The 113881-nt window shown below is 62.5% G+C and carries 109 protein-coding genes and 2 tRNA genes; 45 read left to right on the top strand and 66 right to left on the bottom strand.

Translation table 11 applies throughout. The features are described from left to right. Window positions 1-154 precede the first annotated feature (154 nt). Window positions 155-946 (top strand): PRC-barrel domain-containing protein, encoded by a 792-nt coding sequence (locus JHW44_RS05630; protein WP_089343021.1) that lies wholly within the window; start codon window positions 155-157, stop codon window positions 944-946. An 88-nt stretch (window positions 947-1034) separates the two neighbouring features. On the opposite strand, the gene trpE is transcribed toward JHW44_RS05630, so the two are convergent. From trpE to JHW44_RS05610, 4 genes are all read right to left on the bottom strand, one after another. Further along, window positions 1035-2540, bottom strand: a complete 1506-nt coding sequence (gene trpE / locus JHW44_RS05625; protein ID WP_089343022.1) for an anthranilate synthase component I — start codon at window positions 2538-2540, stop codon at window positions 1035-1037. Continuing rightward, a complete protein-coding gene (locus JHW44_RS05620) occupies window positions 2540-4489 on the bottom strand; it encodes a peptidylprolyl isomerase (RefSeq protein ID WP_245846821.1) in 1950 nt (649 codons plus the stop codon). Before JHW44_RS05620 ends, trpE begins: the two co-directional genes overlap by 1 nt. A gap of 66 nt (window positions 4490-4555) precedes the next feature. Then, window positions 4556-5731 (bottom strand): aminotransferase, encoded by a 1176-nt coding sequence (locus JHW44_RS05615; RefSeq protein WP_089343023.1) that lies wholly within the window; start codon window positions 5729-5731, stop codon window positions 4556-4558. 1 nt (window position 5732) lies between these two features. Continuing rightward, window positions 5733-6485 carry a hypothetical protein gene (locus JHW44_RS05610; RefSeq protein WP_089343024.1) on the bottom strand — a complete coding sequence of 251 codons (753 nt, stop codon included), beginning with the start codon at window positions 6483-6485 and terminating at the stop codon, window positions 5733-5735. A 105-nt stretch (window positions 6486-6590) separates the two neighbouring features. On the opposite strand from JHW44_RS05610, the gene JHW44_RS05605 reads away from it, so the two are divergent. The 7 genes from JHW44_RS05605 to lexA all read left to right on the top strand — a co-directional run bounded on the left by JHW44_RS05605 (window position 6591) and on the right by lexA (window position 12169). Further along, window positions 6591-7181 carry an anthranilate synthase component II gene (locus tag JHW44_RS05605; RefSeq protein ID WP_089343025.1) on the top strand — a complete coding sequence of 197 codons (591 nt, stop codon included), beginning with the start codon at window positions 6591-6593 and terminating at the stop codon, window positions 7179-7181. Then, the gene (gene trpD, locus JHW44_RS05600) at window positions 7178-8200 is read left to right on the top strand and encodes an anthranilate phosphoribosyltransferase (RefSeq protein WP_089343026.1); all 1023 of its coding nucleotides are present in this window, start codon (window positions 7178-7180) and stop codon (window positions 8198-8200) included. Before JHW44_RS05605 ends, trpD begins: the two co-directional genes overlap by 4 nt. Further along, entirely contained in the window at window positions 8197-8850 is a 654-nt protein-coding gene (locus JHW44_RS05595; RefSeq protein ID WP_089343027.1) for a uracil-DNA glycosylase, read from the top strand. The genes trpD and JHW44_RS05595 overlap by 4 nt, the downstream gene beginning before the upstream one ends. Before the next feature lie 53 nt (window positions 8851-8903). After that, window positions 8904-9710 carry an indole-3-glycerol phosphate synthase TrpC gene (trpC, locus tag JHW44_RS05590; RefSeq protein ID WP_089343028.1) on the top strand — a complete coding sequence of 269 codons (807 nt, stop codon included), beginning with the start codon at window positions 8904-8906 and terminating at the stop codon, window positions 9708-9710. Further along, window positions 9707-10174 (top strand): cyclic pyranopterin monophosphate synthase MoaC, encoded by a 468-nt coding sequence (moaC, locus tag JHW44_RS05585; RefSeq protein ID WP_089343029.1) that lies wholly within the window; start codon window positions 9707-9709, stop codon window positions 10172-10174. The genes trpC and moaC overlap by 4 nt, the downstream gene beginning before the upstream one ends. Window positions 10175-10176: 2 nt before the next feature. Continuing rightward, the gene (locus tag JHW44_RS05580; protein ID WP_089343030.1) at window positions 10177-11355 is read left to right on the top strand and encodes a molybdopterin molybdotransferase MoeA; all 1179 of its coding nucleotides are present in this window, start codon (window positions 10177-10179) and stop codon (window positions 11353-11355) included. A gap of 100 nt (window positions 11356-11455) precedes the next feature. Further along, the gene (lexA, locus tag JHW44_RS05575; RefSeq protein ID WP_089343285.1) at window positions 11456-12169 is read left to right on the top strand and encodes a transcriptional repressor LexA; all 714 of its coding nucleotides are present in this window, start codon (window positions 11456-11458) and stop codon (window positions 12167-12169) included. A 63-nt stretch (window positions 12170-12232) separates the two neighbouring features. Here the strand turns inward: lexA and hemC are convergent, their stop codons facing one another. Next, window positions 12233-13165, bottom strand: a complete 933-nt coding sequence (gene hemC / locus JHW44_RS05570; RefSeq protein WP_179217631.1) for a hydroxymethylbilane synthase — start codon at window positions 13163-13165, stop codon at window positions 12233-12235. Between the two features lie 84 nt (window positions 13166-13249). Between hemC and hemE the strand changes: the two genes are divergently transcribed. After that, on the top strand, window positions 13250-14278 hold the full coding sequence (hemE, locus tag JHW44_RS05565; RefSeq protein WP_089343031.1) for a uroporphyrinogen decarboxylase: 1029 nt from the start codon (window positions 13250-13252) through the stop codon (window positions 14276-14278). 36 nt (window positions 14279-14314) lie between these two features. Here hemE and JHW44_RS05560 read toward each other — a convergent pair whose 3' ends face one another. Continuing rightward, window positions 14315-14908: a LysE family translocator gene (locus tag JHW44_RS05560; RefSeq protein WP_089343032.1), complete on the bottom strand. Its 594-nt coding sequence runs from the start codon at window positions 14906-14908 to the stop codon at window positions 14315-14317. 82 nt (window positions 14909-14990) lie between these two features. On the opposite strand from JHW44_RS05560, the gene JHW44_RS05555 reads away from it, so the two are divergent. Then, complete coding sequence (locus JHW44_RS05555; RefSeq protein WP_089343033.1) at window positions 14991-15452, top strand: Lrp/AsnC family transcriptional regulator; 462 nt, start codon at window positions 14991-14993, stop codon at window positions 15450-15452. A gap of 35 nt (window positions 15453-15487) precedes the next feature. On the opposite strand, the gene hemF is transcribed toward JHW44_RS05555, so the two are convergent. Further along, window positions 15488-16342 carry an oxygen-dependent coproporphyrinogen oxidase gene (gene hemF / locus JHW44_RS05550; protein ID WP_089343034.1) on the bottom strand — a complete coding sequence of 285 codons (855 nt, stop codon included), beginning with the start codon at window positions 16340-16342 and terminating at the stop codon, window positions 15488-15490. A 75-nt stretch (window positions 16343-16417) separates the two neighbouring features. On the opposite strand from hemF, the gene JHW44_RS05545 reads away from it, so the two are divergent. Next, window positions 16418-16825, top strand: a complete 408-nt coding sequence (locus tag JHW44_RS05545) for a hypothetical protein (RefSeq protein ID WP_089343035.1) — start codon at window positions 16418-16420, stop codon at window positions 16823-16825. A gap of 3 nt (window positions 16826-16828) precedes the next feature. Here the strand turns inward: JHW44_RS05545 and JHW44_RS05540 are convergent, their stop codons facing one another. Genes JHW44_RS05540 through clpS form a run of 3 tightly spaced genes read right to left on the bottom strand, consistent with a single transcriptional unit; the run spans window position 16829 to window position 18948 of the window. Then, window positions 16829-17635, bottom strand: coding sequence for an SDR family NAD(P)-dependent oxidoreductase (locus JHW44_RS05540; protein WP_089343036.1), 807 nt, complete (start codon window positions 17633-17635; stop codon window positions 16829-16831). Next, window positions 17632-18573: a class I SAM-dependent methyltransferase gene (locus JHW44_RS05535; RefSeq protein ID WP_179217632.1), complete on the bottom strand. Its 942-nt coding sequence runs from the start codon at window positions 18571-18573 to the stop codon at window positions 17632-17634. Before JHW44_RS05535 ends, JHW44_RS05540 begins: the two co-directional genes overlap by 4 nt. Window positions 18574-18630: 57 nt before the next feature. Beyond that, a complete protein-coding gene (clpS, locus tag JHW44_RS05530) occupies window positions 18631-18948 on the bottom strand; it encodes an ATP-dependent Clp protease adapter ClpS (protein WP_089343287.1) in 318 nt (105 codons plus the stop codon). Window positions 18949-19227: 279 nt separating this feature from the next. Here clpS and JHW44_RS05525 point away from each other — a divergent pair, with 279 nt between their 5' ends. Continuing rightward, complete coding sequence (locus JHW44_RS05525; protein WP_143811434.1) at window positions 19228-20883, top strand: D-alanyl-D-alanine carboxypeptidase family protein; 1656 nt, start codon at window positions 19228-19230, stop codon at window positions 20881-20883. A gap of 111 nt (window positions 20884-20994) precedes the next feature. Here JHW44_RS05525 and ccoS read toward each other — a convergent pair whose 3' ends face one another. Genes ccoS through ccoG form a run of 4 tightly spaced genes read right to left on the bottom strand, consistent with a single transcriptional unit; the run spans window position 20995 to window position 25296 of the window. Continuing rightward, the gene (ccoS, locus tag JHW44_RS05520) at window positions 20995-21156 is read right to left on the bottom strand and encodes a cbb3-type cytochrome oxidase assembly protein CcoS (protein WP_089343038.1); all 162 of its coding nucleotides are present in this window, start codon (window positions 21154-21156) and stop codon (window positions 20995-20997) included. Window positions 21157-21161: 5 nt separating this feature from the next. Then, window positions 21162-23366: a heavy metal translocating P-type ATPase gene (locus JHW44_RS05515; protein WP_089343039.1), complete on the bottom strand. Its 2205-nt coding sequence runs from the start codon at window positions 23364-23366 to the stop codon at window positions 21162-21164. Between the two features lies 1 nt (window position 23367). Further along, the gene (locus JHW44_RS05510; protein ID WP_089343289.1) at window positions 23368-23832 is read right to left on the bottom strand and encodes a FixH family protein; all 465 of its coding nucleotides are present in this window, start codon (window positions 23830-23832) and stop codon (window positions 23368-23370) included. A gap of 3 nt (window positions 23833-23835) precedes the next feature. Then, entirely contained in the window at window positions 23836-25296 is a 1461-nt protein-coding gene (gene ccoG / locus JHW44_RS05505; protein ID WP_089343040.1) for a cytochrome c oxidase accessory protein CcoG, read from the bottom strand. Between the two features lie 253 nt (window positions 25297-25549). Between ccoG and parE the strand changes: the two genes are divergently transcribed. Further along, window positions 25550-27511, top strand: coding sequence for a DNA topoisomerase IV subunit B (gene parE, locus JHW44_RS05500; RefSeq protein WP_089343041.1), 1962 nt, complete (start codon window positions 25550-25552; stop codon window positions 27509-27511). A 51-nt stretch (window positions 27512-27562) separates the two neighbouring features. Here the strand turns inward: parE and JHW44_RS05495 are convergent, their stop codons facing one another. The 3 genes from JHW44_RS05495 to JHW44_RS05485 all read right to left on the bottom strand — a co-directional run bounded on the left by JHW44_RS05495 (window position 27563) and on the right by JHW44_RS05485 (window position 29994). Continuing rightward, window positions 27563-27955, bottom strand: coding sequence for a c-type cytochrome (locus tag JHW44_RS05495; RefSeq protein ID WP_272850304.1), 393 nt, complete (start codon window positions 27953-27955; stop codon window positions 27563-27565). 73 nt (window positions 27956-28028) lie between these two features. After that, complete coding sequence (locus JHW44_RS05490; RefSeq protein ID WP_089343042.1) at window positions 28029-28700, bottom strand: ABC transporter ATP-binding protein; 672 nt, start codon at window positions 28698-28700, stop codon at window positions 28029-28031. Further along, window positions 28693-29994, bottom strand: a complete 1302-nt coding sequence (locus JHW44_RS05485; RefSeq protein WP_089343043.1) for a lipoprotein-releasing ABC transporter permease subunit — start codon at window positions 29992-29994, stop codon at window positions 28693-28695. The genes JHW44_RS05490 and JHW44_RS05485 overlap by 8 nt, the downstream gene beginning before the upstream one ends. A gap of 135 nt (window positions 29995-30129) precedes the next feature. On the opposite strand from JHW44_RS05485, the gene radA reads away from it, so the two are divergent. From radA to JHW44_RS05465, 4 genes are all read left to right on the top strand, one after another. Continuing rightward, the gene (gene radA / locus JHW44_RS05480; protein ID WP_089343044.1) at window positions 30130-31494 is read left to right on the top strand and encodes a DNA repair protein RadA; all 1365 of its coding nucleotides are present in this window, start codon (window positions 30130-30132) and stop codon (window positions 31492-31494) included. A gap of 42 nt (window positions 31495-31536) precedes the next feature. Then, the gene (locus JHW44_RS05475; protein WP_089343045.1) at window positions 31537-32133 is read left to right on the top strand and encodes a CvpA family protein; all 597 of its coding nucleotides are present in this window, start codon (window positions 31537-31539) and stop codon (window positions 32131-32133) included. 135 nt (window positions 32134-32268) lie between these two features. Next, window positions 32269-33759: an amidophosphoribosyltransferase gene (gene purF, locus JHW44_RS05470; protein ID WP_089343046.1), complete on the top strand. Its 1491-nt coding sequence runs from the start codon at window positions 32269-32271 to the stop codon at window positions 33757-33759. A 117-nt stretch (window positions 33760-33876) separates the two neighbouring features. Beyond that, window positions 33877-34827, top strand: coding sequence for a glutaminase (locus JHW44_RS05465; RefSeq protein ID WP_089343047.1), 951 nt, complete (start codon window positions 33877-33879; stop codon window positions 34825-34827). 30 nt (window positions 34828-34857) lie between these two features. On the opposite strand, the gene JHW44_RS05460 is transcribed toward JHW44_RS05465, so the two are convergent. From JHW44_RS05460 to JHW44_RS05450, 3 genes are read right to left on the bottom strand one after another with little or no spacing between them, the layout of a single operon-like run. Further along, the gene (locus JHW44_RS05460; RefSeq protein ID WP_089343048.1) at window positions 34858-35895 is read right to left on the bottom strand and encodes a 5-(carboxyamino)imidazole ribonucleotide synthase; all 1038 of its coding nucleotides are present in this window, start codon (window positions 35893-35895) and stop codon (window positions 34858-34860) included. Then, window positions 35888-36373, bottom strand: a complete 486-nt coding sequence (purE, locus tag JHW44_RS05455; protein ID WP_089343049.1) for a 5-(carboxyamino)imidazole ribonucleotide mutase — start codon at window positions 36371-36373, stop codon at window positions 35888-35890. The genes JHW44_RS05460 and purE overlap by 8 nt, the downstream gene beginning before the upstream one ends. A 58-nt stretch (window positions 36374-36431) precedes the next feature. Further along, the gene (locus JHW44_RS05450; protein WP_089343050.1) at window positions 36432-36650 is read right to left on the bottom strand and encodes a YdcH family protein; all 219 of its coding nucleotides are present in this window, start codon (window positions 36648-36650) and stop codon (window positions 36432-36434) included. 217 nt (window positions 36651-36867) lie between these two features. Here JHW44_RS05450 and JHW44_RS05445 point away from each other — a divergent pair, with 217 nt between their 5' ends. Together JHW44_RS05445 and JHW44_RS05440 are read left to right on the top strand one after the other, a co-directional pair. Further along, window positions 36868-37278, top strand: coding sequence for an Hsp20 family protein (locus JHW44_RS05445; protein WP_089343291.1), 411 nt, complete (start codon window positions 36868-36870; stop codon window positions 37276-37278). A gap of 14 nt (window positions 37279-37292) precedes the next feature. Next, window positions 37293-37520, top strand: a complete 228-nt coding sequence (locus JHW44_RS05440; protein ID WP_089343051.1) for a DUF1150 family protein — start codon at window positions 37293-37295, stop codon at window positions 37518-37520. 86 nt (window positions 37521-37606) lie between these two features. On the opposite strand, the gene trmB is transcribed toward JHW44_RS05440, so the two are convergent. The 25 genes from trmB to JHW44_RS05315 form a co-directional block, all read right to left on the bottom strand. Next, window positions 37607-38323, bottom strand: coding sequence for a tRNA (guanine(46)-N(7))-methyltransferase TrmB (trmB, locus tag JHW44_RS05435; RefSeq protein ID WP_089343052.1), 717 nt, complete (start codon window positions 38321-38323; stop codon window positions 37607-37609). A gap of 68 nt (window positions 38324-38391) precedes the next feature. Further along, on the bottom strand, window positions 38392-40068 hold the full coding sequence (locus tag JHW44_RS05430) for a ribonuclease J (RefSeq protein WP_089343053.1): 1677 nt from the start codon (window positions 40066-40068) through the stop codon (window positions 38392-38394). Next, window positions 40061-40840, bottom strand: a complete 780-nt coding sequence (locus JHW44_RS05425) for a type III pantothenate kinase (RefSeq protein WP_089343054.1) — start codon at window positions 40838-40840, stop codon at window positions 40061-40063. Before JHW44_RS05425 ends, JHW44_RS05430 begins: the two co-directional genes overlap by 8 nt. Before the next feature lie 5 nt (window positions 40841-40845). Next, window positions 40846-41619 carry a biotin--[acetyl-CoA-carboxylase] ligase gene (locus tag JHW44_RS05420; RefSeq protein ID WP_245846824.1) on the bottom strand — a complete coding sequence of 258 codons (774 nt, stop codon included), beginning with the start codon at window positions 41617-41619 and terminating at the stop codon, window positions 40846-40848. After that, window positions 41612-43093 carry an NADH-quinone oxidoreductase subunit NuoN gene (gene nuoN, locus JHW44_RS05415; RefSeq protein WP_089343292.1) on the bottom strand — a complete coding sequence of 494 codons (1482 nt, stop codon included), beginning with the start codon at window positions 43091-43093 and terminating at the stop codon, window positions 41612-41614. The genes JHW44_RS05420 and nuoN overlap by 8 nt, the downstream gene beginning before the upstream one ends. Before the next feature lie 10 nt (window positions 43094-43103). Further along, entirely contained in the window at window positions 43104-44672 is a 1569-nt protein-coding gene (locus tag JHW44_RS05410) for an NADH-quinone oxidoreductase subunit M (RefSeq protein ID WP_089343056.1), read from the bottom strand. 1 nt (window position 44673) lies between these two features. Further along, entirely contained in the window at window positions 44674-46755 is a 2082-nt protein-coding gene (gene nuoL, locus JHW44_RS05405; protein ID WP_089343057.1) for an NADH-quinone oxidoreductase subunit L, read from the bottom strand. A 6-nt stretch (window positions 46756-46761) separates the two neighbouring features. Then, on the bottom strand, window positions 46762-47067 hold the full coding sequence (nuoK, locus tag JHW44_RS05400) for an NADH-quinone oxidoreductase subunit NuoK (protein WP_089343058.1): 306 nt from the start codon (window positions 47065-47067) through the stop codon (window positions 46762-46764). A 97-nt stretch (window positions 47068-47164) separates the two neighbouring features. Further along, complete coding sequence (locus JHW44_RS05395) at window positions 47165-47767, bottom strand: NADH-quinone oxidoreductase subunit J (RefSeq protein ID WP_089343059.1); 603 nt, start codon at window positions 47765-47767, stop codon at window positions 47165-47167. Next, the gene (locus JHW44_RS05390; RefSeq protein ID WP_089343060.1) at window positions 47764-48177 is read right to left on the bottom strand and encodes a carboxymuconolactone decarboxylase family protein; all 414 of its coding nucleotides are present in this window, start codon (window positions 48175-48177) and stop codon (window positions 47764-47766) included. Before JHW44_RS05390 ends, JHW44_RS05395 begins: the two co-directional genes overlap by 4 nt. After that, the gene (gene nuoI / locus JHW44_RS05385) at window positions 48174-48665 is read right to left on the bottom strand and encodes an NADH-quinone oxidoreductase subunit NuoI (RefSeq protein WP_089343061.1); all 492 of its coding nucleotides are present in this window, start codon (window positions 48663-48665) and stop codon (window positions 48174-48176) included. Before nuoI ends, JHW44_RS05390 begins: the two co-directional genes overlap by 4 nt. Before the next feature lie 3 nt (window positions 48666-48668). Beyond that, window positions 48669-49700, bottom strand: coding sequence for an NADH-quinone oxidoreductase subunit NuoH (gene nuoH, locus JHW44_RS05380; protein WP_089343062.1), 1032 nt, complete (start codon window positions 49698-49700; stop codon window positions 48669-48671). An 18-nt stretch (window positions 49701-49718) separates the two neighbouring features. Continuing rightward, window positions 49719-50489, bottom strand: a complete 771-nt coding sequence (locus JHW44_RS05375) for a hypothetical protein (RefSeq protein ID WP_089343063.1) — start codon at window positions 50487-50489, stop codon at window positions 49719-49721. 4 nt (window positions 50490-50493) lie between these two features. Continuing rightward, window positions 50494-52518 carry an NADH-quinone oxidoreductase subunit NuoG gene (nuoG, locus tag JHW44_RS05370; protein ID WP_089343064.1) on the bottom strand — a complete coding sequence of 675 codons (2025 nt, stop codon included), beginning with the start codon at window positions 52516-52518 and terminating at the stop codon, window positions 50494-50496. Window positions 52519-52528: 10 nt separating this feature from the next. Next, a complete protein-coding gene (locus tag JHW44_RS05365) occupies window positions 52529-52948 on the bottom strand; it encodes a DUF5333 domain-containing protein (protein WP_179217634.1) in 420 nt (139 codons plus the stop codon). Between the two features lie 103 nt (window positions 52949-53051). Further along, window positions 53052-54347 (bottom strand): NADH-quinone oxidoreductase subunit NuoF, encoded by a 1296-nt coding sequence (gene nuoF, locus JHW44_RS05360; RefSeq protein ID WP_089343065.1) that lies wholly within the window; start codon window positions 54345-54347, stop codon window positions 53052-53054. Window positions 54348-54375: 28 nt separating this feature from the next. After that, entirely contained in the window at window positions 54376-54591 is a 216-nt protein-coding gene (locus JHW44_RS05355; RefSeq protein WP_089343066.1) for a DUF5337 domain-containing protein, read from the bottom strand. Continuing rightward, window positions 54591-55097 carry a hypothetical protein gene (locus JHW44_RS05350; RefSeq protein ID WP_089343067.1) on the bottom strand — a complete coding sequence of 169 codons (507 nt, stop codon included), beginning with the start codon at window positions 55095-55097 and terminating at the stop codon, window positions 54591-54593. The genes JHW44_RS05355 and JHW44_RS05350 overlap by 1 nt, the downstream gene beginning before the upstream one ends. A 31-nt stretch (window positions 55098-55128) precedes the next feature. After that, on the bottom strand, window positions 55129-56313 hold the full coding sequence (locus JHW44_RS05345; protein WP_089343068.1) for an NADH-quinone oxidoreductase subunit E: 1185 nt from the start codon (window positions 56311-56313) through the stop codon (window positions 55129-55131). Window positions 56314-56320: 7 nt separating this feature from the next. Next, window positions 56321-56671 (bottom strand): hypothetical protein, encoded by a 351-nt coding sequence (locus tag JHW44_RS05340; protein WP_089343069.1) that lies wholly within the window; start codon window positions 56669-56671, stop codon window positions 56321-56323. Continuing rightward, window positions 56671-57915, bottom strand: a complete 1245-nt coding sequence (locus JHW44_RS05335) for an NADH-quinone oxidoreductase subunit D (RefSeq protein WP_089343070.1) — start codon at window positions 57913-57915, stop codon at window positions 56671-56673. The genes JHW44_RS05340 and JHW44_RS05335 overlap by 1 nt, the downstream gene beginning before the upstream one ends. Before the next feature lie 166 nt (window positions 57916-58081). Next, window positions 58082-58702: an NADH-quinone oxidoreductase subunit C gene (locus JHW44_RS05330; protein WP_089343071.1), complete on the bottom strand. Its 621-nt coding sequence runs from the start codon at window positions 58700-58702 to the stop codon at window positions 58082-58084. 3 nt (window positions 58703-58705) lie between these two features. Further along, window positions 58706-59239: a NuoB/complex I 20 kDa subunit family protein gene (locus tag JHW44_RS05325; protein WP_272850303.1), complete on the bottom strand. Its 534-nt coding sequence runs from the start codon at window positions 59237-59239 to the stop codon at window positions 58706-58708. Next, window positions 59230-59595, bottom strand: coding sequence for an NADH-quinone oxidoreductase subunit A (locus JHW44_RS05320; RefSeq protein WP_089343295.1), 366 nt, complete (start codon window positions 59593-59595; stop codon window positions 59230-59232). The genes JHW44_RS05325 and JHW44_RS05320 overlap by 10 nt, the downstream gene beginning before the upstream one ends. Window positions 59596-59856: 261 nt before the next feature. Next, window positions 59857-63291, bottom strand: coding sequence for a pyruvate carboxylase (locus tag JHW44_RS05315; RefSeq protein WP_089343072.1), 3435 nt, complete (start codon window positions 63289-63291; stop codon window positions 59857-59859). A gap of 235 nt (window positions 63292-63526) precedes the next feature. Between JHW44_RS05315 and uvrA the strand changes: the two genes are divergently transcribed. The 6 genes from uvrA to panB all read left to right on the top strand — a co-directional run bounded on the left by uvrA (window position 63527) and on the right by panB (window position 69651). Next, window positions 63527-66385 carry an excinuclease ABC subunit UvrA gene (uvrA, locus tag JHW44_RS05310; RefSeq protein ID WP_089343073.1) on the top strand — a complete coding sequence of 953 codons (2859 nt, stop codon included), beginning with the start codon at window positions 63527-63529 and terminating at the stop codon, window positions 66383-66385. Beyond that, on the top strand, window positions 66385-66777 hold the full coding sequence (locus tag JHW44_RS05305) for a DUF4260 domain-containing protein (protein WP_089343074.1): 393 nt from the start codon (window positions 66385-66387) through the stop codon (window positions 66775-66777). The genes uvrA and JHW44_RS05305 overlap by 1 nt, the downstream gene beginning before the upstream one ends. A 140-nt stretch (window positions 66778-66917) precedes the next feature. Next, window positions 66918-66992, top strand: a tRNA-Gly gene (locus tag JHW44_RS05300). 293 nt (window positions 66993-67285) lie between these two features. Then, a complete protein-coding gene (locus tag JHW44_RS05295) occupies window positions 67286-67879 on the top strand; it encodes a TetR/AcrR family transcriptional regulator (RefSeq protein WP_089343075.1) in 594 nt (197 codons plus the stop codon). A 91-nt stretch (window positions 67880-67970) separates the two neighbouring features. Beyond that, on the top strand, window positions 67971-68828 hold the full coding sequence (gene panC, locus JHW44_RS05290) for a pantoate--beta-alanine ligase (protein ID WP_089343076.1): 858 nt from the start codon (window positions 67971-67973) through the stop codon (window positions 68826-68828). 13 nt (window positions 68829-68841) lie between these two features. Then, window positions 68842-69651: a 3-methyl-2-oxobutanoate hydroxymethyltransferase gene (gene panB, locus JHW44_RS05285; protein WP_089343077.1), complete on the top strand. Its 810-nt coding sequence runs from the start codon at window positions 68842-68844 to the stop codon at window positions 69649-69651. On the opposite strand, the gene JHW44_RS05280 is transcribed toward panB, so the two are convergent. Further along, the gene (locus JHW44_RS05280; protein WP_272850302.1) at window positions 69648-70865 is read right to left on the bottom strand and encodes an MFS transporter; all 1218 of its coding nucleotides are present in this window, start codon (window positions 70863-70865) and stop codon (window positions 69648-69650) included. The two genes, panB and JHW44_RS05280, sit on opposite strands and share 4 nt — an antisense overlap. Window positions 70866-70908: 43 nt before the next feature. Continuing rightward, complete coding sequence (locus JHW44_RS05275; protein ID WP_089343078.1) at window positions 70909-71910, bottom strand: 2-hydroxyacid dehydrogenase; 1002 nt, start codon at window positions 71908-71910, stop codon at window positions 70909-70911. A 205-nt stretch (window positions 71911-72115) separates the two neighbouring features. On the opposite strand from JHW44_RS05275, the gene JHW44_RS05270 reads away from it, so the two are divergent. Beyond that, complete coding sequence (locus tag JHW44_RS05270; RefSeq protein WP_089343297.1) at window positions 72116-72718, top strand: SH3 domain-containing protein; 603 nt, start codon at window positions 72116-72118, stop codon at window positions 72716-72718. Between the two features lie 31 nt (window positions 72719-72749). On the opposite strand, the gene JHW44_RS05265 is transcribed toward JHW44_RS05270, so the two are convergent. The 4 genes from JHW44_RS05265 to infC form a co-directional block, all read right to left on the bottom strand. Further along, window positions 72750-74774, bottom strand: coding sequence for a M3 family metallopeptidase (locus tag JHW44_RS05265; protein ID WP_089343079.1), 2025 nt, complete (start codon window positions 74772-74774; stop codon window positions 72750-72752). 60 nt (window positions 74775-74834) lie between these two features. Continuing rightward, on the bottom strand, window positions 74835-75866 hold the full coding sequence (locus JHW44_RS05260; RefSeq protein ID WP_089343080.1) for a HesA/MoeB/ThiF family protein: 1032 nt from the start codon (window positions 75864-75866) through the stop codon (window positions 74835-74837). After that, complete coding sequence (gene dut / locus JHW44_RS05255; protein ID WP_089343081.1) at window positions 75863-76330, bottom strand: dUTP diphosphatase; 468 nt, start codon at window positions 76328-76330, stop codon at window positions 75863-75865. The genes JHW44_RS05260 and dut overlap by 4 nt, the downstream gene beginning before the upstream one ends. Window positions 76331-76406: 76 nt before the next feature. Further along, window positions 76407-76859 carry a translation initiation factor IF-3 gene (infC, locus tag JHW44_RS05250; RefSeq protein ID WP_245846848.1) on the bottom strand — a complete coding sequence of 151 codons (453 nt, stop codon included), beginning with the start codon at window positions 76857-76859 and terminating at the stop codon, window positions 76407-76409. 303 nt (window positions 76860-77162) lie between these two features. Between infC and JHW44_RS05245 the strand changes: the two genes are divergently transcribed. The 10 genes from JHW44_RS05245 (at window position 77163) to JHW44_RS05200 (ending at window position 86333) form a co-directional block, all read left to right on the top strand. Next, the gene (locus tag JHW44_RS05245; protein ID WP_179217635.1) at window positions 77163-77837 is read left to right on the top strand and encodes a hypothetical protein; all 675 of its coding nucleotides are present in this window, start codon (window positions 77163-77165) and stop codon (window positions 77835-77837) included. Then, window positions 77834-78706: a glycosyltransferase family 2 protein gene (locus JHW44_RS05240; protein WP_245846826.1), complete on the top strand. Its 873-nt coding sequence runs from the start codon at window positions 77834-77836 to the stop codon at window positions 78704-78706. The genes JHW44_RS05245 and JHW44_RS05240 overlap by 4 nt, the downstream gene beginning before the upstream one ends. A 150-nt stretch (window positions 78707-78856) precedes the next feature. Next, window positions 78857-79366, top strand: a complete 510-nt coding sequence (gene fabA, locus JHW44_RS05235) for a bifunctional 3-hydroxydecanoyl-ACP dehydratase/trans-2-decenoyl-ACP isomerase (RefSeq protein WP_089343084.1) — start codon at window positions 78857-78859, stop codon at window positions 79364-79366. A gap of 20 nt (window positions 79367-79386) precedes the next feature. Continuing rightward, window positions 79387-80616, top strand: coding sequence for a beta-ketoacyl-ACP synthase I (gene fabB / locus JHW44_RS05230; protein WP_089343085.1), 1230 nt, complete (start codon window positions 79387-79389; stop codon window positions 80614-80616). Window positions 80617-80644: 28 nt separating this feature from the next. Continuing rightward, window positions 80645-81433, top strand: a complete 789-nt coding sequence (locus tag JHW44_RS05225) for an enoyl-ACP reductase FabI (protein ID WP_089343086.1) — start codon at window positions 80645-80647, stop codon at window positions 81431-81433. Then, entirely contained in the window at window positions 81430-82080 is a 651-nt protein-coding gene (locus JHW44_RS05220; RefSeq protein WP_089343087.1) for a haloacid dehalogenase type II, read from the top strand. Before JHW44_RS05225 ends, JHW44_RS05220 begins: the two co-directional genes overlap by 4 nt. After that, a complete protein-coding gene (locus tag JHW44_RS05215; protein WP_089343088.1) occupies window positions 82077-82916 on the top strand; it encodes an alpha/beta fold hydrolase in 840 nt (279 codons plus the stop codon). The genes JHW44_RS05220 and JHW44_RS05215 overlap by 4 nt, the downstream gene beginning before the upstream one ends. 99 nt (window positions 82917-83015) lie before the next feature. Further along, on the top strand, window positions 83016-84134 hold the full coding sequence (locus JHW44_RS05210; protein WP_089343089.1) for an SPFH domain-containing protein: 1119 nt from the start codon (window positions 83016-83018) through the stop codon (window positions 84132-84134). 7 nt (window positions 84135-84141) lie between these two features. Beyond that, window positions 84142-85374 (top strand): TFIIB-type zinc ribbon-containing protein, encoded by a 1233-nt coding sequence (locus tag JHW44_RS05205; RefSeq protein WP_089343090.1) that lies wholly within the window; start codon window positions 84142-84144, stop codon window positions 85372-85374. A 44-nt stretch (window positions 85375-85418) separates the two neighbouring features. Further along, window positions 85419-86333 (top strand): carbohydrate kinase family protein, encoded by a 915-nt coding sequence (locus JHW44_RS05200; RefSeq protein ID WP_089343091.1) that lies wholly within the window; start codon window positions 85419-85421, stop codon window positions 86331-86333. A 26-nt stretch (window positions 86334-86359) separates the two neighbouring features. Here the strand turns inward: JHW44_RS05200 and hflX are convergent, their stop codons facing one another. The 9 genes from hflX to dusB all read right to left on the bottom strand — a co-directional run bounded on the left by hflX (window position 86360) and on the right by dusB (window position 98925). Continuing rightward, window positions 86360-87697 carry a GTPase HflX gene (hflX, locus tag JHW44_RS05195; RefSeq protein WP_089343092.1) on the bottom strand — a complete coding sequence of 446 codons (1338 nt, stop codon included), beginning with the start codon at window positions 87695-87697 and terminating at the stop codon, window positions 86360-86362. After that, window positions 87698-87931 carry an RNA chaperone Hfq gene (hfq, locus tag JHW44_RS05190; RefSeq protein ID WP_089343093.1) on the bottom strand — a complete coding sequence of 78 codons (234 nt, stop codon included), beginning with the start codon at window positions 87929-87931 and terminating at the stop codon, window positions 87698-87700. It lies immediately after the preceding gene. A 118-nt stretch (window positions 87932-88049) separates the two neighbouring features. After that, complete coding sequence (locus tag JHW44_RS05185; protein WP_089343094.1) at window positions 88050-89669, bottom strand: potassium transporter TrkG; 1620 nt, start codon at window positions 89667-89669, stop codon at window positions 88050-88052. Between the two features lie 10 nt (window positions 89670-89679). Beyond that, on the bottom strand, window positions 89680-91056 hold the full coding sequence (gene trkA / locus JHW44_RS05180) for a Trk system potassium transporter TrkA (RefSeq protein ID WP_089343095.1): 1377 nt from the start codon (window positions 91054-91056) through the stop codon (window positions 89680-89682). A 566-nt stretch (window positions 91057-91622) separates the two neighbouring features. Beyond that, window positions 91623-93014 carry a nitrogen assimilation response regulator NtrX gene (gene ntrX, locus JHW44_RS05175; RefSeq protein WP_089343097.1) on the bottom strand — a complete coding sequence of 464 codons (1392 nt, stop codon included), beginning with the start codon at window positions 93012-93014 and terminating at the stop codon, window positions 91623-91625. After that, window positions 93007-95274, bottom strand: a complete 2268-nt coding sequence (locus tag JHW44_RS05170; RefSeq protein WP_089343098.1) for a sensor histidine kinase NtrY-like — start codon at window positions 95272-95274, stop codon at window positions 93007-93009. The genes ntrX and JHW44_RS05170 overlap by 8 nt, the downstream gene beginning before the upstream one ends. Window positions 95275-95347: 73 nt before the next feature. After that, complete coding sequence (locus tag JHW44_RS05165) at window positions 95348-96796, bottom strand: response regulator (RefSeq protein ID WP_089343099.1); 1449 nt, start codon at window positions 96794-96796, stop codon at window positions 95348-95350. Window positions 96797-96808: 12 nt separating this feature from the next. Next, window positions 96809-97927: a two-component system sensor histidine kinase NtrB gene (locus JHW44_RS05160; RefSeq protein WP_089343100.1), complete on the bottom strand. Its 1119-nt coding sequence runs from the start codon at window positions 97925-97927 to the stop codon at window positions 96809-96811. Continuing rightward, window positions 97924-98925: a tRNA dihydrouridine synthase DusB gene (dusB, locus tag JHW44_RS05155; protein ID WP_089343101.1), complete on the bottom strand. Its 1002-nt coding sequence runs from the start codon at window positions 98923-98925 to the stop codon at window positions 97924-97926. The genes JHW44_RS05160 and dusB overlap by 4 nt, the downstream gene beginning before the upstream one ends. 226 nt (window positions 98926-99151) lie before the next feature. Between dusB and JHW44_RS05150 the strand changes: the two genes are divergently transcribed. From JHW44_RS05150 to JHW44_RS05135, 4 genes are all read left to right on the top strand, one after another. Further along, window positions 99152-100534, top strand: coding sequence for an L-serine ammonia-lyase (locus JHW44_RS05150; protein WP_089343102.1), 1383 nt, complete (start codon window positions 99152-99154; stop codon window positions 100532-100534). A gap of 106 nt (window positions 100535-100640) precedes the next feature. Further along, entirely contained in the window at window positions 100641-101540 is a 900-nt protein-coding gene (locus JHW44_RS05145) for a COG3650 family protein (RefSeq protein ID WP_089343103.1), read from the top strand. Window positions 101541-101660: 120 nt separating this feature from the next. Continuing rightward, entirely contained in the window at window positions 101661-103880 is a 2220-nt protein-coding gene (locus JHW44_RS05140; protein WP_089343104.1) for a YjbH domain-containing protein, read from the top strand. After that, window positions 103877-104542: a YjbF family lipoprotein gene (locus JHW44_RS05135; protein ID WP_089343105.1), complete on the top strand. Its 666-nt coding sequence runs from the start codon at window positions 103877-103879 to the stop codon at window positions 104540-104542. Before JHW44_RS05140 ends, JHW44_RS05135 begins: the two co-directional genes overlap by 4 nt. A 158-nt stretch (window positions 104543-104700) precedes the next feature. Here JHW44_RS05135 and JHW44_RS05130 read toward each other — a convergent pair whose 3' ends face one another. The 4 genes from JHW44_RS05130 to JHW44_RS05115 form a co-directional block, all read right to left on the bottom strand. After that, complete coding sequence (locus JHW44_RS05130) at window positions 104701-104904, bottom strand: hypothetical protein (protein ID WP_372803621.1); 204 nt, start codon at window positions 104902-104904, stop codon at window positions 104701-104703. A 198-nt stretch (window positions 104905-105102) separates the two neighbouring features. Next, window positions 105103-105885 carry a metal ABC transporter permease gene (locus tag JHW44_RS05125; protein ID WP_089343107.1) on the bottom strand — a complete coding sequence of 261 codons (783 nt, stop codon included), beginning with the start codon at window positions 105883-105885 and terminating at the stop codon, window positions 105103-105105. Between the two features lie 17 nt (window positions 105886-105902). Next, window positions 105903-106685 (bottom strand): metal ABC transporter ATP-binding protein, encoded by a 783-nt coding sequence (locus tag JHW44_RS05120; RefSeq protein ID WP_089343108.1) that lies wholly within the window; start codon window positions 106683-106685, stop codon window positions 105903-105905. Next, window positions 106682-107182: a Fur family transcriptional regulator gene (locus JHW44_RS05115; RefSeq protein ID WP_089343109.1), complete on the bottom strand. Its 501-nt coding sequence runs from the start codon at window positions 107180-107182 to the stop codon at window positions 106682-106684. The genes JHW44_RS05120 and JHW44_RS05115 overlap by 4 nt, the downstream gene beginning before the upstream one ends. An 86-nt stretch (window positions 107183-107268) precedes the next feature. Here JHW44_RS05115 and JHW44_RS05110 point away from each other — a divergent pair, with 86 nt between their 5' ends. Both JHW44_RS05110 and hemP read left to right on the top strand, forming a co-directional pair. After that, entirely contained in the window at window positions 107269-108294 is a 1026-nt protein-coding gene (locus JHW44_RS05110) for a zinc ABC transporter substrate-binding protein (protein ID WP_089343110.1), read from the top strand. A gap of 103 nt (window positions 108295-108397) precedes the next feature. Next, entirely contained in the window at window positions 108398-108574 is a 177-nt protein-coding gene (hemP, locus tag JHW44_RS05105) for a hemin uptake protein HemP (protein WP_089343111.1), read from the top strand. Window positions 108575-108602: 28 nt separating this feature from the next. Here hemP and JHW44_RS05100 read toward each other — a convergent pair whose 3' ends face one another. Next, a complete protein-coding gene (locus tag JHW44_RS05100) occupies window positions 108603-109952 on the bottom strand; it encodes a pseudouridine synthase (RefSeq protein ID WP_089343112.1) in 1350 nt (449 codons plus the stop codon). A gap of 118 nt (window positions 109953-110070) precedes the next feature. On the opposite strand from JHW44_RS05100, the gene JHW44_RS05095 reads away from it, so the two are divergent. Beyond that, a complete protein-coding gene (locus JHW44_RS05095; protein WP_089343113.1) occupies window positions 110071-110520 on the top strand; it encodes a nucleoside deaminase in 450 nt (149 codons plus the stop codon). A 91-nt stretch (window positions 110521-110611) separates the two neighbouring features. Then, a tRNA-Gly gene (locus tag JHW44_RS05090) sits at window positions 110612-110685 on the top strand. 154 nt (window positions 110686-110839) lie between these two features. Here the strand turns inward: JHW44_RS05090 and pheT are convergent. After that, on the bottom strand, window positions 110840-113227 hold the full coding sequence (pheT, locus tag JHW44_RS05085; RefSeq protein ID WP_089343114.1) for a phenylalanine--tRNA ligase subunit beta: 2388 nt from the start codon (window positions 113225-113227) through the stop codon (window positions 110840-110842). 178 nt (window positions 113228-113405) lie between these two features. On the opposite strand from pheT, the gene JHW44_RS05080 reads away from it, so the two are divergent. Continuing rightward, window positions 113406-113726: a TM2 domain-containing protein gene (locus tag JHW44_RS05080; protein WP_089343115.1), complete on the top strand. Its 321-nt coding sequence runs from the start codon at window positions 113406-113408 to the stop codon at window positions 113724-113726. Window positions 113727-113881: the final 155 nt, after the last annotated feature.

Here is a 113881-nt window from a genome sequence, read left to right as displayed (position 1 = left end):
CCTTTTTTCAAACCACACCTGCGCGTGATGTTCCCGCGGCAAATTCGTGCCGAATTTCACCATCTGCAGGAACTTGGAAACGCCGTCACTCATTGAGTCCCCGAAGCGCCTCGCCGGGCAGCCCGTCGAGCGCAAGACCTAACGGAGGACCATTATGCGCAAGCTATTTCTGACAACGGCTCTCGTTCTTCCCCTGGCCACTGGCCATGCCTTTGCCCAAGACACCGCGCCTCAGGCGACGGATGCGGAAACCGCCCCGATGGCCATGGATCCGGCCGCCAATGACATGGCGGCTGACCCCGCTGCGGATGAGGCAGCCGCCAAGGAGGCCATGGCTGCCGAAGTTGCCGACAGCGGAAAGATCGCCCGCCAGCAGGCCGGGAACGAGTTGCGGCTGGACTGGATCACCGATGCCACGGTGACATCGCCTGATGGGGCGGCCATTGGTGACATCAACGACCTGATCCTTGACGGCGAAAGCGGCAGGATGATTGCGGCCATCATCGGTGTCGGCGGTTTTCTGGGCATCGGCGAAAAACAGATCGCTGTCCCATGGGACCAGTTGAGCGTCAACTATGACGCGCAAGAGATCATGAGCGAATTGAGCGAGGAAGAGGCCGAAGCAGCACCGGAATATGTGTTCCGCGACCGTGACAGCGCTCCGGACGTCCTGCCTGCGGCCGGAATGGAAACGGATGCGGCAGAGTCCACCATGGCACCTGCTGCCCCTGCCGCCGATCCCGCCGCGATGCCGGCAGATGATATGGCCGGGGACACCATGCCGGCTGCGGATGCTGCAGACCCAATGGAGGGTGACGCAGCCATGGAAGGCCATGACGCCATGCCGGCCGAAGGGATGGAAGGCGACATGGACAAGACCAGCATGGAGGCCGAACCCGCAATGGAAGGCGGTATGGCGGATGAAAAGCAACCCGCAACCGACTGATCCGGTCTTGCGCACCGACAAGCAACCGACATGAAAAAGGCGGCCCTCGGGCCGCCTTTCTTCATCGTTGTCACGCCACGGCGTCGGTTCAGCGGTTGCCGCGCACGAACCTTGCCGCCTCTTCAGCCGCACGGCGCAGGGCACGACTCTTGTTGACGGTTTCCTCGAATTCGGCTTCCGGATCACTGTCATAGACGACGCCACCGCCGGCCTGGATATACAGGGCCTCATCCTTCACGACCCCGGTGCGCAGGGCAATGCACATGTCCATTTCACCATTGGCAGCGAAATAGCCGACCGCGCCAGCGTAAACCCCGCGCTTTTCAGGCTCCAGCTCGTCAATGATCTGCATGGCGCGAACCTTGGGCGCACCCGACACGGTCCCCGCAGGCAGACCAGCCAGCAGCGCCGACAGGCCGTCCTCGCCCTCGCGCAACTCGCCCACGACATTCGAGACGATATGCATGACATGGCTGTAGCGCTCGATGGTGAACTGCTCGGTCGGGCGAACGGTCCCCGGTTTGGCCACCCGCCCCACATCGTTGCGCCCCAGATCCAGCAGCATCAGATGCTCGGCCAGTTCCTTCTGATCCGACAGCAGGTCGGCTTCCAACGCCTTGTCCTCGGCCGCATCCGCGCCACGTTTGCGCGTGCCGGCAATCGGCCGGATCGTGACCTCGCCATCGCGCAGACGCACCAGAATTTCGGGGCTGGCCCCGACGATCTGGAAACCGCCCATGTTCAGAAAGAACATGAAGGGCGAAGGGTTGGTGCGCCGCAGGGAACGATACAGCGCGAAAGGCGGCAACGGGAAATCCATGCGCCAGCGCTGCGAGGGCACCACCTGAAAGATATCACCCGCGCGGATGTAATCCTTGGCCTTTTCAACTGCGGCCAGATAGTCGTCCCGCGCGAAATTGGACACCGGTTCGCCAATCTCGGCATCATTCCCCAAGGCACGCGGTTCCGAGGGCTGGCGGTCCAGCGCCCGCAGCGCATCCATCACGCGCTCGGCGGCGCGGGCATAGGCGGCGCGGGCATTGTCGCTGCCATCATGCCAGGCCGGCGCGCAAAGCGTCACCTCGCCCTTGACGCCATCCAGCACCGCCACGACCGAGGGGCGGATCAGCATGGCGTCGGGCAGGTCGAGCGGATCGGGGTTCACATCCGGCAGGGATTCCACCAGCCGGATCATGTCATAGCCAAGATAGCCGAACAGCCCTGCCGCCGCCGGAGGCACGCCCTCGGGCAGCGACTCGATCCGGCTTTCGGCAATCAAGGCACGCAGGCTGTCCAGCGCCGGACGCTCGTCTGCCTCGAAATCCTCGGCAAAACGGGCCTGCCGGTTCAGCCGTGCTTTCCCGTCGCGACATTCCCAGATCAGGTCCGGCTTCATTCCGACGATCGAATAGCGTCCGCGCAGTTCTCCGCCAGTCACGGATTCCAGCATGAAGCTCATCGGTGCGGCTTCGGCCAGTTTCAGCATCAGGCTGACCGGCGTATCCAGATCGGCAGCCAGCCGGATCGTCACCAGCTGGTTCTGCCCTGCTTTCCAGCCGGCTTCAAAGGCGGCAAATTCCGGTGTCAGTTCCATCAGTATACCTGGGCGTTGATCGCGTTTATCGCGGCCTGATTGACCTGGATGCCGCCTTTGCGTTGCGCCGCGCGGGCATAATAGTCGAACAGATCCGCCTGCAGGGATTGTTCGAGGCGGGCAGACACGGCTTCCTTCACGCGCAGCGCTTCTTCCTCGGAAAGATCGGGCTGGTGAATGGCGTCCAGCCGGACAAGAAAGACGCGTTGCTGCGCATCGACAACATCCACCGCTCCGACATCCTTCATCGAGAAGGCATGGATCAGCACATCGGCGGGCACATCCTCGATCCAGCCGTCACGGCGCATGTCGGTTTCAACCGTCCAGGACAGTTCGGGTTCGGCAGCGGTTTCGACCAGTGCCCCCTCGTCCTCTTCCGGGGCATCTTCGGGCAGCGCAACACGCGAAACGGCGCTTGCCGCGGGAACCGGCGCCGGATCCCGCGCTGCCGTGATCTCGACCTTCTTTTCTTCGGCAAGTGACAGCAACTGGCGATGGATCTCGGCCGCGCGCCAGTCGGCCTCGACCTCCTCGCGCACATCCTCGAAGGGAATCAGTGCCGGCGGCACGACCTCATCCAGACGCAGGGCAAAGACCCCGCCATCGTCCAGCTGGAACAGCTCGGGGAAATCCTGTTCGGTGACCGTTTCGGCCATTTCGCGGAAGGCTTCGTATCCGGAAATTCCGCTTGCCTCGGCCGGGCTGCCGCTGACCCAGTCGATCTGTCCCATCTGCATCCGGGTTTCATCGGCCATGTCCTCCAGCGTTGCGCCACCGGCCAGCAGGTCTTCAAAGCCAGAGGAAAGATCATCGACCATCCGCGCGGCGCGATCCAGCGCAGCTTCGGCGCGCAGACCTTCACGGGCGTCCTCGAAGGGAATGTCGACCGGATCCAGAATGGCATTCATCGAGAACAATGCCGGTCCCAGGGCGGTGTCGATCGGACCGACGACACCGGGATTGTCCAGCGCAAAGACCGCATCGCCCGCCGCGTCCAGTTCCGCCTTGGTCAGTTCGCCCAGTTCCACGTCATCGGTGGTCAGCCCACGTTGCGTCACATAGGTATCAAAGCTTGCCTCGCCCGCTTCGATGCTGGCCATGGCCTGCTGGGCTTCTTCCAGAGTCGGAAAGACCAGGCGGCTGACCAGCCGGCGTTCGGGCTGACGATATTTGTCGATCTGCGCCTCATAGGCGTCACGCAAGGCCGCCTCGTCCAGCTGCACCTCATCCGTCAGCATCTCGGGTGTCAGCCAGACATAGCTGATCTTGCGCGTTTCAGGACTGGTAAAGCGATCCGCATTGGCTTCATGCCAGGCATGCAGCGCGTCTTCGTCGGGATCGGCCACGGGGGATGGCAGTTGATCCTCATCCAGTTCAACCCAGGCCAGATCGCGCGTTCCCAGCAGCCATGCCGCCGTCAGATCCACCATCGGCGCGGGGGCGACAACGCCGCCGGCCACGGAACGCTGGATCAACAGGCGTGCCTCGTCGCTGCGAATGGCAGTCTCGAATTCGGCTTCGGTCATCTGCTGGCGGTTCAGGACCTCGCGATAGGCGGTGCGGTCGAATTTGCCGTTCGGGCCGCGAAATGCAGCGGCATCCAGAATGGTCTTCGCCACGCGTTCATCGCCGACGGACACACCGATCCTGCGCGCCTGCTCTTCCAGTGCAGCCCCGGTGAACAGCTGCGCCTGAACCGCCTGCGGCAGGCCAATGCTTGCCGCCTGCGCCATGGTCAGCGGCTGGCCGGTCTGACGGCTGTATTCATTGATCTGGCTTTGCAGGGCACGGGCATATTCATCCGCCGTGATCTTGGTCTCGCCCACAGAACCGATTTCCGAGGAACCTCCCGAAAAACTGGTCACGCCAAAGCCGCCAAGCCCCAGTATCAAAAGGCCCATCAGCAGCCAGACAACCGTTGATTTTCCATGCGTTCGCAAATTTTTCATGGTGCGGCCTTTCCCGAGGACGTATCAGCGCAGTCTTTAGGGCGCGCGCTTGGCAGCCACAAGTGTTCAGGCAGCAAAGCCCGCCAGCCTCGCCGCAAGTTGTTCGATTCCGGCGGCATCGACATTGGCAAAGGCCAGACGGAAATGCCGCGGGCCTGTCGGGTCCGAGTCCGGGGTGAACATCGTGCCCGGCAATGCCAGCACCCCGGCCTCGCGCACCAGACGTGGTGCCAGAGCCGCCGAACTTTCGGCAAAGGGATGCTCGACCCAGGCGAAATAGGCACCCGCGCTTTTCAATTTCCAGCCTTCCAGCCCCTGAAGAGCCGCGACCGTGGCCGCGCGACGCGACAGGATCTCTTGCCGTTCCTGCGCCAGCCAGTCACGCAGGTTGCGCATTCCCCACAGCGCGCCGATCTGCCCCAGTTGAGAGGTCGAGATCGCCACGGTGTCCAGGAACTTCTCGACCTGCGCCATCCGTTCGGTCGATGCCAGCAGCGCCCCGACCCGATGCCCCGTCAGCTTGTAGGCCTTGGAAAAGGAATAGAGCTGAATGAGCGTGTCATCCCGGTCAGGCCGTGTCAGCAGGTTGTGCGGCGCACCTTCGCGGCTGTCGAAATCACGATAGGTTTCGTCGATGATCAATGCGATCCCGCGCTGCCGGGCCAGATCATGGAACCGGTCCAACAGTTCGGCCGGATATTCCGCGCCGGAAGGATTGTTGGGCGAGACCAGAACGATTGCCCTGGTTTTCGGCCCGATCATCCCGGCGGCCTCATCGGGATCGGGCAGCATGTCCGCCTTGCAGCGCAAGGGCTGCGCCGCGATCCCCTGCATGTCCAGCCACATCTTGTGATTGAAATACCAGGGCGTGGGCAAGATCACGTCATCGCCCGCCGTCGCCAGCGTCGCGATGGCCGCGCAAAAGGCCTGATTGCAACCCTGCGTGATGGCAACCTGACCGGCCTGAACATCACCGCCATAGGCGCGCGAGAATTCCAGCGCGACTTCCTCGCGCAGATCCTGGTTGCCCAGAACCGGTCCGTAAAGATGCGCCTCGGGCGCGGACAGAGCGGCCTCGGCAATGGCGCGACGCAGACCTTCGGGGGGCGGGTCGACCGGGGCCGCCTGACTGACATTGATCAAGGGCCGGTCGACATCGAAGGTAACTCCATTCAGCCAGCGCCGCGCCTCCATCACGGGCGGCGCGAAAGTCGCAAGCAGAGCGGGATTGAAAGCTGTCATGTCAGTCGCGTCCTAAACTGCGAAGATCGGAAAGATCGGGGGGCAATGAAAGATCCAGCCCCGGCGAGGGCATCGCGGGCGCCCGTTCGGCACCGTCTTCAACTGCCGGCGAGGCCGCCGGTTGCCGTGGCGCGGTTGCGGCAGCCACCGGTTTCGGTTCTTCGGGGGCAGGTCTCTCCTCAAAGACGAAACGGGTCTCGGGTGTCTGGTCCTGCTCAGCCGATATGGCCATTTGCGGCGCCACGTTCAGGACCGGCGAATCCAGCGCGGCAGGCCGCGTCAGCTCCGGGCCCTCGCTGCTACCCGAGGCGGTGATCTGCGCGGGCTGGCGCGGATCATCCTGTGTCTGCGGGCGTTCATTGTCCCCGGTGATCGCGACCGGGGCCGGTTCGGCCGCCGGGGCGGCCACTGCCGGGGCATCGCGCGGCCCCGACCGCGCGGATGGTGCAGCAAGAGGAGCGGGCTGGCGTGGGGCAATATCATCCCCCCGTCCGAACTCGGACCCGACCGGCAAATCCACCGCCCCGGCCAGAGGCGCGTCCGCAGCCGGGGGGGCGGCTGTTTCGGACGGCGCAGGCCTGGCCGCATTCGCATCCGCAGAATCAGCCGCTTCATCGGGCCGGGACGCGATGCCGGCCGGTGTCTCATTCGTGTTGTTCTCATCGGACATGGGGATCACAACCGACATGACAGCCAGAAGCCCGGCGCTCAGCGCCGCCCCATGTCCCAAACCTGTCCAGAAACCGCGTGCCATGCGCCTCTTCTTCCTTCGGCTGGGCTTGACCCCCCAGCGCGCTTTGCCCCATCTATAGCGGACCCTTTTGAAAGGGGAAACCGCCAGCAAGCCAAGGCACCCATCATGATCCTTCTGATCGACAATTACGACAGCTTCACCTGGAACCTCGTGCATTATCTGGGCGAAGCCGGGGCCGAGGTCACCGTGCGCCGCAATGATGCGCTCAGCGTCGAAGAGGCGCTGGCGATGAAGCCTGACGGCATCGTGATCTCTCCGGGGCCATGCGATCCAGCACAGGCGGGCATATGCCTTGACCTGATCCGCGCGGCCGCCGAACGGCGCATTCCCCTGCTGGGTGTCTGCCTGGGCCATCAGTCCATTGGCGAGGCATTTGGCGGCAAGGTGGTTCGCGCCAACCGCATACTGCATGGCAAGGTAGACGATATCAGCCATGACGGCACCGGGGTCTTTGCAGGCCTGCCCTCGCCCCTCAAGGCAACGCGCTATCATTCGCTGACCGTCGAGCCGGAATCCCTGCCAGACTGCCTGCGCGTCACCGCGACATCGGACGATGGCACGATCATGGGCCTGATCCACCGGGAACTGCCCATCGAGGGCGTGCAGTTCCATCCTGAATCCATTGCCTCTGAACATGGTCACGACATGATCCGCACATTCCTTGCGCGCTGCACATCCACCGAGGCCGCCGCATGAGCACGAACATCCGTCCCCTGATCGGCATTGCAGCCGAGCGGCCCCTGACCGGAGCCGAAGCCGAATCGGCCTTTTCGGCGCTGTTCGACGGTGCCGCGACACCTGCCCAGATCGGCGGCCTGCTGATGGCGCTGCGCGTGCGCGGTGAAACAGTCGAGGAAATCGCCGCCGCCGCGCGCGCCATGCGCGCCCGGATGAACCGCGTGACCGCCCCCGAGGGCACGATGGATATCGTGGGCACAGGCGGCGACGGCAAGGGCACGCTGAACATCTCGACCGCCACGGCATTCGTGGTTGCCGGTGCCGGAATTCCGGTCGCCAAGCATGGCAACCGCAACCTCAGTTCGAAATCCGGGGCCGCGGATGCGTTGAGCAAGATGGGCATCAATGTCATGGTCCCTCCGGAAACCGCACAGCGGGCGCTGGACCGGGCAGACATCTGTTTCATGATGGCGCCGATGCACCACCCCGCCATGCGCCATGTCGGACCGCCAAGGACCGAACTGGGCACGCGCACGGTCTTCAATCTGCTGGGCCCGCTGACCAATCCGGCCTCGGTTCGCCGGCAACTGACAGGGGCCTTCAGTGCCGACTGGATCAGACCGATGGCCGAGGTGCTTCAGCAATTGGGCAGCGATGCCGCATGGCTGGTGCATGGCAGCGATGGCACCGATGAAATCACCATTGCCGGTGAAACGCAGGTCGCCGCGCTGAAGGATGGCGTAATCACCGAATTCACCATCACGCCCGAAGATGCCGGTCTGCCCCGCCACCCGTTCGAAGCCATTATCGGCGGCGAGCCCGGCTACAATGCCGCAGCCTTCCGCGATCTGTTGGACGGCGCGAAGGGGGCCTATCGTGACGCAGTGCTGCTGAATGCGGCAGCGGCCTTGCTGGTGGCGGAAAAAGTCGGCGACCTGCGCGACGGCGTCGCCATGGCCGCGGAATCGATCGACAGTGGCGCAGCCAAGGCGCGGCTGACGGCGCTGGCCGAGGTCACCGGACCTCCTGTGGCATGACCCCGGGTCGGATCCCCGTTCCCCCGGCATGGGCGCATCTGCCGTTCTTTCAGACGCATTGGCCCGAGATCGACCGCCGCCTGGCCGATGAAACCGACTGGCTACCCGGTCCCGACCGCCTCTTTGCCGCCTATGACAATCTGTCGCCGCAGGACATGCGGGTGATCATCCTTGGGCAGGATCCCTATCCGACCCCCGGCCATGCCAATGGTCTGGCATTTTCGGTCGCAGCGGACATTGCCCTGCCACGTTCACTGCGCAATATCTTTGCCGAAATGCAGGACGATCTGGGCAAGGCACCGCCCAATGGCGACCTGTCCCATTGGTCCGCGCAGGGCGTGTTCCTGGCCAATACCGCGCTCTCGGTGCGCCCCGGGGCCGCCGGAGCCCATGCCCGCTGGGGCTGGGAACGCCTGGCAAGACAAGCCATTGACGAGGCGCAGAAACACGGCCCGCTGGCCTTCCTGCTGTGGGGCAAACATGCGCAAAAGGCGGTATCCGGCCTTCCCCGCGCCGAAGATCTGGTCATAGCCACGGCCCATCCCTCGCCGCTTTCCGCCCGCCGGGGATTCTTCGGCTCCAGGCCCTTCAGCCGTATCAATGCCTGGCTGCAGGACCGGGGTCGTCCGCCGATCATCTGGGTGCCCTGACCAGCCTGCGCCCGCCCTTCCCTCGCCCGCCATACAGAGTTAGAACCGAACGCATGAATATTCTGGACAAGATCAAGGCCTACAAACTGGACGAAATCGCCGCCGCCAAGGCCGCCCGTCCGCTGGCCGACGTCGAAGCGCAGGCGCGCGCTGCCTCTGCTCCGCGCGGATTTGCAAGGGCACTGGATGCGAAATCGGCCACCGGACCCGCCCTGATTGCCGAGATCAAGAAGGCCAGCCCATCGAAAGGATTGATCCGTGAGGATTTCAATCCGCCCGCTCTGGCCAGCGCCTATGAACAGGGCGGCGCCGCCTGCCTGTCGGTGCTGACCGATGGACCCAGCTTTCAGGGTGCGCCCGAATTCCTGACCGCAGCCCGTGCGGCCTGCAACCTGCCGGCTTTGCGCAAGGATTTCCTCTATGACACCTATCAGGTGGCCGAGGCCCGGGCATGGGGCGCCGACTGCATCCTGATCATCATGGCCTCGGTCGATGACACCCTTGCCGCCGAGCTGGAGGACGCCGCGCTGCATTGGGGCATGGACGCCCTGATCGAGGTGCATGATCAGCCCGAGCTTGATCGCGCCCTGCGTCTGAAGTCACCGTTGATCGGCATCAACAACCGCAATCTGAAGACCTTCGATGTCACGCTGGACGTGACCCGGCAGTTGGCTCCGAATATCCCCGACAACCGGCAGGTGGTCTGCGAAAGCGGCCTGTTCAGCGCCGATGACCTGCAATCGATGATGCAGATTGGCGCGCGGCGTTTCCTGATCGGGGAAAGCCTGATGCGTCAGGATGATGTCGCCGCGGCCACCCGCGCCATTCTGGACGTGCCGAGCCCGGCAGGTGCCGCATGAGTCTGACCCATTTCGATGCCAGCGGGCAGGCCCATATGGTCGATGTGTCCGAAAAATCCATCACCACCCGCGAGGCCGTCGCCGAAGGCCATGTCCGGATGCTGCCCGAGACGCTGAAACTGGCGCAGGGCGGGGCCAGAAAGGGCGATGTCATGGGCGTCGCGCGCCTTGCCGGCATCATGGGCGCGAAGCGGACATCCGATCTGATCCCGCTTTGCCACCCCCTGCCGATTTCCAAGGTCTCGCTGGATCTGACCCCGGACCCCGATCTGCCCGGCATCCGTGTCACGGCAACGGTGCGCACGACGGGGCGCACGGGCGTCGAGATGGAGGCCCTGACCGCTGTCAGCACCGCCTGCCTGACCATCTATGACATGTTGAAGGCGGCCGAGAAATCGATGCAGATCGAAGACATCAGGCTGCTGTCGAAGAGCGGCGGAAAATCAGGCGACTACAAGGCATGAACATGATCACGGTTGATGACGCGCTGGCAAAGGTCCTGGCACTTGCCTCCTCTCCGAAGACCGAAGAGATCGAGCTGGCCGAAGCCTTCGGGCGGGCCTTGGCAGTTCCCGTCACCGCGCGGCTGACCCAGCCTCCTTTCGACAGCGCCGCCATGGATGGCTATGCCCTGCGTGCCGCCGATCGGGATCAGACCCTGCGCATCATCGGCGAAAGCGCGGCCGGACATCCCTGGCAGGGCGAGGCATGCCCGCTGACCGCGATCCGGATCTTCACCGGCGCGCAGGTGCCCCAAGGCTACGATTGTGTCGTCATGCAGGAACATGTGCAACGCGACGGTGACAAGCTGACGATCACCCGGCATTCCGATGCCACCCATATCCGGCCCCGCGGCAATGACTTCAGCGAAGGCGACCAATGGCCGGCGGGGCGCTGCCTGACAGCCGCGGATATCGGGCTGATCGCCGCCATGAACGTGGCCCGCGTCACCGTCTCGCAACGCCCGCGCGTCGCCATTCTGGCCGGTGGTGATGAACTGGTCCCGCCGGGCCAGGATCCGCAGCCCGGCCAGATCATCAGTTCCAACGACCTTGCCATCGCCGCACAGGTTCAACAGGCCGGGGGTATCCCGCTGGTTCTGCCCATTGCTCGCGATACCGAAGACAGCCTGCGTGCCAGCTTTGCCGCAGCGGCCGAGGCGGACCTGATCGTGACGATCGGCGGAGCCTCGGTCGGAGATCACGATCTGATCGCGAAAGTGGCCGCCGATCTTGGCATGGCGCGATCCTTCTACAAGATCGCCATGCGCCCGGGCAAACCGCTGATGGCCGGTAAGATCGACGATACGCCGATGCTTGGGCTTCCCGGAAATCCCGTTTCAGCAATGGTTTGCGGAATGATTTTCATGCAGCCGCTGATTCGCCGGATGCAAGGGCTGGACGGCGCATTGTTACCAGCAAAGGCCCGACTTGCCACCGCCCTCCCGACCGAGGGTCCACGTCAGCATTACCTGCGTGCCCGCCTGACACAGGGCCGGGACCTGCCGGAAATCCATCCTTTCGACAGCCAGGATTCGGCGCGGCTTTCACTGATGGCGCAGGCCGATGCCCTGCTGATCCGTCCCGCGAATTGCCCGCCACAGGAAGCCGGAACAGTGGTTGAATATCTGCCCATGCCTCACTGAGAATTAACCTGATTTTTACCTCGGCCCGTTCTGATTGTTGACGAGATTCCAGTGATCGACTAGAACATTCACGGAACACGTCGAGGCAAGGATGGGTATGATGCTGACCAAGAAACAGATTCAGCTGCTGGAGTTCATCCATCTCCGGATGCAGGAAAACGGCGTGCCGCCCTCATTCGATGAAATGAAGGACGCTTTGGATCTGCGGTCGAAGTCCGGAATTCACCGGCTGGTTACCGCGCTGGAAGAACGGGGCTTCATCCGGCGCCTGCCTCATCGCGCGCGCGCTCTGGAAATCGTGCGCCTGCCAGATGCTCTCTGCGCACCCAAGCCCGCGGCGGATCAGGCTGCCGGCGGATTTTCTCCGCAAGTCATCTCGAACAATCGCCCACAGCGCCCCCGTGGCGCGCTTGGCGTGGTCGATAGCCCCGCGGTCGAACTGCCATTGATGGGACGAATCGCCGCCGGCGTGCCGATCGAAGCCATTTCGGAAGTATCCCATCACGTCGCGGTGCCCGGCACCATGCTGTCGGGAAGCCAGCATCATTATGCCCTTGAGGTCAAAGGCGATTCGATGATCGAAGCGGGAATCAACGATGGTGATGTGGTGGTCATCCGCGAACAGGACAGCGCCGAGAACGGCGATATCGTCGTCGCATTGGTCGAGGGCAATGAAGCCACGCTGAAGCGCTATCGCCGGCGCGGTGCCATGATTGCGCTGGAGGCCGCCAATCCCGCCTATGAAACCCGTATCCTGCCCGAAGAAAGCGTTCAGGTTCAGGGACGGCTTGTCGGCCTGATCCGCAGCTATTGAGACATGCCAGGGGGCCTCAGCCCCCTGTGGGGCTGTGCACCAATCCGGGCGCAGCCCCATGTTTCAGATGTGGCTCAGGAAATCGGGACCGGCGCGGGACAAAAGCTCTTCGGCAAGGTCAATCCCCATCGCGGCCCCATCGGCGATTTCACCCTCTCGCCTTGCACTGAAGGCCTGCGAACCATCCGGCTTCAGTATCTGACCGCGCAGCACCAGCCGCCCTTCTGCCAGTTCGGCCAGCCCGGCGATGGGCGTCTGGCATGATCCGTCCAGACGCGCCAGAAAGGCGCGCTCGGCCGTGATCCGCTGTCCGGTTTCGACATCATGGATGGGAGCAAGCAGCCCGGCGGTGTTCAGATCATCACTGCGTCTTTCGATCCCGATGGCCCCCTGGGCCACGGCGGGCAGCATCTGATCGGGCCTGATCGGAGCGCGTGCGACATGCAGCATCTCCAGCCGCCGCAGGCCAGCCATGGCCAGGAATGTGGCCTGCGCCACTCCGTCTTCCAGCTTTTTCAGCCGGGTTTGAACATTGCCACGAAACTCGACCAGCTTCAGGTCGGGCCGGTAATGCGCCAGCTGCGCGCGACGGCGCAGGCTGGACGAGCCGACCACCGCCCCTTGCGGCAACTCGTCTATCGAGGCTGCATGCGGGCTGACAAAGGCGTCGCGCACATCTTCACGCGGCAGCAGACAGTCAATCACCATGCCCTCGGGCTGGATGGTCGGCATGTCCTTCATCGAATGCACGGCGATATCGATGCGGCCTTCGGCAAGGGCCTCTTCGATTTCACGCGTGAACAATCCCTTGCCGCCAATCTCTTTCAGCGGACGATCAGTGATGCGATCACCGGTGGTCTTGATCGCGACGACCTCAAAGGCTTCGACCGGCAAATCATGCGCAGCCATCAGGCGCGCGCGGGTCTCATAGGCCTGAGCCAGTGCCAGCACCGAACCACGGGTGCCGATCTTGAGGGGACGGGAGGGATTGGGCATCTGTATCATGTCCCCCGCATAGCGGCACCGCGACGCCTTGACAACGCCCGTCCGCTCGCCTTGATGGGCGCGCAAGGAGGCCCAATGACCAAAGTTTTGCTGCGCGCCCTGGCAGGAGAAACCCTGCCCACACCGCCAATCTGGATGATGCGCCAGGCCGGCAGATATCTGCCCGAGTATCGCGCCACCCGTGCCAAGGCCGGCGACTTTTTGTCGCTGTGCTACAATCCCGAACTGGCCGCCGAGGTGACGCTGCAGCCGATCCGCCGCTTTGGCTTTGACGCGGCGATCCTGTTTGCAGACATCCTGCTGGTGCCTCAGGCCCTGGGCGCCGACCTGTGGTTCGTCACCGGTGAAGGACCGCGCCTGTCCACCATCACCGATGCCAAGGGTGTCGGCGCGCTGAAGCCGGTCGAGGACATTCACGAAAAGCTGTCACCGATCTATGAAACCTTGCGCATCCTCTCCGGCGAATTACCGAAAGAGACCGCGCTGATCGGCTTTGCCGGTGCGCCATGGACCGTGGCGACCTATATGGTCGCCGGGCGCGGCACCCCCGATCAAGGCCCCGCTCATGCCTTCAAGACCGCGGATCGCGCGGCATTTTCAGCCCTGATCGACCGCATCACCGAGGCGACGATCCTGTATCTGTCCGCGCAGATCGAGGCCGGCGCCGAAGTGGTCAAGCTGTTCGACAGTTGGGCAGGCAGCCTGAAGGGCGAGGATTTCGACGACTTCGCGCTGCAACCCGCCAGACGGATCATTGCCGCCCTGAAAGAGCGCCATCCCGGCATTCCGGTCATCGCCTTCCCGCGTCAGGCCGGCGAGCGCTATATCGGCTTTGCCGATGCCACCGGTGCCGATTGCGTTGCGCTGGACAATTCCGTCAGCGCCGAATGGGCGGCCAGCAAGGTGCAGGTCTCGGGCTGCGTTCAGGGCAATCTGGCCCCGCGCCACATGGTCACCGGCGGAGAAGAGCTTGTCAGCGAGGCGCAGCGGATCACCCGCGCCCTGCGTGGCGGCCCGCATATCTTCAATCTCGGCCACGGCATTACTCCGGACGCGGATCCCGACAATGTTGCCCGCATGATCGAGGCAGTTCGCACCGCCTGAACACTGCCCTGCCCGCTGTCTGCGGGCAGGGAACCGTCAGTGGAACAGGACCGGCAGCATCGACACAACCAACAGCGCCGCCATCACCAGGTTGAAGCCCCGGAAACGTCCTGGCGTGGACAGAACGCGCCGCAGCCCCTGCCCCAGCGCGACCCAGGCCGATACCGTGGGCAGATTGACGGCTGCAAAAACCGCACCGACAACAAGCGCCCCGCCCAGTCCCGCGGCAAAGGCTGACAGCGCCCCCAGTGCCATCGCCCATGCCTTGGGGTTGACCCATTGAAAGGCCGCCGCCTGCACAAAGCTCAGCGGTGTCCTGTTGCCGTCATCTTCGCTCATTTCGGGCGGAAGGGACGTCGCGATCTTCCACGCCAACCAGAACATATAGGCAAGGCTGAGCCATTTCAGTAGTTCGGCCAGAACTGTCGATTGCTCGATCAGCCGGTCGACCCCCAGGCCCAGCACCACCACCATCAGGCCAAAGCCCAATGACACGCCCAACATATGGGGCACGGTCCGGCGAATGCCGAAATTCGCCCCCGAGGCCATCAACATCATGTTGTTCGGCCCCGGCGTTGCCGATGTGACAAAGGCGAAGCCGGTCAAGGCCAGCAGCAGATCGACATTCATGGCGCATTCCTTTCCAACTTCCGCAAGAATAGACTAGAATGACCGCAATTATCCGTCGCATTCCGGCGTGGGGAAGAAAATATTGCAATTATTCAGCGCAGATGACGTGATCACCGAAAAGATATTGCGCGAACTTGCGCGCGACGGACGCATCGCCAATACCGAGCTGGCCGGTCGCGTCGGCCTGTCGCCCTCGGCCTGCCTGCGCCGGGTTCAGGATCTGGAACGTCGCGGCATCATCACAGGCTATCGCGCCGTCATTTCACCGCAGGCGCGCGGCGTGGGTTTCGTGGCCTTTGTCGCTGTCGGCCTGTCGCGCCATTCGAATGATGCGCAACTGGCCTTTGAGCGGGCCTGCCAGGCCGCACCCGCCGTGCGCGAATGCCACAATATCACCGGCACGGTCGAATATCTGCTGCGGGTCGAGGTCGCCGATCTGGCAGCCTACAAGCAGTTCCACAGCGATGTGCTGGGCGCATTCCCATGGATCGCGACGATCACCACCCATGTCGTCATGGGCAGCCCCAAGGATGAACGCGCCTGACCCCCGTCTGGCCTGATAAAGCCCCGGTGCCGGGGTCAGACCCATTTCGCCAATGGCGGCAGGCTCATCAAGACGGCATCCGGGTTATGGCCCGTTTCCAGGCCGAATTTCGTGCCACGGTCATAGACCAGATTGTATTCCGCATAGAGCCCGCGATGGACCAGCTGCGTCTGCCGGTCAGCCTCGTCAAAATCATGCGTCATGCGCTGTTCGGCCAGCGGCAGGAAGGCGGGCAGGAATGCCTCTCCGACCGATCTGGTAAAGGCGAAATCCGCCTCGCAGTCTCCGGTGTTCAGATCATCATAGAAGATGCCGCCGACGCCGCGCGCGCGACCGCGATGAGGAATGAAGAAATACTCGTCAGCCCAGGCCTTGAAGCGGGGGTAATAATCATCGTCATGGCGCGCGCAGGCTGCTTTCAGCACGTCATGAAAATGCGCCGTATCCTCGTCATATTCGATGCAGGGATTCAGATCGGCACCACCGCCGAACCACCATGCGCCCGGCGTCCAGAACATGCGGGTGTTCATGTGAACCGCAGGCGCGTGAGGGTTCTGCATATGCGCGACCAGGCTGATCCCCGACGCCCAGAAGCGCGGGTCGGCCTCGATGCCGGGCACGCCCCGGGCCGCCATGGCTGCCTGTGCCTTGGGGGACAGGGTGCCATGCACCTCGGACCAGTTGACGCCGACCTTCTCGAAGACCCGGCCTTCGCGCATCACCGACATCAGTCCGCCGCCGCCGTCCTCGCCACGCTGGGTCGGCAACACCTCGAAGCGCCCGGCCGGCTTGTCCGACGGATGCCGGGTCTCCAGATCCTCGAAGGCCAGCACGATCCGGTCGCGCAGCTCCTGAAACCAGCTTGCCGCGCGTTGACGTTGGTCCTGCATGTGATCCCCAATCGTGATTTGCCAAGGGCGGCTCAGGCCCGATAAACTTGAAAAACAGGAATAAAGAGACGCGCCATGCCCCGCAACACCTTCCTCGCATTGCTGTCCCTGCCACTGGCTCTTACCGCCTGCGGCACCCCACAGGAACGTTGCATCAGCCGCCATACAAGCGAATACCGAGCCGTCAGCAAGCTGCTGGACGAGGTCGAAGCCAATCTGGAGCGCGGCTACGCCTGGGGTGAGCGCGCGGTCGAAAGCGACCGGTTGACGCAATGCCGCAGAGTGCATCGCGCCAAGGATGGCAGCATTCGGGTGGCCTATCGCCCCTGCTACGTCGAAAGTGTCGACATCCAGCGCTATCGCATCCCCATCGACCCGGCGACAGAAACGCGCAAGCGCGACAACTTGCGTGAACGACAAAAGGAATTGGCAGCCAAGGCACAGGCCAGCGTGCAGGCCTGCAAGGCCGCCTATCCCGAGTGACCGCTAGAGTCCCTGCGCCGTCACCGGATCGGCCAGACTGCGCCCACCGTCGATCGAGATGATCTGCCCGGTGACAAAACGCGCCCCTTCGCTGACCAGGTATTGCGCCGTCTCGGCCACGTCATCGGCCGAGGCAATGCGCCCCAGCGGCGTGCCCGCGACGATCTGAGAGCGCAGACTGTCATCCTCTTTCAACGCGCATTTCAGCTCATGAGACATGACGCTGCTGAAGCGCACGCCATTGACGCGGATGCGATGCGGCGCAAGGCTGAGCGCCAGCCCTCGTGTTGCCTGTTCCTGTGCGGCGCAGGCGATCGAATAGCCCAGCATCTGCGGCACGGGCCGTGACGCAGCCAGCGTGGACAGATTGACGATGGCACCGGCCTGCACCAGATCGGTCTGGCCCTCGGCCTGCTTGATCATGCGCTTGGCGACCATCTGCGACAAACGCAGCCCGGATATCATGTTCTGGCGCAGCATTTCCTCAAGAACACCGGGGTCGGTGTCCAGCGGGTCCGAGGCCTCGACGAAGCGATGTGCGTTCACCAGAATGTCGATCCGGTCAAAACTGTCCAGCGTTGCCGAAAGCAGATTCGCCATGGCCAGCTTTTCGCAGATATTGCCCGAGAATTTCCGCACCTTGCCATTGCCTTCGTCGCAATCGGACACGGCCTGCTCCAAGGCGGCCTCATCGCGGTCGGCAATCATGACATTCGCGCCGCAATCGACGAAATGCTGGGCGATGGCCAGCCCGATGCCCCGGCATCCGCCGGTGACAATGGCCGTCTTGCCCTGAATAGACATGCTCATTTCCGTCCGCCCTTCCGGCCTGCGCCACTGGCTTCGATGATCTTGAACCTCGTGTCTCCGCCGATCTCGCTGACGCGGGCGAAATGTTCTCCCAGCACGGTTTCATATGGAAGATGTCGATTGGCCACCATCCACAGCTTGCCGGCCCCGGTCAGCAGCCGCGCAGCCGCGGCGATGAATTCCTGCCCCAGTCGCGGGTCCGCCATGCGGCCGACATGAAATGGCGGATTCATGATCACGCCATTGACAGGTTCCGGCAGCGAAAAGCTGCGCGCATCGGTCCAATGGAACCGGGCGCGGGGATCGCGGACATTCTCCCTGGCGGATTCCAGCGCGGCATGTTCGGCTTCGACCAGATGGATCACCTCGACCCCGGGGTGCGCCAGAACCTGCGCCGACAGCCACCCCCAGCCAGCGCCCAGATCCACCATCCGGGTCGGCATGCGTTCGGGCAGATGACGGGCCAGAAGCGCCGAACCGGGATCGATTCCATCCGCTGAAAAGACGCCGGGGCGCGTCACGAATCCCGGCGCGACCTCATGGCCGCGCGACACCCAATACGCCGGCAACCATTCGCCTTCGGGGCGCAGAACCCGGAAAATCTTGCCATGGCCCTTGCTGTAGACCTGATCGACCGTGGCGCGTTTACGCAGATCCTTCAGGATCGAATCGACGCCATCAGTCTTTTGGCCGTCGATCCACAATGCGGCACCGGGGCGCAACCGCGCCGAGGCATCGGCGATTCGCGCCCGCGCCTCGGCCTTGGCGCGGGGCAGAAAGACCAGCGCGGTCTCGAAATCACCCTCGGCGGTGGTGACAACCTCGTACCCGCTGGCGGCCAGCGCCTGATAATCGGGATAATTGCCTTGCTGAATGATCGAAGAGGACGGGTCCAGCGGTGCCAGTGCAGCGCCACCCTTTGCCCCGACAACCAGCATGCGGCCCTCCGGATGTCCGTCCGGAAAGGCGATTGAAAGTCGTGATTCTGACACAGACTACTCTTTTTCCATTGTGCATTGCAGCGGATGCTGCTGGCGACGCGCAAGTTCCATCACCTGCGCCACCTTGGTTTCGGCGATCTCATGTGAAAACACGCCAACGACCGCCACACCCTTGCGGTGAACGGTCAGCATGATCTCGATGGCCTGAGCATGGGACATGCCGAACAGGCGTTCCAACACGTGAACGACGAATTCCATGGGGGTGAAATCATCGTTCAGCATCAGCACCTTGTACATCGGCGGCCGCTTGGGCTTGGCCCGCGGCTTTACCGCCAGCTCGAACTGGTCATCGGGCTTGTCGCTATCAGTCATCCAATGCGTCATCGCGTTGCTGCCTGGCCTTCAATGATCGGCGAAATGAATGTCGCACCGCAAGTGAACGGCACGCTCGAACGCGAAATATAGTGGATTTTGGCGCGGATGAAAGCCCCGGAGGTTTTTCGAAGGTGAAAGCGCAAGGCAATGAAATAAAACAAATGCCCGGTTTCCCATGAACCACCCCCATGCTATTATCTTCCTGTTAACGACGGGTGTGCGACAAAAGATACACCTGCACGAGGCAGAGAGACCGCGACAGTGACCCCATTTACCATGACAGCCCGTCTGTGGGCGTTCATCCTGTTGACTGTTCTGGCCCCCGCCAGCCTGTCCGCAGCGCCCTTCGCCGCATATGTGATGGACGCGCGCACCGGCAAGCCAGTTTACCAGCAGAACGCCGACACGAAACTGCACCCTGCATCCCTGACCAAGATGATGACGCTCTATCTGGCATTTACGGCCATAGAGCGCGGTCAGGTCAGACTGGACTCGAAGGTGGTGGTTTCCTCCAACGCCGCCGCCGAACCCCCGTCAAAGCTGGGGCTTCGCGCCGGCCAGAAAATCGAGCTACGCTACCTGATCCGCGCGGCAGCGATCAAATCGGCCAATGACGCCGCGACCGCCATCGGCGAAGGGCTGGCCGGGTCCGAAACGGCCTTCGCCCGGCAGATGACGGCCATGGCCAAGGCCCTGGGGATGCGCAACACCCATTTCATGAATGCCAATGGCCTGACGCAAGAGGGCCATTATTCCACGGCCCATGACATGTCGATCCTGGGCCGTCGGCTGTTCTATGACTTCCCGCAATATTACAACCTGTTCTCGCGTCGCTCGGCGGATGCGGGCATCAAGAAGGTATCATCGACCAACCGGCGTTTTCTTGATGCATATGAAGGCGCGGATGGCATCAAGACCGGCTATACCCGTGCTGCCGGCTTCAATTTGACGGCTTCGGCACAGCGCGGCAACAAGCGGCTGATTGCCACCGTGTTCGGCGGCACCTCTACCGCACAGCGCAATCAGGTCATGGCGCAATTGCTGGACGAGGGCTTCAAGCGCGTGCCGAGCCGCGTCCGCGAGGTGCGCCCCAGGAAGCCGCAGCTTCTGACGCAAAAGGTCGTCCGGCGGGCCAAGGTTGCGCCCAAAGCCGCTGCGACCAGCCCCGCCCCTCAGAAACTGGTGCTCAAGTCTTCCGAACCGCCTGCCCGCGTCCCACGGAACACCGCATCGACCGCCGCGGTCAGCGACCCTCTGGCAGCCGCCGTGCGCAAGGCGACCCAGACACAGTTGTCAGGCAGTTCATTGCGCCTGACCGCCAGCACCCGCCCGCCACTGCGTCCTGCCGTGCGTGGCAATGCGCTGGAAAAGGCGCTTGCGGCCGCCGGAGCCACCGCGCCCGACGACAGAACCGCGACCCAATCGGCAAGTTTGGCTGCACCGGTGTTGCAGGCCTCGGCACGGCCGCTCCGCGCGCCGCGTTCGCGTGGCAGCACGGCAGCAATCGGCGATCAGGATGCCGAGGCCATTGCCCGCGCCGTGGCCGCCGCGACCTCTTCCGAAGGTCAGCCATCGCTTGCACTTCTTGCATCTCCGGCACCGAAGCCCCGCTCTGAAACGGTGATCCTTGCCGCAATGGGCGAAGGCGACATCTCGGAACCCGAAGAGCTGGAAATCGTCTCTCGGCCTGCGGATAGTGGCCGCTACTGGGGCGTCAATCTGGGCCTGTACCGATCGCATATCGAAGCCGAAAAGCTGCTGCTCAAGACCGCATTGCAGGATGGCACCGTCCTGGATGGGGCGGATCGCCGGATCGCCGACACCAATCGCGGCTTTCAGGCCAAATTCGTCAATCTTTCCAAGGCCGATGCCTATCTGGCCTGCGAAAGGTTGCGCGCCCGTTCCCAAAGCTGTTCGGTCGTCGGTCCCTGATCCGGAAAGAGACCGCAGTATGATCCTGAAGACGCCGGCCTGTCAGGCCGGCGTCTTCATTTGGCAGTTGGTCGTTCATGCATGGCGCAAGGGCCCGGAGACTCCTGAAACCTAGTCCGGTCGGGGATGATCATCCCATTCATCGCTCAGGATACGTTCCGCGTCGCCCTTGGGATCTTCGAACTGATGCGAGCGCAGCGCCCAGATGAAGGCCCCCAGCCCGATCCCGCCGAGGCCCAGAGATACAGGAATGAGAATCGTCAGGATTTCCATGGCACTCAGCTTTTCGAATGGCGCAGACGCAGCGCGTTCAATGTCACGGTGATCGAACTTGCCGACATCGCAAGCGCCGCAATCAGGGGCGTGGCCAAACCGGCCACGGCAATGGGAACCGCGACGATATTGTACAGAATGGAGATCGAAAAATTCTCCTTGATGCGCCGCGTTGCCTGTCTTGCCGTGACGATTGCATCCGCAACCGGCAACAGGTTCTGGCCCGTAAGCACCATGTCGCTGGCAACACGGGCGGCATCCAGCGCCGTGGCTGGCGAAATCGACACATGCGCGCCAGCCAGGGCCGCCGTATCATTCAACCCGTCCCCGACCATCAGCACTTGACGGCCCTGCCGGGCAAGCCCGTCGATCATCGCCGCCTTGCCCAAGGGATCAACGGCCGCGCGATACTCGCGAATATCCAGTTTCGCGGCCAGATCGGCCACCGTGGCCAGACGGTCGCCCGACAGCAGGATCACCTGCAGCCCGTCGCGATGCAGGCGCGCGACGCAATCGGCGGCGCCGGGGCGCAAGGCATCGGTGAAATCCAGCCGGATGGGTGCGCCCTGCCCCTCGACGGACAGCCAGGTCGATATGCCGGGGCGGGCATTCTGATCGTCGCTCACCCTCAGCCAGTCAGCACGACCCAGACGGACCTCCTGTCCGTTCCAGCGGGCCGATACGCCATATCCGGGACATTCGTGAACCTCGGCCAGATCGGCCGGCAGATATTCATCCAGCGCAGCGACCAGCGCCCGTGACAGCGGATGCGACGATGCCGCGGCAAGGGCCAGGACGACCGGAGCAAGCTCTGCCGGGATCCGTTCGGGCGATACCAGCCGGGGCGTCCCCATGGTCAGCGTGCCGGTCTTGTCGAAAACCACCGTATCAACCTGGGCCAGTCTCTCCAGCGCCGTGCCATTCTTGATCAACAGCCCCTTGCGAAACAACCGCCCCGAGGCCGCCGTGACCACGGCGGGTACGGCGAGGCCCAGCGCACAGGGACAGGTGATGATCAGAACCGCCGCCGCGATGTTCACCGAATGTCGAATGTCGCGGGTAATCCAGAACCAGCCCAGAAAGCTGGCCAGCGCAAGGATATGCACAACCGGCGCATAGGCGCGCGAGGCACGCTCGGCCAAAGACGTATAACGCCCGCGCGCGGATTCCGCCGCCTCGACCAAGGCCGTCAGCTGCGCCAGCGAACTGTCGGCACCGGCCGCGGTCACACGCAGGGTCAGCGGACCGGTCAGATTGATTTCACCCGCCGAAAGCATATCGCCGGCGCTTGCGGCAAAAGGCAGGGTTTCCCCGGTCAGCAACGCACGGTCTATCTCGCTTTGACCTTCCGCGATCTCGCCATCCGCAGGAATCCTTGTGCCGGGCAGGATCCGCAGCAGATCACCAGGACGCAGTTGCGCCACCGGAACCACCTCTTCGCCCCCTTCGCACAACCGCGTCGCCCGCGGCACCTCCAGCGCGCTGAGTTCGGCCGCGGCCGAACGGGCAATCGCGCGGGTCCGGTGATCCAGATAGCGCCCGATCAACAGAAAGAAACACAGCATCACCGCCGCGTCGAAATAGGCGTGATGACCCGAGTTTCGCGTTTCATAGAGCGAGATCGCGGTGGCCAGAATCAACGCCAGGGAAATCGGCACATCCATCCCCAGCCGTCGCGCGCGCAGGGCACCATAGGCGCTGGCAAAGAAGGGCTGGCCCGCAAAGGCAATCGTCGGCAGGGCGATGGCCGCCGATATCCAGTGGAACAGATCACGCGAGGCCTCATCCGCCCCGGACCAGACCGCGACTGACAGGATCATGATATTCATCATCGCAAAGCCGGCCACGCCGATCCGCATCAGCAGGTCACGCCCCATCCTGTCGGTCGCGCCCGTATCCAGCGCGGCGGGGTCCAGTTCATGTGCCTCATAGCCGATCCGTTCCAGCACCGGCAGCAGGTCACTGGCCTCCAGCCCCGGCGCATCGATCCTGACCCGGCGCAGTGTCAGATTGACCCTTGCGCGCCGCACCCCCGGCACCGCCATCAAGGCACGTTCGACATCGGTGATGCAAACGGCACAATGCGCGGTGGGAAGCGAGAGAATCAATTCGCCCTGCCCGACCCCTTCAGCCTCGCGTCGCGCAATGCCCTGCGCAAGGGGCGCGACATCGCAGGCCGGGCAGGCGCTGAATCGGGCAGCCTGAGTCATGTCAGTTCACCATTGCGCCGGCATAGTGATCCAGCCTCTGGCGAAATTCGGTGCCGTCCGGAGCCGTGCCAGTGACATGGATGTTCCACGCGCCGGGAGACAGCGACAGCGGCGCATGGAACGCGCCATTGCGATAGACGAACTCGGGGGTCTGATCGGCGCGGACATGCGTGGGGCGCCCGACGATCACCTTCAGGTTTTCGACCGGTGCCGGCAGGCCGTCCGCATCCGTGATGGTCAAGGTCAGCCATTCGCCATCGTAATCCGCAGTCGTCGTCCAGCCAAGCGCATCCTGCGCGGCCCGCTCGCGATCGAAGCTTTGCGAGGCGACATAGCTGTTGGCAACCTCCAGCCCCGGAAATGTCCCCACCGCCTTGACCGCCATGACGACATTGACGCCGATGATCACGCCGAAGGCCGCGACAGTGATCATCAGAACATGGCGACCGGTCAATTCGCGACGCATCATCTATTCCCCCTTGCCGTGGAATACGGTTTCAACCGTTGCCGTGGCATCGCCCTGAAGGTCCGAGGCGACCAGCCGGATCTCGTCACTTTCACTGCGCGTCAGCGGCGATCCTGCGGGTGCGGTCAGATACAGTCGCGCGGACAGTGTTTCATCGGCGGGAACGGTCACGCTGTTGCCCTCGGCCCCTTCAATCTTCATTTCCACCCCTTCGGCACCTTCCACCGTAAAGGCATATTCGCGGGCCTCATGCTGCTTGTTGCGCAAACGCAGCTCATAGGTGTTGCGGATCGCACCGTCCGACATGGTGACATACAGGGGATTTCGGACCGGCGAAACATTCATGTCCACCGAAGAACGCATCAGCAGCGCAACCAGCAGCAAGATCCCGATCCCCGACCACAGGGTGAAATACAGGATCGTCCGGGGACGCAGAATGTGCTTCAGCACCGGGCGCGGCTTTTCACCGGCGCGTTCAGCCGTCTCATCCTTCAGCGCCATATAGTCGATCAGCCCGCGCGGTTTGCCGATCTTGTCCATGATATCATCGCAGGCATCGATGCACAGCGCGCAGGTGATGCATTCAAGCTGTTGCCCGTCCCGAATGTCGATTCCCATGGGACAGACATTCACACAGGCCAGACAGTCGATACAATCGCCCGACCCGCCCAGGTCCGGGGCCGACGCGGCAGAGCCAGCCGCCTGCTTTGCCGGGGCCTTCTTGCCGCGCGGTTCACCGCGCCACTCGCGATAGGCGACGGTCAGCGTATCCTCGTCCATCATGGCGGCCTGAATGCGCGGCCAGGGGCAGGCATAGATACAGATCTGCTCGCGCGCGAAACCGCCGAACAGGAATGTCGTCGCGGTCAGAACGGCCATGGTGATATAGGCCACCGGATGCGCCTGGCCTGTCACCAGGTCGCGCAGCAGCGTCGGCGCATCGGTGAAATAGAAGATCCACGCCCCGCCGGTCAGCAAAGCGATGATCAGCCAGACCGTCCATTTGACCAGCCGCAGCCGGACCTTGCGGGCGTTCCAATTCTGCCGGTGCAGACGGATCCGGTTGTTGCGGTCGCCCTCGATCCATCGCTCGACCAGAATGAACAGATCCGTCCAGACGGTTTGCGGGCAGGTATAGCCACACCACACCCGCCCCAGCGCCGAGGTGAACAGGAACAGCCCCAGCCCCGCCATGACCAGCAGGCCCGCGACGAAATAGAACTCATGTGGCCAGATCTCGATCCAGAAGAAAAAGAACCGCCGGTTGGCCAGATCGACGAGAACCGCCTGATCGGGCATGTTCGGCCCGCGATCCCATCTGATCCAGGGCATGATGTAATAGACCGCCAGCGTCAGCGCCATGACGATCCATTTCAGATTGCGAAACCGCCCTTTGACACGTTTGGGAAAGATCGGTTCCCGTGCGGCGTACAACCCGGGCGGATTCGTCTGATCGGTAGACATGGCAGCGTCGCTCCTGTTTCGCGCATCACTTCATAGGCCGGTCCATCGGCAATATGCCTTGACCTGCATCAAATCGCGCCTGTCTTCGTAATCCAATCGCGGAAATTTTCATGATGACGCGATGCCGCAGGGGCAAGGCGGCCCGAGAACGGCAAGGGGTTGCGGCAGAACCCGCGATAAGCCACAACCTCTTGCCGTTGCCGCCCGCGACATGAGATAGTCCCCGCAACCACACAAGAAACGAGCAGTCCCGATGGCCGACGACCTTCTTTCCGCCGCCGACGCAAATGCCGACAATTATTCGGCGTCATCCATCGAGGTTCTCGAGGGGCTGGAGCCTGTACGCAAAAGACCCGGCATGTATATCGGGGGCACCGATGAGCGCGCCCTGCACCATCTTGTCGCCGAGATCCTGGACAACTCGATGGATGAGGCCGTGGCCGGCCATGCCAGCCGTATCGAGGTCGAACTGCGGGCCGATCAAAGCATTGTCGTGCGCGACAACGGGCGCGGCATCCCGATCGACCCCCACCCCAAGTTTCCGGGCAAATCCGCGCTGGAGGTGATCCTCTGCACCCTGCATGCGGGGGGCAAGTTCTCGGGCGATGCCTATGCGACCTCGGGCGGTCTGCATGGCGTGGGGGCCTCGGTCGTCAATGCGCTGTCCGACACGATGGTCGTGCAGGTGGCGCGCAACAAGGAATTGTTCGAACAGAGTTTTTCCCGCGGCATCCCGCTAGGCCCGGTCGCCAAGATCGGCGCCGCCCCCAATCGCCGTGGCACCACGGTGACCTTCCATCCCGATGAACAGATTTTCGGCCATCACCGTTTCAAACCGGCGCGGCTGATCAAGATGGTCAAATCCAAGGCCTATCTGTTTTCCGGCGTCGAGATCCGCTGGAAAACCGAAATCGATGACGGCGAGACGCCGACGGAAGCGACCTTCCATTTTCCCGGCGGTCTGGCCGACTATCTGGCCGAAACGCTGTCAGGGGCCACGACCTATGCCGAGCGCCCCTTTGCCGGCAGCGTCGACTTCAAACGCTTCAATGCACCTGGCAAGGTCGATTGGGCGATCAACTGGACGCCGGCGCGGGACGGTTTCATCCAGTCCTATTGCAACACCGTTCCCACCCCCGAGGGCGGCACCCATGAGGCCGGTTTCTGGGCCGCAATCCTCAAGGGGATTCGCGCCTATGGCGAAAGGGTCAACAACAAGAAGGCTGCACAGATCACGCGTGAGGATCTGCAGGCCGGTGGCTGCGCGCTGGTCTCCTGCTTCATCCGCGAGCCGGAATTCGTTGGCCAGACCAAGGACCGTCTTGCCACGACCGAGGCACAGCGACTGGTCGAAAATGCAGTGCGCGACCATTTCGACAACTGGCTGGCCGCCGACACCAAATCCGCGGGTGCGATCCTGGACTTCCTTGTGCTGCGAGCCGAGGAACGGCTGCGCCGCCGACAGGAAAAGGAAACCGCGCGCAAATCCGCGACCAAGCGGCTGCGGCTGCCCGGCAAGCTGGTCGATTGTTCGATCTCGGTCCGCGACGGCACCGAACTGTTCATCGTCGAGGGCGATTCGGCAGGTGGCAGCGCCAAGATGGCACGTGACCGCAAGACGCAGGCATTGCTGCCCCTGCGCGGCAAGATCCTGAACGTGCTGGGCGCGGCCTCGTCGAAAATGAGCGCCAACCAGGAAATCAACGATCTCTGTCAGGCGCTTGGCGTCGGGATGGGCACACGCTTCAACATCGACGATCTGCGCTATGACAAGATCATCATCATGACCGATGCCGATGTCGATGGCGCCCATATCGCCTCGCTGCTGATGACCTTCTTCTTCACGCAGATGCGCCCGCTGATCGACAAGGGCCATCTCTATCTGGCCTGCCCGCCACTCTACCGCCTGACGCAGGGGGCCAACCGGGTCTATGTTGCCGATGACGCGGAAAAGGAACGCCTGCTGACCAAGGGCTTGGGCGGAAAAGGGAAAATCGACCTGCAGCGGTTCAAGGGTCTGGGCGAAATGGACGCCAAGGATCTCAAGGACACCACGATGAATCCCGCCACGCGCAAATTGATCCGGGTCAATATCAGCGATGACGAGGGCGGTGAAACCGGCGATCTGGTCGAACGGCTGATGGGCAAGAAACCCGAATTGCGCTTCCAGTACATTCAGGAAAACGCGCAATTCGTCGAAGAACTGGACGTCTAGGCAAGGGCTTTTCGCCCCTGCCCGCGTTGCCCTGGGGCAGCTTTGCTGCCTCTAGCCGTCCTGCAGGCTTGCGATATATTCCATCAGCGCGACCAGACGTTCCGGCGTGGGCGTTGCAATGCCATCGCCGGAATCATACAGCACAGTCTTGCCTTCCAGAAGATCACCGAACGGCGGCATGGCGGTGCCGGATTGGGGCGTGTCATAGCCGTCGATATGGCTCATGACATAGCTTTGCGAGAATTTTCCGTCATTGCGGTCAGAGATCTGCGTCAGATCCGCGGGCCTCGGCGTCAGCACCTGGGCCAGAACGCCATCCCCCTTGCCCTCGGGACCATGGCAATCCACGCAGAACTCCATGTAATCGCCGCGCGCCGTTGTTGCCGACATGGTTTCGGGCGAGCAGGCGACGATCAGCCCCGCAGCCGCCACAAAACTGCCCATGCTTACCAATATCGCCTTCATTTCTGCCCCCGGTTTGTGCCTGATTTCCTGAACTGTGCCTTGCGCCGCCTTGTCAGGCAACCGTTTCGTGCAAATGGATGACCCGATCCATGCGCCCCGCCAGTTCGTGATTATGGGTCGCGATCAGGGCAGACAATCCGGTTTCACGGACCAGATCCATCAGCACTGCAAAGACGCGATCGGCGGTTTCGGGATCAAGATTCCCGGTGGGCTCATCCGCCAGCAGCAAGGCCGGCTGATTGGCCAAAGCCCGGCAAAAGGCCACGCGCTGCTGTTCGCCACCCGACATCTCGGCCGGACGATGCGCCCCGCGATGTGCCAGCCCGACACGATCAAGCAGCTCGGTCGCCCGTGCACGGGCATCGCCGTCGCTGACCCCATTGGCCAGTTGCGGCAGAACGATATTCTCGGCGGCGCTGAATTCCGGCAAGAGATGGTGAAACTGATAGACGAACCCCAGTTCCTGACGCCGCGCCTCGGTTCTGGCACGGTCACCCAGACCACTCATGTCGCGCCCATGCAGCAACACCTGGCCCGCATCCGGCGTATCCAGCAATCCGGCGATATGCAGCAGGGTCGATTTTCCCGCCCCCGAAGGTGCCACAAGCGCCACCACCTCACCGCGCGCGACCGAAAGGTTCAGATCCTCCAGCACCCTGACCGGCGCGGGCCCGTTCTTGGCATAGGTCTTGGACACACCGAGCAATTGCAGAACATCATTCATAGCGCAGGGCCTCTACTGGATTCATGCGCGCCGCGCGACGGGCCGGAAAGATCGTGACAATGAAGGACAGCGTCAGCGACAGGGCAACGGCGCGGAAAATATCCCAGGCCCGCAGTTCCGCCGGCAACTGATAGATGCCGCGGACTTCAGGCTGCCATGCACCGCCATTGGTCAGCGCATTCAGTCCCGCCATGATGTTCTCGACATTCAACGCCAGCAAGATGCCCAGAAGCACCCCGATGACCGTGCCGATAATCCCCGTGAAGGCACCGCAGAGGAAGAACACCCGCAACACCGCGCCCTCGGTCAGCCCCATCGTGCGCAGAATGCCGATGTCGCGCCCCTTGTTCTTGACCAGCATGACCAGCCCCGAGGTGATGTTCATCGAGGCAATCAGCACCAGCACCGACAGGATCACGAACATCACGTCGTCCTCCATGTCCAGCGCGGCCAGGAAGCTGCCCGAGGCATCCCGCCAGGTCCAGACCTGCGCCCCCTCTCCTGCCGTGCGCAACAAGGGCAATGTCCAGTCGTCCACGGCTTCGGGATCATCGACGAAAACCTCGATCTCGTCAGCCGATCCCTCCCGGTTGAAATAATCCTGCGCCAGCGCCAGCGGCATATAGATGCGGGTGCGGTCGATATCATAGCGCCCGGCGCTGAAAATATAGCTGACCTCATAGGCATTCACCCGCGGAGTCGTGCCAAAGGCCGTACGTGCGCCCTCGGGGGCAATCAGACGTATCCTGTCTCCGACATCCAGCGACAGTTCCCGTGCGATCCCCCTGCCGATCGCGACACCCTTCTCGAATTGCGCGACATCCCCGCGCGAGCTGTTCGGATCGACGATCCTCGGCATCGCCATCAGGTCATCCTTCGAGATCCCGTAGACCTCGGCGACATTCGACTTGCCATTGGCCGTCGCCATGACCTGCCCGCGCACAACCGGCGCGGCCCGCGTCACGCCCGGCAATCCGGCGATATCAGCCGCGATCCGGTCATATTCCTGGAAGCGCCCCGGAACGACATAGACCTCATCGGTCAGATCATTCTCGACCCGCTGGGGCACCATATAGACGGTGCTATGCGCATTCGCCCCCAGAACCGTATCCACGAATTCCGCCCGGAACCCGGCGCGTACCGCCAGAGTCGCAATCAGCGCCATCACCCCCAGGGCGATCCCGATCAGGCTGATCCAGGTCATCACGCTGACCCCGCCCTCGCTGCGTCGCGCACGCAGATAACGCCAGGCAATCAGGAACTCATATCTGGAAAAGGGCGCGGGGCTGGACATGGAAACACCTTGCGAAAACCGCTGTGAACCTGACCGCGCGCCGCGCGAAGTTCAAGCCGACAATAGCGTGAGCGCTTCTCCTCAGTAAAAATACCCATATTGCGATACCGGCGGCAGAATGCCACAAGATCGGGCATGGCCAGACCTACGACTGCTTTCACCTGCACCGAATGCGGCACCGCCCACAAGAAATGGGCCGGGCGCTGTGATTCCTGTGGCGGCTGGAACACCATCATCGAAGAGGCCCCCCTGTCGCAGGGACCGGGCCGAGGGCTGGGCGCGCTGAAAGGCAAGGCCGTGGCCCTGTCCAGCCTGTCCACCAAAGAGCCCCCGCCCCCGCGCGCGCAGTCCGGCATGGCCGAACTTGACCGCGTTCTCGGCGGAGGCCTGGTGCCCGGATCGGCGGTGCTGGTCGGGGGCGACCCCGGCATCGGCAAATCCACCCTGTTGCTGCAGGGTGCGGCAGCCTTTGCCCGGCGCGGACAAAGCGCCATCTACATCAGCGGCGAAGAGGCCAGTGCCCAGGTCAGACTGCGCGCACAGCGACTGGGGCTGACCGATGCCCCGGTGCGACTGGGGGCGGAAACCAATCTGCGCGACATTCTGACCACGCTTGATCGCGAACGCCCCGATCTGGCCGTGATCGATTCGATCCAGACGCTGTGGTCCGACACCGTAGAGGCCGCACCGGGGTCGGTGACCCAGGTCAGGGCCGCTGCGCATGAATTGGTAACCTTCGCCAAACGTCGCGGCGTGGCTGTCATCCTGGTCGGCCATGTGACCAAGGACGGCCAGATCGCCGGTCCGCGTGTGGTCGAACATATGGTCGACACGGTGCTTTATTTCGAAGGCGAACGCGGCCACCAGTTCCGTATCCTGCGCAGCGTCAAGAATCGCTTCGGCCCCGCCGATGAAATCGGGGTGTTCGAAATGACCGGTGGCGGGCTGGCCGAGGTCGCCAACCCCTCTGCGCTGTTTCTCAGTGAGCGCGGCCAGCCCACGGCCGGAAGCGCTGTCTTTGCCGGGATCGAAGGCACCCGTCCGGTCCTGACCGAGGTGCAGGCACTGGTTGCGCCCTCGACGCTGGCCTCTCCGCGCCGAACCGTCGTCGGGCTGGATTCAGGCCGCGTCTCGACCATTCTTGCGGTGCTAGAGGCACGCTGCGGCATCCCCTTTGCCGGACTGGATGTCTTCCTGAACGTGGCAGGCGGCATGCGGGTGCAGGAACCCGCCGCCGATCTGGCCATTGCGGCAGCCCTGCTGAGCGCGAGAGAAGACAGCGCTTTACCCGCGGAAGCGGTGCTATTCGGGGAAATAAGCCTCTCCGGCGCACTACGTCCCGTCGCACAGGCGGAAAACAGGTTGAAAGAAGCGCAAAAACTTGGTTTTTCACAAGCGATTTTGCCCGACGGTCAAAAGATCGAGGGCGCAGGCGGTATGGCACGTCGGCAGATTGCAGATCTGACGGGTTTTGTCGGCGAGATTTTTGGTGCTGGCTGATCCGTCTGGAAACGAAACATTATCCGGCGCAGGGACAGATTGATGGACGGTTTCACGATTATTGATGCGGTGGTGGCAGGGGTCATCATCCTTTCGGCGATACTGGCATGGTCGCGGGGCTTCGTGCGCGAATCACTGGCCATCCTGGGCTGGATCGCGGCCGCCATTCTGGCATTCCTCTTTGCCGGAACGGTCCGCCCGATGATTGCCCAGCTTCCGGTTCTGGACCGTTTCCTGGGCGACAGCTGCGAACTGGCGACGATCGCGGGCTTCGCGGTGGTCTTTGCGCTGGCGCTGGTGGTGTTCTCGATCATCACGCCGCTGTTTTCCTCGGTCGTCCAGCGTTCCGCACTGGGCGGGATCGATCAGGGCATGGGCTTCCTGTTCGGGGTGGCCCGCGGCATCCTGTTGGTGGCCATCGCCTTCATCGTCTATGATCGCGTCATGACCAGCCAGCAGATCGCGATGGTCGAAAACTCGCGTTCGGCACAGGTCTTTGAACGGATGCGCGGCCAGATGGACGAGCAGATCCCCGATGACGCCCCCAGCTGGATCGTCAACCGTTACGAGCAGATGGTGCGCGGTTGCACCCAGACGGAAACGGTCACGCCGGATCAGGTTCCGCCTGCCTCGAACTGATGAAATCGCGAGAAATCCCGCCATCGTGACGATCAAGTGACAAAAAACCGCCCTTGCCTTGTCGCGAGGGCGTGACTTTATCCGCTCCTGCCTCTACATAGCCCCTGACAGCCCAAAGCCATTCAGGATGCCGTGATGCAACCATTTCTGGCCCATCCGTTCGATTCGGACCGCCTTCACGAAGAATGTGGCGTATTCGGAGCGATCGGCATGGCCGACGCCTCCAGTTTCGTCGCCCTTGGGCTTCATGCCCTGCAGCACCGTGGTCAGGAAGCAGGCGGCATCGTCGCCCATGACCCCGAGCAAGGGTTCAACAGCGCCCATAGATTCGGCTATGTCCGTGACAATTTCACCAAGGCGGATGTCATGGCCACCCTGCCGGGCCATCTGGCCATCGGTCATGTGCGCTATTCCACGGCCGGCACCAAGGCCGCGACCGCGATTCGCGATGTTCAGCCCTTCTTCGGTGAATTCCACATGGGTGGCTGCGCCATCGCCCATAACGGCAACATCACCAATGCCGCTGCCCTGCGGCGCGAGCTGATCGAACGCGGCTCGATCTTCCAGTCCTCATCGGACAGCGAATGCATCATTCACCTGATGGCACGTTCGATACAGCGCAACATTCCCGAACGCATGAAGGATGCGCTGCGGCGCGTCGAAGGTGCCTTCTCGGTCATAGCCATGACCCGCACCAAGCTGATCGGCGTGCGCGACCCGCTGGGTGTGCGGCCCCTGGTCCTGGGCCGGGTCGGCGATGACGGATTTGTCCTGGCCTCGGAAACCTGCGCGCTGGACATCATCGGTGCCGAGTTCATCCGCGAGGTCGAGCCGGGCGAAATGGTGGTCATCTCGAAAGGCAAGATCGAGACCTCGCGCCCCTTCGGTCCCTCGACAGGCCGGTTCTGCATCTTTGAACATGTCTATTTCTCGCGCCCCGATTCGATCATCGGCGGTCGTTCGGTCTATGAGACCCGTCGCCAGATCGGCGTCGAACTGGCACGCGAGGCGCCCATCGAGGCCGATCTCGTCTGTCCCGTTCCGGACAGCGGCACCCCCGCAGCCATCGGCTTCGCCCAGGAATCGGGCATTCCCTATGGCATGGGCATCATCCGCAACCAGTATATGGGTCGGACCTTCATCGAGCCGACCGACCAGATCCGCAACATGGGTGTGCGCCTGAAGCTGAACGTCAACCGCGCCCTGATCCGTGGCAAACGGGTCATTCTGGTCGATGACAGCGTGGTGCGCGGCACCACCAGCCGCAAGATCAAGGACATGATCATCGATGCCGGCGCGGCGGAAGTGCATTTCCGGATCGCCTCGCCGCCGACCGCATGGCCGTGCTTCTATGGTGTGGACACGCCCGACCGCGAAAAGCTGCTGGCGGCCAATATGTCCACCGAGGAAATGCGCAAATGGATCGGCGTCGACTCGCTGTCCTTCGTCTCGTTGGACGGTCTGTATCGGGCCGTGGGAGAGAAAAAGGGCCGCAACGCGAAATGCCCGCGGTATTGCGATGCCTGTTTCTCGGGCGACTATCCGGTTGCACCCTTTGATCAGTTGGAACGTGGTTTCCAGATGCTGCCCGGATCGGAAACGGCCACGAACGAGGCAGCCGAGTAACCCGACAGATCTCCCTGCTCCCGGTCGCAGCCATGCAATCGGGAGCAGGACGCGCCCACAGGTGGTGCATCCCCTGCCCTTTCGGGAAGGTTTCCGGTTCTGCAAGGACCTGCTGGCATGAACTTCGACGCCCTGCGCCCCCTGCTTGACGATATCTGTGCGCGTATGGCCGCCATGCCGGATCGCGGCACGGTCGCAAGCTATATCCCCGAACTGGCCTGCATCGATCCCGCGCGCTTCGCCATGTCCATCTGCCTGCCCGATGGCCGCCAGATCAGCGTTGGCGATGCCAAGGTCGAATTCTCGATCCAAAGCGTCTCCAAGGTTTTCACCCTGGCAATCGCCCTGGGCCGCTATGGCGACCGGTTCTGGTCCCGGGTCGGCCGCGAGCCATCAACGCATGTCTTCAATTCCGTGCAAGAGCTTGAGGCGCGCGAGGGTATTCCCCCCAATCCCTTTGTGAATTCCGGTGCGATCGCGACCACCGATTCGCTATTGGTCGGCGCAACGCCCAAGGAAACTCTGGCCGAGATCGTGCGCTTCATGCGGCAGGCGGCTTCGGATGACGCGATCTTCATTGATCCACAGGTGGCGGCATCAGAAAAAGAGACAGGGGATCGCAACTGGGCACTGGCCTATTTCCTGCGCAGTTGCGGCAATTTGCGCCATGATTGTGCGCTGACCCTTGGCACCTATTTCCATCACTGTGCGCTTGCGATGACCTGCGAACAGCTTGCCCGCGCCGGACGTTTTCTGGCAGGCATCCATCCGGATGGAAACCTGATCGCGCCGGGGCATATCCGCAGCATCAATGCGCTGATGATGACCTGTGGCCATTACAACGGCTCGGGCGAATTCGCCTATCGCGTCGGGGTTCCGGCCAAAAGCGGAGTCGGAGGGGGAATTCTTGCGGTTCTGCCCAACCGTGCCTCTATAGCAGTCTGGTCACCGGGGCTGGATCGCTATGGGAATTCGCTTCTGGGCACCCAGGCGCTGGAGATCCTGTCGCAAGATCTGGGGCTGTCGATGTTTTCGATCACGCCCGGCATCGGGCCATCTCGCATTTGAGGAATGGCGGCGCAGGCGCCGCCAATCGCTTTATCCGGTGATGCGGTTCACATGGCCCATCTTGCGCCCCGGCTTCGCCTCGGCCTTGCCATACAGATGGATCTGCGTGCGCGCCGTGGACAGAAGCTCTGGCAGCCTGTCCATATCGTCGCCGATCAGATTTTCCATCGTGACATCGCAAAAGCGCTTGCCGTCGCCCAGGGGCAGCCCCGCAATCGCGCGAATATGCTGTTCGAACTGATCGACCGCACAACCCGCCTGCGTCCAATGTCCCGAGTTGTGAACCCGTGGAGCGATTTCATTCACGACCAGCCCGCCCGGAGTCACGAATAGCTCAACCCCCATCACGCCAACATAATCCAGTGCATTGACGATCCGGGCAGCCATCAGCACAGCATCAGTCGTGACCTTGCCGGTCAGGCCGCATGGCACCGTGGTGGTACGCAGGATACCGTCCTGATGCAGGTTCAGGCCCGGGTCATAGGCCGCAACCTGCCCGTCGACGCCTCGCGCGACGATCACGCTGATTTCTTCGGTGAAAGGCACGAAGCCTTCCAGAACCGAAGGCGCGCCGGTCCATTGCAGGTTGGCCGGATCATCGATGCGGATCTGGCCCTTTCCGTCATAACCCATGCGCCGCGTCTTGAGGATCGAGGGCGCCCCGATCCGTTCTACCGCGGCGGGAAGCTCGGCCTCGGTTTCAACATCGGCAAAACTGGCAGTCGCCAGCCCGATGTCATTGAGAAAGCTCTTTTCGGTCAGACGGTCCTGAGAAATCGCCAGAGCCTTTCGGTTCGGGCGGATCGGGCGCAGGGATTCCAGCAGATCCAGCGAAGAGGTCGGCACATTCTCGAATTCATAGGTGACGATATCGACCGATTCCGCAAAGGCGCGCAGCGCGTCCTGATCGTCATAACCGGCATTCGTCACCTTCCAGGCGACATCGCCGGCGGGTGCCGCGCCCGGCTCATAGATATGACAACGCAGACCCAGACGGCTGGCCGCCACGGACAACATGCGGCCCAGTTGGCCACCGCCCAGAATCCCGATGGTGCGAATATCAGTCATCAACCGGCTCCTCGGGGATCGAGTCCGACAGGGCGTTGCGCCAGGCATCCAGACGGCTTGCCAGTTCCGCATCGCCAATCGCCAGAATGCCGGCCGCCATCAGCCCGGCATTCGCCGCCCCGGCCGCACCGATTGCCATGGTCGCGACCGGAAAACCCTTGGGCATCTGAACGATGGAATACAGCGAATCCACGCCAGACAAGGCCCGCGTCTGCACCGGAACGCCAATCACCGGAATTCGGGTCTTCGATGCCATCATGCCCGGCAAATGCGCTGCGCCACCGGCACCGGCAATGATGACTTTCAATCCGCGCGATGCAGCGGTCTTGCCATAATCCCACAGCCGGTCCGGTGTCCGATGCGCGCTGACAATTCGGGTTTCATATCCGATCCCAAGCTCATCCAGAATGGTCGCTGCTTCGCGCATGGTGGCCCAGTCTGACTGGCTACCCATGATGATTCCGACCGGCTTGTCCATACGGCTTCCCCTTCTTGTGGCTGGGCCACGCAATAACGCGAGCCTGCGCCAGCCGCAATCAGGCGATGATATCCGGGGTCAATTCATCTTCCAGCCGCGATATCCTGTCCTTCAGCAGCAGCTTCTGTTTCTTCAGCCTCTGCAGCGCCAGCGAGGTGGTCAACTGTTGCGACGCAAGCGCCGCAATGGCCTCGTCCAGATCACGATGCTCGCACCGCAGGGCGGCCAGCTTGGCGCGCACAATCTCGTCATGGGACATTTCGTTCTGGATATTCATCAGACAACCCGCTGCAAAGACTGGACGTTGGTCGCATGACTTATAGCGGTTCCGGGGCGGGGTGTTAACCGAATCCTTCGCCCGCGGGAAAAGGCCTATGGACGCGATGTCGACCATATCTTGTTTCCTCGGCACCGAATGCACATATTGATGGAAGCCGGGTCGCCGTTCCGGGGCCCGGTGAAACAGTCGCTTCAACATCAAAGGGCTGATGACCATGACCAAGATATCGCTGGGGGCGCATCCCTATCTGCTGGGCTTTGATCAGCTGGAGCGTTTGGCAGAACGGGCCGCGAAGGGAGCCGAAGGCTATCCCCCCTATAATATCGAACATATCGCGCCCGACGGATTCAGGATCACCCTGGCCGTTGCAGGTTTTGCCGAAAAGGATCTCAGCGTCACGACCGAGGACCGGCAACTGGTCATACGGGGTCGGCTTGCGGAAACCGAAGATGATCGCGTCTACCTGCACCGAGGGATCGCAGGGCGGGCCTTTCGACGCAGTTTCGTGCTGGCCGATGGGGTCGAGGTCATTTCCGCGGAAATCGAAAATGGCCTGCTCCATGTCAATCTGCGCCGCGAACAAGCCGATCAGGTCGTGCAGACAATTCCGATCAGCCGCAAATAGAAAAGGGGATCATCATGGATACCAAGTTTGATTTCGGCGAACCCGAAACCGCAAATACTGTCTATATCCGCCGGGTGGCCACCAGCTCGCTGCCCAAGGAAATCCGCGAACAGCTTCGCGGTCTGGACAGCATGTATGCCGTTCACGATTCTGCGGGCGAACAGCTGGCATTGGTGCGCGACCGCTCGCTGGCCTTCATTCTGGCGCGTCAGAATGAACTGACCCCGGTCAGCGTTCACTGATACATGGAAAAGGGGGGCGGTATCGCAACGCCCCCTTCTGAACTTCGCCACATCCCGGGAAATATCCTGCCCTTGGGGGCGGTGGCTCAGCCCTGACGGCGAAAGGTGACGTAATGCGGCGCGCGGCCTTCACGCAGCGCCTTCTGCTCGTAGCGGGTGCTGATCCAGTCCTCCCAGGGCTCTGGCCCTTCCCGGACCAGATCAAAGCCTGCCAGAGGCACCTCTTCCAGCGTCTGGCGCACGTAATCGGGTATATCCGTTGCCACCCGAAACTCGGCCCCGGGCCGCATGACACGCGCCAGAGGCAGCAGATGCTCGGGCGTCACGAAACGGCGCCGGTGATGACGGGCCTTGGGCCAGGGGTCGGGATACATCAGAAATGCGCGCGAAATGCTGTTGTCGGGCATGACATCCATCACGTCACGGGCATCGCCGGGATAGACGCTGACATTCGACACCCCGGCCGCCCGGATCTTGCCCAGCAACATGGCGACGCCATTGATGAAGGGTTCGCAACCAAGAATGCCGATCTCGGGATAGGTTGCGGCCATATGCACCATATGTTCGCCGCCGCCAAAGCCGACCTCCAGCCAGATCGGCCGGTCGTCCCCGAAGATCGAAACCGGATCAATGGCGCGACGCTCGGGGTTCTCCTCGATGGAAATACCCTTTGGACGCAGCTCTCCCAGATCTTCGCTCAGATAGCCCTTCTGGCTCCGGCGCAAGGTCTTGCCCTGCCGACGCCCGTAAAAGTTGCGGCGCGGCGGATTTGGATCGAACGGGGATTTCTGCGTATCTGTCATGGGACCGGGAATTGCACCGAAGGCCGCGCGGGGTCAAGCACCGACGCGGCCTTCAGCAGCCATTCATTTCACTCAGCCATCAAACGGCTGATGATGACCGAAACCTCGGGCTTCTTGCCGATCTCCTCCATGGACACCTGGCGCGTGATCTTGCGAACAGCCTCTTCGATCTTGGCATCGTCACGCACCGTCTTGCGATCGGCGGTTTCCAGAAATTCGGCCAACTCGCCTTCGATATGTTCACCCAGATCCGCACCCCCACGGGTGCGCCCCGGCAGCCCGGACAATTCGACCCAGGCGTCGGGGATCGGATTGTCATCCTCATCCACGATCACGCTGACCAGCGCATGACCGTTCAGGGCCATGCGGATCCGGTCGCGCACGACGCCATCCATGGCACCGATCAGGACATTGCCGTCCAGATACAGACGCCCCGTCTCGACCTGATCAACGACCCGCGGAGCCTTGCCCGTCAGATCCACCATCATGCCGTTGGTGGCGATCATCGACGCAATGCCCTTGGATCTGGCAATATTCATATGCTCGCGCAGATGGCGATGCTCACCATGCATCGGCAGCACGATCTCAGGCTTCAGCAGATCATGCATCGCCTCGATATCGGGGCGGTTGGCATGGCCCGAGACATGGAACAGGCCGTCATCGCCATCATAAAGCTCGATGCCTTTCTCGCTCAGCGCATTCATGATCCGCCCGACCGAACGTTCGTTGCCGGGAATGGTCTTGGAACTGAACAGGAAGCTGTCACCCTCTTTCAGCGACAGCCCCAGATAGCGGCCCCGCGACAGCTGCGCACTTGCGGCGCGCCGTTCACCCTGGCTGCCGGTCACCAGCAGCATGACCTTGTTGCGCGGCATGTTTGCCGCCTCATCGGGTCCGATGGTGTTGGGGAAATCGGTCAGAATTCCGGTTTCCAGCCCGACACTGACCATCCGGCGCATGGCCCGTCCCAGCAGGCAGACCTTGCGATCAGCCGCGATGGCCGCCTCGGACAGGGTCTTGAGGCGTGCGATATTGGACGCAAAGGTCGTCGCAACCACCATGTTCTTCTGCGCCACGACCCAGTCAAGAATGGGTGCGGCCAGAACCGCCTCGGACCGTCCGGGGTGGCTCGAGAACACATTGGTCGAATCGCAGGTCAGCACCTTCACGCCCGGCCCTTCATTGGCAATGTCATGCCACATGACCGGATCGAAGGGGTCGCCGACGATCGGGGTGCCGTCCAGCTTGAAGTCACCCGTGTGAACGACGCGCCCCGCAGGCGTGTCGATGACCAGCGCAGCGCTTTCCGGAATGGAATGGCTGACCGGCACATATTGCACCTTGAACGGGCCAAGCTCCGTCACTTCGGGCCGTGGCCCGACGATCTGGACCGTATCGGCGGGGATGCCGGCCTCTTCCAGTTTCAGCCGGCACAGCGTCCCGGTGAATTTCCGTGCGTAAATCGGTACATTCAGGCGCGACCACAGATGCGCGACTGCCCCCAAATGGTCCTCATGTCCATGCGTAATGAAAATACCTTCCAGCCGGTCGCGATTTGCTTCCAGCCAGGTCAGATCGGGCATGATCAGATCAATACCCGGACTGCCCTCCATATCCCCGAAGGTCACCCCGAGATCGACGAGAATCAGTCGTTCCTTGCCCGGCGCGCCATATCCATAGACATAGGCGTTCATGCCGATTTCGCCCGCGCCGCCGAGCGGCAAATATATCAGGCGTTCAGACATTGCCCATCTCCTTGTTGTAATCGTATATAAGTCTCAAACCGTGAACGGTCAGATCGTCCTCGATCGCGTCAAATAGGTCAAACCCCTGATCGAACAAAGGCGCAAGCCCACCCGTGGCAATAACCTTCATCGGGCGCTGACGTTCCTCGCGAATTTGCGTGACGATACCATCGACCAGCCCGATATATCCCCAGAAAATTCCTGATTGCAGGCAAGCGACCGTATTGGTGCCCACCACCTGTGCCGGGCGGGTCACATCGACATGGGGCAGCGAGGCCGCGCCCATATGCAATGCTTCAAGCGACAGGTTGACCCCCGGCGCGATCACCCCCCCCACATAGGCACCATCAGTGTCCACGACGTCAAAGGTCGTCGCGGTGCCGAAATCGACCACGATCAGATCGGGACCGTGACGGTCAAATCCCGCGACCGTGTTCACCAGCCGGTCCGGCCCCACGGTCGTGCCGACATCGACCCTCGGCTCGACCGGCAAGGCACAGTCGGGCTTGCCCACGACAAGGGGGCGGGTGTCGAAATATCGGTTGCACAGGACCCGCAGATTGAACACCACGCGCGGAGCCGTCGCGCTGATGATGCAACCGTTGATCTGCAGCTCGAACTTCTGCACGGCGATCAGGGTCGACAGCCAGACGAAATACTCGTCCGCGGTGCGTCGGTGGTCCGTCGAAATCCGCCAATGCGCCAGGAACTTCTCTCCATCCCAGATGGAAAAGACGGTATTGGTGTTGCCTGTGTCGATGCAAAGCAGCATGCCAGTCAGCCCGCGTCAAAATAGATGTCGGCCGCGGGAATTGCGACGCGTCCTCGCGGCGTTGTCAGGAGCAGCGCCCCCGTCTCGTCGATGCCGTCAAAACGTCCGCGGCTTTCCGCATTGCCGGTGCGCGCAGTGATCGTTTCACCCAATCGCGCCGCCCGCGCCAACCACGCGGATCTGATCGGCGCAAAGCCGTAATCCTGTTCCTGCCGATACCAATGGGCAAAGCCCTGCGCCACGGCGGTCAGAACCTCGTCAGGGGTCAGGACCACACCGGCCTCACCCTGCAGGCTGACGGGCCGCAAGGCGCCCGGCTCGACCGCGCCGGTATCGGGGCCCGAAACCAGATTGATTCCGATGCCGATGGCCAGCGCAGTGACCTGACCGCCCGCCCCCGTGCTTTCCAGCAATATCCCCGAAAGCTTGCCACCGTTCAGCAAGACATCATTGGGCCATTTCAACGAGATGTTCAGGCGCGGACCGCACAGCCGGATCAGCGCGTCATGTACGGCCAAAGCGGCTACAAAGGACAGCCGCGCCGCATCAGCAGGAGCCGAACCCGTTTGCAGAACCAGAGTCGCCGCGAAATTCCCGACCGGATCGATCCAGGCGCGGCCGCGCCGACCCCGCCCGTTCTCTTGCCGCCGTGCCATGATCCAAGTCGGCCCCGCCAAAGACGGGGCCAGCCGAAAGGCTTCGGCATTCGTGCTGTCGACACGTTCAAGGATATGACGGCCAAAGCCCTGCGGCCATGCCGCGCCGGTGGCTTCAGTCACCGGCCGTCCCGTCGGCATCCACCGCCGCTGCCTCGGATCCGACAAGAGACTGCGCGGCGGTCGCTGCGGCATCATCGACACCGAACATCGTGACCGCACCCATCAGCAGCATTGCCGCCGGGATCAGCAGTGCCAGATATTGGATCAGGCCCATGCGGCTTTCCACGCCTTCGGATTCACCACCGAAGAACATGTAATAGACGATGCGCAGGTAATAGAACGCACCGATCACCGAGGCGATAACACCCAGAACCGACAGCCAGGCCATATCCGCCTGAACCGCTGCCGAAAGCACCCCGAACTTGGCAAAGAAGCCAAGGAAGGGAGGCACACCGGCCAGGCTGAACATCAGGAACAGCACGGCAATGGCCTTCAACGGTTCGGCCGTGGCAAAACGGTTGAGGCTGGACAGATCCGTGACCGGCATGCCGTCACGCTCCATCGACAGGATGAAGGCGAATGTGCCGACGTTCATCACCGCATAGATGGCCATATACAGCAGCATCGCCTGCACCCCATAGGCCGTGCCCGCAGCCAGGCCGACCAGTGCAAAGCCCATATGGGCAATCGAGGAATAGGCCATCAGACGCTTGATGTTGCGCTGTCCGATACCCGCGATCGATCCAAGGAACATCGACATCACCGCCAGCAGCGCGATGATCTGGCCCCAGTCGCCCGGAACATTGCCGAAGGCGTCAAACATCAGACGCGCAATCAGCGACATTGCCGCAACCTTGGGCGCCGTGGCGAAGAAGGCCGTGACGGGCGTCGGGGCGCCCTCATAGACATCGGGCGTCCACATGTGGAAGGGCACTGCCGAAACCTTGAAGGCCAGACCGACCAGCAGGAAGACCAGACCGAACAGCACGCCCATCGACATCTGTCCATCCGAGATGGTCGAGAAGATACCGTCGAAATTCGTGGTCCCGGCAAAGCCATAGACCAGCGACGCACCATAAAGAAGCAGACCCGAGCTGAGCGCGCCCAGAACAAAATACTTCAGGCCGGCTTCCGAGGACCGGACACTGTCACGGCGCATGGCCGCAACGACATAGAGCGACAGAGATTGCAGTTCCAGCCCCATATACAGCGACAGCAGGTCGCTGGCCGAGACCATCATCATCATGCCGATCGCGGCTAGCGTGACCAGGATCGGGAACTCAAAGCGCATCAGCCCGCGACGATCCATATATTCGACACTCATCGCCAGAACGGCGGAAGCCGAGATCAGGATCGTCACCTTGGCAAATCGTGCAAAGGCATCGTCGCGGAACATGCCGTGGAAAGCGGTCTGGTCGGGACGATCCGAGATCCCGATATACAGCCCGACCAGCAGCAGGGCGGCTACCGTCGCCCAGAGGATGGGTTTTGCAATCTGGTCCTTGCCGAACCATGCACCAGCCATCAGTGCGGCCAATGCATAGATCGCCAGCAAGAGCTCCGGCAGGATGGTCGAAAGATCGAGCGCGGTCATCTTGCGTTCCTCAATGGCTGGCTTCTGCGGCATCCACGGCGGCGGTGACGGCAAGCCCGTCAACCGCGTCATGCGGAAGCGCATCGTGATAGTTGACCAGCAACGCCTCGACGGCGGGGCCGGTAATGTCGGTGACAAGGCGCGGATAGACGCCCAGCAACAGGGTCATGGCGATCAGCGGTGCAAAGATCCACTTTTCGCGGGCAGTCATGTCGTTGATGGTTTTCAGGCTTTCCTTGATCAGCGCCCCGAAGGTCACGCGGCGATACAGCCACAGCGCATAGGAAGCCGACAGGATCACACCCGTGGCGGCGACAAAGGCAACCCAGGTATTGGCCTTGAATGTGCCCATCAGTGTCAGGAACTCACCCACGAAACCCGAGGTGCCCGGCAAGCCGACATTGGCCATGGTGAAGAACATGAAGACCAGCGCGTAAACCGGCATCCGGTTCACCAGACCGCCGTAGGCGTCGATCTCGCGGGTGTGCATCCGGTCATAGATCACGCCAACGCAGAGGAACAGCGCGCCCGAGACGAAACCATGCGACAGCATCTGGAAGATCGCACCGTCCAGCCCCTGCTGGTTTGCGGCAAATGTCCCCATGGTCACATAGCCCATGTGCGCGATGGACGAATAGGCGATCAGCTTCTTCATGTCGCTTTGCGCCAGTGCCACCAGCGAGGTGTAGACGATGGCAATGGCCGACATCCAGAACACCAGCGGCTGCAACAGGTCCGATGCCACCGGGAACATCGGCAGGCTGAAGCGCAGGAAGCCATAGCCCCCCATCTTCAGCAGCACCGCCGCCAGAACCACCGAACCTGCAGTCGGTGCCTGCACGTGGGCATCAGGCAGCCAGGTGTGAACCGGCCACATCGGCATCTTCACCGCGAAAGAGGCAAAGAACGCCAGGAACAGCAGGGTCTGCATCCCGCCAACGACGCTGAAGCCCAGCACCCGCATGGTTTCCGAGGGGAAATCGAACTGCAGCAGGGCCGCGATATCCGTCGTCCCGGCAGTGCGGGCCATGGCGATCATGGCCACAAGCATCAGCACCGACCCCAGGAAGGTATAGAGGAAGAACTTGAAGGCCGCATAGATCCGGTTCTGACCGCCCCAGATCCCGATAATCAGGAACATCGGGATCAGGCCGGCTTCGAAGAACAGGTAGAACAGGATCAGATCCAGCGCGGTGAACACGCCGATCATCAGACCTTCCAGAACCAGGAAGGCGATCATGTATTCCTTGACGCGGGTTTTCACATCCCAGGTCGACAGGATCGTCAGCGGCATCAGGAAGGTCGTCAGCAGCACGAACAGGACCGAGATCCCGTCCACGCCCATCTTGTAACGCAGCCCCATGATCCAGGCATGATCTTCGACGAACTGAAAGCCGGTATCGGCCGGATTGAAGCCGGTCAGCACGAAGATCGAGATCAGGAAGGTCGCGGTTGTCGCGATCAGGGCCAGCCATTTGGCGTTCTTCTGCGAGGCCGCATCATCGCCACGCAGGAACAGGGCCAGAATTGCCGCAGCCACGATCGGCAGGAAGGTGATGATCGATAGAAGGTTCGTCATGTCAGTGCGTGCCCCGCATCATCACCCAGATCAGCAAGCCCACGATGCCAAGAACCATCGCGAAGGCGTAATGGAACAGATAGCCAGTCTGCACCCGACCGGCAAAACGTGTCAGGCGCGGGATGATTCCCATGGCCACCCCGTTAATGGCGCCGTCGATAACGGCTCCGTCGCCGCCCGTCCACAGGGTACGACCCAACCATCTGGCAGGACGGACAAAAATTACGTCATACAACTCGTCGAAATACCATTTGTTCAGCAGGAACTGGTACAGCGCGGGCTGTTGCGCAGCCAGCTTCGCCGGTGCTTCGGGACTGCGAATATAGAAGATCCAGGCCAGCAGGAACCCCAACACCATGGCTATGAAAGGCGAAACCTTCACCCAGGTCGGGGCGTGGTGTGCCTCGTCCAGGACGTGATTGTCAGGATGCATGTAGACAGCGCCGCCTACCGGAGCAGGAATATCTGCCGCTGCATGCTCCTCATCCCCGGCAGGCTCGGCAATGGCATGTGCATCATGCTCGGCCTCGCCATGTTCCTGCGTGGCATGTGCTTCGCCGTGACCCATGTGGAAGAATTGCGTCAGCTTGTCGTGGCTGCCAAAGAACGGACCGTACCAGACCATACCGGCAAAGATCGCGCCGATGGCCAGCACCCCAAGTGGGATCGTCATGACGCGCGGGCTTTCATGGGCATGGTCATGCGCATGCTGGTCGCCGCGCGGCTTGCCCCAGAAGGTCATGAACATCAGCCGCCAGCTGTAGAAACTGGTGAAGGCCGCAGCAATGACCAGCATCCAGAAGGCATAGGTATTGCCGGCCCAGGCGCTTTCGATCACCGCATCTTTCGACAGGAACCCGGCAAAGCCGATATGGGTCAGCGGAATGCCGACACCAGTGATCGCCAGCGTCCCGATCAGCATCGCCCAGAAGGTCAGCGGGATCTTCTTGCGCAGGCCACCGTAGTTGCGCATGTCCTGTTCGTGATGCATCGCGTGGATGACCGAACCGGCGCCCAGGAACAGCATCGCCTTGAAGAAGGCATGGGTCAGCAGGTGGAACATGGCGACCGAGTAGACCCCGACACCTGCGGCCACGAACATGTAGCCCAGCTGCGAACAGGTCGAATAGGCGATCACGCGCTTGATGTCGTTCTGCACCAGACCAACCGTCGCAGCGAAGAATGCCGTGGTCGCACCGATCACGGTGATGAAGGTCTTGGCGTCAGGCGCGAATTCATACAGCGGCGACATCCGGCAGACCAGAAAGACACCCGCGGTCACCATGGTCGCGGCGTGGATCAAGGCCGACACGGGGGTCGGGCCTTCCATCGCGTCAGGCAGCCATGTGTGCAGCAGCAGTTGCGCCGATTTCCCCATCGCGCCAATGAACAGCAGCACGGCCAGAACCTCGGCCGCGTTCCAGTCACGCCAGAGGAAATGCATCTGCGTCTGTGCCAGCTCGGGCACCTGACCGAATACGGTGTCGAACTGGATCGCACCGGTCATCCAGTAGAGGCCGAAGATCCCCAGCAGGAAGCCAAAGTCGCCGACCCGGTTGACGATAAAGGCCTTCATGGCCGCCGCCCCTGCGGACTGTTTCTTGAAGTAGAAACCGATCAGCAGATAGGAGGCAACGCCAACCCCTTCCCAGCCAAAGAACATCTGCAGCAGATTGTCCGCCGTCACCAGCATCAGCATGGCAAAGGTGAAGAACGACAGATAGGCGAAGAAGCGCGCCTTGTAATGCTCGTCATGGGTGAAATTGTCGTCATGGGCCATGTAGCCCATCGAATACATATGGACCAGCGCCGAGACCGAGGTCACCACGATCAGCATGATCGCCGTCAACCGGTCCAGCCGGATCGCCCATTCGCTGGTGAAATCACCCGAAACGATCCAATCCATCACCGGCAGATGACGAACCTCGCCGTCAAAGCCAAGAAAGATGATCCAGCTGAAGAAACAGGCCGCGAACAGGATGCCCGTGGTCAGATATTGTGCCGCCTTTTCGCCGATGACGCGCCAGCCGAACCCGGCAATGATCGCGCCCAGCAATGGGGCAAAGAGAATGAATTGCGCCATGATCCCTTAACCCTTCATCACGTTGACATCTTCGACCGCGATGGTTCCGCGGTTGCGGAAGAACACCACCAGGATCGCCAGACCGATTGCAGCTTCGGCCGCCGCAACGGTCAGGATGAACATCGTGAAGACCTGTCCGGCCAGATCGCCCAGATGGGCCGAAAAGGCGACAAAGTTGATATTCACCGCAAGCAGCATCAGTTCGATCGACATCAGGATGACAATGACGTTCTTTCGGTTCACGAAAATGCCGAACACGCCGGCGACGAAAAGTATCGCCCCCACCGTAAGGAAATGTGTCAATCCGATCATCGTTTCTGTCCCTCCGGGTCATTCACCCGTTGAAATATTCGTTCGCCAGCAGACCCGGCCCCGGGTCGGTCAGCCACTGCAATCCATCATGCAGCGTTCAAAGCCCTTGGCCGGGCTTCACATTCCTCAGTTCCATCGCCTTGGCCGGATCGCGGTGCATCTGCGCCACGACATCCTGCCGTTTCACATCCTTGCGGTGACGCATGGTCAGCGTGATCGCACCGATCATGGCAACCAGCAGGATCAGACCGGCAAACTGGAACGGCAAGAGATAGCGGTCATACAGGATCGTCCCGATGGCATTGGTGTTCATGGATTCCGCGACGATCGGCGCGGCGCGCAGGGCCTCGGCCTGTTGCGAACTTTCCCAGGCGCCAAAGGCGATCCCCAGCTGTGCCAGCAGAACCAGCCCGATCAGCCCGCCCAGAGGCAGGTAGCGGGCGAATTCCCCCTTCAGTTCGGCGAAATCCACATCCAGCATCATGACGACAAAGAGGAACAGCACCGCGACAGCGCCGACATAGACAATGATCAGCAGCATCGCGACGAATTCCGCGCCTTGCAGCACGAACAGACCGGCCGCCGACAGGAAGGCCAGGATCAGCCACAGCACCGAATGCACCGGGTTGCGCGCCAGAACCACCATGAAACCGGCAGTGCAGACCGAGATCGCGAACAGATAGAAAGCAAAGGTTATCATTCGGTTTCTTTCCCCTCGGATTCGGTGAACACGCTCTGCGCGATCTCAAGCGCTTTCTGCATGGCCGGGATGCCGGCAAACATCCCCATCTGATAAATCACTTCGGCAATCTCACGCGGCGTCGCGCCCGCTTCGATGGCGTGGCGAATTGTCAGGCGCAACTGCGGCTCGGCATGGGCGCCCTGCACCGTCATGGCCGCGATCGTCACCAGCAGGCGGGTGCGCGCGTCCAGTCCGTCACGGTTGAAGGTCTTGCCGAACCACATTTCCAGCATGTCCGACGGCATGGTCGGGATCAGCTTTTCAAAAGCCTTGGTATCCACATGTTCCAATGCCGGGTTGAAAGAGCGCGCCATCTCTTGCCCGGATTGCAGCATCTGCTGAAACATATTCTTGAACGGGTCTGTCATCTGTAGGGCGCATCTATTGCAATGTTGCGGGCAATCTCGGCTTCCCAGCGGGCACCGTTGTCCAGAAGCTTTTCCTTGTCGTAGAACAGCTCTTCGCGGGTTTCCGTCGCAAATTCGAAATTCGGCCCCTCGACGATCGCATCCACCGGGCAGGCTTCCTGACAGAAGCCGCAATAGATGCATTTCGTCATGTCGATGTCATAGCGCGTGGTGCGCCGACTGCCATCTTCGCGCGGCTCGGCATCAATGGTGATTGCCTGTGCGGGGCAGATCGCCTCGCACAATTTGCAGGCGATGCAGCGTTCCTCGCCATTGGGATAGCGCCGCAGCGCATGTTCTCCGCGAAAGCGCGGCGACAGCGGCCCCTTTTCATGGGGATAGTTCAGCGTGGCCTTCGGCGCGAAGAAGTATTTCAGCCCCAGACCAAATCCCTTGATGAAGTCGAACATCAGGAAATATTTGGTGGCGCGCGCAATGTCGAATGCCATGTCTTACACTCCTGCCCAACGGGCCCAGAAAGTCCCGAAGACTTCGAATTTCGCAAGGAACGCCACAATCACCACCCAAGCCAGCGACAGCGGCAGGAAGACTTTCCAGCCAATCCGCATCAGCTGATCATAGCGGTACCGCGGCACGATCGCCTTCACCATGGCGAACATGAAGAACCAGAACACCATCTTGACGAACATCCACAGCGCACCATCGGGGATGCCCGGGATCGGCGAGAGCCAGCCGCCGAAGAACAGCAGCGAGATCAGCGCGCACATCAGCCACATGGCGATATATTCACCGGCCATGAACAGCAGATAGGGCGTCGAGGAATATTCGACCATGAAGCCTGCAACCAGTTCTGATTCTGCCTCGGGCAGGTCAAAGGGCGGGCGATTGGTTTCGGCCAAGGCGCTGACGAAGAACAGCACCAGCATCGGCAGATGCGGCAGCCAGTACCACGACAGCAGCCCTGCCCCGCGTTGTGCCTCGACGATGGCCGTCAGGTTCATCGAGCCGGACGAGATGATGATGCCGACGATGATCAGCCCCAGGCTGACCTCGTAGGAAATCATCTGCGCGGCCGAGCGCAGCGAGCCTAGGAAGGGATATTTCGAGTTCGACGCCCAGCCGCCCATGATCACGCCGTAAACCTCCAGCGAGGACACGGCCATGATGAACAGCACGCCGACGTTGATATTGGCCATCACCCAGCCCGGAGCGAAAGGAATCGCCACGAAGGCTGTCAAGGCGAGTGTCATCGACAGGAATGGTGCCAGGAAAAAGACGAATTTATCCGCCCCTGCCGGAACCACGATTTCCTTGACGATATATTTCAGCGCATCCGCGAAGGTCTGAAACAGCCCCCAGGGGCCGACCACATTCGGTCCGCGCCGCATCTGCACCGCCGCCCAGATCTTGCGGTCCCCATAGACCATATAAACCAGCGACAGCATCACAAAGGCAATCACCGCAAGACCCTGCAACAGCAGGATCAGGGCGATACCCCAGGAAGATGCCCAAAAATCAGCCATGACGCCTGTCCCTCTTCCTTACGCCGCGGGAATGCCGCGTGCCTTGCATTCGCGCAAGGTCTCATTCGTTTCCATTACCCGCAGGCCCAAAGGCTTGCTGTCGGATATCGTAAAGGCCGCACCGATCAGCAGTTTGCCGTCACGGGTCTGCTGTAGCGTGCGGATATGACGCCCGTATCTGGCGCCCTCTGCCTTTGCCCAACCGGCCAATGCGCAGGTGGCATACGAAAAGGCGATATCGGCGTCCACCCCTTCGCGAAGATTTGCAGTCACCTCGACGAGATCGGTCTTCTTGCCATCGCCCAGAGTGACGACCTTGCTGCCCAGAAAGTCTTCAGAAGCAACGATCTTGTCGTCTCTCCATTCCGGCAATGCGGGCTGAGTCCGCCGGGCGAATTCGGCGATCGCCTTCTCCTGCGCGGTTGGCCCCGAGGAATGCCGGCGACCGCCCGTTGCACCTGTCAGGTCCAGATCCAGATTGGCATTCAGCGCCATCAGGTCGGCCTCGGTCACTTCAAAGGCATCGCGTCCGGCCGGACTGTCCAGGTTCATCTTGGTCACGCTGCCATCTTCTTCAAGAATCAGGATCTCTCCGGATTTCGTCGAGATGCGCGCCTGGCCCAGCCGCGCCGCGCCGCCGGATTTGCCTGTGGTGACGATGCTTGCCGTGACATGATCGGGCTTTTCGGGCGGACGGCCGTCGGAATTGTCAGCCGCGCAGCCCGACAGCACCGCGCAAAAGCCAAGCGCGGCGATGAATGTCTGAGGCTGGCGATATGCTGGCCGCATGTTCTTACTCCGCTGCTACCGCAGAAACTGATTGCCGCGCCGCTGCCATACGGGACAGTTCTGCCATCAGGGGCGAACTGCGCGCAATCGGGTTGGTCAGATAGAAATCCTTGATCGGATTCACGAAATCCGCCTTGCCAAGATCGGCCAGCTCAAGCGGTTGCCATTCGTTCTCGGGAACCTGATCGACCTTGCCCAGATGCGGAACCGCCTTGACCAGCGCCTGACGCAACTGTGCCATGCTGTCCCAAGGCAGTTGCTGGCCCAGTTCCGCCGACAGGGCCCGCAAGATCGCCCAGTTCTCCTTGGCTTCGCCGGGGGCGAAATTCGCCCGCATCGCCAGCTGGGGCCGGCCTTCGGTGTTCACGAACAGGCCGTTTTCCTCGGTATAGCAGGCCGCAGGCAGGATGATGTCGGCGCGATGGGCACCGCGATCACCATGGCTGCCCTGATAGATCACAAAGGCACCCGGTGCGATTTCGACCTCATCTGCACCCAGATTATAGACCACCTCGGCCCCATCGACGGCGGCGGTCAGGCCCCCCTCGGTCACGGCGCCGACATCCATGGCACCGACGCGACCGGCGGCCGTATGCAGGATCATCAGCTTGGAATTGCTTGCTTCGGCCAGCTTCATGGCATGGGCCAGCACGGCCTCGCCATCGGCTTCGCGAATCGCGCCCTGCCCGACGATCACCACCGAGGGTTTCTCGCGGGTCTCGTCGCTGATCTCCTTGTCGGTCAGGCTTTGCAGCGCGGCGCGATCCGTGCCCAGATGGGCATATTCATAGGTCAGATCGACGGCTGCGCCGACCAGACCGACCTTCGCGCCATTGATCCATGCGCGACGAATACGCGCATTCAGCACCGGCGCCTCTTCGCGCGGGTTGGTGCCGATCAGCTGGATCATTGCGGCATTGTCGATATCCTCGATCCGCGCGGTGCCGACATAGGCCGAACGGTTGCCCGCAGGCAGCCGCGCGCCATCGGTCCGGCATTCGACATGTCCGCCCAGGTTGCCGATCAGCTGCGTCAGGCTGAAGGCAGCCTCGACCGAAGCCAGATCCCCGATCAGACCGGCGACCTTCCTGCCGGTCATGGCGCGCGCCGCAGCCGTCAGGGCCTCGGGCCAGGAAGCGACGCGAAGCTTGCCGTTCTCACGAATATAGGGCTTGTCCAGACGCTGGCGACGCAGGCCGTCCCAGACAAAACGGGTCTTGTCCGAAATCCATTCCTCGTTCACGCCGTCATGGTTGCGCGGCAGGATGCGCATCACTTCGCGTCCCTTGGTGTCCACGCGGATATTGCTGCCAAGCGCATCCATCACGTCGATGGTTTCGGTCTTGGTCAGTTCCCACGGGCGGGCGGTGAAGGCATAGGGCTTGCTGACCAAGGCGCCCACCGGGCAAAGATCGATGATATTGCCCTGCAGGTTCGACGCCAGCGTTTCATTCAGATAGCTGGTGATCTCGCTGTCCTCGCCGCGACCGGTCTGGCCCATCTGGCTGATGCCGGCGACTTCGGTGGTGAAGCGAACGCAGCGCGTGCAACTGATGCAGCGGGTCATATGCGTTTCGACCAGCGGCCCAAGATTCAGCTCTTCCGAGGCGCGTTTGGGTTCGCGATAGCGGCTGAAGTCCACGCCATAAGCCATGGCCTGATCCTGCAGGTCGCATTCGCCGCCCTGGTCACAGATCGGACAGTCCAGCGGGTGGTTGATCAGCAGGAATTCCATCACCCCTTCGCGGGCCTTCTTGACCATCGGGCTGTTGGTGCGAATCTGCGGGGGCGCACCTTCCGGTCCGGGGCGCAAATCCTTGACCTGCATCGCGCAGGACGCAGCCGGCTTGGGGGGACCGCCGACGACCTCGACCAGACACATCCGGCAATTGCCCGCGATCGACAGCCGTTCGTGATAGCAAAAGCGCGGAATTTCGATCCCGGCCTGTTCGCAGGCCTGGATCAGGGTCAGGTTGGGATCGACATCGATTTCATTGTCGTCGATCTTGATTGTCCGCAATTCGGCCATCATTCCATCCTTACTTGGCGTTCAGAAGCGATCCGGTGACCGTCTTCCGTGCGATTTCTTCCCGTCCCAGACGGCAAAAGCTTTCCGGGTCCCCCGCCTTGACCCCATTGCGGGCCATATAGTCCTCGGCGGTGGCATAAATCCGTTTCTTGTCCTGTTTGCTGTCCAGAAACCCGTCGATCTGCGCTTCGGAATAGCCCTTCTGCAGGGCGTATTTCTTCAGTTCCCGGGCCTGCATGAAGGCATAGACAAGGCGACCGCTGATCGAAGGGCATTCCCGGCGAATGCGATCGGCAATCCGCGCAGCGATCAGCCGGTCGTTGATGTATCTTTCCTGGCTCAACGGCTCCAGCGCCGCAGCCGGGTTGGCAGCTGCCAGCGTCGAGGCGAAAAGCGTGGCGATGGCACCATGTCGGACGAATGCAGTCATGCGCAGCTCTCCGCCCCGCCGTGACACAGGCCACGACAGTTCGGGAGCATGAAACTCCCACATGACCCCGTCCACGAGGTATGAGCGATGTTCGCCCCGTTCCTCATTCCGCCGCCATTGCCCCCATGCGTCCGGTACGTTTCGCCTTGATGCGGTCCTCGATTTCCTCGCGGAAGTTGCGGATCAGCCCCTGGATCGGCCAGGCCGCGGCATCGCCGAGTGCGCAGATCGTGTGACCTTCCACCTGCTTGGTCACATCCAGCAGCATGTCGATTTCCTCGACCTCTGCCTCGCCCGTGACCAGGCGTTCCATCACCCGCATCATCCAGCCTGTGCCCTCGCGGCACGGCGTGCACTGACCGCAGCTTTCGTGCTTGAAGAACTTGGACAGACGCCAGACAGCCTTGATGACATCGGTCTGCTGATCCATCACGATCATGCAGGCTGTGCCGAAGCTGGATTTCATCTCGCGCATGCCATCATAATCCATGATGGCCGTTTCGCATTGTTCCGCCGTCAGGATCGGACAGGAAGCACCGCCGGGGATGACCGCCTTCAGGTTCTTCCAGCCGCCGCGAATCCCGCCGCCATGTTTCTCGATCAACTCTTTCATGCTGATCGACATGCTTTCCTCGACCACGCAGGTGTTGTTGACATGACCGGTCAGGCCGAACAGCTTGACGCCTGCGTTGTTGGGACGGCCAAAGCCGGCAAACCACTCGGGACCGCGGCGCAGGATGGTCGGAACAACGGCAATCGATTCGACATTGTTCACGGTGGTCGGGCAGCCATAGAGCCCCGCACCCGCAGGGAAGGGCGGCTTCATCCGCGGCATGCCCTTCTTGCCTTCCAGGCTTTCCAGAAGAGCGGTTTCCTCACCGCAAATATAGGCCCCTGCCCCGTGATGCAGATAGAGATCGAAATCCCAGTCCGATCCGCAGGCATTGCGGCCCAGCAGCCCGGCATCATAGCATTCGTCGATCGCCGCCTGCAGGGCCTCGCGCTCGCGGATGTATTCGCCGCGCAGGTAGATATAGCAGGTATGGGCATTCATCGCGAAACTGGCGATCAGCGCACCTTCGATCAGCGTATGCGGATCGTGGCGCATGATCTCGCGGTCCTTGCAGGTCGCCGGTTCGGATTCATCGGCATTGATGACCAGATAGGCCGGACGCCCATCGGATTCCTTGGGCATGAAGGACCATTTCAACCCGGTCGGGAAGCCCGCGCCACCGCGACCGCGCAGGCCCGAGGCCTTGACCTGTTCGATGATCTTGTCACGCCCCCGGCCAAGGATCTCGGCCGTTCCGTCCCAATGGCCACGGCGCTTGGCGCCGTCAAGGCTGCGATCACCCATGCCATAGAGGTTGGTGAAAATGCGATCCTGGTCTTTCAGCATCTAACTATCAATCCTCATCATCCGGGCGTCACGCATCGTTCCTGCGCCGCCAGATACGCCAGGTCACGAGCAGCGACCAGACAAAAGCGCCAATCGCGGCAAGATCGGCCAGAAAAGCCCATTTCGCCGCCCATCCATAATGCCCCCCCAGCCACTGAACGGCCAGCCAGAGAACCATTGCCACGGCAATGACCAGACCCGTCAGCCGCATCTGGGCCGAGTCGCGATCCTGTTGCCGGGCCATCAATACAGGCCGCCTTCTTCGACCCGCTTCGAAAACTCGGTGCCGCCACCTGCCGTCAAGGTCCGGGCCTGCCCAACCCAGTCATCATTGCGAATTCGACCACCCATGCGACCGATCACCTCGGCGAAATGATCGATCTCCTTGTCGTCCCAGGCCGCGATCTGCGCGAAACGGGTGATGCCATGTTCATTTAGCATCTCTTCCAGTTTCGGGCCAATCCCCCTGATCTCCTTCAAGTCGTCCCGAACTGCCGGAACGGTCTTCTTCGGCCGTACCGCCGGGTTCCCCGTGAAGGGAGGGGGCGCCCAATGCGATGCGTCCATCGCAGGTTCACCGCGGCATAGAAGCCAAATCAGGAAGACCCCGAAAAGGCCCCCCGACACAAGAGCAAGAACCAGACCTTCGAACCAGTTCAGATCTCCGGGCCCGACCGTCAGGATCCAGACCAGCAGGCCAAGGCCGGCGCCAGAGATCCAGCAAAGTCTTGTATCGTTTTCGGTCGGCATGTCGCGTTATCCCATTCAGGTTGCGGTCGTCTTACTCCTCGTCATAACGGCCATCCGCGCCGGCACGGCGGGAAAACTCGGTCTCGCCACCAGAGGCAAGCTGTTTTGCCTGAGACACCCACTCGTCGCGTGATGCCCGTCCCTTGAAGCCTTCCAGATTCGCGTCGATCCATGCAAGTTCTTCCTCGCCCCAGCTTGCGATCTGGTCGAAATGGAAGAACCCGAGGCTGTGCAGCAATTCCTCCAGCTTGGCCCCGACGCCCTTGATCATTTTCAGATCATCGGCAGTGCCGTCTCTCGGGGCATCGAGCCCCTCGGGACGGCGGCCGACCGTGTCGGCCTGGGCCGCCGGCTCGCGCGCGGATACGGGTTGCGCCGCCGATCTGGCCTGCGCCTGCTGTTCGGTCACGCCGGTGGCATCCGCAGCCTTGCCCTCGGCAGGCCGGGGCTCTGCGTCATCTGTCTGATCCGAACCGGACTTTTGATCCACCGCATCGGCAGGCTGATCCTTGCGAAGCCATTTGGTCAGGATCGGGACCTCGGTGCCATCGATGCGCTTGAGCGTTTCACCGTATCGACGAGCCAGCGAAACACTGGCATTCGCCGAATCGCCCGTGCCCTTCAGATCCGTCAGGCTGGTCAGCCCTGACGCCGGCTCAGAGGCAAAGCGGCCGTTCTGCGGCCCCGGCTGCGGCACCTGCCCTTCGGACATCGCATCGATCAGGGCCTCGAGTTTCTCGGGCGTCAGATCCTCGTAATAATCCTTGCCGATCTGGGCCATCGGCGCATTGGCGCAGGCGCCGAGACATTCGACCTCTTCCCAGCTGAACTTGCCATCGGCCGAAACCGTATGCGGGGTCGGCGCGATCTTGCGCTTGCAGACCTCGATCAGGGCCTCGGCTCCGCAGATCATGCAGCTGGTGGTGCCACAGATCTGGATATTGGCAATGCTTCCAACCGGTTGCAGCTGGAACATGAAATAGAATGTCGCCACCTCGAGTGCGCGAATATGGGCCATGCCCAGCAGATCAGCGCAATATTCGATGGCGGGGCGCGACAGCCAGCCCTCTTGCTCCTGTGCACGCCACAAGATCGGGATAATCGCCGATTGCTGGCGACCTTCCGGATATTTGGTCATCTGTGCACGGGCCCACTCCAGATTGGCGGGCGTGAATTCAAAACTGTCGGGCTGGACGGGAGAAAGACGGCGCAGCATGACGACCTCAGCTCTTCGCGATCAACGCAAGCAGGGCGCCGAACAACGCGACCCCGCCAACGATCAGGTGAAGCCGGAACGGAAGGTCCGCCCGACGATAAATGAATGCATCTCCGAAACCGATCGCGGAAAAGGCGATCAGCACGGCAAACAGGAAGACCGGTGTACCGATCCATGATCCGATCACCGCCAACAGGGTCAGGGCACCGTAACGCACCAGCATCGCCTGCGGCAACATTTCGGCCCGGTGCTGAATCAGGCGCAGGCCGGTCTGACGGTTGAAGGCCAGCAGCAGCGTGACCACCCCCAGACAGATGGCGACCAGCCAGCCAAAGATCTGCACCAGATCATGCAGCATCAGCGATCAACCTCACCGAACACGATGTCCATGGTCCCGATGATGGCCGAAACGTCAGCCAGCATATGTCCCTTGGACATCCAGTCGATGGATTGCAGATGCAGGAATCCGGGGGCACGGATCTTGGCACGATAGGGTTTGTTCGACCCGTCGCTGACCAGATAGACACCGAATTCGCCCTTGGGTGCCTCGACCGCGGCATAGACTTCGCCGGCAGGGACGTGGAAACCCTCGGTATACAGCTTGAAGTGATGGATCAGGCTTTCCATGTCGCGCTTCATGTCGCCGCGTTTCGGCGGGGTCAGCTTGCCACGGGCCAGAATATCGCCCTGCCCGGCAGGCTCGCGCAGCTTGGCGATGGCCTGACGCATGATCCGGACGGATTGGCGCATCTCTTCCATGCGGCACAAATAGCGGTCATAGCAGTCGCCATTCTTGCCCACCGGAATTTCAAAGTCGAATTCGTCGTAGCATTCGTAGGGCTGGCTGCGACGCAGATCCCAGGCCAGACCCGAACCGCGCACCATGACGCCCGAATAGCCCCAGTCAAGGACATCCTGTTCGGTGACCACACCGATATCGGCGTTGCGCTGCTTGAAGATTCGGTTCTCGGTCAGCAGCCCGTCGATATCGGCCAGCACCTTGAGGAAGGGATCACACCAGGCCTCGATATCGTCGATCAACTCGGGCGGCAGATCCTGATGGACGCCACCGGGGCGGAAATAGGCGCTGTGCAGGCGCGCACCGCATGCACGCTCGTAAAAGACCATCAGCTTTTCGCGCTCTTCAAAGCCCCAGAGCGGCGGCGTCAGCGCGCCGACATCCATGGCCTGTGTCGTCACGTTCAGCAGGTGGTTCAGAATCCGGCCGATTTCAGAATAGAGCACCCGGATCAGGCTGGCGCGACGCGGCACAACGGTGCCGGTCAGCCGTTCGATCGCCAGGCACCAGGCATGTTCCTGATTCATCGGCGCGACATAGTCGAGTCGGTCGAAATAAGGCAGGTTCTGCAGATAGGTGCGGCTTTCCATCAGCTTTTCGGTGCCGCGATGCAACAACCCGATATGCGGATCGCAGCGCTCGACGATTTCGCCGTCCAGTTCCAGAACCATCCGCAACACGCCATGGGCGGCGGGGTGCTGAGGCCCGAAATTGATGTTGAAGTTGCGGATACGCTGTTCGCCCACCAGGGCATCGGACGAGCCGTCGTCATATTGATTGTTGCGGATATCGCCGTCCATCATCAGCCCTCCTGTTGCGGCATCAGCCCGGCCGCAAGGCGGGCCCCGGACATACCGCGAAGCTGCCCGGCCAAACCAAGATTGGCGGGTCTGCAATCGGTAAAGATTTCAGTCGTCACCGCGACGCGCCGGGAATTCCGCCGGCACGGGCGGCTTGCGCTGAACATGCTCATGTCGCGTCTTTCTTTTCGTCGCCGGGCAGCACGTATTTCGCGCCTTCCCATGGCGAAAGGAAATCGAACTGGCGGTATTCCTGAACCAGATTGACCGGCTCATAGACAACGCGCTTTTCGGCCTCGTCATAGCGCACTTCGACATAACCGGTGGTCGGGAAATCCTTGCGCAGCGGATGGCCGCGGAACCCATAGTCGGTCAGGATCCGGCGCAAATCGGGATGCCCCGAGAAAAGGATGCCGAACATGTCGAAGATTTCACGTTCGAACCAGTTGGCCGAGGGATGAATATTGATCAGCGAGGGAACGATTTCATCCTCGCGGATCGCAACCTTCACCCGGATGCGGTGGTTCTGATACATCGACAGCAGATGCCAGACGACGTCAAAACGCTGCGGACGCTGTGGGTAATCGACTGCCGTGATATCGACCAGGGTCGAGAAGCGGCAGCTGCTGTCCGTGCGCAGGAACTCGATCAGATCGACGATGCCGCTGACGGTCGAGGTAACGGTCAGTTCCTGGAATTCGACCTTCGCCGACAGCACCTCTGCGCTGCGGCGCAGCTTGATATGCTCGGCCAGTTGTTCCAGCGTGTCCAGATCAGGATAGACTGCCATGGTTCACCTCACCAACGTGCCGGTGCGCCGAATGCGGCGCTGAAGTTGCAAGATGCCGTAGAGCAGCGCCTCGGCTGTCGGCGGGCAGCCCGGAACATAGATATCGACGGGAACGACGCGGTCACAGCCCCGGACAACCGAATAGCTGTAGTGATAGTAACCGCCGCCATTGGCGCAGCTGCCCATGCTGATGACATAGCGCGGCTCGGGCATCTGGTCATAGACCTTGCGCAGGGCCGGGGCCATCTTGTTGGTCAGCGTGCCGGCCACGATCATCAGGTCCGACTGGCGCGGAGACGCGCGCGGTGCGGTCCCGAAACGTTCCAGGTCATAGCGCGGCATCGAAACCTGCATCATTTCGACGGCGCAGCAGGCCAGACCAAAGGTCATCCAGTGCAGCGAGCCGTTGCGCGCCCAGTTGATGATGTCCTCGGTCGTGGTCAGCAGGAAACCCTTGTCCTGCAATTCCGCGTTCAGCGCCTTGGTCGCAAATTCACGATCCGCGCCTGCGGTATTGGCACCGGTCATCACGCCCATTCCAGCGCCCCCTTCTTCCATTCATAGGCAAAGCCTACCGTCAGCACGCCCAGAAAGACCATCATCGACCAGAAGGCCACATCTGAAAGCCCGGCAAAGCTGGTTGCCCAGGGAAACAGGAAGGCGACTTCCAGATCGAAGATGATGAACAGAATCGAGACCAGGTAGAACCTGACATCGAATTTCATCCGCGCATCGTCAAAGGCGTTGAAACCGCACTCATATGCGCTGACTTTTTCTGGATCCGGGTTGCGGACCGCGACAATCACAGCCGCCAGCATCAGCACCAGCGCAAGCGCCGAAGCCATCGCTGCGAAGACCAGAACGGGCAGATATTCCTGCAACAGAGTTTCCACGGGCAAGTTCCCCTTGTGGGCCGCGGGGAAACTTGGCTTCCCGCGACGGGTTGGCTGCGGTCGGTTTAGACCCGACCGGCAGCGGGGTCAACGGGCGGAGACCGCAGGAAATGGAACGAAGCGAAGGGATTTTGACAAGTTATTCCATTTTTTGCGCCGATCAGGATAGCGCCAACAGGCCCGGAAGGCATATCACAAAGCAAAGCGCCGCCGGTTCCAGACCGGCGGCGCTGAGTTTTCGGGCAGCTCCGAAACCGAATCCTAGTCGAATTCGATCATCAAATCCTTGGCATCGACCTGCGCGCCTGGCGTGACATGGATGGCCTTGATGGTGCCATCGCGATCGGCGTGGATGCCGGTCTCCATCTTCATCGCCTCGATGGTCAGCAGCATGTCGCCCTGCTTGACCGCCTGCCCCTGGGTCACCGCGACCGAAGCGACCACGCCCGGCATCGGGGCGCCAAGCTGTGCGGAATTGGCGGGATCGGCCTTGGGCCGTGCAGCCGTTGCCGCGGTCACCTTGCGGTTGGGGACGCGAATCGAGCGCGGCTGGCCGTTCAGTTCGAAGAACACCTTGACCTCGCCGGCCTCGTCGGTCTCGCCCACGGCCTGCAGCAGGATTTCCAGCTTCTTGCCCGGGTCGATCTCGGCCGTGATCTCCTGCCCCGGCTCCATTCCATAAAAGAAATTGCGGGTCGGCAGCGTCCGGACCGGACCATAGGTGCGGTGACGGCCCATGTAGTCAAGGAAGACCTTGGGATACATCAGATAGCCGTTCAGATCCTCGTCATCGACCTCGCGACCTTCCAGCAGTGCCGAGAGTTCGGCGCGCTTGGCCTCGAGATCGACCGGCTCCAGATGCGCACCGGGACGGTCGGTGATCGGCGCCTCGCCCTTGAGCACCTTCTTCTGCAGGGCTTCGGGCCAGCCTCCGGGGGGCTGCCCCAGATTGCCGTGCATCATGTCGACCACCGAATCGGGGAAGCTGACATCAACCTGCGGATCCAGAACCTGTTCCGGGGTCAGGTTCTGCGCGACCATCATCAGCGCCATGTCCCCGACAACCTTGGACGAGGGCGTGACCTTCACGATATCGCCAAACATCTGGTTCACGTCAGCATAGGCCTGCGCGACCTCGTGCCAGCGATCCTCAAGCCCCATCGAGCGGGCCTGCGATTTCAGGTTGGTGAACTGGCCGCCCGGCATTTCGTGCAGATAGACCTCGGACGCGGGCGACTGCAGGCCCGATTCAAAGGCCGCATAGCTTTCGCGCACGCGCTCCCAGTAATTGCTGATCGACCGGATCGCCGCGACATCCAGCCCGGTGTCGCGATCGGTCTGGGCCAGGGCTTCGACAACACTGCCAAGGGTCGGCTGGCTGGTATTGCCCGACAGCGCATCCATGGCGCAATCGACCGCATCGACGCCCGCTTCGGCCGCCGCCAGGATCGTGGCCCCGCCCATGCCGCTGGTGTCATGGGTGTGGAAATGGATCGGCAGACCGACCTCTTCCTTCAGCGTCCTGATCAGAACCCGCGCGGCAGCAGGTTTCAGCAGACCGGCCATGTCCTTCAGGCCCAGGACATGCGCACCGGCAGCCTTCAACTCCTGCGCCATGTTCACATAGTATTTCAGGTCATATTTGGACCGGTTCGGGTCCAGCATATTGCCGGTGTAGCAGACCGTGCCTTCGCAGATCTTGCCCGATTCGATCACCGCATCCATGGCGACGCGCATGTTCTCGACCCAGTTCAGACTGTCAAAGACCCGGAACACGTCCACGCCGGTTTCCGCGGCCTGCTTGACGAAGAACTGCACCACATTGTCGGGATAATTCGTATAGCCCACGCCGTTGCTGGCACGCAGCAACATCTGCGTCATCAGGTTCGGCATGGCCTGACGAATGTCGCGCAACCGCTGCCAGGGGCATTCCTGCAGGAAGCGATAGGCCACGTCAAAGGTTGCCCCGCCCCAGCATTCGACGCTGAACAATTGCGGCAGGTTGGCGGCATAGCTGGGTGCCACGCGGATCATGTCGATCGAGCGCATCCGCGTCGCCAGCAGCGACTGATGCCCGTCCCGCATGGTCGTATCGGTGATCAGCAGCTGCTTTTGCGCAGCCATCCAGTCTGCCACGGCCTGCGCGCCCTGCTCTTCCAGCAATTGCCGTGTACCGGGTGCCGGATCGGCCTTGGGCGCGGGGGGCACCGGAGCGCGCAACTGCGCAGGTGGCAAGGCCCGGCCAGCCGTCTCGGGATGTCCGTTGACGCTGATATCGGCCAGATAGGTCAGGATCTTGGTCGCACGGTCGCGACGCTTCTTGAAGGTGAACAGCTCGGGCGTCGTGTCGATGAATTTCGTCGTATAGCTGTCATCCAGGAAGGTCGGATGCTTCAGCAGGTTGATGACGAAATCGATATTCGTGCTGACACCCCGCACCCGGAATTCGCGCAGGGCGCGATCCATCCGCTTGATCGCCTGATCGGGCGTCTGCGCCCATGCCGTCACCTTGACCAGCAGCGAATCGTAATAGCGCGTGATCACACCGCCCGCATAGGCCGTGCCGCCATCCAGGCGAATCCCCATGCCGGTGGCACTGCGATAGGCAGTGATGCGACCGTAATCGGGAATGAAGTTGTTCTGCGGATCCTCGGTCGTCACGCGACACTGCAGCGCATGACCCGACAGGGTCACCTCGTCCTGCGAGGCCGCCCCCGTGGCCTCGGCCAGGGTCGCGCCTTCGGCGATCTTGATCTGGGCCTGCACGATGTCGATGCCGGTCACCTCTTCGGTGACGGTATGTTCGACCTGCACGCGCGGGTTCACCTCGATGAAGTAGAACTGCTGCGTGTCCATATCCATCAGGAATTCGACGGTGCCGGCACATTCATAGCCGACCGCCTGCCCGATCTTCAGCGCCAGCGCACAGACCTCGGCACGCTGTTCTTCGCTCAGATAGGGCGCCGGGGCGCGCTCGACGACCTTCTGGTTGCGCCGCTGCACGGTGCAGTCACGTTCATACAGGTGATACAATCCGCCATGGGTGTCACCCAGCAGCTGCACCTCGACGTGGCGGGCACGCAGGATCATCTTTTCCAGATAACCTTCGCCGTTGCCGAATGCGGCCTCGGCTTCGCGGCGACCCTCGCGGACCTTCTCGATCAGCTCTTCGGGGTTATTGATCGGTCGCATGCCGCGTCCGCCACCGCCCCAGCTGGCCTTCAGCATCAGCGGATAGCCGACTTCGGCGGCCTCGCGCTTGATGGCCTCGAAATCCTCGCCCAGCACCTCGGTCGCGGGAATGACCGGCACGCCGGCCTCGATCGCGACGCGGCGCGCGCTGGCCTTGTCACCCAGCGACCGCATGGTTTCGGCCTTGGGACCGATGAAGGTGATGCCGGCCTCGGTGCAGGCATCGACGAAATCGGGGTTTTCGGACAGCAGCCCGTAACCGGGGTGAATCGCGTCGGCGCCGCTTTCCTTGGCAACCCGGATGATCTCGGGAATCGACAGATAGGCCGCGACCGGACCAAGCCCCTCGCCAATGCGATATGCCTCGTCTGCCTTGAAGCGATGCAGCCCCAGCTTGTCCTCTTCGGCATAGACCGCAACCGTTCGCTTGCCCAGTTCGTTTGCCGCACGCAGCACACGGATCGCGATCTCGCCGCGGTTCGCCACAAGAATTTTTTGAAACATCCCGGCCCCTCTTCTCGGTTTGCGGCATCCTAGCGATGCCGCAACGCAGCGCAAGCTTTTGCAATGCAGATGTTTGCAAAACCCGCATTTGTTGCACGAAATGAGTTTGAAACATTGCCTGCCCCGGCGTCCGCTGCCCCGACTTGCACAACAGTTCTGCTTATGTTCCTATCGCGCCGGTTGCTTTTTCACGCGGCCTGCCTATGTGATGCCCTTGGTCGGAAAAGGCTCGGACATGGAACAGAAGTTCATCGAGGTTCGTGGCGCACGCGAACATAATCTGAAAAGCGTGGACATGGACATTCCGCGCGACCAGCTGGTTGTCATCACCGGCCTGTCGGGCAGCGGCAAGTCGTCACTGGCCTTCGACACGGTCTATGCCGAGGGTCAGCGGCGCTATGTCGAAAGCCTGTCGGCCTATGCGCGACAGTTTCTGGACATGATGGGCAAGCCGGACATGGACCACATCAGTGGTCTGTCCCCGGCCATCAGCATCGAACAGAAGACCACCTCGAAGAACCCGCGCTCGACCGTGGGAACCGTGACCGAGATCTACGACTATCTGCGCCTGCTGTTCGCGCGCGCCGGAACGCCCTTCAGCCCCGCCACCGGTCTGCCCATCGAAGCCCAGCAGGTGCAGGACATGGTGGACCGGATCATGGCCATGGAAGAAGGCACCCGCGCCTATCTGCTGGCGCCGATCGTTCGCGACCGCAAGGGCGAATACAAGAAAGAGTTCCTGGAACTGCGCAAGCAGGGTTTCCAGCGCGTCAAGGTCAATGGCACTTTCCACGATCTGGACGAACCGCCGGTGCTGGACAAGAAATTCCGCCAGAATATCGACGTGGTGGTGGACCGGATCGTCGTGCGCGAAGGGCTGGAGACCCGGCTGGCCGATTCACTGCGCACGGCGCTGGATCTGGCGGATGGAATCGCCATTCTGGAAACCGCCCCGCCCGAAGGCGAACCCGAGCGGCTGACCTTCTCGGAAAATTTCGCCTGCCCGGTCAGCGGCTTCACGATTCCCGAAATCGAGCCACGGCTGTTTTCCTTCAATGCGCCCTTCGGCGCCTGCCCGGCCTGTGACGGCCTTGGGGTCGAGTTGTTCTTCGACGAACGGCTGGTCGTGCCCGACAGTTCGCTGTCGATTGCCAAGGGGGCCATCCTGCCCTGGGCCAAGTCGAAATCTGCCTATCTGACCCAGACAGTCAATGCGCTGGCCAAACACTACGGCTTCGACAAGAAGACCCCCTGGCGGGATCTGCCCGAGAATATCCAGCGTCTGTTTCTCTATGGATCGGGGGATGAGCAGATCATGTTCCGCTTTGACGATGCCGGGCGGATCTATGAAATCAGCCGGGTCTTCGAAGGCGTGATTCCGAACATGCAGCGGCGCCTGCGCGAATCCGACAGCCAATGGGTGCGCGACGAATTCGAGCGCTATCAGAACAACCGCCCCTGCGGCACCTGTAACGGCTATCGCCTGAAACCCGAGGCCCTCGCCGTCAAGATTGCCGGGTTCCACATCGGCCAGGTGGTCGAACTGTCGATTCAGGAAGCTCTGGACTGGATCGAGGCCGCGCCCCGGCATCTCAGTGCGCAGAAGAACGAGATCGCCCGCGCCATCCTCAAGGAAATCCGCGAAAGGCTGGGTTTTCTGGTCAATGTCGGACTGAACTATCTGACCCTTTCACGCGCGGCCGGCACCCTGTCGGGCGGCGAAAGCCAGCGGATCCGCCTGGCCAGCCAGATCGGCAGCGGGTTGACCGGCGTGCTGTATGTGCTGGACGAGCCCTCGATCGGCCTGCACCAGCGTGACAACGACCGGCTGCTGACGACGCTGAAGAATCTGCGCGATCAGGGCAATTCCGTCCTGGTCGTCGAACATGACGAGGACGCGATCCGCCATGCAGATTACGTGTTCGACATGGGCCCCGGAGCGGGCGTCCATGGCGGCACCGTGGTCAGTCACGGCACGCCCGAGCAGATCGCCGCCGATCCCGCCAGCCTCACCGGGCAGTATCTTTCCGGCGCACGCGAAATCGCCGTCCCGACAGAGCGGCGCAAGGGCAATGGCAAGAAGGTCACGGTGGTTGATGCCACCGGAAACAACCTGAAGAATGTGACCGCTGAATTCCCTCTGGGAAAATTCATCTGCGTTTCGGGCGTATCGGGGGGCGGCAAATCGACCCTGACCATCGAAACGCTGTTCAAGACCGCGTCGATGCGCCTGAACGGCGCGCGCCAGACCCCCGCCCCCTGCGAGACGATCAAGGGGCTGGAGCATCTGGACAAGGTCATCGACATCGACCAGCGCCCCATCGGGCGGACTCCACGTTCGAATCCGGCCACATATACCGGGGCCTTCACGCCGATCCGCGACTGGTTCGCCGGTCTGCCCGAGTCCCGGGCGCGCGGCTACAAGCCCGGACGTTTCAGCTTCAACGTCAAGGGCGGGCGCTGCGAGGCCTGCCAGGGCGATGGTGTCATCAAGATCGAGATGCACTTCCTGCCCGACGTCTATGTCGAATGTGAAACCTGCAAGGGCAAACGCTATAACCGCGAAACGCTGGAGGTCACCTTCAAGGGAAAATCCATCGCCGATGTGCTGGACATGACGGTCGAGGATGCGCAGCAGTTCTTTTCGGCCGTGCCTGCGATCCGTGAAAAGATGGACGCGCTGATGAAGGTCGGGCTGGGCTATATCAAGGTCGGCCAGCAGGCAACGACGCTGTCGGGCGGCGAAGCACAGCGGGTCAAGCTGTCCAAGGAACTGTCGCGCCGCTCGACGGGCCGAACGCTGTATATCCTGGATGAGCCGACGACCGGCCTGCATTTCGAGGATGTGCGCAAGTTGCTGGAAGTGCTGCACAGTCTTGTGGATCAGGGCAATACGGTCGTGGTGATCGAACACAATCTTGATGTCATCAAGACCGCCGACTGGATCATAGACATCGGCCCCGAGGGCGGTGATGGCGGCGGGCTGATTGTCGCCACCGGCACCCCCGAAGCCGTGGCCGAGGTCGAGGCCAGTCATACCGGCCGCTATCTGGGACCGATGCTCGAACAGTCGCGCATCCGGGCGGCGGAATAATGTCTCCGGTGGCATGGCAGCGGATCGAAGGCGCTGCCATGTGCGTGGCGGCGATTCCGCTGGCCGCCATGACCCAGCCGGGCTGGCCGCTTTGGGTCTGGCCGCTGGCGCTGCTTGCGCCGGATCTGTCGATGCTGGGATATCTTGCCGGGCCGCGCATCGGGGCCGCGATCTACAATCTGTTCCATCTTTATGCGGGGGGCATGCTGCTGGCTCTGATCGGGCTGCTGGTCGGGCAACCCGCCCTGATCGCCGTCGGTGCCTTCTGGCTGACGCATGTCGGGGCAGATCGGGCGCTGGGATTCGGATTGAAATATGAAATCGGATTCAGGACCACCCATCTGGGCGGGAAAGACCCGGCCTCGGGTCAGGAATTTTCTCAAAAAAAATAATGAAAAACATATACTTAACCATGAACATCCGAAAAAATCATATCCGGGTGCATTTTTCCTCTTGCGCACCCCCGCGCCCTCCCTTAAATCACCGCTCACCGAAGGCGATACGGTAACACGGAACGCCAGAGGGAACGGATGCGGGCGTAGCTCAGGGGTAGAGCATAACCTTGCCAAGGTTAGGGTCGTGAGTTCGAATCTCATCGCCCGCTCCAATTTAAAAAAGGCCGAACCTTCGTGGTTCGGCCTTTTTTGATGTCGCAATGCGGCCGTTGTGCTATCCTTTGGGAACACAATCAGAAATGGCAGCCCCGACCCGAGTCAAGCAATGAATTCGTCATGAAAACGCTTTGGTCAGGCCGAGGCAACCGGCGGGCACCCAATCATCGTGAACCTACACACCTGACGCGCGCCCACCTTTGCCCGTCAGGTACAATCTAAAAGCAGGGCTGGGTTGAAGCTAGCACCCAACTTGACATTGTAAAACATGTACAAAAGATCATGATTCATGACAAAGAAGGGACCACATCACCACGGAAACCTGCAGGAAGCCCTGATCGACGCCGGCCTGGCGTTGCTGCGCGAATCCGGGCAAACAGGCCTGACGCTGCGCAAGGCGGCGGCGCGCGCCGGCGTGTCACATGCCGCACCAGCGCATCATTTCAATGGCTTGAGCGGGTTGCGCAATGCCATCGCCCGGCGTGGTTTCGAAATGCTGCTGGAAAGCCTGCGCGCCGCAGAGCGGGAAAACGGCAATGATTCCCAGCCAGATCCCTTCAAGCGCCTGACGGTCAGGCTGCAGGCCTATCTGAAATTCTGCGATGAGAACGAGCCGCTGTTTCGGCTGATGTTCGCCGAGGCCACCCATGCGGACCCGGAACTGAAACGGATCGCCATGGATTGCTATCGGATCCTGCACAAGAGCTGTCGTCCCTTTACCAATGGCCGCAACACGCTGGAGGTCGAACACGCCGTATGGACGATGGCGCATGGTTATGCGGTCATGAGGATGAACAATCCCCGCCCGAACGCGCCGGCACCCACCCCTCCTTTCGAGAACCTGCTGCGATTGCTTTTGCTTCCGCCGGATCCGGATCGCTGATCCATGCCGATGCTGCAACGCAGCACTTGTGCGAAACCGTCCTGTTCATGTAGGTAGGCTTCCACGCCGGGAGGGCGGGGAGGACCAGTATATGCAGATCTGCCGCAGCAAACAGGCGATCCGGGACTGTGTTGGGCAATGGCGCCACCAGGGACGACCTGTCGCCCTGGTCGCCACGATGGGTGCGTTGCACGAGGGGCATCTGCAACTGCTGACGCGCGCGCGCGCCTGGCTGGATGAGCGCGGAGGCGGTCATATCGTCACCTCGATCTTCGTCAATCCGACCCAGTTCGATCAGGCCGCCGACCTGATTCACTATCCCCGCGACGAGGCCAACGACCTGCGTCTGCTGGATCAGGCCGGATGCGACGCCGCATTCCTGCCCACCGTCGATGAAATCTATCGCCCCGGCGCGCAATCCGTGGTCGAGGTCACCGGCCTGTCGAAGATGCTGATCGGACGGCTGCGGCCCGGTCATTTCCGTGGCATGACGACCATTGTCACCAAGCTGTTCAACATCGTCGGCCCCGATGTCGCCGCCTTTGGCGAAAAGGACTACCAGCAACTGACGATCGTGCGGCAGATGGTTGCAGACCTGGACATGCCGGTAGAGATCCTTGGCGTGCCGACCGTGCGCGAAGCTGACGGGCTGGCCATGTCATCGCGCAACCGTCGGCTGACACCCGAAGATCGCAAGGCGGCCACCGTCCTCAACAGAGCGCTGGATCGCGGACAGGAGATGGTCGAACAGGGCTGTGGCCTGACGGCACTTCGGGGCGAGTTGCGCCGTATCCTGCAGAGCGAGCCGCGCGCGACGATCGGCTCCATTGATATTCGCGACGCGCAGAACCTGTCCCGCATCACCCGCATCGACCGTTCCATCGTCATGTTGCTGGCCGTTCGTTTCGGCGATGTGCTGCTGATCGATCAGCGCACCGCCTGCCCCTGAGCAAGAGGTTCCCATGTCCGCACAAGCCCCCGTCAAGCGCTTCACCGCCCCCCAGATCGCAGCCCGCAAGAATGGCACGCCCATCGTCTCGCTGACCGCCTATACGGCTCCCATGGCCGCGATGATCGACCCGCATGCGGAACTGATCCTTGTCGGAGACAGCCTTGGCATGGTGGTGCACGGCCTGCCCTCGACCATTGGCGTCACGATGGAGATGATGATCCTGCATGGCCAGGCCGTCATGCGCGGTTCCAGCCGGGCCATGGTGGTGATCGACATGCCCTTTGGCAGCTATGAGGAAAGCCCCCAGCAGGCCTTTCACAATGCCGCGCGCATCATGCAGGAAACCGGATGCGGCGCGGTCAAGCTGGAGGGCGGTGCCCGCATGGCCGAAACCGTGGCTTTCCTGACCCGGCGCGGCATTCCGGTGATGGGACATGTCGGCCTGACCCCACAGGCCACCCATGTCATGGGTGGTTTCAAGACACAGGGCCGCGACCATGACAGTTGGCCGATGCATATAGAAGACGCCAAGAGCATTGCCGCCGCAGGGGCATTCTGTGTGGTTGTCGAGGGCGTGCTTGCCGAACTGGCCGACCGGATCACCGATGCGATCGACGTGCCCACCATCGGCATCGGCGCCTCGGCACGTTGTGACGGCCAGATCCTGGTGCTGGATGACATGCTGGGCATGTCGGGCCGGGTGCCCCGTTTCGTCCGCAAGTTCGGAAATGCCGGCGAGGATTGCGCCAGGGCCATTGCGGAATATGCCGCAGCCGTGCGTGATCGCAGCTTTCCGGCCGAGGAACAGACCTACCGCTAGGCGGCGTGGTCGACGCCCTGCGCACTGCCTGAAGCCCCAAGAGCATCCGGCTCTCCCGCATTCAGGCTTGCGCTGCGCATCAGGCCGGACAGAAGCAGCGGCACCAGCAGCAGCCCGCCCAACCCAAGATAGATGAACGAGAAACTCATCCGTTCGGCCAGATACCCGATACTGCCGGGCGCAAGCAATATGCCCGAATAGCCCATCACGGTCACGATCGACAGGCCGACCCCATGGGCCATGCCGGGCAGGTTCCCGGCGGCGGATATGACGATGGGAACCAGATTCGCGATACCGATCCCGGCCAGGCCAAACCCCGCGATCGCGCCAAGCGGGCCTGATGCGCTGCCCGCCACGACCAGCCCGCAAATTGCGACGATCGCGCTGACGCGCATCATGCCGACCGCGCCGAAACGCTGGCGCAGCATGTCCCCGACGAATCGGACGATGGCCATGGTCGCGGCACATGCGGCAAAGGCCCAACCGGCCAGCGCCAGAGAGGCCCCCAATTCGCGTTGCAGATAGACGGTGCCCCAGTCCAGAATCGCGCCTTCGGGCACCATGCAGCACAGGGCCACGAATCCCAGAACATAGGGCAGCGGATCACGCGGCAATCTGACGGGTGGCCGCTGGACATCGCTCGCAGGCCTGTCCGCCTGTGTGCGTGGCAGCGCCAATGCCAGAATCGCCAGGAACAGCACCGTGATCAGCACGGCATGCGCGACCTCGCCCCATGCCGCCAGGACCACGCCGCCCAGCCCCGAGCCGATGACCCCGCCAAGGCTCCAGAAACCGTGGCAGGACGACATGATCGCGCGGCAACGCGCCCTTTCAAAGGCGACGGCATTGGCATTCATCGCGATATCCATGCCGCCCAGAAGGCCACCGAACAGAAAGACCGAGATCGCAACCCCGACCAGCCCCGGGGCCATTGTGATCAGCAGCAGCGTCGGAGCCGCCAGCAGACCGGCAAGGCAAACTGCGCGGCGCGATCCGACTCGCGCCGTCATCGCCCCGAAAACAGGCATGATTACCAGCGAACCAAGCCCAAGACACAGGACGACCAGCCCCGCAGTGCCTTCGGAAATCTCCAGACGATGGATCAGCACGGCCAGTTTCGGGGCCCAGCTGCCGATCATCAACCCATTGGCAAGAAACAGCGCCGACACGGCCGCGCGCTCTGCCCCGATCCGCATGACCATCAGGAACCTCATTTGTTCATCTGCCTGACAGGGCGGATAGCGCCCGCAGCAGCCGTTACAACATGCTGGGCACGACCAGATCGGGCGGACGATGTCCGTCTGCAAAGGTCTTGATGTTGATGATGACCTTCTCGCCCATTTCGGCGCGACCTTCGACCGTGGCAGACCCCATATGCGGCAGCAGCACCACATTGGGCAGTTCGCGCAGACGCGGATTGATTTCATGCCCGTGTTCAAAGACGTCCAGTCCGGCACCGGCGATTTCCCCGGCGCGCAGCATCCGGGTCAGCGCATTCTCGTCGATGACCTCGCCACGCGAGGTATTCACGACCACGGCGGTGGGCTTCAGCAGCTTCAGCCGCCGGGCATTCAGCAGATGGAAGGTTGACGGCGTATGGGGCGCATTGACGCTGATCACGTCCATGCGGCTCAGCATCTGGTCAAGGCTTTCCCAATAGGTGGCCTGCAGTTCGTCCTCGACCTCGGGGCGCAGCCGCCGCCGGTTGTGGTAATGGACCTGCATGCCAAAGACCGCCGCACGACGCGCCACGGCCTGGCCGATGCGACCCATGCCCAGGATGCCCAGCCGCCGCCCGCCGACGCGCCCGCCCAGATGCGAGGTCGGTGACCAGCCGCCCCAGCGCCCGGCCTGCATTTCGGCAAGCCCTTCGGGAATGCGCCGCGTGACCGCCAGAATCAGCGCCATGGTCATGTCGGCAGTATCCTCGGTGACGACTCCGGGCGTGTTTGACACCAGAATGCCGCGCTGGCGCGCCGTGGTGACATCGATATGGTCGACCCCGGCACCGAAATTCGCGATCAGCTTCAGCCTGTCGCCCGCCTGCGCAAGCATCGAGGCGTCGATATGATCCGTGACCGTTGGCACCAGGACATCACTGCCCTGCATCGCGGCGATCAATTCTTCGCGCGTCATCTTGCTGTCGTCTTCGCGCAACGCGACATCGAACAGCTCTTTCATGCGCGTCTCGACCGGCTCGGGCAGGCGGCGCGTCACGGAGACACGCAATTTCTGACGCGTGGGATGAATGCTGTGCATGGAAACCTCACTTTCTCGAAGTCGTGTCGGCGCCGACCTTCCATTGCATGACGGCTTTTGGCAAACTGCCCGCGTTGCGGGGCAGGCACAAGACCCCTCCGGTCCCGATTTCACCTTGCCTTGGCAAGGGGGCATCACCGACCGGATCAAACGGCAACACGGATGCGAACAGACCCGGACACGGGCAAGCAGGAACAGGCATGACATGAATACTACCGCTTCCCGGGATTGTCGCCACGCGGTCGGAAGAATGCTCTTGGCGGGCGCCATCATGCTGGGAATCGCCCTGCCAGCCACCGCCGGCAGCGGCGGCAACGCCCCACCCGGCATGGCAAATGGCACCGCCGTCATCCGCGTTCAGGCAGCCCCGGCGCAGCAACAGCGCGGGCCGGTCACGAATCTGCCCCTGCCCCGCTATGTCAGCCTGAAGGGCAGCGAGGGCAATGCCCGCCGCGGCCCCAGCCTGTCCCATCGCATCGACTGGGTGTTCCGCCACGCAGGCATGCCGCTGCGTGTGGTGGCCGAATTCGGTCACTGGCGCCGGGTCGAGGACAAGGACGGAGCCGGGGGCTGGGTGCATTACGCGCTGTTGTCCGGTGTGCGCACCGCCGTCGTCACCGAGGATATGGTCGCCTTGCGCAGCCGCCCGCATCAGGATGCAGATATCGTCGCCCGCGCCGAATCAGGGGCCATCGTGCGTCTGGGCGAATGCAAACCCGACTGGTGCCGCATCACCGGTGGCGGCCAGCGCGGCTGGGTGATGAAGACATCGCTCTGGGGCGTCGACCCCGACGAAATCCGCGAATAAGCGGCGGCCGGTTCACGGCCGCCACAGGGAATCAGGCCAGCCCGCGCCCCTTCAGCAAGGCATCGACGCCGGGCATTCTTTCGCGAAAGGCCAGCCACAGCTCTTCGGCCGGGGCCGAGCCGCCGCGCGAAAGGATCGTCTCTTCCAGACGCCGCGCCGTGGCCGGATCGAAGATATTGCCGCTTTCCTCGAAGGCGGCGAAGGCATCGGCATCCATCACCTCGGACCACATATAGCTGTAATAGCCGCTGGCATAGCTGTCGCCGGCAAAGACATGCGCGAAATGGGGCGAGGCATGGCGCATCGGAATCGCGGCTGGCGCGCCCAGAGATTCCAGAACTTCGCCCTGTCGCGCCATGATGTCACGCGGTGGCGTGCCGCGATGGAAGGCCAGATCGACCAGCGCGCTTTCCAGATATTCGGTGGTGGCAAAACCGGCATCGGCATTTCCCGCCGCGATCAGCCGGTCGCGCAGATCAGCAGGCAATGCCTCGCCGGTCTGGAAATGGCGTGCATGGCGGTCCAGAACCTCGGGCTGTTCCAGCCAATGTTCGTAAAGCTGGCTGGGCAGTTCGACGAAATCCTGCGCGACCGAGGTGCCCGAAATCGACGGCCAGTCCACATCCGACAGGATGTGATGCGTGGCGTGACCAAATTCGTGAAACAGGGTCCGCGCATCATCCCATGACAGGAAAGCTGGCGCTCCGGGCTGTTCGGGCGGGGTGAAATTGCAGACGTTGACCACGATTGCGCGCTGTCCGGCACCGATCTTGTGTTGTTTCTGCAGAGAGGAACACCAGGCACCCGAGCGTTTTCCCGGACGCGCGAAATAGTCGCCCACGAAGATCGCCATCAGGCGACCTGCGCGCGTGACCCGCCATGCCCGCACATCCGGCGCCCAAAGCGGTGCCTCGATCGCCGTGAAATCCAGATCATACAGCCGTTTGGCCACATCGAAGACCGCCCCCACCATGGCCTCCAGCCCCAGATAGGGCTTGACCTGCGAGGCGTCGAAATCATGTTCGCGCTGGCGCAGGCGCTGTGCATAGAAACGCCAGTCCCATGCCTCCAACGGACCATTCACCCCGTCCTCATGCAGCATCGCGGTCAGTTTTTCTTCATCTTCGCGCGCACGCGCGACGGCAGCCTGCCAGACCTGGCCCAGCAAGGCCTCGACATTATCGGCCTTGCCCGCCATTTCGGGAGCCAGCTTGTATTCCGCAAAATCGGCATAGCCCAGCAGCTGCGCACGCTCGTGGCGCAGCGCCAGGATTTCGGCGGCGACGGGCAGATTGTTGCTATCCTCGCCCCCGGCGCCATTACCGGTTCCCCGTGCCGTCCAGGCCTTGAACATCACTTCACGCAGCGCCCGGTCCTCGGCATGCTCCAGAAACGGCACGATCAACGAACGGTTCAGTGTCATGACCAGACCGCTGCGCCCGCGTTCCGCCGCCGCGGCGCGCATGGCGCGCAGCAGCCAGTCGGGCAGACCCTTCAGCTGATCTTCCGAAACCGGCAGGACAAAGTCGCGCTCATCCGTCAGGACGTTCTGGGTGAATTCGGTCGTCAGAACCGCCATCCGGCTGCGAATCTGCGCCATGCGGTCGCGCGCCTCTCCGGTCAGCCCGGCACCGGCGCGGGTCATGTCGCGCAGCGCAAGTTCGGTAATGCGGCGATCCTGTGGCGGCAGGGCATCCATGCCTTCGGCCACTTGCTTCACCCGTGCAAACAGACGCGGATCCATGCTGGTCTTGCTGCCATAGGCCGCCAGCCGGGGCGCGAAATCGCGTTGCAGGGCCTGACGCGCCGGATTCGAATCAACGCCCGCAAGCGTGTAGAACACCGACAGCAGGCGGTTCAGCCCCTGTTCGGCGGTCTCCATTGCCGCAATGGTGTTATCGAATGTCGCGGGCGCGGGATTGCCGACAATCGCCTCATGCGCAGCTTCGGCGGCGGCCAGCTCGAGTTCGAACGCCGGTGCAAAATCCTCATCGGCAATCAGATCAAAGCGCGGCAACCCCTCGGGACCGGTCCAGCAGGTCAGTTCGGAATTCATGGGCGTCTCCTGTATTTGGGGAATACCTAGGACGCCAGGCAACCGGTTTCCAGTAGAGCGTCAGCCGCAGACGGCACAATCCTTGCGCCGCGTCACCGAGATCGTCCGATTCTCGCCATAGAGGCCGTCAAACAGCATCAGCCGCCCGCGCAGATCCTGCCCCGCGCCGGTCAACAGCTTGATCGCTTCCAATGCCATCAGGCTGCCCAGCACGCCGGGCAGCGCCCCGACCACGCCCGCCTCGGCACAGGCCGGTGCCAGCCCGGCAGCCGGTTCCTGCGGAAACAGGCAGGACAGGCATGGCCCGCCGCGCGCCGGATCATACAGCGTCAACTGCCCTTCCCATTGCGTGATCGAACCCGCCAGCAGGGGCACACCCGCGGCGACACAGGCCGCATTCACCTGCTGTCTCGAGGCAAAGCTGTCGGTGCCGTCAATCACCAGGTCATGCCCGGCAATCAGATCGACATCCTCGGCGGTAACGCGACGGTTCAGCGGGGTGACGGCAATATGGGGATTCAGGGCGGTCATGGCACCGGCGGCTGCAGAGGCCTTGGCCTCGCCGCGCTGGTCGCTTCGAAAGATGACCTGGCGTTGCAGATTGGACAGGCTGACCTGATCATCATCAGCGACGGTGATATGCCCGACCCCTGCCCCGGCAAGATAGAGGCAGACCGGCGCGCCCAAACCGCCTGCACCGACGATCAGCACCCGCGCCTGACGCAGGCGCATCTGCCCCGGCCCGCCGATCTCGCGCAGGACCAGATGGCGGGCATAGCGGTCAAGCTCGGCATCCGACAGGCCTTCATCGTCATGCCGGACGGTCGCCTGCACCGGCTGGATCGCATGGGCCCGCAACCGACCCAGCATGGCGCGATAGCCAAGGACAAGCGCGACGATACCGCCCCCGACCAGCCAGTGCACCGCGCTACCGCCGACCATCTGCGCCGCTGCGATGTCGGGCAGCAGGGCCAGCAGCAGGACAATTCCGGCCCAAAGCAGGAACAGCATCGCCAGAACGATCCGGCCCGGCAGGCGCAGGACCAACCCCAGCGCCCCCAGCCCGCCCAGCAACCACAGTCCCGGCATCATCTGGCTCCGGTCGAACCGAAGCCGCCGACGCCACGCCCGGTCTGATCCAGATCCTCGACAGGACGGAATTCTGCCTGGGGCGCCGGGGCAACAACCATCTGCGCGATCCGGTCGCCATGGGCGATATGAACCTCGGTCTCGCCCAGATTGATCAGGATCACCCCAAGCGGGCCGCGATAGTCGCTGTCGATCGTGCCCGGGCTGTTTGCCAGCGTAACCCCCTGCTTCAGGGCCAGGCCCGAACGGGGACGCAACTGCACCTCCCAACCTTGCGGAATCTGCAAGGCCAGCCCCGTGGGGACAAGGGCACGCTTGCCGGGGGCAAGGCTTATCCCGGCGCGATCCTCGGGGGCGAAATTCGCGCGCAGATCCGCACCCGCAGCCCCTGCTGTCTGATAGACCGGCAAACCAAGATCGCGATCCGCCGTCTCAAGCCATTTAATCCCGATACTGGGTGATTGCATGTCAGTTGCCCCTTTCATTGCAAAGGCCGCGCGGCAATGCCGGCGCGGCCTGATATCATCGTTCTGTCACCGGATGTCAGCGTGGCGCGATCATCATGATCATCTGCCGGCCTTCCATCTTGGGCATGGACTCGATCTTGCCGGCTTCGCCGACATCGTCTCGCACCCGATTAAGCAATTCGAAACCAAGATCCTGGTGCGCCATTTCGCGGCCACGGAACCGCAGCGTGACCTTGACCTTGTCCCCTCCTTCGAGGAATTTCATCACATTGCGCATCTTGACATCATAGTCATGGGTGTCGGTTCCGGGACGGAACTTCACTTCCTTGATCTCGATGACCTTCTGCTTCCGGCGGGCCTCGGCCTCGCGTTTCTGCTGTTCATATTTGAACTTGCCGAGGTCCATGACCTTACAGACCGGCGGGGCCGCGTTCGGTGAGATTTCGACCAGGTCCAGCCCGGAATCCCTTGCCATCTCAAGTCCGACCGAAGGCGGCACAACGCCGACATTCTCTCCGTCGGGGCCAATCAGGCGGATTTCGGCGACACGTATGCGTTCATTGACGCGGGGGCCGGTGTCACGGGTGGGCGGTGCGTTATGCGGTCGGCGGGCTATGGCGTTGCTCCTTATATGGCCATGGCTGGAATGTGGGGAAAATAGTCGCGACCACCGCCCGTTTCAACCGAATAACAGCCTGTCGGATGCGCTTTCGACAGGTTTTGGCACCTGATCGCGACGGATATGGGATCAAGTCGGCCTTTTCGGCGTTTTGTGGCTGTGCCATAACGCATTCTGCGTCGGAGCCCCTGCATCTGAAAGGATGATCAAACCATGCGCAAGCTTTCCCTGATTATCGTGATTCTGGCGTCCACCGCGGCCGCATGGTGGTGGGCACAAGGTTCCGATTCGCGCCCCGAGGATGAAACCGCCGCCGTGCCCGACACGGCCGCCGGTGAGGCCGCCGAACTGGCCGAAAGCGCTGCGGCTGATAGCCAGCAGGCCGCCGAGGCCGTCACCGATGCCACGCCGACCGAAGACCCGGCGACCAAGGCGGACGCGGCGGCAGATGCTGCCGCGGATGCGGCGGCCATCGCCGCAGATGCCGCCGCCGAAGCGGTTCGCGCCTCGGAAGACAGCGGCATCGCCCAGGCCGACAAGGCCGCGACCGAGGCCGAAGCCGCTGCCGAGGCCGCGCTTGACGCGGCAAGTCGCGCCGCCGAAGCCGCCGCCCCGCAAGCCGACAGCGATGCCGAAACGACAGCACAGGCCGCCCGGGACGCGGCCGAGGCAGCAGCCGTGGCCGCGGATGCGACTGCGGTGGCCGCCCGGATCGAGGATGCCCTGACGCCCGAAGGTTTCGACGCCGACAAGGTTTCGGCAATCATCCGTGACGCGGATATTTCTGAGGTTCAGAAGGCCACGCTGCAGCGGCTGATCGACACGGCAGCGGCCAATCCCGATCTGCTGCGCGCGGCGCTGGAACAGGTAAAGGCCGTCATGAAATGAGTTCTGCCCCGATGCATCTGCAAGAGTTCCTGGCCCGCAAACCGGCATCGATCCAGCGCGGCCCCCTGGCCATCATCCTGATCGAGGATGACGTCGTGGTTCAGGAAACGCTTCAACACCACCTGAAGGCCGGTTTCCGCCACATACTGGCCCTGTCGCCCGAAGCCATCACCCTGCCCGAGGAAGCCGAGGGCCGCATCACCAATGTCATGTGGAACACGCGCCAGCCTGCCTCGCATGTTCAGGCGGTCAATGCCGTCAATGACGCCGTTCCCGCAGGCACATGGATCTATTACGGCTTCAATGCCGAATTCCTGTTCTACCCCTTTTCGGAAACCCGCCGCATCGGCGAGATGCTGACCTTCCACACCGAGGAACGCCGGGATGCGATGCTGACCTATGTGGTGGATCTTTACGCGGCGGACCTCTCGGCCCATCCCAACGCGGTCTGTCTTGAGGACGCAATGTTCGACCGCAGCGGCTATTACGCCCTGGCCCGGCAGGACAACAAGGGTCATGCCAAGGAGCGGCAACTGAATTTCCATGGCGGCCTGCGCTGGCGGTTCGAGGAATTCCTGCCCCCCGACCGGCGCCGCATTGACCGCATCGCCCTGTTCCGCGCCGCCAAGGGTCTGCGCGTCACCGCCGATCACCGATTCAACATCGAGGAATACAATACCTTTTCCTGCCCATGGCATCACAACCTGACGGCGGCCATCGCGTCCTTTCGCGTCGCCAAGGCCCTGACCACCAACCCCGGATCGCGTGACGAGATTTCGAGTTTTGCCTGGCGCAGCTCTCACAGGTTCGAATGGAATGCCCGGCAGCTGATGGACCTGGGCCTGATGGAACCGGGACAGTGGTTCTAGCACCGTTTCCGGCGTCGTCCCGCGCTGGACCACCCGGCGGATCGCTTTGACTTGCACCGGCTTCACTGCGAATGATAGATGGAACCTCGAACTTGTTAAGTTTACGATTTAGACCCACTTTGGCCTAGCGCCACACGAAAGGCTTGATGCATGGCAATGTCCCAAACCAGCTTTGATCGCGACGATCTGCTTGCCTGTGCGCGGGGCGAGCTGTTTGGCCAGGGCAATGCCCAATTGCCCGAACCGCCCATGCTGATGATGGATCGCATCACCGATATCTCGGAAGATCGCGGCCCCCATGGCAAGGGCCATGTCGTGGCGGAATTCGACATCAATCCGGACCTGTGGTTCTTCGGATGCCATTTCCCCGGCAACCCGATCATGCCCGGCTGCCTTGGTCTTGACGGCCTGTGGCAGCTGACCGGCTTCAACCTGGGCTGGCGCGGCTGGGAAGGCCGCGGTTACGCATTGGGTGTCGGCGAGGTCAAGCTGACCGGAATGGTGCGCCCCGACCGCAAGATGCTGCGCTATTTCGTAGATTTCACCAAGGCCGTGCAGACCCGCCGCCTGACCATGGGTGTCGCGGATGGACGTGTCGAGGCAGATGGCGAAGTCATCTACCAGGTCAAGGACATGAAAGTCGCCCTGTCGACCAGCTGATCACTCAAGAGGAGGCCCCCATGCGACGCGTCGTCATCACCGGGCTCGGTATCGTATCCCCCATTGGCAATAATGCCGATGAGGTCACTGAAAGCCTGCGCACCGGCCGCTCGGGCATTGTTGCAGCACCTGAATATGCCGAACATGGCTTTCGCAGCCAGGTGCACGGCATGCCTCAGATCGTGCTGGAAGACCACATCGACAAGCGCAACCTGCGCTTCATGGGACCGGGCGCGGCCTATAACTTCATCGCCATGGAACAGGCGGTCAAGGACAGCGGGCTGGAGGAAAGCGATGTCTCCAACCCCCGCAGCGGCCTGATCATGGGATCGGGCGGACCATCCACCTCGAACTTCTTTGACGCCCATCAGATCGTCATCGAAAAGGGCGCGCCCAAACGCATGGGCCCCTTCATGGTCACGCGCTGCATGTCATCGACCAATTCCGCCTGTCTTGCGACCCCGTTCAAGATCAAGGGCGTCAACTACTCGATCACCTCGGCCTGCGCGACCAGCGCGCATTGCATCGGCAATGGCGTCGAACAGATCCAGATGGGCAAGCAGGACATCGTCTTCGCCGGCGGCGGCGAGGAACTGGACTGGACCCTGTCCTGCCTGTTCGATGCCATGGGCGCGATGTCGTCGAAATACAACGACACGCCCGAAACCGCATCCCGTCCCTATGACGCGACCCGCGACGGTTTCGTGATCGCAGGCGGGGGCGGTGTCGTCGTTCTGGAAGAACTGGAACATGCCAAGGCGCGTGGCGCCAAGATCTATGCCGAGGTCACCGGCTATGGTGCAACTTCGGACGGCCATGACATGGTGGCGCCCTCCGGCGAGGGGGGCGAACGCGCGATGCGCCTGGCCATCAGCACCCTGCCCGAGGGCCGCAAGGTCAGCTATATCAATGCGCATGGCACATCGACCCCGGTCGGTGACCTGGGCGAACTGAAGGCCGTGCGCCGCATCTTTGGCGAAGGGTCCACCCCGCCGGTCAGCTCGACCAAGTCGCTGACCGGTCACAGCCTTGGCGCAACCGGTGTGCATGAGGCGATCTATTCGCTGCTGATGTTGCAAAATGACTTCATTGCAGCATCTGCAAATGTGCAGACACTGGACCCCGAGATCAACCCGGGTGAAATTGCGACGACCCGGGTGGACGATGCAGGGCTGGATTCGGTTCTGTCCAACAGCTTCGGCTTTGGCGGCACCAACGCATCCCTGTTGATGTCGAAGTTCCTGGAATAAGAAAAGTCAACGACGAGAAGGACCTAACATGGGCGATCTTCTGAAGGGCAAGCGCGGGCTTGTGATGGGGGTCGCCAATGAGCGGTCCATTGCATGGGGCATTGCCAAAGCCGCCGCCGCCGAAGGTGCCGAACTGGCGTTCAGCTATCAGGGCGAGGCCTTTGGCAAGCGCGTCATCCCGCTGGCGGAAAGCGTCGGATCGGATTTTCTTCTTGATGTCGATGTGACCGACGACGCCTCTCTGGATCTGGCCTTCGAGCAGATCCAGCAGCGTTGGGGCAAGCTGGATTTCGTCATCCACGCCATCGCCTATTCCAACAAGGAAGAGCTGACCGGCCGTTTCGTGAACACCAGCCGTTCGAATTTCAAGCACAGCCTGGAAATCTCGTGCTATTCGCTGATCGAGGTCGCACGTCGCGCCCATCCGCTGATGGAAGCAGGCGGCAGCATCATCACCCTGACCTATGGCGGCTCGAACCGGGTCACGCCGTTCTATAACGTCATGGGCGTGGCCAAGGCGGCACTGGAAGCCTCGGTCCGCTATCTGGCCAATGATCTTGGCCCCGACGGCATCCGCGTCAACGCCATCTCGCCCGGTCCGATGAAGACGCTGGCCGGTGCGGCCATTGGCGGCGCACGCAAGACCTTCCGCCACACCGAGGCCAATGCCCCGCTGCGGGCCAATGCCACGCTGGAGGCGATTGGTGGCACCGCAGTCTGGCTGTTGTCGGACTGGGGCGGCTGCACCACCGGCGAGATCGTGACCGTGGATGGCGGCTATCACGTTCTGGGCATGCCTCAGAGTGAAAACCTGTGATCTATGTCTTTGACGCATACGGCACCCTGTTCGATGTCGACGGAGCCGCGCGCCAGGCCGCAGAAACCGATGCCGCGCTGAAGGATATCTGGGCGGCATTGTCGGCGGACTGGCGGCGCAAGCAACTGGAATACAGCTGGTTGCGCGCCATCACCGGCGATCACGCCGATTTCTGGCAGGTCACATCCGAGGCCCTGGACTGGGCCGCCGAGCGCCATGGCGCCACGGCCGATCAGGCTGCCCGTCTGCTGGAGTTGTATCGTGAGTTGCCCGCCTACCCCGAAGTGCCCGAGGTCCTGGACCGGCTGCGCGCCAAGGGGGCCAGAACGGCGATCTTCTCCAATGGTTCGCCACAGATGCTGGCCGATGCTGCCCAAAGCGCCGGAATCGGCGACCGGCTGGATGCGCTGCTTTCGGTCGAGACAGTCGGTCGCTTCAAACCCGCCGAGGAAAGCTATCGGATCGTGACCGATCACTTCGACTGCGCGCCCGAACAGATCAATTTCGTGTCCTCAAATGGCTGGGACATCTACGGCGCCACCCGTTTTGGCTTTGTGACCAATTGGGTCAACCGTTCGAGACTGCCAACAGACCGCCTGCCCCAACGTCCGGTCCGGATTCTAGCCGACCTGAAAGGCCTGCAATGACCCGCTATTTCACCACCGCCGACGGCGCGAAACTGGCCTATTCCGACGAAGGCACCGGACTTCCCGTGCTCTGCCTGGCAGGGCTGACCCGGAACATGGCCGATTTCGACTATGTCGCGCCGCAGATGAAAGATGTGCGGATGATCCGGATGGATTATCGCGGGCGCGGACAGTCGGATCATACCGGCAGCGCCACCTATACGGTCCCGCAGGAAGGCAAGGACGCCATCGCGCTTCTGGACCATCTGGGCATCGAGAAGGCCGCGATTCTGGGAACCTCTCGCGGCGGGTTGATCGGCCTGCTGCTGGCGGCGATGGCGCATGACCGGATGCTGGGCCTGTGCCTGAATGACGTCGGCCCCGAGATCGAGCAAGCCGGGCTGCAGCGCATTTTCGACTATATCGGCCGCGCACCGGCCGCGCCGACCTATGACGCCCTGGCAGAGCGCCTGCCTGCTGCCATGCCGGGTTTCGCCAATGTCCCCGAGGGACGTTGGCGCGCGGATGCCGAAAAGCACTATGAGCAGACCGATGACGGGCTGAAACTGCGCTATGACCCCAGCCTGCGCGAGGCCTTTCTGGCCGCCTTCGAGGGCGAGGCACCGGATCTGTGGCCCCTGTGGGATGCCACCGCAGACATGCCCGTCGCATTGATCCGTGGCGCCAATTCCGATCTGTTGTCGCCCGAGGTCGCCGCCAGAATGCAGGCACGCCGCCCTGACATGATCTTTGCCGAGGTCCCCGACCGCGCACATATTCCCTGGCTGGACGAACCCGAGGCGCAACCCGCGATCCGGGACTGGCTGCAGCAATGCCAGACCCGTTTCACCGGTTGAGCGGCGATCCGACGCGACCGCTTGGCAAATCATTGACAAGGTGGCTCTCGCGTCGATGATTGGATTGCGGACAAACTGCGTCAGACGAAAGGCATCGCGATGAGCATTTTCGACATTTTCGGTGGCGAGTTCATCGACATCATCGAATGGACCGATGACACGCGCGACACGATGGTCTGGCGCTTTGAAACCGTCGGCCATGCGATCAAATACGGTGCCAAGCTGACCGTCCGCGAAGGTCAGGCCGCGGTCTTTGTCCATGAAGGGCAATTGGCCGATGTCTTTGGGCCCGGTCTCTATCTGCTGGAAACCAACAACCTGCCTGTCCTGACCCGGCTGCAGCACTGGGACCACGGCTTTCGCAGCCCCTTCAAGTCGGAAATCTATTTCGTCAACACGACGCGGTTCAACAACCAGAAATGGGGCACCAAGAATCCCATCATCGCCCGCGATCCCGAATTCGGCCCGGTCCGGCTGCGCGCCTATGGAACCTATTCCATGCGGGTCAGTGATCCGGCACGCTTCATGGGGGAAATTGTCGGGACCGATGGCGAATTCACCAGCGACGAAATCAGCTTTCAGATCCGCAATGTCATCGTGCAGGAGTTTTCGCGCATGATCGCCGGCTCGGGCATTCCGGTGCTGGACATGGCGGCCAATACCGACCAGCTGGGCAAGATGGTCGCCAAGGCCATCGAGCCGGTGATCGCGGCCTATGGCGTCGCGATTCCGGAATTCTACATCGAGAATATCAGCCTGCCCCAGGCCGTCGAGCAGATGCTGGACAAGCGCACATCGATGGGCATCATCGGCGATCTCGACCGCTTCAGCCAATATGCCGCCAGCGAGGCGGCGCTGAATGCCAGCCAGAACCAGGGCGGCGCCGGGGCCGGGATGGGCGCGGCCATGGGGGCCGCCATGGGCATGGGCCTGACGCGCGGCCCCTGGGGGGGCGCTGCGCAACAACAGGCCGCACCGGCACCAGTGGCACCGCCGCCACTGCCGGGAAAGCAGGTGGAAACCGTCTGGCATGTCGCCCGCGACGGCAAGGCCGATGGCCCCTACGGGCGCGGGCATCTGGGTCGGTTGGCGGCAAAGGGGGAATTCACGCGCGATACGCTTGTCTGGACACCGGGTCAGGATGGCTGGCTGCCTGCCGACGATGTTCCGGAACTGGCACAGCTGTTCACGATGATGCCGCCGCCCCTGCCGCGCTGACCTGTCCATGTCCAGCAAACCGAGCGAATTTCGCTATCCCTGCGACAACTGCGGGGCCAGCCTGCGCTTCCAGCCCGGCCAGGAGTCACTGATTTGCGACTATTGTGGCCATGAACAGAAAATCGGTGCGGGCGCGGCCCGTGCCCCCGCGCGGCAAAACGATCCCGCCACCCGCACCGGCGGGGCCGCACCGCAGGCAGACCGGGCGTTGCAATGGGATGCCAGCCACAAGGCCCCCGAACTGACCGAGATCCCGCTGCAGGAGGGATTGCGAATCGACGGTGCCTCGGACCTGTCGCATGAGGTGCGCACGCTGTCCTGCCCCAACTGCGGCGCGAAGATGGACGTGACCTCAAAGGTTCACGCCAGTGCCTGCCCCTTTTGCGCAACGCCGGTGGTGACCGATACCGGGGCCTCGCGCCAGATCAAGCCGCAGGGCGTGCTGCCCTTTGCGCTGAGCGAGGAACAGGCCCGCAAGGCGATGGAAGACTGGCTGGGGCGGCTGTGGTTCGCGCCCTCGGGCCTGTTGGCCTATGCGCGGCGCGGGCGGCGAATGCGCGGGGTCTATTCGCCCTATTGGACCTTTGATGCCAGAACCCGCTCCAGCTATTCGGGACAGCGCGGCGATGCCTATTACGAGACGGTTCATGTCACCCGCGAAGTGAACGGACGCCGCCAGCGCGTTGCCAAACAGGTCCGCCGCATTCGCTGGCGCAGGGTGCGCGGGCAGATCAGCCGCAACTTCAACGATGTGCTGGTTCTCGCGACGACCTCGTTGCCGCGGCGCTTTACCGACGGGCTGACCCCCTGGGATCTGTCGGACCTGCGCCCCTATCGCCCCGATTACCTGGCCGGATTCGAGGCCGAGGGCTATACGGTCGCCCTTTCCGATGGCCATGCCACGGCACGTCAGGAAATGGCTGCGGTCATCATGAATGACGCCCGTCGTGACATTGGCGGTGACGAACAGCGCATCGATCGCATCGACACCCGCCACAGTGACGAGACCTTCAAACATATCCTTCTGCCGATCTGGAGCGCGGCCTACAAATATAACGGCCGAAGCTATCGCTTTCTGGTCAACGCCCAGACCGGACGCGTCCAGGGCGAGCGGCCATGGTCGGTCTGGAAAATCACGGCTGCCGTCATTGCGACACTGATAGCGCTAGCAGTTTTCCTTTATTTTGCCCAGTCGGGCGGATATGAGCAGTTGCAAGGCGCAATTCCACGCAGCGGATGATAGCTTACGGGTCTCTGTCGCCGATATATCGAAGAGGGAACGACATGATCCTGTGTGCAGGTGAATCGCTGATCGACATGGTACCCGAGAACGGTACCTTTCGCCCCCTTGCCGGTGGCGCGGTCTATAACACCACCGTTGCTCTGGGGCGGCTGGGCGAAGATGTTGCCTATCTGTGGCCGATCAGCCGCGACAGTTTCGGCGAAATGCTGCTGGCACCGCTGAATGAAGCCGGAATCAATATCGATCTCTGCCCCCGTACCGACCGGCTGACCACGCTGGCGCTTGTCACATTGGATCAGGGCGAAGCGGTCTATTCCTTCTATGACGAAGGATCGGCCGGGCGGATGCTCTCTCCCGATGACATACCCGCCCTGCCCGATCATATCACGGCCATCTTCGCAGGCGGGATCAGCCTTGTCCCCGATCCCTGTGGTGCGGCGATCGAAAGGCTGATCGAACAGAATCACACCAAGCTGCCGGTATTCCTGGATCCAAATATCCGTCCCTTCTTCATCCAGGACGCCCCGGCCTTTCGCGCGCGGCTGAACCGGATCATCCCGCAATGCGATATCGTGAAGCTGTCCAGCGATGATCTTGCCTGGCTCTATCCCGATCTCGATGCGCCCGAGGCCGCGCAGAAGGTCTTGCAGATGGGCCCGCGGATCGTGCTGCAAACCGGCGGCTCGGCCGGGTCCCATGCGCATTGGGCAGGGGAAACCGTCACCGCCCCGGCAATCCGCACCACGGTTGCGGATACCATCGGCGCAGGGGATACCTTCAATGCTGGCGTGCTGGCCAGCCTGCGCAGACAGGGCGTTCTGGGAAAAGAGGCGCTGGCCGGCATCAGCGGCGAACAGATCAAGGCCGCGCTGACCCTTGGCGCGCAAGCGGCCGCGGTCACGGTGTCGCGCGCGGGTGCGAACCCGCCATGGCAACATGAAATGCCCGGCAACTGATCCGGCAGAGGCGAAACGCCCGAGACTCAGCTTTCCTCGGGCGTTTCATCCATGGCGTAGAATGCGCCTTTCTGGCGCGCGGTCCAGCGCAGATGCAATGTCAGACCATCCTCGCCCGCTTCTTCACGCTCGACCACACCGGCCTCATGCAGCCAGGCGCGGCGGCGACCGTCGCTGAAGGGCAAGGTCACGCTTGCGGATTCGCGCGGCTCATCCAAGGCGCGGGCCAGATGCGTATCGATGGCCGCGACCAGATCATCCAGCCCTTCTCCGCTGAGGGCGCTGACCGCCTGCACGCCTTCGGTTCTGGCATCAGTGCGGCGCAGGGCCTTGCGCGTGTCTTCGGACAGGGCATCGATCTTGTTCCAGACCTCGATCAGTTCGACATCCTCATCGACGCCAAGGCTTTCCAGGATCTCGGCCACGTCCTGGGCCTGCTCTTCGGTCTCGGGATGGCTGATATCGCGCACATGCAGAATCAGATCGGCTTCCAGAACCTCTTCCAGGGTGGCACGAAAGGCGGCGACCAGTTCGGTCGGCAGGTCGCTGATAAAGCCCACGGTGTCCGACAGGATGATCTTGCGCCCCGAGGTGCCCCCGGCGGCATCGGGCAGCCGGATGGCCCGCATGGTCGGATCCAGCGTCGCGAACAGCATGTCCTTGGCCATCACCTCGGCGCCGGTCATGCGGTTGAACAGCGTCGATTTTCCGGCGTTGGTATAGCCCACCAGCGCGACAATCGGATAGGGAATCTTGGCGCGTGCGGCACGATGCAGCGTGCGGGTCTTGACGACACGTTCCAACTGCCGGCGCAAACGCGTCATCTGTTCGTCAATGGCGCGCCGGTCGGCCTCGATCTGGGTTTCCCCGGGACCGCCGACAAAACCCAGTCCGCCCCGCTGACGCTCGAGGTGGGTCCATGCCCGGACCAGTCGCGTGCGCTGATAGGACAATGCGGCCAGTTCGACCTGCAATACGCCTTCACGGGTGCGGGCGCGATCGGCAAAGATCTCGAGGATCAAGCCGGTCCGGTCCAGAATCTTGACGTCCCAGGCCTTTTCCAGATTGCGTTGCTGAACCGGGGTCACCGGCCCGTCAATCAGGACAAGCTCGGCTTCGACAGCCTCGAGGCGCTGACCGATTTCGGCCAGCTTTCCCTTGCCGAACAGCATTCCGGGATTGGGCTCGCGCAGACGCGCCACCTCATCCCCGACAATCTCGATTCCCGGCAGGGCATGGGCCAGTGCAACGGCCTCGGCCAGAGCATGCTCGGGCTCACGCCGCTGGTTGCGGGCCTGACCAAGATCGGGATGAAGGACATAGGCGCGGGTCGGCAGAGCCTCGGTCGAGGTTAGTTCGGCCAATCAGTCATCACCTTCGTAAAGCGAAATGGGCTGACCCGGCATGATCGTGCTGATCGCGTGTTTATAGACCAGCTGGGACTGGCCGTCCCGGCGCAACAGCACGCAGAAATTGTCAAACCAGGTGATCACGCCCTGCAATTTGACACCATTGATCAGAAAGATCGTCACCGGAACCTTTGCCTTGCGGACATGGTTGAGAAACGCGTCCTGCAGGTTCTGTTTATCGCCAGCCATTTTTTCTTCCATTTTTTCGCACTGTCCCGGTCTGAACCCACATGTAAGGCGTTGTTCCTGACCTTGCAAGCGAGACAGTCCTGCAAAGAACACGCTGCCGCATGCGTCCAGCGAATGGCTAGCGGCGCCAGAAATCGGGGGAAAACAGCGCCAGAATGGCCAGCGTCTCCAGCCGACCCACGATCATCGCCCCTGCCAGCACCGCCTTGGTGAACAGCGGCAGACCCGACCAACCGTCCCAGGGGGCCGAGGCCACACCCGCCGTGGCATCAAAGGCCGGGGTCAGCGGAATGGCTCCGGCAAGCGGTCCGGTATTGGTCAGTGCCGCAATCGACAGGATCGTGGCGGTATCGAATTCGATCTGCTGGATGGACACCAGGGCCACCGTCGCAGCGATCGAGCAGGCGAACAGCATGAAGAAGATAAAGGCCAGATAGGCCCCTTCCCGGCGCAACCTGCGCGCGATTCGACCGCCGCCGGAAACCGAGCTGGGGTGTATGATCTTTTCCATTTCGCGTTCGCCGTGGCGCGCCAGGGCATAGACGCGCAACAGCTTGACCCCGCCTGCCGTCGTGGCGACCCCGCCGCCCATCATCGCCAGACCGGCCAGGATCAGCCCCGGCGACGTCAGCCCCGACCAGGCGCGTGCGCCCTGCCAGTCGACCGAGTTCCAGCCGGTCGTCGTCAGATAGCTGAGCGTGTTGAACATACCGCCCCAGAAGGCCGAAAGCCCCTTGGCCAGACCCACCGTGTCACGAATGCCCGTGCCGCCCGATTCAATCGCCCCCAGGAAATGGCGAAGAAACAGGATTGCCGTGACCACGACAACCAGTCCAAAGGCCATGCGCAGTTCGGGATCATCCTTCAAGTGGTCGGTGGCGCGCAGCTCTTGCCCGCCGGGCCAGAAACGTCGCGACAGCGCCGGGATCATGAACAGGAAGATCAGCACCTCGCCCGACAGGCCGGCATTGTTCTGCGCCGCACCCAGATCGGGCGCGATGCCGCTGGTTGCCAGCGTGCCCATGGCCCGGCACAGGGCGACAAGGGATTCATCCCCCAGCAACAACAGCCCCAGCCAGGCCAGCAGCGTCAGCCCCGCATAGACAGGAAAGACAGATTGCGCGGCGCGAAACAGCCTGTAGGAGGGGTTGTTCAGCCGCGTGCGAAACTCGGGCGAGGAAAGATGCGGTTGCAACTCGCGCGGATTGGCGGATTCGGGCAGCTTGTCGAAATTTTCGCTGCGGCCATAGGGCGAAGCCATCAGTTCGAACCCGCCCACACGCAGCGGCGCAAGAACGGCCACGGCCGCCACCAGCATGAAGAAGCCGCCCATCCAGCCCACCAGCGCCCGCCACAGATGCAGCGGCGCGGGCAGCAGATCGGCGGAATAAAGCGATGCGCCGGTGGTGGTCAGGGATGACACCATTTCCCACCATGCGTTGAACATCCCGGTGTCAGGCAGGCTTTCGGCAAAGGGAAAGGCCAGGATGACCGGCAGCAAGGCCATCGTCGCGAGCATGCTCAACAGGGTGTTCCGCGCCCGCCGCTCGGGCGGATTGGCCACGGTTGCCAGCCCGACCAGCCCGGCCAGCACCAGCACCAGCAGCGCGGCATACAGGAAATTGCGCGCGATTGCGTCGTGATCCGTCACCGAGGCATAGCTTGCCGGGATCAACATCATCAGCCCGACCAGAACGCTGAGCTGGATGAACAGGGGCAAACGCAGAAGGACCGGCATCGCCAGCGCCTCAGAAAAAGTCGATCGAGACCTGCAAGAGGCGTTCGACCTCTGGCACGTCCTTGGTCAGCGCAAAGATCAGAACCACGTCACCCTCTTCGATGCGGGTATCCGATGACGGCTTGATCACCTTGTCGCCCTTCAGGACCGCCCCGATCAGCGCCCCTTCGGGAAATTCGATATCGCGGATCGCCCGGCCCGACATCGGCGAGGTAGACAGGACCTGAGCCTGCATGACTTCGGCCTCGGCATCGCCGACCGAATAGATGTCCTGCACGCGACCATGGCGGATATGGCGCAGGATGGTCGACACCGTCGTTGCACGCGGATTGATATAGGCATCGATATCCAAGGCCCCCATCAACGACACAAGGGTGGGGTCATTGATCAGCGCAATGGCCATGCCAGCGCCGGCCTGTTTGGCACGCACCGAGGCAAGGATGTTCGTCTTGTCATCATCGGTCACGGCCAGAACGGCATCGGCGGTGGGAACGGCGGCTTCCTCCAGCAATTCTGCCGACAGGCCGTCGCCGTTCAGCACGATGGTCCGCTCCAGCCGGTCCGCGGCATATTCGGCCCGCGTGCGGTCGCGCTCGATCAGCTTGGCGCGAATGCGTTCCGGCTGCGCCTCCAGCGTACGGGCCACGGCAAGGCCGACATTCCCTGCCCCGATGATGGCAACGCGCGACTGCTTGCGCGGGGCCTTGCCGAAAATCTCCAGGGTGCGCGCAACATCGTCGCGATGGGAAAATACATAGATCTGATCCCCCGCGAACAACTGGTCGCCCGGCTCTGGCGCAAACAGCCGCCCCGCGCGCCGCACCCCGACAACGATGGCACGAAGACTGGAAAATATCTCGTTCAATTGCCGCAGCGGCGTGTTCAGCGCCGGACAGTCATCGTCCAGCGCAATGCCCAGCAGATGGGTGCGCCCATTCAGAAAGGTTTCGACATCAAAGGTCGAGGGCGCGGAAAGACGTTGCAGCGCGGCCTTGGCGACCTCGCGTTCGGGGCTGATGACAACATCAATGGGCAGATGATCGGTGCGATACAGGTCGGAATAGATGGCATCCAGATATGCGGTACTGCGCAGACGGGCAATCTTGCGCGATACCTGGAACACCGAATGGGCCACCTGGCAGGTGACCATGTTCACCTCGTCCGAATGGGTCGCGGCAATGATCAGATCGGCATCACGCGCGCCGGCATTGTCCAGCACATCGGGATGGCTGGCGAAACCGGTGACGCCCTGCACGTCCAGTGCGTCGGTGGCCCGCCGGATCAGTTCGGCATTGTTGTCGATGATGGTGACGTCATTCCGTTCACCGGACAGATGTCGTGCGATTTGCCAACCGACCTGCCCCGCTCCGCAGATGATGATCTTCATCCGATCCCTCGTGCAAATGGCGGTCGCCCACCCGTTCCTCTTTGCCTATGCCGCCTTTCCCCGTGGCGCAACCATCCTGACCCGGATGGCGCGGATGCCGGGCCGGAAAAGCAACCTTGGATTGCGGCACTTCAAGGAAAACACTTGCTGCGTGCCCTGATTCCAGAGTATGATCACCTTCAGTTGAAGGCGATCCGCCTGATCTGCATCAGATGAGCGCCCGCCCTGTCGGCGGGACGAACATCCCCGAGGGTTGCCCATTGCCCCGTATTGTCACATACAGGTGCCACGAAATGCTTGCCATGCGGCCCGATCCGGAATCGGACCCACTGAACCGAACCAGATGACAAAAACGGAGATGGAGTATCCCGATGCATGCAAGGTTCCGGTTTCGTCTGCTCCCGTGACCTGGCATCCCATCGGATCGTGTTTGTTTCCCCGAACGCCCTCTTCGGTCAGGCTGGATCGGGCGTGGTCGGCGAAGGTGATCTGGCAGCACCCCGCCGACCGCGTTCATTTTTCCGCTGCCACCGCCCGGCATTAGCGCCGGGCCGGATCAGAGCCATTCATTTCCCTGCAATCATTTCCTCGTCGTTGCGCATGCCGCCAACGACCCCAAGAGATTTGAGCTTGCGGTGCAGCGCGCTGCGCTCCATGCCGACGAATTGGGCCGTGCGACTGATATTGCCGCCGAAACGGTTGATCTGCGCCAGCAGATATTCACGCTCGAACATCTCGCGGGCCTCGCGCAGTGCCATGGCGGTGATCTGCGGCCCAAGGCTCAGTGCATCACTGTTGTCCGGGGTGGCCCCCTGAGGTTCAAGTTCTGTCGGCTGGATCGGCCCATTGCCTTCGGCCAGAATCAGCACCCGCTCGATCACGTTGCGCAGCTGGCGGATATTGCCCGGCCAGCGCATGGATTGCAGCGCCGCAATCGTTTCCTCGGGCAATTCGCGCGCCGGCAGCCCCTGCATGGCATGGAACTGCGCGATGAAATGGCTTGCCAGCAGCGCGATGTCGTCGCGCCGGTCCGCCAGTGACGGCACCGCCACCGGCACGACGTTCAGCCGGTCATACAGCTCCTGACGGAATCGTCCGGCGGCAATCTCGGCAAGCAGATCGCGATTGGTCGAGGAAATCACCCGCAGATCGACGCGAACCCTGTCCGTGCCCCCAGCCCGGCTGAACTGCTGTTCGGTCAGCACGCGCAGGATCTTGGGCTGGGTGCCCAGGGGCATGTCTCCGACCTCGTCGAAATAGATCACCCCGCCATGGGCCTGCTCCAGCAGACCTTTCTCGATGCCGCGCTCGGGGCTTTCGCGCCCGAAAAGAACCTCTTCCATGCGTTCAGGCTCGATACTGGCGCAGGGAACGGTGATGAATGGTGAGCTTGCACGCGGACTGTGGGCGTGGATATAGCGCGCGGCCAGTTCCTTGCCCGCGCCCGGCTCGCCCGACAGCATGACCCGCCCGTTGGATTTGGCAACCTTGTCCAGATTGTCCCGCAGACGCTTGAAAGCGACGGATTGGCCCAGCATTTCGGTGGCGCGCTCGCCGCCACGGCGCAGGGTGCTGTTCTCGCGACGCAGGCGGCTGGTTTCCATCGCCCGGTTCACGACGACCATCAACTGATCGATATTGAAGGGTTTTTCGATGAAGTCATAGGCCCCCTGGCGGATCGCGGCGACCGCAATCTCGATATTGCCATGACCCGAGATGATGATCACCGGCACATCGGGATTGTTGTTCTTGACCTGTTTCAGAATGTCGATGCCGTCCATCCGGCTGTCCTTCAGCCAGATATCCAGAACCATCAGGGCCGGCTCGCTCTCGTTCAGAGCATCTATCGCCTCGTCCGAATTCGCCGCAAGCCGCGTTTCAAAACCTTCATCCTTCAGGATGTCGGCAATCAGTTCGCGGATATCGCGTTCGTCATCTACGATCAGAATATCAGTCATGTGCTGCCGCCTCGTGTTTTTCTTGTCTGTTCTTGACCTGGGTGCCACGCACCGGATGCCTTTCCCGTGGAAGGCGAATTTCGGCCCTTGCGCCATCGCGGTCGGACGCATCCGTCAGGGTCAGGCTGCCGCCATGTTCCTCGACGATCTTCTTGACAATCGGCAGGCCAAGTCCGGTGCCATGTGATTTCAGCGTGACATAGGGTTCGAACAGGCGTGACCGGTCCGCTGGCAACCCCGGACCGTTATCGGTGATGGTGATCGTGACCGCGTCATGTTCGGCCTGCAACTGCACATGCACCCGGCCGGTCCAACCCTCTTCCATCTTCTCGGCGCGTTCCTCGATGGCCTCTCCGGCATTCTTCAGCAGATTCGTCAGCGCCTGACGCAACATGCCCTGATCGCAATCGACGATCACCGGCTCATCGGGAATATCCGCGACCAGCGCCCCCTTCAGCGCATCCTGCTGCAGCAGGACGACCTCGCGCAGCAGCGCTGCCATGTCGGTTTCCGCGCGATCGGGTTCCGGCATACGGGCAAAGCGGCTGAATTCATCGACGATGCGGCGCAGATCACCGGTCTGGCGGATGATCACATCGACATATTGATCCAGCGACGCCTTTTCCTCGGGGCCAGCCAGCGGGCCGAACTTGCGCCGCAATCTTTCCGCGGACAGTTGAATCGGGGTCAGCGGGTTCTTGATTTCATGGGCGACCCGGCGTGCCACATCCCCCCAGGCGGCCAGACGCTGCGCGCTGACCAGCTCGGTCACATCGTCAAAAGCGACCACATAGCCTTCCAGCCCGCCATCCGCGCCCCGCCGCACCGCCATGCGCACCAACAGGCTTTCCAGGCGACCTTCACGCAGCAGCCGCACCTCATCCTGGACCGTTTCCGCGACCGAGCCCGACAGGCGATCAAACAGCGGCGCGAATTCCGGCACGGCCTCATTCAGAAGCGCATCAATATCGGTCTTGGGGTCCAGCCCCAGCAGACGCGTGGCCGAGCGGTTGACGAAATCGATCTCGCCTGCCGCATCCAGCCCGATGACCCCCGATGTTACCGAGGACAACACATTGTCGAACAGACGCCGCTGACCGTCGCTGATGCGATAGCTTTCGACCAGTTCTTCGCGCTGTGCCTTCAACTGCCGCGTCATGCGGTTGAAACTCTCGCCCAGGGTCTGGATCTCGTCGCCGGTATCCACCTCGGGCACCTGCACGTCCAGATCACCATGGCCGACCCGTTCGCTGGCCTGCGCCAATTGCCCGATGGGCCGCGACAGCCGGCTGGCAAACCACAGACCCAGCCAGATCGCTGCCGCCACCAGCAGCAGCGCAAAACCCAGATAGACCAGCGAAAATTCGAACAGAACCTGCCCCCGCGTTTCCTCGAGCTGACGATAATCGCCCACCGTGGCACGGGTATCGTCCAGAAGCCCCAGCAGATCCCCGTCAACATCGCGGGTCACATACAGATAGCGGTCGGCCAGCGGCGGCAGGGCGACCAGCGCGCGGAACTCGTTGTTCTGCCAGTCTTCGATCAGGACCAGACCTTCGCTCTGCGCGCGGTCCAGCTCTTCGCTGGTGGGTTCTTCATACCAGAACAGATAGCTGCGCTCGCCCCTTGCCCGAATCTCACCCGCGCCATTGATGATATAGGCCTCGCGCAGGCCCCGCTGAATCAGCGACTGCCCCTGCACCAGCAACTGCCGCATTTCGCCGTCTTCGATCATCGGATTCTTGCGTCCGGCCTGGGTCAGCACACCGGCCAGCGCACGGGCATCCTCGGTCAGGTCATCGCGATGCTCTTCCTGATAGGCCTCGGCCGCGGCCTGCGAGGTCGTGACAACCTGCTGCACCCGGTCCGAGAACCAGCCCTCCAGTCCGATATTGACCAACAGGCCCGCGAAAAGCGCCACCAGCACCGTCGGCACCAGCGCCAGACCGGCAAAGACCGTGACCAGCCGCGCATGCAGGCGCGAACCTGCCGCCGAATGCCGCCGCGCCGTGATCAGCCGCGCCATGCGGGCCAGAACGGCACCGATCAGCATGATCAGATAGATCAGGTCCAGCATCAGGATCAGACGCAGAACGCGGCTTTGAATACCGTGACTCAGTGGACCCAGAACGAAGATCGTCGCCGCTGCCAGAGACGCACCGACCAGCAGCGCGCCCCAGCTGACCGGACCACGCCAATGTCGCGGCAATCGTAACCTGGCCAGCCTGTCCCAGCTTAGCCCTGATGCGGACTCTGCCATTTCCCCCACTCGCCGTCTGACGCGGCTTATCTGTTGCAGTGACGTGACTATGCCACTGCCCTCTGTGGCGGTTTTACATCAGTTTGCGGCGTCGTGTCACCTCGATATTCAGCTCGGTCAGCTTTTTGCGCAGGGTATTGCGGTTTATTCCCAGCAGATCCGCACAGCGCAGCTGATTCCCGCCGGTCGCATCCAATGCCACCTGCAACAGCGGGCGCTCGACCTCGCGCAGAATCCGGTCATACAGGCCCGGAGGCGGCAGCGCGTCGCCATGCAGATCGAAATAGCGCTGCAAATGCGCCTCGACCGAATCCGACAAGGGTCCGTCATCCGCCGGAATCTGTCCGGCCACCGGCGACACGCCATCCAGAGGCACCGCGGCCGATTGCATCGCCGGAGCGCCACGCCCGCCCCCTTGCTGGCTGAGTGCCTCGCGCATTTCGCTGCCCGAGATTGCCGTGGCACTGGCCGTCAGGGCCAGCCTGCGCATCATGTTTTCCAGTTCGCGCACATTTCCCGGGAAGGGATGGGCGCGCAGCAGGGTGGCCGCTTCCTCCGACAGGCTGCGTTCGGGCAATCCCTGCGCCGAGGCCCGCGCCAGCAAATGCGAGGCCAACGGCAGAATATCATCGACGCGGGCCCGCAGCGGCGGGACAACCATGGTGATCCCCGCCAACCGGTAATAGAGGTCCGAACGCAGCCGCCCCGAGGCGACATCGGCCTGCGGGTCCGGCCCGGTGGTGGCGACGAAACGCGGGGCCTCGGCACGGTCCGCCCCGGTTTCCGTCGCCTCGATCAACCCGATCAACCGCGCCTGGGCCGCCTGATCGAAACCTGCCGGATTCTCGATCACGATGGTGCCGCCACGCGATTTCTCGGTCGCCTGCATGACGGATTTCTCGCCTGCATCCGCCGAGGTCAGGAACACCAGCCCACGATCACGACGGTCCGACAATTCATGGAATGACCGCGCGATGATCGTCTTGCCGACTCCGGCCTCACCGGCAATCATCACCGGCAGATCGGCGTTCAGGACGCGCGCCACCATTCTGAACAGCGACTGCATGGCCGGTGCATGGCCAATCAGGGGCATGGCCGGATCAGCCGTGCTCCCGGCCGAGGGCGCCGCCGGTTCCGCCGTCGCATCGTTGCGCCGCGGCCTGCGTGACAGCGCCTGGTTGGCCTTGGCCATCAGGTCGGGCAGGTCAAAGGGCTTGGGCAGATATTCAAAGGCATCCGCCTCGGTTGCGCGAATGGCGGTCACGATGGTGTTCTGGGCCGAGATCACGATGACCGGCAGATCCGGCCGTGCCTTATGGATGGCGGGAATCTGGTCGATGCCATTGCCATCGGGCATCATCACATCGGTGATCACCAGATCGCCGCGCCCTTCCTCGACCCATTTTTCCAGCTGCGCCAGACTGCCGGTGGCATGCACGCGGCATCCCGCGCGGGTCAGCGCCTGAGTCAGCACGGTGCGTATCGTGCGGTCGTCATCGGCGATCAGAACAGTTCCGTCCATGGGCCTTGGTCCTTATGCCTTTGGAAGTGAAATTCGAAATGAGGTGCGCCCCGGCCGGCTGTCCACACGGATCAGCGCGCCGTGATCGGTGATGATCTTGCTGACCAGTGCCAGTCCAAGCCCCGTGCCATTCTCGCGTCCAGACACGAAGGGTTCGAAAATCTGGTCGGCAATCGCGGGGGGCAGACCGGGGCCATTGTCCTCGATGACGATCTGAAGCGGCAGCGCGCGCCCAGCCGGATCATCGTCATCGGGCGGCAGCCGAAGGGTGTGATCATAGAAGCTGTGCAGCCTGATCGTCGGTCGCTCCGTATGCGCCAGCGCCTCGGCGGCGTTCTTGACCAGATTGAGGCAGACCTGCGTCAACTGGTCGGCATCGGCCATGGCCGGCGGCAATGACGGATCATAGTCGGGAACCATGTTGATATCGCGGGCGAATCCGACACTTGCCGAACGGCGCACATTCTCCAGAATGTCGTGAATGTTCACCGGCCTCAGGTGCGGGGCAGAAGTGTCGCCGAATTTTTCGACCTGATCCAGCAGCGCGACGATGCGGCGTGACTCGCTGACGATCATATCCGCCATTTCGCGATCTTCGGGCGTGGCGTTCATGCTCATCAGCTGCGCCGCACCACGGATGCCCGCCAAGGGGTTCTTGATTTCATGGGCCAGCATCTCGGCCATGCCGATGGCACTGCGTGCCGCCGATTTGACCGCCTTGCTTTGGTAGCGAAGCCCCGCATCGGTCAGCGGCACCAGCAGCAACGAGACCAGATCATGTGGTTCGGCAGCTGGTCCGGCATGAACCGCCGCACGTCGGGTTTCATGGCCCCCGGCGCGATCTCCGATCTCGAACTGGACATCTCCCTGATACAGCGCCTCATCGGTGCCCATGACCCGCGTCACCAGCGGCATCAGGGATGGAACGACCCGCAGCTTCTTCGCCAGAGGCTCTCCGTCCAGTTTCTTGCCGATGGTGGAATTGCGCGACATGTTCAGCCAGACCTCGGCGGCATCATTCATTGCCACCACGCGCCCTTCGGCATTCAGCATCAATCCGGGCAGGGGCAGGCTGTTCCAGACTGCACCGGGCGATGGCAGATCCAGATCTTCGGGCTTGACGCAGGTCATGCCGCCGCCTCGCAGGGTTGCGCAAAGGCCTGCCGGATCAGCGCCACGGTCCTGGAAGGGCTGTCGGCGCGCAGCATCTCGGCCCGCATGGGGGCGCCATTGGCCTCGGCATACCAGCCCAGATGCTTGCGCGCGACGCGCAGCCCCAGTTCGACACCATAGAACTTCAGAATATCCTCGTAATGTTCCTCGACGGCATCGGCCAGCGCCGCGCCACGGGGAACGACCGGCGCAGGCGTGCCATACAGCTGATGGGCGATCTCGGCCAACCGCCAGGGCGCCCCCTGCGCCCCGCGCCCGACCATCACCGCCTCTGCGCCGGATTCCGCCAGCGCCGCACGCGCGGTTCCCGCGTCGACGATATCTCCATTCGCGACCAGAGGCGGCCTGCCCGGCAGATCGGCAACGGGACGGATCGCCGACCAATCGGCATTGCCCTTGTAGAACTGCGCGCGGGTGCGCCCATGCACGGTCAGCATCCGCACTCCGGCGGCGGTGGCACGACGCGCCAGTTCGGCGGCATTGCGAGTGCTGTCATCCCATCCCAGCCGCATTTTCAACGTTACCGGCACCGCGACCGCACCGACCACCGCGTCAATCAGTGACAGCGCATGATCCAGATCACGCATCAGCGCCGCGCCCGACAGCCCGCCGGTCACCTTCTTGGCGGGGCACCCCATGTTGATGTCGATGATCCGCGCGCCCATGCCTTCGACGATCCGGGCGGTTTCCGCCATCGCCCCGGCTTCGCGACCCGCGATCTGGACGCTGACAGGCAAGGCACCCTCGGTCAAAGCCTTGGCGCGCACTGCTGCCCGCGTCGAAGGGCGCGGCGTGACCATTTCGCTGGAGGCAACCATCTCACTGACCATCAAACCTGCGCCATGGCGCGCCACCGCCCGCCGGAAGGGCAGATCGGTAATGCCCGCCATGGGGGCCAGAAAAACCGGAGGCCCCAAAGGCGTATCGCCAATAGTGATTGGTTCACGGGTTGTCATAACCTGTTCCTCACCTCTTGCTGTGTCAGCCGCAAGCTGCCCTATAAATACCATGGCGCGCCTTTTCAGCAGGCAGAGCGTATTGCACAATTTTTAGTCATACCGCCCGCAAAAACGGCAATCAACTTTCAGGCGATGTCGCAGAGACGGGCCGGAAAGGTCGCATTCGCGATGGTCGCCGCAGGGACCAACTGATTAGATGTCAGGACATTTGCAAGGGGTCAGCATGTTCCTTTCGGTCTTCGATCTGTTCAAAATCGGCGTCGGCCCGTCCTCGTCCCATACGATGGGTCCGATGGTGGCGGGCGCACGTTTTCTGGAAGCCCTGCGCCAGCAACCTTTCCGCGCCGCCGGGCTGCGCGCCAGCCTGCATGGCAGCCTGGCCTTTACCGGCAAGGGCCATGCCACCGATCGCGCCACGATCCTGGGGCTGGCCGGCTTCGTTCCGGCGACGATGGACGCCCTGACCGCCGAAGAGGCGCTCGCCGCCAATCGCGACAGCCGCAGCCTGTCCCCCGAAGGGCTGGGCACCCTGCGCTTCGACCCCGAAAAGGACCTGATTTTCGACTATGACAACGCCCTGCCCGGCCATGCCAACGGCATGACCCTGTCGGCCACCGATGCGCAGGGCGACGTGATCTTTCACCAGGTCTATTATTCGGTCGGCGGCGGCTTTGTCCTGACCGAGGAAGAACTGGCCCGCAAGGGCAGCGAAGACCGCAGCGATGCGGTCGCCAAGGTGCCCTTTGCCTTTTCGACCGCTGCCGAAATGCTGGAAATGTCGGCAAGATCCGGCAAGAGCATCGCCCAGATGAAACGCGCCAACGAGTTGGTCTTTCGCAGCGACGCTCAATTGCGTGACGGTCTGATGAAGATCTGGCAGGTCATGCGCGACTGCATGGATCGCGGTCTGGAAGCACGCGGAACCCTGCCCGGCGGGCTGAATGTCAGACGCCGAGCCGGCAGCATCCACGAAAAGCTGCTGGCCGAACGCGGCATGAATCTGACCGCGCCCCATGTCATCAACGACTGGATGTCGGTCTATGCCATGGCCGTGAACGAGGAGAATGCCGCAGGCGGACAGGTCGTTACCGCTCCGACCAATGGGGCCGCCGGGGTTGTGCCCGCAGTGATCCGCTATTGGCTGGACCACGTGCCCGGCGCCACGGAACGCGCATTGCCCGATTTCCTGCTGACCGCGGCGGCGGTCGGCGGGCTGATCAAGCATAATGCCTCGATCTCGGGGGCGGAATGCGGCTGTCAGGCCGAGGTCGGCAGTGCCAGCGCCATGGCGGCGGCAGGGCTGGCCGCGGTGCTGGGCGGCACGCCCGAACAGATAGAAAATGCCGCCGAAATCGCCCTGGAGCATCATCTGGGCATGACTTGCGATCCCGTCAAAGGGCTGGTTCAGGTGCCCTGCATCGAACGCAACGGACTGGGCGCGATCAAGGCCGTCAGCGCGGCCAGCCTTGCCCTGCGCGGCGACGGTCATCACCTTGTGCCGCTGGATGCAGCCATTGAAACCATGCGCCAGACCGGCCGGGACATGAGCGAGAAATACAAGGAAACCTCATTGGGGGGGCTGGCGGTGAACATCCCCAATTGCTGACGAGCCTGCGGCAGTCTGCCGCCACCGGTCACGCGCCAAGCTTGCCCCGCGCCTCGCCCGTTGCTAACGCTTGTGCAACAGTGATCCCAATCAAGAAGGCCGTCCGATGTCTCCGCGTCTCGCACTTCTCGCTCTTTTGACCTTGCCGCTTGCCGCGTGCGAGGGCACCGGGCTTCCCGGCTTCGGCTCGACACAGGAACCCCAGGTCGAAGGCCACAAAGGCCCTCCAAGCGTCTCGCCCCTGGAACAGCCGATCGAGATCGCCGAGGCCCCGGCAACGCCAGTCGCCACCGCCGAAGCCAAGACCAGCAGCACGAATGCCTTCAGCGCCCACGGGAACGAACCGTTCTGGACCGTGAATGTCGCGGGCGGCACCGCGATCTACATCACGCCGGGAAACAGCAAGGGGCGCGCCATTCGCGTGAACCGCCTGGTGTTCGACAAGGGCGTCGAATATGTCGGCGTTCTCAGCGGACGTCCCTTCGTCGTGAACATCCGTGGCACCGCCTGTCAGGATGACATGTCGGGCGAGAAGTTCCCCTTCACCGCCACGCTGACCGTTTCCGGTCGCAGCCATCGCGGTTGCGCCGGACCGGCATCGCCCGAAGTTGCGGCTGCCGTGGCGGCCATCAAGGCACCCGCCCCGGCCGCGCCGCGCAAATCCACCCCTGCGGCACCGAAAAAACCCGCCGCGACACGTCCGGCCGCCAAGGCCACGCCCGAAACCGCGACGCAGGCCAGCGAAGCCCCGGTGGTCGAGACCGACACCCCGACACCGGCCAGCAGCCCCGACACCGGCGCAACCGCAAGCCAGCCGGCCCCGGCCGCACCCGTGACACCGGCAGAAACGCCCACCGCGCCCGAGCCGGAAACCGCAGCCCCCGAGGCCAGCGAGACCCAGTCCGCTCCGGTCATTCCGGCACCGGCGATGTCGCTGCCCTCGACCCCGCCGACGGTCACCGATGAGGCCGCAGGGGATTCCGCCGCCGAAAGCGACACGGAATAAGGTCCGGACAGGGACCATGCGGCGAAGATGACGCACCCGCCGGCCGTTTGTATCTGGCGGGCTGCAATCTGTCGGCAGCACAGCTATGCTGTTGCAAAACGCTGAACGAGGGACATCTCGATGCGACGCTCTTTGCTATTCCGGCGCCTGATGGCGACGACCCTGCCCGCCGCTGCCCTGCTGGGCTCGGTGAGTTCCACCGCTATCGCCGAACCGGTTGCAGGGCAGAACATGTCGACCTACGGGCTTCCCGGGGGGATCGACACGCCGACTGCAGAAATGCTGCCGGATGGCACGCTGGGGGCCACGGTCTCTCTTTCGGATTATGGTCGGCGCACGAATGTCGTCTTTCAGGCCATGCCCCGCCTGACCACGGTGCTGCGCTATTCCCGCGTCGAAGACGTTCCGGATTACAACAGCCCCGATCACATCTATGACCGCTCTTTCGATTTGCGTTTCCAGGTCATTGACGAGGACAGGCAGGGCTGGCGTCCCGCCGTCGCTGTCGGCCTGCAGGATTTCCTGGGCACGGGGGTCTATTCGGGCGAATATATCGTTGCAACCAAGAACATCACGCCACGGCTGCGGGCCTCGGCAGGGCTGGGCTGGGGCACCCTGGCAGGCAACCCGCGCACGATCGATTCGACCGATACCGGCGGCAAACCGACGGTCGAGGACTGGTTCAGCGGCAGCCCGCGGCCCTTCGGCTCGATCACCTGGCAGGCAACCGACAAGCTCAGCCTCGTCGCCGAGTATTCGAACGACAAATACACCGCCAGCTATGACAATGGCAGGCGCGTCAACACCTTCCAGGAAGGTGGCAAGGCCCCGGACAGCAATCTGAACCTGGCGGCCTATTATCGGTTCGGCAACAACTACGAGGTCGGGCTGTATACGATCGGCGGCAATACCGTCGGGGCGCAATTCTCCTTTGCCCTGAACCCGCGTCAGGCACCCTATCCGTCGGGTCTGGAAAAGGCCCCTGCCCCTGTGCGCCCGCGCCCTGCCCCTGCCGCTGATCCGGAAGGCTGGTCGGGCAATTGGGCACAGGATCCGACCGCACAACCCGCCATTCAGAAGGCGCTGGCAGACGCCCTGGCCGACGAGGGGCTGCTGCTGGAATCCATGGCCCTGTCGGCGAACCGGGCCGAGGTCCGCATTCGCAACCAGCGCTATATCCAGCACGCCGAGGGCATCGGTCGCACCGCCCGCCTGATGACACGCGCCCTGCCGCCTTCGGTCGAAACGCTGGTGATCACCTCTTCGGCAGATGGCATCCCCACATCATCCGTGACGCTGCGCCGCTCGGATGTCGAACGGCTGGAAAATACCGAGGCCGGCCAGATCGCCTCGGTCGCCAGGCTGACCGACGCCACCCCGCGACCCGGAAATCTGGTGTATTCCGAGGATATGCACCCGCGTTTCCAATGGCATATCAGCCCCTATCTGGATCTGGGCCTTTTCGATCCCGATGAACCACTGCGCTACGAAGTTGGTGCCGAAGCCACGGTCAAATACGAACTGATGCCCGGCGTGATCTTCCGCGGCACCCTGCGCCAGCGCGCCTTTGGCGACATGGAACAGCGTGGACCCGGCATCCCCGCCTCGCTGAATGGCGGTCAGCGCGGTGATCACTATACGGCCGAGGAGTATGAGGCGGACCCAAGCCTGGAAACCACGCCCGAGGGCGTGCCGCGGGTCCGGTCGGATACGCGCATGTATACCGGGAACACCTCGCCCACGATCCCCGAACTGACCCTGGCCTGGTATGCCCGACCGACGGAACAGGTCTATACCCGCGTAACTGCGGGTCTGCTTGAGCGCGCCTATGGCGGGGTTTCGGCGGAAGTCCTTTGGAAACCGGTCAACTCGCCCCTGGCCTTCGGTGCCGAGATCAACCGGGTGCGCAAACGCGATTTCGACGTGCTGTTCGATTTCCGCGACTATGAAACGACCACCGGCTTCCTGTCCGCCTATTACGAGTTCGGTGACGGCTTCACCGCGCAGCTGGATGTCGGCAAATATCTGGCCGGCGACAAAGGTGCCACGGTGTCGCTGTCGCGCGAGTTCGCCAACGGCTGGCGAGTGGGCGCCTATGCCACCAAGACCGATCTGAGCGACGAGGAATTCGGCGAGGGGTCCTTCGACAAGGGGATCACCCTGTCGATCCCGGTCAGTTGGGCAACCGGAACACCGACGCGCGACCGAGCCAGCACCACCATCCGCTCGCTGTCGCGCGATGGCGGGTCGCGCGTCCAGGTGGAAGGCCGCCTTTACGACAAGCTGCGCGAGACCCATGCGGTCGAACTTTATGAAGGCTGGGGGAGGTTCTGGCGATGAACAATGCTCGCAACACCGCTATGGCCACGGCCCTGCTGGCAATGCTGGCCGCCTGCGGCAATGACACCAGTGACGGAACGGGCGGCAGTGCCCTCGACGCCTTGATCAAGACCACAGCGGATGCCGCCCTCTCACGTCGTGCGGCGAAGTCCGACGCCCCGGCCAGCGCACCGAAAACCCCGCAAGAGGCGGCAGCCGAAGCCCTGCGCGTCAACCCGGGCCCGCTGATTCAGGTCGGCTTCGAGGGGCTGGGCAAGACGCAGATCATGGCGCTGACCGGGCAGAATGGCAGCATGCGCACCTATATGACACCCTCGGAAGAGGCGCTGATCATGCGCAATGGCATTCTGATAGGCACGCGCGGGCTGGGCCACGACCTCTCCGTCGCCGAGCCGCAGACCGAGGCGCTGATCCGTTCAGGCCGCTCGGGCAGCGCACAGCGGGTAATGCGCTATTTTGCCGGAGACGGCAAGGAACGGCCGCTGCAGTTTACCTGCACTGTGGGCGCGGGCCCCAAACCCGGTGTGACGGTGGAAGACTGCCACGGTCACGGCACGGGCTTCCAGAACAGCTATATCCGTCAGGGCGGCCAGATCACTGTCTCGCGGCAGTGGATCGGACCGGCGCTGGGTTATGTGACCGTGCAGACTCTGCGACCCTGACGCCCCAACAAGGCCCGGATAGGAAAAGGCCGCCCTTTCGGGGCGGCTTTTTTGATGGGGGCATTCAGGGGATTCACATTGCGAATCCCAAAAGAAAAGAGGGCTGACACAAGGCCAGCCCTCTTTCAAACAGATCGGAAATCCGATCTGTTCCGTAATCAGCTGTCGTCGTCGTCCGAAGCAACAGCAGCGATCACGCCCAGCAGCAGCAGGGCGGGGATCACCAGGCCAGCGTTCGAGGACGCGGCTTCTTCTTCGATGACAACGGGCTCGACGTCAACGACGGGAGCAACATAGCCACCGGCCAGAGCCGAGGTTGCGGTCAGGCCGAGGGCGGCAGCGAAAGTAGCGAATTTGGTCATGATCATGCTCCGTTACATTTAAGAGCTGCCGTCTCCGGCAACATCAGTGCTGACAGTTACACAATCCAGAACAGTTGAAAAGCGGCATTGAATCGATTCCATCCCGGCCTTGCGTTCACTGTTGCATATTGGCCAACAGAACCAATGGGCGTGGGTTACCGTTTGCGGCCAATGACACCATTTTGTGTCAAACTGCCGTTAAACGCGACGAAAAACTTGCCCTAACGCGAAAAAAACCGTTGTTGCGGCAACGATCGAGGGGCCGGCAGGGCTGTCGAAATGCAGGCTGGACCACAGCCCCGCAGAGACCGAGATCGCCGCGATCACCGAGGCCAGAATTGCCATGCGTTCCGGAGTGCTGGTCTGTCCGCGCGCCGCGGCTGCCGGCACGATCAGCATGGCTGAAATCAGCAGCGAACCGACCACCCGAATGGCCAGGGCCACGACCACCGCAAGCGCAAGCGACAACACCAGACGCTCGAAGCGCGGATCTATTCCCGCCGCCATGGCCAGTTCCTCGTTGACGGTGGCAGTGACCATCTTCTGCCAGCGCCAGATCAGCAGCACCAGCACCAGCGCCGCCCCGCCCCAGATCAATGCAAGGTCAAACCGCCTGACCGCCAGAATGTCTCCGAAGAGAAAGGCGTTCAGATCGCCACGCGCCGAGGGCACAAAGCTGATCGCCACAAGACCGAAGGCCAGCGCCGAATGCGCAAGGACGCCCAGAACCGTATCCATGGCCTGTCCACGATTGGTCAGCACCGTCACCAGCACCGCCATCGAGATCGCCACGCTCAGCGTGCCGATATAGATCGACATGTTGAAGGCCAGACTGATGGCGACGCCCAGAATCGCGGCATGGGCCGTCGAATCACCGAAATAGGCCATACGCCGCCAGACAACGAAACTGCCCAGGGGGCCGGTGACAGCCGCCAGGCCAAGTCCGGCCAGCAAGGCGCGGATGAAAAAATCGTCAAGCATGTGACAGTTTCCGTCGGTTAATGCTGCAGCGGCTGGTCGTCATGACCGCCCTGCCCCAGTTGCGGTTCGCAGACCGCGCCATGTTCATGGTCATGATCGTGATGGTGCCGATACAGCGCCAGCGTGCCCTGCGCCCCCGATCCGAACAGGGCGCGATAGGCGGGATCGACACTGACATCCTCGGGCGTGCCTTCACAGCAGATATGTCCGTTCAGACAGATCACCCGATCCGAGGCCCGCATCACCACCAGCAGATCATGGCTGACCAGCAGGATCGCCGCCCCGGTTTCGCGCCGGACATCCTCGATCAGCTTGTAGAACGCCACGATCCCCGGCTGGTCCAGCCCCTGCGTCGGCTCATCCAGCACCAGCAGATCGGGGTTGTGCAGCAGCGCACGCGCCAGCAGAACGCGCTGGAACTGGCCGCCGGACAGCCGGGTCAGTTGTCGCTTCTCGACGCCGGTCACCCCGGTCATCTTCAGGGCTTCGCTGGCAACGGCATCGCCGACGCGACGCGGCAGCGACAGAAATCGCCTGACCGTCATCGGGATCGTGTTGTCCAGTTGCAACTTCTGGGGCACATATCCGATGCGCAACCCCGGTTTGCGCGTCACCCCGCCGCCCGCCAGCGGCATATGCCCCAACAGCGCACGGATCAGCGACGACTTGCCCGAGCCATTGGGGCCGACCACGGTCACGATCTCGCCCGGACGGATGGTGAAATCGACGTGTTTCAACACCGCTTCCGTGCTGCCGCTGCGCAGGACCGACAGGTTTCTGGCCTCGATCAGGGCGTTCATGCGGAACCCGCCTCGGCACAGCTGGCGCAAAGCCCGACAGCCTCGACCGTGACCCCCTCGACCACAAAGCCTGCCTCGCGCGACAGTTTGTTCATCTCGTTGCGCAGACAGCCGGCCGGAATTTCGGCCAGCTTGTCACAGGCGCGACAGATCAGGAAGGCCGGGGCATGCTCGCTTTCGGGATGCAGGCAGGCGGCAAAGGCGTTGAGGCGCTGCAACCTATGTGCCAGACCATGCTGCACCAGGAATTCCAACGCGCGGTAGGCAACCGGAGGCTGACTGCCAAAACCGTCCTCGGCCAGCCGCTCCAGCACCTCATAGGCCCCCATCGCCCGATGGGCTTCCAGCAGGATCTCAAGCGTGCGTCGGCGCACAGGGGTCAGCCGTGCCTTTCTGGCCGCCAATCTTTCTTCGGCCACCTGCAAGGCATGCGACTGGCAGAGGCAGTGATCATGGGGCGTAAAGGCTGTGCCCGCGTCGGGTTGTTCTTGCGTCACAGGATGAACCTTCCGGAAACTCGGTTGACTTGTTATTTTATTACATTGAAATAGCGCGGTCTACAACAGACCCAAAAGGCGAATTCATGCATCCTTCCCTTCCTGCCGCTGCCGTTGCAGCCTGCCTCGCTTCTCCGATCATGGCCCAGCCCCCGAAGATCGTCGTCGACACCAGCGTGACCGGCTCGATCGTCGCGAAGGTGCTGGGAGATCTGGGTGAACCCTCGATTCTGGTACCCGCCAATACCGATCTGCACCACTATCAGATGCGCCCCTCTGACGCACGCGTACTGCAAGATGCAGATATGCTGGTCTGGATCGGCCCTGAACTGACCCCCTGGCTGGGCCGTGCCGCCGAAGCCGGCGGCCAGATCGGTACCCAGCTGGAATTGCTGCATGTTGCGGGCACGCAATTGCAGAATTTCGGGGGCGAAACCGAAGAAGCACATGATCACGATGCGCATGACGAGCATGACGAGCATTACGAAGGCCATGACGAACATGCGGATCATGATGACCATGACGCTCACGATGACCACGACCACGACCACGACCACGACCACGACCACGACCACGACCACGACCACGATGGCGTGGATCCCCATGCCTGGCTCAACCCTGAAAACGCCATCCTCTGGACAGCCACCGTGGCCGAGGAACTGGCGCGAATCGACCCCGAGAATGCCGAGACCTACCGCGCGAATGCTGCCGCGGCCACAGAAGGGCTGCACGCCCTTGACAAGGAGTTGACCGCTCAACTGGCCCCCTTCGCCGATCAGAGCTTTGTCGTCTTCCATGATGCATACGGCTATTTCACCGCGCATTTCGGTCTGCAGCCGGCCATTGCCCTGTCCCTGGGTGATGCCACCAGCCCCTCGGCGGCACGTCTGACCGAGGTTCGCGAGCAAATCGCCCATACGCAGGCAAGCTGCGCCTTCCCCGAATTCGCGCATGACCCCAAGCTGGTCGAGACCGCCATCGAAGGCAGCGGCGCGCGCATCGGTGGAGAACTGGCTCCAGCCGGCGAGAATATCCAGCCCGGTCCCGATTTCTATGAGGATTTGCTACGGAATCTGGGCACGACGCTGACTGATTGCCTCGCGCAGGACTAAGGCAATTTCGGCGGGTGGCGTAATTCCGACTCTTTTACTTTGACTTACCTGATAGAATTTGTCAGCATTGTCGAAGCTAGGAACCTTTTCAATGAGGACGATCATGACCGCTACCCGCCCCTCTGAATTCTCCCGTCCCGCAACCTCTGTTCTGGCGCGCCTGCCCCAGCATGACGCAACGCAGCTGACACGTGGTGGAAATCAGGCGCTGATCGTTCTGGACGAACAGATCTACCAGCTGCGCATCACGCGCGCCGGGAAACTGATCCTGACCAAATGAAAAAGGGGCACATCAAGTGCCCCTTCCCTCAGCTTCTTGGCCCGCGCGGTTTGCCCTGTGGCTTGCCCCCCGGCTTGCCTCCAAAGCGTCCGGCGGGTTTGCCCCCGCCATCGCGCGAAAAGCCGCCTTTGCGGCCCTCGCCGCCACCGGCACGCGAGAAACCTCCCGAGCGACCCTCACCAGCCCCGTCACGCTCGCCACGCGGGCCCTTGAAGCCCGGCTTGCCTGCAAATGCCGGTCTGCCCCCTGCGGGCTTGCCAAAGGGTTTGCCCCCGGGCTTGCCATCGCGCTTTTCGCCCGGACGGTCCGAGAAACTGCGCCGCGGACGATCACCGGCACCGTCATCCTCGCGCCGAGGGCGGTTCGCGCCAAAGGTCTTGCCAAAGGGCTTTGCGCCACCACCGCGACGGTTTTCGCCACCATCATCCGCGCGGAAACCACGATCTCCGCGCTTTCCAAAGGCGCCATCATCCGCCTTGCGGTTTCCGGCAAAGCGACGCGGCCGTTCCGCCCCGTCATCCTTGCGGAACGGCCGAGCACCACCGGACTCGCCACGCCGTTCGGGACGCCGGCCTGATTCCGCGCCATGGGGGCGCATCTCGCGATCCTTCTCGGTCATGTCACCGGTCAGCAGACCGCCCAGCTGGTCGCGCAGCACGCGGCGCTTGACTTCGCTGACCTGATTCTTTTCCAGACCGACCAGCTTGAAGGGACCATAGCCGATCCGGATCAACCGGTTCACCTGCAGCCCGACATGCGCCATGGCACGACGGATCTCGCGGTTGCGGCCCTCGCGGATGCCGACAGTGACCCAGGCATTGGCACCCTGCTGGCTGTCCAGACGGATCTCCATGGGCGCAAAATCCTCGCCATCAATGGTGACGCCGCGACGCAGGGGATCGAAGGTCAGGTCGTTGGGCGTGCCATTGACTCGCACTCGATACCGGCGCAGCCAACCGGTCGCGGGCAACTCCAGGCGGCGTTTCAACTCGCCGTCATTGGTCAGCAGCAGCAACCCTTCGGAATTGAGGTCCAGCCGGCCGATGGTCATCACGCGCGGCAGATCGCGCGGCAAGGCGTCGAAAATGGTCTGGCGGCCCTTTTCATCGGATTCCGAGGTCACCAGCCCGTTGGGCTTGTAATACAGCCAGAGCCGGGTTTCCTGCTTTTCATCCAGCTTCTTGCCATCGACCACGACGACATCCGAAGGCAGCACGTCCAGCGCCGGGCTGGCAATCTTCTTGCCATTGACGCTGACACGACCTTCAAGGATCATGCGTTCGGCCTCGCGGCGGCTGGCCACACCGGCACGCGCCATCACCTTGGCGATTCGATCGGCATTGGCCGGTTTCTGCGGATTTTCGGGGGTTTCGGTCATTGCGACATCTCCTTCGCATCTCTGCGGGGCAAAAGGGGCCTTCTAGTCCCCGGATCGGCGCGTGGGAAGGATTCTTTTGCATGCGCGGGGCATGTGATCAGGTTAATGACGGGCAGAAATGGTTTTCACCTCTCATATGGCGCAGGCGCTGGATGAAGCGCAGGCAGCAGCGCAGCGCGGCGAAGTGCCGGTCGGAGCGGTTCTGGTCGCGCCGGACGGACGCGTGCTGGCCGCAGCGGGCAATCGAACCCGCGAGTTGAGCGACCCCACGGCCCATGCCGAGATTCTGGCAATCCGCGCCGCCTGTGCCCTGACCGGATCTGAGCGACTGCCCGGTCACAAGCTGTGGGTCACATTGGAACCCTGTCCCATGTGCGCCGCCGCCATCTCGGCCGCGCGAATCGACACGATCTATTACGGTGCCGAGGATGTGCGGATGGGCGGAGTCAGACATGGCGCGCGGGTATTCAGCCACCCGCAATGCCATCACCGGCCGCAGGTTTTCGATGGCATCGATGCCGCGGCATCGCGGCGCTTGCTGCAATCCTTTTTCAACGACAGAAGATAGCCGGACTGTGGCAAAAACCTGCCGGGAAACGGAAATCAGCGGGCTGCAACGGCTTGCACCGGCGCGCGTCCCGTCATATACCGTTGCCGACGCGGGTGTAGCTCAATGGTAGAGCAGCAGCCTTCCAAGCTGAATACGTGGGTTCGATTCCCATCACCCGCTCCACCTTCCCCCTGACAGTCAGACAGCCGCATGAAGCCGCGACCGGTTTTCCATGCGTCATGTCATGCACCCGCATCACGCCGCGCGCAGCCACGACAAAGGGCGACGGTATTTACCGCCGCCCCTGATCTGCTCCCTCCGGGTCCAGGCGCAGGCGTCAGCCGCGCAATGTGCCGCCCGTTGCCTTTTGCACCTTGTCGATGATCTTGCGGCCGACGGCCTCGATCTCGGCATCGGTCAGGGTCTTGTCGCGCGGCTGCAGACGCACGGTGATGGCAATGGATTTGCGCCCATCTTCCAGACCGGTAAACTGGTCAAAGACGCTGACAGACTGGATCAGCACCTTGTCCGCGCCCTGTGCCGCATTCACCAGCGTCATTGCCTCGACACGGGCGTCGACGACAAAGGCAAAGTCACGTTCGACGGCCTGCAACTCGGAAATCTCCAAAGCCGGGCGCGAAGGCGATTTGGCCTTGGGGAAAGGCACATTGGCGATTCGCACGGTAAAGGCAACCGCCGGACCCTTGACGTCCATGGCCTGCAGGACACGGGGATGGACCTCGCCAAAGCTGGCCAGAACATTCGGGCCAAGCGCAATATTGCCCGCGCGGCCCGGATGCCACCAGCCATCCAGCTTGCGGTTGATCTGCGCCCGCGCTGGTGCGCCAATCGCGTTCAGCACGGCTTCGGCATCGGCCTTGGCGTCATAGAGGTCCACCTTGCGATGGCTGCCAAAGGGGTCACGCGCCGCGCGTGCGCCGACAAGCAGACCCGAGATCTGCAAGGCCTGTTCGCCCGGCTCGCCGCCGGAAAAGACCGGCCCGATCTCAAACAGCGACAGATCGGCGTGACCGCGCGCCTGATTGCGGGCCGCCGCCGACAGCAGGCCGGGCAGCAGATCGGGGCGCAGATGGGTCATCTCGCTGCTGATCGGGTTTTCGACGCGCAGGGCATCACCACCACCGCCGAACAACCTGGCCGCAGCTTCGTCGATAAAGCTGTAGGTCACGCATTCATTGTAGCCCAGAGCCGCCGCCTGACGGCGCGCCGCGCGTTCACGCATCTGCAGCGGCGTCAGGATCGGGCGCGGAACCCCCGCCTGAGGACGCGGCAGGGGCTTGCCCTCCAGCTTGGTCAGGCTGGCGATACGGGCGATTTCCTCGACCAGGTCGGCCTCGCCCAGCACATCGGGACGCCATGACGGCACATGCGCCATGTCACCTTCAAGCCGGAAGCCCAGAGCCTCCAGAGAAGCGCGCTGCGTCGCTTCGGGAATATCCAGCCCCACAAGACTACTGGTGCGCGCCGGGTCCAGACGATAGGCGCGCGAGGTATCGGGAACAGCGCCCGCCGTGACGATTTCCGAAGCTTCGCCACCGCACAGGTCCATGATCATCTGCGTCGCCAGTTCAAGCCCCTGCAACGTGAACGCCGGATCAATGCCGCGTTCGAAACGATAGCGCGCATCGGAATTGATCTTCAGCGTGCGTCCCGCGGCTGCCGTGGCGATGGGGTCGAAATAGGCCGATTCGACAAAGACATCCGTGGTGTCATCATCCGCGCCGGACGCCGCGCCACCCATGATCCCGGCAATGCTTTCGGGACCGTTTTCATCGCAGATCACCACCGCATGTGCGGGCAGGTCGTAGGTCTTGTCATCCAGCGCCAGCAGCTGCTCTTGCGGGCGGGCCGCGCGCAGCGTCAGGTCGCCCTTGATCCTGGCCGCATCGAATACATGCAGCGGCCGGTTCAGATCATAGGTGAAGAAATTGGTGATATCGACCAGCGCATTGATCGGACGCAGACCGATGGCGGTCAGCCGCTTTTGCAGCCAGGCCGGGCTGGGGCCGTTCCTGACGCCGCGCAGCAGACGCCCGCTGAAGAAGGGTGCCTTGTCCGCGACTTCCGCGGCGATGGTGACCTGAACCGGACAGGGGAACTGACCTTTGACCGAGGCCTCGCGCAGCGGCTTCAACGTGCCAAGGCCACGCGCTGCCAGATCGCGGGCAATGCCGCGCACGCCAAGCGCATCGGGGCGGTTCGGCGTGATCTTGATATAGATCATCGGGTCGATCTTCTCGGGCGCATTTTCCGCCAGCCAGTCGATGAATTTCTGGCCGACCTCGCCCGAGGGCAGCTCGATGATGCCGTCATGTTCTTCCGACAGCTCCAGCTCGCGCTCGGATGCCATCATGCCATGGCTTTCGACGCCGCGAATCTTGCCCACGCTGAGCGTGACATCAATGCCGGGCACATAGTCGCCCGGCTTGGCCAGCACGACGGTAATGCCTTCACGCGCATTGGGGGCACCGCAGACGATCTGCTTTTCGCCCTCATCGGTGGCCACGCGACAGACCCGCAGCCGATCTGCGTCGGGATGCTGTTCGGCATGGACCACCTTGGCCAGGGTAAAGCTGCCCAACCTTGCGGCCGGGTCGGTGACTTCTTCGACCTCGAGGCCAAGATCGGTCAGCGCTTCGGTGATCTCACCAAGGCTGGCATTGGTTTCCAGATGTTCCCTGAGCCAGGACAGCGTGAATTTCATGTCGCAAACTTTCGTTCCGGGGCGGCGCGCCGCTTTCGGGCGCTCATTAACGCAAGGCGGCGGCAAATGGTAGAGGCACAGGGGCCAAGGATGCCGCGAAGCGCGCCACTTGTGTGGTCTGAATTGCTGCTTATCTCCATACATAGGATCGAAACGCGACAAGCGGGAACAGGCAAGGATGAGCATCCAACAGCAACTGCTGATCGAACAGCGCGTCACGAATGAGTCCAAATCGCCCTTCGTGGCCTATCTTCTGGCAATCCTGCTTTGGGGCTTTGGCGCGCATCGCCTGTATCTGGGTCGCTACATGAGCGGCTTCCTGATGCTGCTGCTATGGGGGATGGGCTGGTTGACCGCCCCCATCCTGATCGGCTGGCTTCCCATTGCGCTGGTCTGCATCTGGGCCACCATCGACCTGTTCCTGATCCCCGCGATGATCCGCGAAGATCAGGCCGTCCTGCGCCAGCGGCTGACCGCCGAAAGCTTTGGCGCCCGCTGAACGCCCTGGGCAGATGCAGGATAATCGCTGGCGGAAAATCCGGTGAATATCCCCTGACATCGGCGATTATACGATTTTGTCAAATTATCTTTTCGCAAAGCCGCCGTTTACGCGCTGAACGCCCAAGCCTACTTCTGCCCTGCAAGAACACGGTA

Source organism: Paracoccus seriniphilus, assembly GCF_028553745.1.
Taxonomy (GTDB): domain Bacteria; phylum Pseudomonadota; class Alphaproteobacteria; order Rhodobacterales; family Rhodobacteraceae; genus Paracoccus; species Paracoccus seriniphilus.
This window is presented reverse-complemented; position numbering and strand designations above follow the sequence as displayed.

Coding starts and splice junctions, on each gene's coding strand:
- JHW44_RS05525 (WP_143811434.1), top strand. CDS start 19,228: ATGACAGCCCGTCTGTGGGCGTTCATCCTGTTGACTGTTCTGGCCCCC.
- JHW44_RS05460 (WP_089343048.1), bottom strand. CDS start 35,895: ATGACTGATATTCGCACCATCGGGATTCTGGGCGGTGGCCAACTGGGC.
- dusB (WP_089343101.1), bottom strand. CDS start 98,925: ATGACAACCCGTGAACCAATCACTATTGGCGATACGCCTTTGGGGCCT.
- JHW44_RS05200 (WP_089343091.1), top strand. CDS start 85,419: ATGATCCTGTGTGCAGGTGAATCGCTGATCGACATGGTACCCGAGAAC.
- purE (WP_089343049.1), bottom strand. CDS start 36,373: ATGGACAAGCCGGTCGGAATCATCATGGGTAGCCAGTCAGACTGGGCC.
- nuoI (WP_089343061.1), bottom strand. CDS start 48,665: ATGGCATTCGACATTGCGCGCGCCACCAAATATTTCCTGATGTTCGAC.
- JHW44_RS05340 (WP_089343069.1), bottom strand. CDS start 56,671: ATGCTGCATGATCTGGTGCAGATCTTTGGCTGGCTGGTCGCCATCTGT.
- JHW44_RS05425 (WP_089343054.1), bottom strand. CDS start 40,840: ATGCTGCTTTGCATCGACACAGGCAACACCAATACCGTCTTTTCCATC.
- JHW44_RS05270 (WP_089343297.1), top strand. CDS start 72,116: ATGAATACTACCGCTTCCCGGGATTGTCGCCACGCGGTCGGAAGAATG.
- JHW44_RS05495 (WP_272850304.1), bottom strand. CDS start 27,955: ATGGGCAGTTTTGTGGCGGCTGCGGGGCTGATCGTCGCCTGCTCGCCC.
- JHW44_RS05610 (WP_089343024.1), bottom strand. CDS start 6,485: ATGGCACGCGGTTTCTGGACAGGTTTGGGACATGGGGCGGCGCTGAGC.
- trpE (WP_089343022.1), bottom strand. CDS start 2,540: ATGGAACTGACACCGGAATTTGCCGCCTTTGAAGCCGGCTGGAAAGCA.
- JHW44_RS05580 (WP_089343030.1), top strand. CDS start 10,177: ATGATCACGGTTGATGACGCGCTGGCAAAGGTCCTGGCACTTGCCTCC.
- JHW44_RS05510 (WP_089343289.1), bottom strand. CDS start 23,832: ATGCGTCGCGAATTGACCGGTCGCCATGTTCTGATGATCACTGTCGCG.
- JHW44_RS05485 (WP_089343043.1), bottom strand. CDS start 29,994: ATGTCCAGCCCCGCGCCCTTTTCCAGATATGAGTTCCTGATTGCCTGG.
- clpS (WP_089343287.1), bottom strand. CDS start 18,948: ATGACTGATAGCGACAAGCCCGATGACCAGTTCGAGCTGGCGGTAAAG.
- ccoS (WP_089343038.1), bottom strand. CDS start 21,156: ATGGAAATCCTGACGATTCTCATTCCTGTATCTCTGGGCCTCGGCGGG.
- panC (WP_089343076.1), top strand. CDS start 67,971: ATGCAGATCTGCCGCAGCAAACAGGCGATCCGGGACTGTGTTGGGCAA.
- JHW44_RS05100 (WP_089343112.1), bottom strand. CDS start 109,952: ATGACCGAAACCCCCGAAAATCCGCAGAAACCGGCCAATGCCGATCGA.
- JHW44_RS05120 (WP_089343108.1), bottom strand. CDS start 106,685: ATGAACGCCCTGATCGAGGCCAGAAACCTGTCGGTCCTGCGCAGCGGC.
- JHW44_RS05225 (WP_089343086.1), top strand. CDS start 80,645: ATGGGCGATCTTCTGAAGGGCAAGCGCGGGCTTGTGATGGGGGTCGCC.
- JHW44_RS05095 (WP_089343113.1), top strand. CDS start 110,071: ATGGTTTTCACCTCTCATATGGCGCAGGCGCTGGATGAAGCGCAGGCA.
- JHW44_RS05475 (WP_089343045.1), top strand. CDS start 31,537: ATGGACGGTTTCACGATTATTGATGCGGTGGTGGCAGGGGTCATCATC.
- trkA (WP_089343095.1), bottom strand. CDS start 91,056: ATGAAGATCATCATCTGCGGAGCGGGGCAGGTCGGTTGGCAAATCGCA.
- JHW44_RS05535 (WP_179217632.1), bottom strand. CDS start 18,573: ATGCTGGTTGTCGGGGCAAAGGGTGGCGCTGCACTGGCACCGCTGGAC.
- JHW44_RS05390 (WP_089343060.1), bottom strand. CDS start 48,177: ATGACAGACCCGTTCAAGAATATGTTTCAGCAGATGCTGCAATCCGGG.
- JHW44_RS05275 (WP_089343078.1), bottom strand. CDS start 71,910: ATGCACAGCATTCATCCCACGCGTCAGAAATTGCGTGTCTCCGTGACG.
- hemC (WP_179217631.1), bottom strand. CDS start 13,165: ATGCCCAATCCCTCCCGTCCCCTCAAGATCGGCACCCGTGGTTCGGTG.
- JHW44_RS05135 (WP_089343105.1), top strand. CDS start 103,877: ATGAACAATGCTCGCAACACCGCTATGGCCACGGCCCTGCTGGCAATG.
- JHW44_RS05330 (WP_089343071.1), bottom strand. CDS start 58,702: ATGGCAGTCTATCCTGATCTGGACACGCTGGAACAACTGGCCGAGCAT.
- hemF (WP_089343034.1), bottom strand. CDS start 16,342: ATGCAGGACCAACGTCAACGCGCGGCAAGCTGGTTTCAGGAGCTGCGC.
- JHW44_RS05140 (WP_089343104.1), top strand. CDS start 101,661: ATGCGACGCTCTTTGCTATTCCGGCGCCTGATGGCGACGACCCTGCCC.
- ntrX (WP_089343097.1), bottom strand. CDS start 93,014: ATGACTGATATTCTGATCGTAGATGACGAACGCGATATCCGCGAACTG.
- parE (WP_089343041.1), top strand. CDS start 25,550: ATGGCCGACGACCTTCTTTCCGCCGCCGACGCAAATGCCGACAATTAT.
- JHW44_RS05210 (WP_089343089.1), top strand. CDS start 83,016: ATGAGCATTTTCGACATTTTCGGTGGCGAGTTCATCGACATCATCGAA.
- fabA (WP_089343084.1), top strand. CDS start 78,857: ATGGCAATGTCCCAAACCAGCTTTGATCGCGACGATCTGCTTGCCTGT.
- JHW44_RS05080 (WP_089343115.1), top strand. CDS start 113,406: ATGAGCATCCAACAGCAACTGCTGATCGAACAGCGCGTCACGAATGAG.
- JHW44_RS05145 (WP_089343103.1), top strand. CDS start 100,641: ATGTCTCCGCGTCTCGCACTTCTCGCTCTTTTGACCTTGCCGCTTGCC.
- JHW44_RS05345 (WP_089343068.1), bottom strand. CDS start 56,313: ATGCTGCGCCGTCTTTCTCCCGTCCAGCCCGACAGTTTTGAATTCACG.
- JHW44_RS05440 (WP_089343051.1), top strand. CDS start 37,293: ATGGATACCAAGTTTGATTTCGGCGAACCCGAAACCGCAAATACTGTC.
- JHW44_RS05160 (WP_089343100.1), bottom strand. CDS start 97,927: ATGACCTGCGTCAAGCCCGAAGATCTGGATCTGCCATCGCCCGGTGCA.
- JHW44_RS05240 (WP_245846826.1), top strand. CDS start 77,834: ATGAGTTCTGCCCCGATGCATCTGCAAGAGTTCCTGGCCCGCAAACCG.
- JHW44_RS05165 (WP_089343099.1), bottom strand. CDS start 96,796: ATGGACGGAACTGTTCTGATCGCCGATGACGACCGCACGATACGCACC.
- uvrA (WP_089343073.1), top strand. CDS start 63,527: ATGGAACAGAAGTTCATCGAGGTTCGTGGCGCACGCGAACATAATCTG.
- JHW44_RS05540 (WP_089343036.1), bottom strand. CDS start 17,635: ATGAGCATGTCTATTCAGGGCAAGACGGCCATTGTCACCGGCGGATGC.
- trpC (WP_089343028.1), top strand. CDS start 8,904: ATGAATATTCTGGACAAGATCAAGGCCTACAAACTGGACGAAATCGCC.
- JHW44_RS05630 (WP_089343021.1), top strand. CDS start 155: ATGCGCAAGCTATTTCTGACAACGGCTCTCGTTCTTCCCCTGGCCACT.
- JHW44_RS05170 (WP_089343098.1), bottom strand. CDS start 95,274: ATGGCAGAGTCCGCATCAGGGCTAAGCTGGGACAGGCTGGCCAGGTTA.
- JHW44_RS05335 (WP_089343070.1), bottom strand. CDS start 57,915: ATGATGGACGGCGATATCCGCAACAATCAATATGACGACGGCTCGTCC.
- JHW44_RS05350 (WP_089343067.1), bottom strand. CDS start 55,097: ATGCCGACCGAAAACGATACAAGACTTTGCTGGATCTCTGGCGCCGGC.
- JHW44_RS05490 (WP_089343042.1), bottom strand. CDS start 28,700: ATGAATGATGTTCTGCAATTGCTCGGTGTGTCCAAGACCTATGCCAAG.
- JHW44_RS05430 (WP_089343053.1), bottom strand. CDS start 40,068: ATGTCTGAACGCCTGATATATTTGCCGCTCGGCGGCGCGGGCGAAATC.
- JHW44_RS05280 (WP_272850302.1), bottom strand. CDS start 70,865: ATGAGGTTCCTGATGGTCATGCGGATCGGGGCAGAGCGCGCGGCCGTG.
- JHW44_RS05125 (WP_089343107.1), bottom strand. CDS start 105,885: ATGCTTGACGATTTTTTCATCCGCGCCTTGCTGGCCGGACTTGGCCTG.
- JHW44_RS05445 (WP_089343291.1), top strand. CDS start 36,868: ATGACCAAGATATCGCTGGGGGCGCATCCCTATCTGCTGGGCTTTGAT.
- JHW44_RS05605 (WP_089343025.1), top strand. CDS start 6,591: ATGATCCTTCTGATCGACAATTACGACAGCTTCACCTGGAACCTCGTG.
- JHW44_RS05560 (WP_089343032.1), bottom strand. CDS start 14,908: ATGAATGTCGATCTGCTGCTGGCCTTGACCGGCTTCGCCTTTGTCACA.
- JHW44_RS05375 (WP_089343063.1), bottom strand. CDS start 50,489: ATGCGGCCAGCATATCGCCAGCCTCAGACATTCATCGCCGCGCTTGGC.
- ccoG (WP_089343040.1), bottom strand. CDS start 25,296: ATGTCTACCGATCAGACGAATCCGCCCGGGTTGTACGCCGCACGGGAA.
- nuoN (WP_089343292.1), bottom strand. CDS start 43,093: ATGACCGCGCTCGATCTTTCGACCATCCTGCCGGAGCTCTTGCTGGCG.
- JHW44_RS05615 (WP_089343023.1), bottom strand. CDS start 5,731: ATGACAGCTTTCAATCCCGCTCTGCTTGCGACTTTCGCGCCGCCCGTG.
- JHW44_RS05515 (WP_089343039.1), bottom strand. CDS start 23,366: ATGACTCAGGCTGCCCGATTCAGCGCCTGCCCGGCCTGCGATGTCGCG.
- JHW44_RS05245 (WP_179217635.1), top strand. CDS start 77,163: ATGCGCAAGCTTTCCCTGATTATCGTGATTCTGGCGTCCACCGCGGCC.
- trmB (WP_089343052.1), bottom strand. CDS start 38,323: ATGACAGATACGCAGAAATCCCCGTTCGATCCAAATCCGCCGCGCCGC.
- JHW44_RS05315 (WP_089343072.1), bottom strand. CDS start 63,291: ATGTTTCAAAAAATTCTTGTGGCGAACCGCGGCGAGATCGCGATCCGT.
- nuoG (WP_089343064.1), bottom strand. CDS start 52,518: ATGGCCGAATTGCGGACAATCAAGATCGACGACAATGAAATCGATGTC.
- JHW44_RS05450 (WP_089343050.1), bottom strand. CDS start 36,650: ATGAATATCCAGAACGAAATGTCCCATGACGAGATTGTGCGCGCCAAG.
- fabB (WP_089343085.1), top strand. CDS start 79,387: ATGCGACGCGTCGTCATCACCGGGCTCGGTATCGTATCCCCCATTGGC.
- JHW44_RS05260 (WP_089343080.1), bottom strand. CDS start 75,866: ATGATGCCGGGACTGTGGTTGCTGGGCGGGCTGGGGGCGCTGGGGTTG.
- JHW44_RS05355 (WP_089343066.1), bottom strand. CDS start 54,591: ATGGCCCGGCAACAGGATCGCGACTCGGCCCAGATGCGGCTGACGGGT.
- JHW44_RS05215 (WP_089343088.1), top strand. CDS start 82,077: ATGACCCGCTATTTCACCACCGCCGACGGCGCGAAACTGGCCTATTCC.
- moaC (WP_089343029.1), top strand. CDS start 9,707: ATGAGTCTGACCCATTTCGATGCCAGCGGGCAGGCCCATATGGTCGAT.
- JHW44_RS05465 (WP_089343047.1), top strand. CDS start 33,877: ATGAACTTCGACGCCCTGCGCCCCCTGCTTGACGATATCTGTGCGCGT.
- JHW44_RS05295 (WP_089343075.1), top strand. CDS start 67,286: ATGACAAAGAAGGGACCACATCACCACGGAAACCTGCAGGAAGCCCTG.
- purF (WP_089343046.1), top strand. CDS start 32,269: ATGCAACCATTTCTGGCCCATCCGTTCGATTCGGACCGCCTTCACGAA.
- JHW44_RS05595 (WP_089343027.1), top strand. CDS start 8,197: ATGACCCCGGGTCGGATCCCCGTTCCCCCGGCATGGGCGCATCTGCCG.
- hemE (WP_089343031.1), top strand. CDS start 13,250: ATGACCAAAGTTTTGCTGCGCGCCCTGGCAGGAGAAACCCTGCCCACA.
- lexA (WP_089343285.1), top strand. CDS start 11,456: ATGCTGACCAAGAAACAGATTCAGCTGCTGGAGTTCATCCATCTCCGG.
- panB (WP_089343077.1), top strand. CDS start 68,842: ATGTCCGCACAAGCCCCCGTCAAGCGCTTCACCGCCCCCCAGATCGCA.
- JHW44_RS05185 (WP_089343094.1), bottom strand. CDS start 89,669: ATGCCGGTCCTTCTGCGTTTGCCCCTGTTCATCCAGCTCAGCGTTCTG.
- JHW44_RS05620 (WP_245846821.1), bottom strand. CDS start 4,489: ATGAAAAATTTGCGAACGCATGGAAAATCAACGGTTGTCTGGCTGCTG.
- pheT (WP_089343114.1), bottom strand. CDS start 113,227: ATGAAATTCACGCTGTCCTGGCTCAGGGAACATCTGGAAACCAATGCC.
- hfq (WP_089343093.1), bottom strand. CDS start 87,931: ATGGCTGGCGATAAACAGAACCTGCAGGACGCGTTTCTCAACCATGTC.
- JHW44_RS05305 (WP_089343074.1), top strand. CDS start 66,385: ATGTCTCCGGTGGCATGGCAGCGGATCGAAGGCGCTGCCATGTGCGTG.
- nuoL (WP_089343057.1), bottom strand. CDS start 46,755: ATGGCGCAATTCATTCTCTTTGCCCCATTGCTGGGCGCGATCATTGCC.
- nuoH (WP_089343062.1), bottom strand. CDS start 49,700: ATGGCTGATTTTTGGGCATCTTCCTGGGGTATCGCCCTGATCCTGCTG.
- hemP (WP_089343111.1), top strand. CDS start 108,398: ATGACCGCTACCCGCCCCTCTGAATTCTCCCGTCCCGCAACCTCTGTT.
- radA (WP_089343044.1), top strand. CDS start 30,130: ATGGCCAGACCTACGACTGCTTTCACCTGCACCGAATGCGGCACCGCC.
- JHW44_RS05265 (WP_089343079.1), bottom strand. CDS start 74,774: ATGAATTCCGAACTGACCTGCTGGACCGGTCCCGAGGGGTTGCCGCGC.
- JHW44_RS05130 (WP_372803621.1), bottom strand. CDS start 104,904: ATGACCAAATTCGCTACTTTCGCTGCCGCCCTCGGCCTGACCGCAACC.
- JHW44_RS05110 (WP_089343110.1), top strand. CDS start 107,269: ATGCATCCTTCCCTTCCTGCCGCTGCCGTTGCAGCCTGCCTCGCTTCT.
- JHW44_RS05410 (WP_089343056.1), bottom strand. CDS start 44,672: ATGACGAACCTTCTATCGATCATCACCTTCCTGCCGATCGTGGCTGCG.
- nuoK (WP_089343058.1), bottom strand. CDS start 47,067: ATGATCGGATTGACACATTTCCTTACGGTGGGGGCGATACTTTTCGTC.
- JHW44_RS05150 (WP_089343102.1), top strand. CDS start 99,152: ATGTTCCTTTCGGTCTTCGATCTGTTCAAAATCGGCGTCGGCCCGTCC.
- JHW44_RS05545 (WP_089343035.1), top strand. CDS start 16,418: ATGCCCCGCAACACCTTCCTCGCATTGCTGTCCCTGCCACTGGCTCTT.
- trpD (WP_089343026.1), top strand. CDS start 7,178: ATGAGCACGAACATCCGTCCCCTGATCGGCATTGCAGCCGAGCGGCCC.
- dut (WP_089343081.1), bottom strand. CDS start 76,330: ATGCAATCACCCAGTATCGGGATTAAATGGCTTGAGACGGCGGATCGC.
- JHW44_RS05325 (WP_272850303.1), bottom strand. CDS start 59,239: ATGGGCGTGATGACCGGTGCCAATACCGCAGGCGCGGATCGTGAATTT.
- JHW44_RS05395 (WP_089343059.1), bottom strand. CDS start 47,767: ATGATAACCTTTGCTTTCTATCTGTTCGCGATCTCGGTCTGCACTGCC.
- JHW44_RS05205 (WP_089343090.1), top strand. CDS start 84,142: ATGTCCAGCAAACCGAGCGAATTTCGCTATCCCTGCGACAACTGCGGG.
- JHW44_RS05365 (WP_179217634.1), bottom strand. CDS start 52,948: ATGACTGCATTCGTCCGACATGGTGCCATCGCCACGCTTTTCGCCTCG.
- nuoF (WP_089343065.1), bottom strand. CDS start 54,347: ATGCTGAAAGACCAGGATCGCATTTTCACCAACCTCTATGGCATGGGT.